The organism is Bartonella sp. A05 (genome assembly GCF_026930145.1).
GTDB lineage: Bacteria > Pseudomonadota > Alphaproteobacteria > Rhizobiales > Rhizobiaceae > Bartonella.
Window position 1 is genome coordinate 1 of the sequence record NZ_JANHOJ010000003.1, and the last position, 115,343, is coordinate 115,343.

A 115,343-nucleotide genomic window follows, 5' to 3' on the forward strand; every position below is an offset into this window, starting at 1 on the left:
TTGAGCTCTCCATTTTTTGTCCAAAACAAGGGACTAAGTTTAAAATTAATACGTAACCTATAAAATTACGCGTATTTCTTCTGAATCTCCTGCGCCACCGCTGTAGGAACAGGCTCATAATGATCAAATTGCATTGTATACTGAGCACGCCCCTGACTCATCGAACGAAGTGTATTTACATAGCCAAACATGTTTGCCAAAGGAACCATTGCATTCACAACCGTTGCAATACCACGCGTCTCAGTACCCGAAATTTGCCCCCGACGAGAATTCAAATCACCAATTACATCACCAACATAGTCCTCAGGAGTGACAACCTCTACCTTCATAATCGGCTCAAGAAGCTGCGCACCAGCTTTTTTTGCCCCTTCTCGAAATGCTGTACGCGCAGCAATTTCAAAAGCCAGAACGGAAGAATCAACATCATGATAAGCACCATCAATCAAAGTAGCTTTTATCCCAAGCATAGGAAAACCTGCAAGAGGCCCTGACTGCATAACACTCTCAATTCCCTTCTGAACACCTGGAACATACTCCTTAGGGACAGAGCCACCAACAATTTTTGATTCAAAAATAAATTCATCTCCTTCATGTGGCTCAAAAACAATCTTTACACGAGCAAACTGCCCAGCTCCACCAGATTGCTTTTTATGAGTATAATCAATTTCGGAAACTTTTGTAATCGATTCACGATAAGCAACCTGAGGCTGACCAACATTAGCCTCAACTTTAAATTCACGGCGCATACGATCAACAATAATATCCAAATGAAGTTCACCCATCCCAGCAATGATCACCTGACCAGACTCTTCATCTGACTTAACACGAAATGAAGGATCTTCCGCCGCCAAACGATTAAGTGCAATACCCATTTTTTCCTGATCCGCTTTTGTCTTCGGTTCAATTGCAATCTCAATCACAGGATCAGGGAAATCCATCCGCTCGAGAATAACAGGCTTCAAAGGATCACAAAGAGTATCACCCGTCGTCGTCTCCTTAAGACCAGCAAGTGCAACAATATCGCCTGCAAACGCCTCTTCAATATCCTCACGAGAATTCGAATGCATCTGGAGCATACGCCCTACACGCTCTTTCTTTTTCTTTACACTGTTTTCAAGAGAAACACCCTTCTGAATCCTACCAGAATAAACACGACAAAAAGTCAAAGAGCCAACAAACGGATCATTCATAATCTTAAAAGCAAGCATAGAAAGTGGAGCATCATCTGAAGACTCACGTGTTATTTCAATCTCACTCTTAGCATCAATACCACTAATAGCAGGAACATCAACCGGAGAAGGAAGATACGAAATAACAGCATCCAAAAGTGGCTGAACTCCTTTATTCTTAAAAGCTGTACCACAAAGAACCGGATGAAACTGAACCCCTATCGTCCCTTTACGAATAAGATCTACAAGCTGCTCATTTGTCGGCATAACACCCTCTAAATAAGCCTCTGTTGCAACCTCATCAACCTCAACTGCCATCTCAACCAATTTTTCGCGATATTTCTCGGCTTTTTCTCTCAACTCAACCGGAATCTCACCCTCTGTAGCCACAGCACCAATACTACCATCCCACCGAAGTGCCTTCATCTCAATAAGATCAACAACACCTTCAAAATCATTCTCAGCACCAATTGGCAACTGAACAATAAGAGCTTTAGCGCCTAATCGCGTCTCAACCATCTCCACACTGCGATAAAAATCAGCTCCAATTTTATCCATCTTATTAACAAAAACCATACGAGGAACATGATACTTTTCAGCCTGCCGCCAAACAGTTTCCGTTTGAGGTTCTACACCAGCATTTGCATCCAACAATGCTATCGCACCATCAAGTACACGCAAAGAACGCTCAACCTCAATTGTAAAATCAACGTGACCAGGCGTATCAATAATATTAAAACGCCGCTTCCGTCCATCACGACCCTGCCAAAAAGTTGTCGTCGCAGCAGATGTAATCGTGATACCACGTTCCTGCTCCTGCTCCATCCAATCCATAGTAGAAGCACCATCATGCGTTTCACCGATCTTATGATTCTTACCGGTGTAAAACAAAATACGCTCAGTCATCGTAGTCTTACCAGCATCAATATGAGCCATAATACCAAAATTACGATAGTCTTCTATTTTATATTCGCGAGCCATTCTATTTGCCTTAGATCCCTAATACCTACCAGCGATAATGAGAAAACGCACGGTTAGCCTCAGCCATACGGTGAACATCTTCTCGCTTTTTTACTGCCGAACCACGGTTATTAGCCGCATCTACCAACTCACCAGAAAGACGATCAACCATTGTCGTTTCACTACGCCCACGAGCTGCTGCAATCAACCAACGAATAGCAAGAGCCTGACGACGCTCAGGACGAACATCAACCGGAACCTGATAAGTAGCACCACCAACACGACGAGAACGAACCTCAACATGAGGAGAAACATTTTCCAATGCTTTATGAAACAAAACCACAGGATCTGTCTTCACCCTACCCTCAAGTGAATCAAGAGCACCATAAACAATACGCTCAGCAACTGACTTCTTGCCATCATACATAATGGCATTCATAAATTTTGTAATAACCAAATCACCAAATTTAGGATCCGGATTAATTTCACGCTTTTCTGCTCTATGACGACGGGACATTGACTCTGGCTTTCAATATTTACTTCGGACGCTTTGCGCCATATTTAGAACGGCGCTGTTTACGATTTTTGACACCCTGTGTATCAAGCAAACCACGAATAATGTGATAACGCACACCTGGCAAATCCTTCACACGACCACCACGAATCATCACAACAGAGTGCTCTTGAAGATTATGCCCCTCACCAGGAATATAACCAATAACTTCAAATCCATTCGTTAAACGTATCTTCGCAACTTTACGAAGAGCAGAATTAGGCTTCTTCGGTGTTGTCGTATACACACGAGTACAAACACCACGCTTTTGCGGGCTCTCTTGAAGAGCAGGAACCTTATTACGCTTAACCGGAGCCACGCGCGGCTTGCGAATTAATTGGTTTACGGTAGGCATACAACCTTCCTCTTTAAATAATCTGTATTACTCTCACCCATTCGGGTTTTTACTTCTATCCATTCCAATACAACTAGGATAAATACTCACCCTAATATTATTGAAATATACTAAGCTTACACACAAAATCGGGCATGACTGCACATACAGCTTACCCGATCAAAAGCAGAGGAGGCAACAGCCTCTTGCGCTGGTATTTGCTTCATTTCTTGACAAACCCTGCTTGAAGCGATCTCAGGATAAATATCCTAAACGACTCTTACATCGGCTATGAGAATTTCTAATAGCGAGAACACATATCTTCGTCAAGTGCTAAACGGAAGAAAGTTTATGAAAAGTAATATATAATACTTTATCCATCTTTTTTAAGTAACTATAGCAAATTTTAAATTACCAGAACAATAACTCCACACAAAGATAACTGTAATAATAGTAACTTGCTAATTACATATTTGAGACATAAAATAAGCGCTATGAAAATTGTAACATGGAATATCGCTGGAATAAAAGCACGACATGAGACACTATGTAGATGGCTACAAAAAAACCATCCTGATATAGTATGCTTACAAGAAATAAAAAGTATTGATAAAAATTTTCCTCGCGATTTAATCGAAAGCTTAGGCTATCATATAGAGACACATGGCCAAAAAAGCTTCAACGGAGTTGCAATTCTCTCTAAAAAAACACCTGATGAAGTTATTCGCCGCTTACCAAACAAAAATAATGATGAGCAAGCACGTTATATTGAAGCTGTTTATTCAACAAATAAAGGAGCTATCCGTGTCGCTTCTCTCTATCTTCCAAATGGCAATCCTATCAACAGTGAAAAATATTCCTATAAAATAGAGTGGATGGAGAAATTGTATAAACATGCAAAATCATTACTTGCATACGAAGAACCTCTTGTACTCGCTGGTGATTATAATATTATTCCAACCACACTGGATGCAAAAAAAATTCAAGACTGGAATAATGACGCGTTATTTCTTCCACAAACAAGACAACTATTCCAACGTATTATTCATTTAGGTTTTTATGATGCCATCCGCTGCGTTACAGATAAGCCATCATTTAGCTTCTGGGATTTTCAAGCTGGTGCATGGCAAAAAAATAACGGTATTCGCATTGATCACTTACTATTATCACCAGAAGCTGTTGATCAGCTTGTGTGCGCTTATAGCGAAACAGACGTAAGAGGATACCAAAAACCTTCAGACCACACTCCCGTTTGGATTGATCTCAATATTGATTAAGAAATATTAAGAAGTATAATTTCTGTTTTATTGGGATAACTGAAAAAATAGTCTATCCAAAATTGCAAATATGCTACCTTGCATATAACTATATATCCTGAATATAATGATAAACATAAAAAATGGAGGAAGCAATGAAGAAAATACTGTCAGTATTTATTGCGACAACTTTCGTGGCTCTGACAAACGTTGCACAAGCTCAAAATGATACTCTTGAGAAAATAAAAGAAACTGGAACTATTACTCTGGGAGTTCGCGAATCGTCTATAGGACTAGCTTATGCACTTGGTAATGGTAAATATACCGGCTTTCACACAGAAATGGCTAAAAATATTATTGACGATATTTCAAAAAAAATTGGGAAGCCAATTAAAATTCATTACCTTCCTATCACATCGCAAAATCGCATTCCATTGTTAAAGAACAGTACCTATGATCTTGAGTGTGGCTCTACAACAAATGATTCTTCTCGCGCTAAAGAAGTAGCTTTTGCTTATGCAACCTATATCGAAGAAGTTCGAATTGCCGTAAAGAAAAACTCTAACATTAAGTCCATTGATGATTTAAATGGTAAAACGATTGCAACCACTACTGGCACTACATCTGTGCAGCTTATTCGTAAAAATAAACGTGCAAAAAACATTGATTTTGCAGTTGTAACAGGTAAGGATCATGGAGATAGCTTCCTGTTGCTAGAATCCGGCCGAGCTGATGCATTTGTCATGGATGTATCTATTCTCGCTGGGCATATCTCTAAATCAAAGAATCCATCTGACTATACGATTCTAGATGTTGCACTTTCAGTCGAACCGATTGCCTGTATGCTCCGATTAAATGACAAAAACTTTGAAAAAGCAGTCAATGATAGTATCATTCGTCAAATCAGTGATGGTTCTCTTGAAAAACTTTACAATAAATGGTTTATGGAACCAATTCCCCCTACGAATACTGTTATTAATCTTCCTTTATCCAAATCAACAAAGCATGCTTGGGAATATCCAAGCAACAAACCCCGGGAAGATTACATAGAAAATAACCAATAACAAAGATAGCCGAATTCTTTGGAAGTTGAATGCAGTTGTGTTTTAGTGTGTTTCTCAATAAACTGAGCATATGCAAACAGGGTTATTTTATTTGTCACATCTAGAAGCTAACTAACTTTAGGACATATAATGGACTTTTCTTTTCTATGCATGGATGATCTTGATCGAAATCCAGTAGCTGGATGTCTTGGAATCCCAGGCTTCAGTCATACATATCTGGATGCGCTGCTCAATGGTTTGAAAAATACAGCTATATTATCCATATTCTCACTAATATTAGCTGTATTTTTAGGTATTGTTATAGGAACAATGCGCACTCTGCCTAATACTTCCAAAATCAATTGTGTATTTCGCGCTATTGGCGGCATTTGGGTAGAACTTATGCGTAATATTCCTCTACTTGTACAAGTATTTTTATGGTACTTTGTCGTGCCTAAGATTTATCCGCCAGCGATCAATCTTCCTCCGATTCTATTAATAACCTTTGCCTTGGGATTCTTTACATCTGCACGCATTGCAGAACAGATTCGTTCAGGTATTGAAGCCATTCCTTCAGGACAACATTATGCAGCCATGGCAATGGGATTTAATACCTATCAAAGTTATCGCTACGTTATCTTACCACGCGCTATTCGCACAATAATCCCACCACTTACTTCAGAAGCAATGGGCATTGTAAAAAATTCATCTGTAGCATTCGCAGTTTCAATCAATGAATTGATGCAATTTCAATATCAAACGATTGAAGAAGTTAGCCATGTATATGAAACCTATTTGCTTGTTACGGTTCTTTATATTGTCATATCTTTGTTTGTATTTGTTATCATGACAATGATTGAACGGGTGCTTAAAATTCCCAATTTTCAAACAGAGGGGCATTGAATATGGTAGATTTCTTAAGCTCTTATTTTCCTTTTAATTTTTCAGATTTTGATTTTTCATTTTTCACTTTTGATGTATTTCGTTCTTATATTTTATCAGGCTTGCTTTTTAGCGTTTTCTTAACTCTTTTTGCAACGATATGGGGACTGATTTTTGGTGTTCTATTAGCGATGATGCGACTTTCTTCTGTTAAAGTGTTCTCCTCGCTTGCAATAATTTACATAACAGCCATGCGTTCAATACCACTTGTTATGGTTATCTTGTGGTTTTTTGTGCTTCTTCCTTTTTTGACTGGCACATCAATTGGTGCAAACAACTCAGCATTAATTACCTTTACTGCATTTGAAGCTGCTTATTTCGCTGAAATTATCCGCGCTGGCATACGTTCAGTCCCACAAGGACAAAAATATGCAGGACAAGCTCTCGGAATGACATATTGGCAAAATATGTACCTTGTGATTCTTCCACAAGCATTTAGAGATATGATTCCAGTTTTTTTGACACAGATCATTATCCTCTTTCAGGATACAACTCTCGTTTACGCAATTAGTGGAAATAGCCTTTTGAATGGTTTTGATCTTGTTTCTAATAATTTTGGCGTAAAACAAGAAGCCTATATTTTAGCAGCTATTTTCTATTTCATTATCTGTTTCACATTATCGCAGATGGTTTCATATCTACAGAAAAAAGTATCAATTATTCGCTGACAGGAAAAAAAATGACTACTCATATGATTGAAATAAAAAATGTTTCTAACTGGTATGGCGAAGTTAATATTCTTAAAAACTGCACAACCAATATTAACAAAGGGGAAGTTGTTGTAGTTTGCGGACCGTCAGGATCTGGTAAATCAACTCTCATTAAAACCATCAACGCTTTAGTACCTTTTCAAAAAGGTGAAATTTGGATTGATGGAGTACCAGTTCATTCTAAAGAGACAGATTTGTCTAAATTGCGTAGCCACGTAGGAATGGTATTTCAGCACTTTGAGCTGTTCCCACATCTATCCGTTATGGAAAATCTAATAATTGCGCAAATCAAAGTTTTGAAACGTAGTAAAAAAGAGGCGCTTGAGCGTGGTTTGATATATCTCAAACGTGTTGGACTTATTGAACATAAAGACAAGTATCCTGGACAACTTTCTGGTGGTCAGCAGCAACGTGTTGCGATTGCACGTGCATTAACAATGGATCCACTTGTTATGCTTTTTGATGAACCAACCTCCGCTTTAGATCCCGAAATGGTAGGAGAAGTATTAGATGTCATGATTGGCTTAGCAGAAGAAGGCATGACTATGATGTGTGTAACACACGAAATGGGTTTTGCCCAAAGGGTATCAGAGCGCATAATTTTTATGGATCAAGGCAGAATTCTCGAAGATTGTTCATCTCAAGAATTCTTCTCTGATCCGCAGGCTAGAACACCACGTGCGCAGGAGTTCTTATCAAAAATCCTTAATCATTAATATCATTACTTAAGCTATCTTCTATTACAGATATAAACATAAAGGCCTTTTATTATTTTAAGGCCTTTATATTGAGTGCTAAAAAAATTGTTGTATAAGACACTTAAGAACTATGATTGTCTAAAATATCAGCAGCTAATGATATTGCCATACGGCGTTCATATTCATCACAAATAGCGAAAGCACGTTCTTGCATAGAGCGAATCCAATTTTGATCTTTCACGTTAGCTTTTTCGTAAGCTGCAATTAACATCGCCATACCGCGAACTGTTTTTCCTTTCTGAAACAGCATATTTCCAAGCATAGCCTGAGCAGAAATGTTTCCTTTCTTAGCTGAAAGATAAAACCATCGTTCAGCTTGAGAAAAGTTTTTCTCCCCTACCTCGCCATTTAAAAACATCTTTCCTAGATAATATTGAGCCTTAGGATTCCCTTTCTTGGCTGAAAGATGAAACCATCGTGCAGCCTGGATAAAATTCTTCTCTCTTCCTTCACCCTTTAAAAATATTTTTCCTAGATAGTATTGAGCTATAGGATTCCGATAATTCATCGCAGCTTGCATATAAAGACTAGCTGCATAAGAAGGATTAGATTTTACAGATGATCCAGGAATACCTTTTCTAATATAACCAGCAAGCTTAACCAGTGCATCAGAAATATAGATTTTATTTTCTGAATCAAGATCTGAACCTTTTTCAACAATATTTGCGAAAAAATTATAAGCTTTATAATCATCTTCAGGGACACCATCACCATCTGCATAGATATGGCCAAGCTTCCAAATTGCACCAATATGCCCCATATTAGCTGCACAAAGTAATTCTGAAATAGCTTGATCTATTTGTCCATTTTTGTAAGCAGACATACCACGCTTCAAAAAATAAAATGAACGGGCATCTGTATTTTGAGACAAATTGTCATCCATTGCATAAGCAGTAGAAAAAGATTGTCCCAACGTAATAATAATTGAGGCTATTTTCCATAGCTTAGACCCATTTATCACTTAGAGTCTCTCCCTCTTTTACCATTATAGCAGGCCAGAAGCGTCTGAGCCCCTCTTCAAGATATTCCTTTTATAGAAAAAACAAGCATACCAGAATTATAAATTTAACAAAATATGTAGATAAGTAAAAATTATCAAAGATATCAGCTCACAATAACTTTTAACTTTCATAAAAAGCATGAAAAAGAAGATTGTAATTAAACTAACTTAAACGCTCTAAAGCAATAAACATCTTTTTCTTTGTAGCATGCAATTCTGTTATTCTTTTACGTTCAAGTTCAACAATTTCTGGCTTTGCATGTTCCAAAAATTTTGAATTATTTAATTTAACTGATATTTTCTCAATATCCTGTTCAATTTTATTGATCTCTTTTAGCAAGCGAAAACGCTCAGTATCTAAATCAATCAACTGCCCTAACGGTAAACAAAAAGTCGTCTCACCTAGAATTATTTGCGCCGATATAGCTGGAGCCCTATCAGAAAAATGAATCGTTTCAATACGAGCCAACCTCTTAAGGACGGAATCATAACGCTGCACACGCTCTTTTATTACCTCTCCTCCCTCTACGATAACAAGAGGTGCCCATGCAGACGCAGGAATATTCATTTCAGAACGCACAGAACGAATTCCACCAATAACATCAATAAGCCAATTAATATCGGTCGCAGCTTCTTCATCTGCAAATGTTCCCTGAGGCCATTGTGTCAAGACTAACATATCCTCACGCTTCACATCTGCCTTTGTTGTGAGAGACCACAACTCTTCCGTTATATGGGGCATAAAAGGATGAAGAAGCTTATAAACTTCATCAAGAACCCAAGCAGTACAAGCTTGTGCTTCTTTTTTAGAATCTTCATCTGAACCTTGAAATACTGGCTTGAGAAGCTCAAGATACCAGTCGCATAATGTATTCCAAATGAATCGATACAATGCACCAGCAGATTCATTGAACCTATAGTTTTCAATACCTGCAGTCACTGCAGAAACAGTTTTGGATAATTCTGTTAAAATCCAACGATTGAGTGCAAGCTTGGCTTTTTCTGGCTTAAAAGCTAAATCATGCTGAACACCATTCATTTGTGCAAATCGAGTAGCGTTCCATAATTTTGTAGCAAAATTGCGATAACCTGCGATACGGGAAGGATCCAATTTTACATCACGACCTTGTGCAGCCATAATAGCTAAAGTAAAACGCAACGCATCTGCGCCATATTGATCAATGAGTTCTAATGGGTCAATAACGTTTCCTTTTGACTTTGACATCTTTGCGCCCGTCTGATCTCGCACAAGAGCATGTACATAAACAGTTGGAAAAGGTACCTCACCCATAAAGTGAAGCCCCATCATCATCATACGCGCGACCCAAAAAAAGATAATATCAAACCCTGTAACTGATAGAGATGTTGGGTAAAAAGCGGTTAACTCACTGGTTTTATCAGGCCAACCTAGCGTAGAAAAAGGCCAAAGAGCTGACGAAAACCAAGTATCTAAAACATCTTGATCACGCGTTAACTGAACCACTTCACCGTAATAAGAGAAAGCTGAAGCCAAAGCCTCTTCTTCAGTTTTTTCAACGAATACAACACCATCTGGACCGTACCAAGCCGGGATCTGATGTCCCCACCATAATTGACGGGAAATACACCAAGGCTGAATATTCTGCATCCAATTAAAATAAGTTTTTTCCCAACTTGCCGGAACGAACCGTGTTTTTCCTTCACAAACAGCCTCAATTGCTGGTTTTGCTAATTCCGCAGCATTCACATACCATTGATCTGTTAATAACGGTTCAATAGGCACTCCACTCCGATCTCCATGAGGAACAGCATGTGGATGATCGTCAATCGATACAAGATATCCTCTTTCTTCCATCAAAGAGACAATCCGATCTCGTGCAACAAAACGATCAGATTGGTTTAAATTCTCCACAAAATCTTTCAATTCATCCGATAAAAACAAACCATCAAAGAACGCATCATTATCGCGCAAACAAATTTCAGCATTGTGCGTAAACACATTGATTAAACGTAAATTGTGTCGTTTTCCCACTTCAAAATCATTGAAATCATGTGCTGGAGTAATTTTTACAGCACCGCTTCCCTCTTCAGGATTTGCATAAGAATCACCTACAATCAATAATTTGCGACCAACGATTGGTAAGATAGCATTATGACCTATAAGATTTTTATAACGCTCATCTTCAGGATTAACCGCAATTCCTGTGTCGCCAAGCATCGTTTCGGGTCGTGTCGTTGCAACTGTTATAAAAGTTGTAGAATCATCCGGATCAAAAACTTTACCTTCAAGAGGATATCTAAAATGCCACAAATGACCGTTTATTTCTTTTGCTTCAACTTCAAGATCCGAAATAGCCGTTAATAATTTTGGATCCCAATTAACCAGACGCTTATCCTTATATATCAATCCTTGCTTGTAGAGCGTAACAAAAACTTCACGAACAGCCTGAGATAAGCCTTCATCCATCGTAAACCGCTCACGTGACCAATCACATGAAACACCCAGACGCCGTAACTGATTGATAATGATTCCTCCAGTCTCATGACGCCATTCCCAAATACGATCAACAAATTTTTCCCTACCCATTTCTTGACGCGTTGGCTCTTTGCGTTTTGCAAGTTGGCGTTCAACAACCATTTGTGTTGCAATTCCCGCATGATCCATTCCAGGCTGCCATAAAACATTTTTGCCACGCATCCGCTGAAAGCGTACTATAATATCTTGGATTGTCGTATTTAACGCGTGCCCCATATGAAGAGAGCCTGTAACATTAGGTGGCGGAAGCATAACGCAAAAAGAATCTGCATGTAATTTTGCACCTACACCCGCTCTAAAAGCACCACGTTTTTCCCACTCTTTTGCAATCCTTGCTTCTATGGAAGCGGCATCATAGTTTTTTTCCAGCATTCTTACCCACTTAATTCACAACGCCACTAACAACGCAACCGCACTCCAACACTCAATCATACTACCTACAAGTGCCGTTTATTTCAAACAACTTCACAAAAATACAAACAAACCTTTTATGATAGTTAAGGTGAAACACTAGATCATCAAAGATAATAAGTAAATAAATACTTAAGGTAATTTTTTAATCGTTTTGACGATCTCTTCGCGTAAAATCTTTTCAAGCAAAACAGGCAATTGACGTTGTAACCATTCTGCTATGGCCGGACGCAATACATTTTCTGCAATTTTCTCAGCAGAAGAGACACAATACGCAGACAATCCTAAAGAATCAGAAGCGAAATTCTCTTGCTTTGACCTAAACACCTCATCATCATATTTTTTTGTTTTATGAACCGAACTCTGATCTTCAGAGGAAAGATTCATCTTTTGTTTTTGCGTATTTATACTCACTGTATTATTTTCGCTAACTGTATTATTTTCTATTTTAAGGCCATTTTGTACTTGTGGTAAAGGAAAATCTTGTTTTTCAGAAGGGAAACCAATACGATCAGCTAAAGCCTTCATAGCATCATCAACTGATGAAGAAGCTTCGTAAATGCTCGCCGATGGGACTTCCAAACGATCTGTCGAAGCACTTACTGCGACATTCTCTTCACTTGAAAAATGACCTGTTTGAACCGCATTCTCTTCGATTATTTCACGAATAGACGTCAAAATCTTATCCATACTTGGCTCACGCAATGCACTGGAACTTTGTACCATAACTCAAACCTCTCAAAGACGCAAAAAATAGAATCATCCTCTCAATATGATCAGACGAATTACAAAATTAATATATCTCTTCATACCGAAAACGATGCTACACACAACTTTCTTCCCCTTGATTAAGTAAAAGAACCCGCATATTTTTCAACATAATCAACTATTGATTTATTCGTCCTTTAGAAGCTAAAATTACTTTTGCACATAAAAAATCGCTTTTTACATTCTCAGCATACTTATTTAATAATCTTCAATCCTAAATAGTCCGCAGTCAGTTTACCAATAGAAGATTGTACATTATAGCTTGCAACAACAGCATTACATTCCGCAGTTATCAACGCAATTTGAGCATTAATCAACTGGCTTCGAGAATTTAAAACATCCAACGTAGTTGCTTGCCCTACACGATTTTCTTGAACACGACCTTTAAAAGCAATTTCAGCAGCACGAACACTCTCACGATAAGCAACAACAGACGCTTGTGCACCCTCAAACTGAAACCAAGCAGAAGTTAGTGCCTGCCTTATATTACTGTGCGCCAAATCAAGCTGGATGCGAGCCTGTCCCAGTTGCTCTTTTGATTGACGCATCTGCGCAGACGTACGCCCACCTTCAAAAATTGGAACACTCACCAAAATCCCAACCGAATGAGAAGCTCCATCTTCTCCCAAACCACTATAAATTTTATTATAGGACCTTGTCGCAGAAAAATCAACCTTAGGAAGTAATGCCCCCTCTTTTGCTTTTACATTATAAGCACTAGCATCAATCAAATATTTCGCATAAAGAATTGCTGGATGCATAATAACACCCATTTTCTCAGCTGCATCAAGACTTACAGGCAGATCTTCTGCTACCGGCGGACGTTCCAATTTTTTAGGATCATAACCAATGACTTGCCGATAAGCTGCCTCTGCTGACTTTACATTAGCACGCGCAAGCATGAGATCAGAAACAGCCACAGAACGCGCTGCCTGCGCTTGAGCAAAATCAACGCGAGCCCCTTCCCCCACATCAAGCCTTGCTTTATTTGCACGAACTTGCTCTTCAAGAGCCACCAAATTTTCTCTACGGAGATCAGCAATGCGACGCGCTTGATACACATTAGTATACGCTGTCACAACGTCCAAAAATACATTTTGCTCAACATTGCGAAAATATTCACGCTGTGCTTGCATTTTAACTTGAGCGGAAAAAAATGTATTTTGCGTGACAAAACCGTCAAATATTCTCTGATTTAATTTTATTCCTATAGTTCCAACAGCATTATCGGAACCTGTGATGCCATTATTACGAACATAGCTTCCTACCCCTTCAATTTGTGGTAGAAAACCCGAGCGTGCAACAGCGACATCCTCACCTGCGATACGCACAGCTACACGCTCACTATTCAATTTGGCATTATGTACATAAGCTTTAGAAAAAGCATCCTTTAATGTCTCAGCACAAGCCGATCCTGATACAAAACCACCCAATGTTAGCAATAAACATACATGAAATTTCTTATTTATTTTAAACACAAAAATAAATCCTAAACCAACTACTTAACCATCCGCTATTCACAGATAGTAAATTAAAATATAAAATTAGGCGCTTTTAAAAAACCCGGAAGACCTTTTACAGCGAGGTTAAAAGCACGGCGACCCGAAACAACACCTTCTTCTTTCACATAGATTCGCGCAACACCTGCATTACCATGTCCTTCAACAACAACAAGACGTCCCCCTTCTTTCATTTGTTCAAATATAACATCAGGAATAAAATCGACAGCACCTTCAATAAAAATGACATCATAAGGCCCTTCAACAGCATATCCCTGCTCTAATGATCCATGAACAACCACCACATTATCACAATGATTACGTTCTAAAATCTTAGCTGCTCTTTCTGAAAGAACCTTATTATTTTCCAATGCAATTACAAATCCAGCAAGCTTGGAAAATAACGCCGCACAATAACCACTATTGGCACCGATATCTAAAACAATATCCGATGGTTTTGCAGCAGCAAGCTGTAATAATTTTGCTAAAGATGCAGGCCCCATTAAATAGCACGCTGGCAAACTATTTTGCGCTGGAAATACAACAATATCACTATCAAGATAACTTAAATCTTTACTGCTTTCAGGTACAAAATCTTCACGTGGCATCGTTAAAAATGCTTCCAAAACCGATAAATTCGTTACATCTACTGTACGAATTTGATTGTCAACCATTTTGCGACGAAGATCTGCAAAATCCACAACCATAATCAGCCCCTTCTTCCACAGATAACGCACACCTAATAGAATGGCAACAGTCGAAAACAAAATACTCTTCTTTAGATGTTACAGAAAAGTACTCTACAGTCAACAACAAGATTTCAACTTCGCCTTTATTTTCATACAAATGTCTGTGTAGAGAGTTAAAGGAAAGATTATTAAAGCGTACTCTTGCAGGAAACTATTTTACCAAAATCGACTGGAGGCCTCGCCCGGAATCGAACCGGGATACAAGGATTTGCAGTCCTCTGCGTAACCATTCCGCCACGAGGCCTCATAAAAAATACGGAAACTATCACTAAGGGAAGGCAGCGCATCCGTCAAGATATAGAAATCTCCTTATAATCTTTTTGCTTTCTTTATGCAATTTTATTTTTTTTTAGAAAAAGCAATTTTACCCTTTGCAAATCAATATTGCTTTGCTATAGCCTCTATGCATATTGGTGTTATTCCTCGGTAGCTCAGCGGTAGAGCAACCGGCTGTTAACCGGTTGGTCGCTGGTTCGAATCCGGCCCGGGGAGCCATTATTTTTTATCAAGTTTGAATTTATTCTTTTATAGTTAAGGTTTGCTAAGGTCTAACTATTATAGCATTTGGGTTTTCCTTTACAAAATCGATAAGGCCTTCAATACGATCTCTTTAAAAGTTAGGTTTTCCAATTGCTACAATTAAAATCATAATGTCCTTAGAAGTAATTTTTTCTTCTAATACTTATATTTAAGATGCCTGTTTTATTGACTTGCGAAAACGAAACGATTTTGCACGCTTTGCTGTTTCTTTTGCCTTTTCGTGTCGTTTACTTTTAGCCAAAGATTTTCTGCTATGTGGCTGTGCCATCTTATTTGTGTGGCCAGAGATCTGCTTTAGATGTTTAAATTTGTTCAAAGAACGTTTCTTACCATTTTTTGGCTCTCCACCTTCTGGCGCTAATAGCTTTTCCGGGAAATCTGAAAACTGAGGGGGAATTTCTTCACGTGTCAATTTCATACGAATCAAACTCTCTACCGCACGCAACCGTGTCCGTTCCGTTCCTTCATCAAAGAATGTAATAGCATCACCCGATGCACCATTACGTCCCGTGCGGCCAATGCGATGTACATAACTTTCAGCTTCATCCGGTAAATCATAATTAATAACGTGACTGATTCCTGAGACATCAATACCGCGTGCAGCAATATCGGTTGCAACAAGAATTCTAACCGATCCTTCTCGGAAAGCTCTTAATGCACGTTGCCGAGCATTTTGTGACTTATTTCCATGGATCGTTGCAACAGGATATCCTGTTTTTTCCAAATGACGCGAAACAGCATCAGCACCATATTTTGTTCGTGTAAAAACAATGACCGAAGCTAAAGCTGGATTCGTTAGAAGCTGGCTCAAAACATTTTTCTTTTCACGAGTAGGAACACGATATAACTTCTGAGTAATTTCTGTAGCAGTTGTTCCCTGAGGAACAATTTCTATTTTTACTGGCTCCTTAAGCAAACTATTTGCAAGCGTAGCAATTTCTTTCGGCATTGTTGCAGAAAAGAGTGCTGCCTGACGCTTATGATGCAAAAGTTTTGCAATTTGCCGTACATCGTTAATAAAACCCATATCTAACATACGATCTGCTTCATCTAGAACTAAAAAACGAGACTGAGAAAGATCAATATATTTTTCACGGGCAAGATCCATTAAACGTCCTGGCGTTGCGATCAAAACATCCACACCCGCTTTCATACGTTTGATTTGCGCTAAACGCGATACTCCACCCAAAATCAAGCATGTTGAAAGATGCGTTCCTTTTACAGAAGCAATAATCGTTTCCTCAATCTGCACAGCAAGCTCACGCGTAGGAGTTAAAATTAAAGCGCGCGCAGTTTTAGGGTGACGTTTATTACCTAAAGCTAAAATCTGACTCAAAATGGGCAGAGTGAATGCCAATGTTTTTCCAGAACCGGTCTGCGCAATACCTAAAATATCATATCCCTTCAGCATTATAGGAATAGTCTGTTCTTGAATAGGTTTAGGTTTTCTTATACCAGAAATAAGCAGGTTTTTAATTAAAAGAGGAGACAAACCTAATTCTGTAAATACATTTTCTTTATCTAAATTCAAAATAAAATCTTTCCTTACTCAATAACTATAAACAAGTAACAAACTGAATTACCTTACTTAAAAACCTGCACAACAGAGATCATGATATTTAACAGTTGTAAAACAACGCTCTAAATAAGAACAAGCGTTTATGCAACCCATGAGAATCTTGAAAACAAAATGAAGATGCACACAACTCTCTTTATAAAGAGCAAATCAATCAACTAAAAGCACCTTCACTTGCACTATCTATTATTGGATCAAAACAAAAAAGCATACACTCTTGCAAAGTATATTTATTATACATAAAAAACAATATTCTAATTGTTTATTTTTTTACTATTGTTTCCGCTGGCAAATTTATCCCATTTAGGTCAGGATAAATCTCAAGAAAAACTGGATTTTGTACCGTTTTTTGTCCACCATAGATTAAATACCATTTGTCATTATCAACTATCGCTAATGTTTTATATTGAATGACCCGATCTTTTGTCTCAAGCCTAGTTGGAATCAAAGCGTAGAAAGTACCTTTATCTGTTTGTCGATAGTCTATTTTTGTTTCATCTAAATGATAAGAATCAATAGAAAAATTTTTAAATTGAGCGCGGAGCTGTTCAAGAAAACTCTTCCGTAAATCAACCTCTGTTGTGTTTAATCGACGTGCTATTTCTTTATAAAGTTGATCAGGCATATGAGTAGAAATAATTGCAAAATCTCCCTTTTTCACGGCATCATTAATATCAACAACTAAATTCGAAAGCTCAATTCGTTGTACTGACGCTGGTTCAGAAGCAAAACTCTGTCTGCCAGCCTCTAATAATAGAAATACCCCCAGCACAAGGTAAAATATAGACTTCATTTTTACATCTCTTCTGTCAACAAGAAATTCAGCTACTCAAACTACAAAATCAAATAATGTTTGATCATCGGTAATATCGCGATAGGACCAGCCTAATGCTTGAAAATTATCCTCTAATAAATAAAAATTATCATATTTTTTTGTTTCAATTGCAATTAATACAGAACCAAAATTTCTAGCTGATTTTTTTAAATATTCAAAGCGTACAATATCATCATCTGGAGATAACTGATCAAGAAAAATGCGCAATGCACCAGGATGCTGTGGAAAACTAAAAATAAAATATTTTTTCAACCCCTGAAAACGTAAAGAACGCTCTTTAATATCCGGCAAACGTTCAAAATCAAAATTACCTCCCGAAATAACCAGAAGAATTTTTTTTCCTTTCAACTCCTGATGAGAAATGCTTTTAAGAGCATCAATCGATAAAGCGCCAGCTGGCTCAAGCACTACGCCTTCAATATTAAGCATTTCAACCATTGTAGAACAAATCCGATTTTCAGGAATTGTAATAACAGACTCCGGCAAAAATTGCTTCAGCATTGCATAATTTAATACACCAATTTCAGCCACGGCAGCACCATCTACAAACGCATCAATACTATCAAGTTTGACATGTTTTCCTTTGTTCAAACACGCAAGCAGACTCGCAGCTCCCTGCGGCTCCACAAAGCGAAGCTCTGTTTTCCAACCGTATTCACGTAAAAAATTACTTACACCACTAGCCAAACCACCACCACCTACAGGAACGATTATTAAATCTGGCTCACTCTCTCCATTGAGCTTTTTCCATTGCAAAGCAGCCTCGCACAAAACTGTTGCCTGTCCCGTGATAATGCGCATATCGTCAAAAGGCGGTGCCATCACTCCTCCACCCTCAGCAACAAAAGACTGTGCTGCCGCATAGCATTGGTCAAATGTATTACCAATCAAACGGATTTCAATAAATTCCTTTCCAAAAATGCGCGTCTTATCAATTTTCTGTTGCGGTGTTGTTTTAGGCATAAAAATAACACCTTTACGTTTAAAATGGCGACAAACAAAAGCAATCCCTTGAGCATGATTACCTGCTGACGCACAAACAAATGCTGTATCTTGGGATATTTTCTCAAGCATTTCTGAAACAAAATTGAAAGCACCGCGGATTTTATACGATCGCACAGGTGTCAAATCCTCACGCTTTAAATAAATTTCCGCATCATATTTTTGACTAAGATAGTCATTTCGTTGCAGTGGCGTTTCAGAAAAAACATTATGTAAAGCCGTCATAGCCCTCGTTACATCTTGAACAAATTGACTCATAGCGCCAACTATTTCCCCACTTCATTGCTATTCTCAAAATCTCTTCTAAATGCAAAAACGATCATTGTCAGTAAAAATTATATCAAAAAACTAAAGGTTTTTCTTTTATGATTAATTCTTGATTCAATAAAAGATATAGCTTATGAAGAGGTCTTCATTGCGGACGTGATGAAATCGGTAAACATAGCAGACTTAAAATCTGCCGGTCTAAGGCCTTGCGGGTTCAAGTCCCGCCGTCCGCACCAGTAATATGAAATTTTCCATTATTTTTCAAACAGTTATTTAAAACTAAAAAAATAAAACCACCTTTTAAACCACCTTTCATGATGCTATTACAGTGCTATCAGGTGATACCTGTAGCTATAGAAAATACGAATCAAGAGAGGAATTCGAACCCTAATTTCACATAAAATAATGCTTTGATTTTATTGATATTTTTTAAAGGTAAGGGACGATAAAATAAGGTTAGGGAATAGGATTTTCCAATTTGTCTCTATGTGGTTTGTCAACGGTTATTTTTTTAAAGGATTTTCAAGGTTCCTTCAAAGGGACTTTTAAGAGTCCCTCGAAGACTATTTTTCTTCTGTTAGAAATCGCAATTTGTGATGATCAACTCTTTGGCAAGAGCATTATTTGAACTGCCACATGAATAAGATGTAGTGACCTCTTTTATGTGAAACTGACTAAAGGTTTTTCGAATCTCTGGCACGTCATTTAAAGAAAGAAGAAACTTCCCTTTTAACTGTGAAAGAATCGTGGACATCACCTGATAATCTTCCCGCTTAAAGAGCTCCTTTCCGTAGTAATCCTCAACACCCCAATAAGGTGGATCAAGATAAAACAAGATGTTGGGTCGATCATAGCGAAGCATAAAATCTGACCAGTTTAAATGTTCAATAGTGACCCCTGCCAAACGGCGATAAATTAGCTCTAATGACGCTTCAACCTTAAAATAATTAAACTGTGCGCTGCGGCTTGTTTCTGCACAAAACGTGCGATTCACAACTTTACCGCTAAAGCCTAATTTCTGGAGATATAAAAACCGAAGAGCGCGCTCTAGATCAGTTAAAGTGGCTGGATCTTGTCGAGAGAGACGTTGAAACTCTTGACGGCTCGTGATCTGGAACCTTAACAGATCCATAAATGGCTGATAATGGCGTTGCAACACGCGGAAAAAATTTACTACATCGCCTGAGTAATCATTGATAATTTCCGCAGATGGTCTCAATTTTCTCCTAAAGAAAATCCCACCCATTCCGATAAAAGGTTCGGCATAAAAATCGTGAGGAATGTCTTCAATGATTTTGACAATGGTTTTGGCCAACCTTCTTTTGCCACCAACATAAGCAGCAGCTGGTGTGATCGGATCAACCGATTTGAATGTTTCATAATGGATTACGTTCATACTTTTTTAAAAATCTTTCATACATACTGGTCATCTTCTCATTGATTCAAATGATAAGAAATGGCTGCGATGTTATGTGTTTTGGCATCGGACGGGGTGTTTGCAAACTGTTCCCGTTGGCTGGGTAACCAGCCCAGCCTTTATTGCTTGTGTTTCTCCTTCCCTTTTCTGGTGTTTCTAGTATAATTTCTGTGGTACAACCGCTTGACTTCTCATAGCGATGGATAACCATAGAGCTTGATGACCACGCGCGTGCAAAGAACAATAGTTTTTTGGATATTGTTAAAGAAGATTTTGAAAAGTTGTTCAGCTCTTTAAAAGCCACTTTTTCAAATGTGTGAAGATACTATCGAGTGCGTCCATAAGACGTGCAAAATCAAGAATAATCAAAAATATAATGAACATGATCCATTTCATGCAGCGAGACATCATTTTTACACCTTGGTAGGTATTGATCATCTCTTGTAGCAGCTTTTTCTCAGCTTCTGTGAGATTTATATTATTTTCATTTTGTCTTCTGGCCATGTTTCCAACCACATAAATATTCACCTTGCTTGTTATGTTTTAAGATATCGCGCGCTAAATCTGAGCTGATCGTCTTGAGATCTTGCTGATCCAAATAAATCGCTGACCAACCAACGCAAGAAACATAATCATTTGTTGCGCAGCCAGGAAGAAAGCTCAGTGCGCACATCAGCATCACTTTTCTTGTTAATGTCATTATCTACCTCCAGACGTGTTATTGCTGCCTTTAAAGCATTGTCTGTTTGCTTTTGTTGCTCAGTCTTTTTTCCAAGGTAGAAGATCTTGGTTAAAGTCATAAAAAAAGCGGCCAATGCCGCAAACACAACGATGAGATATTGTTTCCACTGGATCATAAATGCTCTTCCCTCAAGCGTTTAGTCACAAATATAATGCCCGTACATGCAGCTAAAACCATAATAGCTGCTAATGCCCATTGAACTGGACCATTGCCGGCAAGAACACCTCCAAGCCCTGAACAAGAAGCAATGATGGGTGCAAGAAGTTCTGCTTTTAAAATACCAGCTGATTCTTTTGTTTCGACCGTTTGATAATTACAGCAGACATAAGCGCCTTTAACCCATAGTCCGGCTTCTGCTGCTCGGCGATTGACAAGACCTTTAAGACGTTTCCCACCGGCTTTGATCCATTTCTGTAATTCCGCTGGAACAAATTCATAATCCCCTTTATTCAGCTTCTTTAAGAGTGTAGAGTTACAAAAAGCCTTGCTTCCCACATTATAGCAAAAAGACACAAGAGCAGAGAATTGCTCATCATTTAAAGGTTGAAGAACCGCCTTTTCAACGGTTTCTTCAAATTGTTCTAAATCGCGTCGTAAAATAACTTCCGCTTGACTGGCCGTGATCTTCATACCGTCCTGCACAATGGGTTCACCAGCTTGTTCCGTATGGCCATAGCCAATTGTCCAAACACCAATGGCATCTTGATAAGCGTGCAAGCGCAAACCTTCCCATTGTTTAATAAGCGCAAGTCCTTCTTTTGATATTTTCCGCATAGGTTTCTCCATAAAAGCTTCAAGTAATTTCTGCACGTTTCATGTTAGGTATCTTCTTCTGCCATGTGGATGACGCCCTCGCCGTCATCATAGGATGCACTGGGTGGTGCGTTTGGATCGATCCTATCGTCTTTGTCTGGTGTTGTCTGCGTGATGTTTTGTGCCGCATCTTCTTGCACCTCATCAAAAAGTTCGCACTCTATTCTTGTTGTGTAACCACCCTTTGGCGAAAAGCTATGTTTTACGCTTTTGATGCGCCATTCGTCTGGAATATAAGGCCGGAAAGGCGGCATCTGAACAAGCTTAGCTTCTGCCTGAATAAATGGATCACCATCCATATCACAGATAAAAGAAGCCTTACCGCGCAAAGACTTATTGCGATAAGCAGAAATTGCTGCAACGGCTTCTGACTGATTGTGATAAGTATATTTCAAAACATGAAAAGGTGGATTCCCGACTGTGACCTCTCTTTTTTCACCACTACGTAAATCATGATAGGTTGCAATCACACCGCCTTTTGTCTCTTCTTCTTTTCTGGGATCAGGTGCTGTTTCTATTCTTTCTAGATCAGAAGGTGCTGATATGTCATTCTTATCCATATGAATGAGCCCCTCTCCCTCATCAATTATTTCCAGTGCACGTGCATCGGTGGCGGCTTTTTGATCATCACCTGCATCCATTTCTAAGCCATTTGCTACTCCGACTTCATCCCGTGCACTGTACCTAAAATGCCAAGAGGTACACAGCTCTTCATGAACAATGACTATGGGAAGTGCTTCTCCGGTTATGGCTTTTCCCTCACCACATTTGGCAAGAACAAGTCTACCTTCCATAGGCTTTGCTACGGCGTCATATTCCCCAGCAAGACGCGCTGCAAAAGCCATATCGCTTTCAGAAACTTGGTCAATGTGACGAACAACGATTTTTGCAAGAGTAGGATCAGTTTTTAAACTATAACCATTGCGCGTTGCTATTTCTTTAAAAATACTGCCCAATGTTGTCTGATGGTAGGATTGGCTTATCGGCGTTCGATATGCCGTATTCATAAAAGCTGCACGCCCTGTAACACTTAATATTTGCGGTGAATTGCTCACAGCAATCTCATCAACCAGATATGTGCCCATAATGCGTACTTTTCCACTTTCATAGCCAAGTATGACAGTGAGCATAGTACCAATGAGAGGAATATCCAGAAAACCATTATCCCTTGCACGCACACGGTCATCAAGCTCTATGGTAATACGATCGCTTTTGTCTTCTGCTTCGTCGGTGATTTCAAGGGATACCACATAATCCATGAGTGTTCTTGTAATGTCTTCACCATTGGCTAACACCCTGCAAAAGGGCTTCACGGTTTGCTGCCCCAAAGTCTGATGACCGGTGTTGCTTGAGGATATGGCAAGGAAGGCAAAAGAATTGTGATACCAGCTTTTAAAATTGCCCCATGTTCTGCAAGTCCATAATTGGCAGTATAAACACGCTCGACAGCCAGTGCCTGTTGGCCTTTTGGATAGTGTCTCCAGCAAATTTCATCAACCATATCACCATCTTTTGTGACATAAAAATCGCCCATTAATCCTCCCCATATTCCCTTAATTTCAAGAAAAATTCTTGTTTTCGTGGAGTGCCGTTTGGATAAAAAAAACTTTGCTTTTCATCGACTGCAAGAATGACAAATTTGCCTAAAATCCTGCCCTGCCCCGTGACCAGTGTATGCGCTCCTTCATGCGCCATCTGTCGTAAATGCCCTAGCTGCCCATAACTACTTTTAAACTCTGGATAAATCACACCTCTTAAAGACAATTCCGCATTGGCAATTGCAGGCAATTGAAGAGTTGCCTTCCTTCCCAATCGTCCTTGTTCAACCCATGGAACATCATAAGACATATCGAGTGTTTGATAGGCAGCCGTTTCGATTGAAAAAACAAACTCCCCCAAAGCCAACATCATGCTGTTTAATCCGAAAAGCTTGAAGCAATGGCTGCATATTGTTGTCTGGCATGGCTCTCAAGTGCTCTATTCACAGCGGCTTTGATATCTTGTGGTGAACCACTCCCCCCGAAATATTTAAATTGGTAATTGTTATGGAGGCATCAATCTCAGAAGGCTTATTGACCACAATCGGTTCAGGAATGTTAAAGGCCTCAACTTTTATATTGGTAGCTTTCATCCGTTGTGTTTCTACGGTGGCTGTCTGAACACTACCTGTGCGCTTTTCTGAAGGCGCATTTGTGACAACCGTTGTATCAATAAGTCTCCTAGCACGTGCACTGGTTTCATCAGTTAGATGTTTAATGACTTCTGTAGAGTTTTTGCGGATATTAACATTGAAGCCAAGCTTCTCTTTGACAAAATCAGGCATCCAATCCGTTAATTGTTTCACCATACTATGCAGCCATTCTGTCATGGCAGACCACTTACTTTTGAGGCCTTCCCAAAAGCTTTTAATGAGATGAGCGCCGGCTTTCACTAAATTGATCTCAAACAACCATTGAATCACGCCATTGATTGTGTTCTTAAAAGAATCCCATAAAGCACCGAACTGAGCCATGATTTTATCCCAATTTTGGTAAAGCAAATATCCCACTGCAATAAGCGCTGCAATCGCTGCTAAAATCCAGCCTATAGGAGTTGTCATAATCGTTGTGCCAAGTGTGACAAATGCTAAACCAACCGCAGTTAACGAAGCAATGAGTGGACCAAAAATAAAAGCGCCAAGCGCCATAAGACCTATCTTAAAGAGACTTATTTCACCGATAAGGGGCTCCATCCATTGAAACCAGCCTTTGATTTTTTCTGTAATTTCTGAAATGCTTCGTCTCAAATGAGAAGTAGGATCCTGTAAATCTTTAAGAACTTGTTTTAAGTTTTTAGCCCATTCGGCTACAGTTGTTTGAATCAGTTCACGGTTTTCATCAATCAATAATGAAAATGCATCAATCAGATCATTGATGACAGGCATAAAACGCGCACCAATAAAGTTAAGCACACCTCCCATCTTTTTCTTAAAAGCGCCAAGCTTATCGCTTAAATCTGCAGCATACTGTGCAACATCTGCACCGATCAGCCATCCGCTCTTGCGCGCCTTTGCAAAGAGATCCTTTATCGGCTCCATGCCTTGCGAGAGCATCGCAGCCATTTCTTTTCCATCACCACCAAACAGCAAAGCAGCAATGTGCTGTCTTTGTGCTTGATTATCCATCTTGCTCATTTTGTCGGTAATTTCTTCCAACAAAGCTGCGTTTGATTTGAGTTTTCCAGAAGCATCTTTCACAGAAATACCAAGAGCCTCAAAACCCATGATTCCCCTTTTTTGTCCTGCAAAGGCTTGTGCAGAACGCCTATTTAAAGTCGCCAAAGAATATTGAAATTGCTCCGCTGAAGTACCGGAATTATCCGCTGCATCACCCCATAATTGAAGCTCAGCAACACTCATGCCTAAATGCCGTGATGCATGGTGAATACTGTCTCCCATACGTATAGTCTTCATGGTGATGGCTGTTACACTAGCGAGTAGCCCTCCCCCTGCGATACCCAAAACCCCTGAAAAACTTGCAACGCGGCTCGCTGTTGTAGCAAAAGCACTTTGAACGCCTTTCAGGCTATCCGTCATCTTTTGTGTTGCAGAAACAAATTGAGAAACCTTCAAACTCTGCGATAATCTTTTGAATTGCCCTTGAAGACGTTTTATCGGCGCAGTTATTTTATCTTCAAGCGATACCCTCACCTGTGCATCAGCGACTTTTTTGCTCACTTTGCCTTATACCTTTCTGCTGCTTTGCCTCGCCAAAACATTAATTCTTGCGGTTCCATTTCCATCATCTCTGAAAGAGGCCAATGAAACACGATGGCGATATCTGCTATGAGTTCAGCGGCGGTTTCCCAATTGAGGTATCCCGCCGTTTCATAAAAGATTCAAGAATATCTCCAATGCTCGACAAGTCATTAATATCAAGTTCACCGACGGCCTCATGAGGCCATCCCGAAAGACGCGCAACCATTTCTATGGTTTGGTCAATCCCTTCCTTTTTATCAATAGCTTGAATGTCCTTTGTTTTCGGGCGGCGCAAAGTGATTTCTGTGTGCTCTTTTCCTTCAAATTCAACAGACACAAGTAATCGATGCGTTACAGTCGCGTGTATGGTCATTTTTTACTTCCTCACTATTCTCTTTTAAATTCCTAAATGCGCTCTATGATAGGCCAATTGATCTACACCGTTGAATCTTCTCACCATGTTGAGGGCATCAATCTCAACAATTTCAGCATTTTTCTGAACATATTTAAAATAATGAAGCGTGTAATTGATCGTGGAGGTCGCTTTACTTCCCGATTACCATTGCCCCATCTCAAGCCCTTTGCAAACACCCCTCATGGCGATTTCAATGCCTTCTGCTGGGGTACCTTGCGCCTGAGCAGAGGCACGCAAAACGATGTTGACATCTGCTTTTCCTAAAAGCGCTATAAGCTCTGGAGAACAATCTGATACAACCATGCTTAACGTCAAAACTTCAAGCCCCATATCAATTTCAATGGGCATATCCATACCACCGCCCCTATGGCTTTCGACAACCAAATTTAAATTTGGCAAAGTGACGCTCTCACATTTTGATTGATACGGGATTCCATCAACATAGATGTTAAAATATTTTAAAATCCTTGGTAAAACAGGCACAGCCATTACACAATCTCCTCTAAATAATCATTGACAATGCGCGATCGAAAAGTGATGTGTTCTGCAGGTGTTGTCGGTGTAAATTCCACATTGAAATAGATTTGACCGCTTTCAATTGCGCTTGGTGTATTTAATTCTGGATCAGCATAGCAGCGCCCACCAAGAATGGCGCCTTGCGCTGTTAAATCACTCAAATAAGCATTGACGCTTTCCCGCACATCACTCACATAATTTTTGGTAATATTTTTATCGACCGCCCACAAATGCCCGCGCAAAATAGCGTCATTAATCATGTCCGCGGTTCTAACTACTGATAAAAATGCAAATCAAGTATCACTTGACAGCGTGCGATTACCCCACAGGCGATAACCATTTTCGCGAATGATTGTGGCTATGTTTTTCTCATTGAGAAGGTTTGCTCGACTGGAGCGGTCCCCCATTGAAAAATCAATGGGACGCGCTGTCCCAACAATGCCATTAATGACTTTATTGGAAGGTGAATGCCAAAAACCATGCATATCATCTGTTTTAGCAAGAAGACCCGCAACCGCAGCACAGGCTGGCTCTTCTGAAATCTTCATTCCACGATTTACTTTGACAAAGGGATCAACCATATAGGCGCGTTTTGAATCAAAATTCTTTGCCGCAGCAATGGCAGCTTCATCTGTAGTATTGGGTGCATCAAGTACCACAATGGCACGTAAACGCTCAGCAATAGCAATGAGTGCTGCGGCTACGGGATTAGAAGTTATGCTTATTTCGACTTTTGCTGTGGCACCTGTTCCATCTCCTTCAATTGTAATATTGGGTGCAGTTTGGTAATGACTACCCTTTTCTTTGATGACAATCGATGTGATTTTTCCACTGGAAATAACCGCTTCTGCTTTGGCATCGCCCTCAACTTTGACTTCTGCTCGTGTGTAACCATTTCCTGGACTCGTTACAGTTATCTTGTGAACACTGACAGGGTATGTATGCGTAAAACCAGGAGCGCAAAGAATGCGCGGCGTTTGTCCAAGAATAGATTGTGCACCAAGTAATGCATGAGCGCCTTCATAAGTACCATTTACCATCACACCACCACAAATATTGGTTAGCGTTGCATCCTCATTGTTGCCTTCCTTCACGCGCACAACAACGACAATTGCACCCACTTGCTTGAAAATAAGATCAAGAGCATTGGGCAATGTTCCTTGGCGCTTGCCTGTTGTATCAAGTTTAGCAGCTTGTGAAAAAGATCCCGTTATTAAAACGGGCGTATTGAGTGGAAATGCTTGCTCATCCGCATCTGGTGCAGTGCCTACAATCCCTATAACTGCCGATTGAACTGCGCGAATAGGACGAGCGCCGTCATCTGATTCGATAACCTCGACACCATGTAAAAACCCTGTTGCCATTTTTGTACTCCCTAAAATGGTTGGCTTATTTCAATTGAATTGGGAAAAGTAATTGTTAGTTAAGACACAATATTTTGATCCTAATCAGCAGAATCTTTTGTCTCTGATGAAACAGATTCAATTGTTTCAGATGGCGTAAAAACACCATCCTTATATATCCAACCGATTTGAGCTTCATTTGAAAGGATGGCTTTCCCCTTACTTGAGGGATAGACATAATTTTCCGATGCAACGATGATATTTGTCACCACACCATTTTTTACCACTGCATATTTCATAAAAACTCCTATAGAAAAAATCGCAGTAAGATTGCTCCATTGCCACCATCACCACCTCTATGAGATGGAGCATCTTCTCCCGGGAAATATCCGCCGCCACCGCCACCACCGCCGTGCTCGTATTTGTCCCAACCTCCCTTTGTTCCACCACCGCCACCAGCCCACGCCCATATTTCAATCTCTGTGTCATCGGTCACACCTTCAGGCCATGGAATGGAACCACTTTTTGTTATGAGAATTTCAAGAGGGACCATCACTTTTCTGATTTTTGCAATCTCATCTCGTATTGCTTGCAAAGCGATAGCAGCTTCACCTTTTGTGTAAATTTCCTTACCATCAACAGTCACTGGTCCTTTTAAATTGCTCTTTATTGCACTTAAGTGTGTAACAATTTCATCATTGTTTTTTATAGTGAAAGCAGCATTTTCAATAATGACATCATTTTTAAAATTATTGGCTTCTTTCCATTCATTCTTGCTATCCAAACGACCATAAGCATCAAGACCGCAAATATCTTCAACCTTATGTTCATGAGCACCTAAAAGAGATTTGGCACTCCCAAAGCTAAAACGACGATTATCGGCTTTGTATAAGACATAATTCTCAGCCGCGTCCTTGCTGCCTTCCACATCAATTAAATCAGCAAAAGAAAAAGTTTTATCCGCAGACATCTTGCTTTTCAGCTCTGTTTCAAGCCCATACACATCGTTAATAGTATGCGTATGCTGCGCATGTGCTTTATCGTCTAATTGTTCATCAAGATTAGAAATTGCTCGATCTATCGTTATCAAATTTTCCCGCAATATTGGGAATTCAGAACTGATAAAGCGTCCTTCTTTGAGCAATTCCATTGCTAACTTTTTTGTTTTGTTCATTTTTTCCCTCCAATCACATAATCCCTGCGCCAAAATCACTGGCCATTGAACGCGCCGCGGGACCACCTGTCAGAGTTAGTTTTAAGCGCGCTTGTTGCGCTGTTTTATCTCCACTTGTGAATTTGCGTTCTGTCCAAAGAGGTTCTGACAATGGTTCTGTTTCTTCTAATTTTAGTGGAATAAAGGCACCGTCATCCAATTGAAGCGCCATTTGGAATGTCGCACCGCCCGGCAAAAATGTTTTAATATAGCTGCTCAGCCTCGCCTTTTCTCCAAAGGGAAAAGCGCGGGTGATATAGGTTGCTTGTTTATGAATTTTCCCCGCAATCAATTCAACAGGTGCAAAGAGTATCGGTGAGAGCTTTTCAGTACCCTTTAAAATGGCTCGAAGCTGCACTTTTTCGCTGATATATTCCGTTAAACTCAGCAATTGAAAAGGCAACAGCTGATAAACTGTGCCATTATTGCGCTCAATTTCAAAGATGACAGAGCAATCGCTTGAAGGCAATTCTATCGCTGCCCGTATTTGCAAATCCGAACAGTCAACAAGATCAAATTCACCCAAATGAACGGTTTTTTCCGTTTGTTTATAACGCGCGGCCAAAACACGAAAGGCTAATGCTTCATCTTGGTGGGCTGTCCATGTTTGCGCATTCACAGAAGAAAACCGCGGACCTGTCACATAAGGATGGCTCGCAACATATCTTTGGTTTTCTTCATCAAAATGTCCAAGCTTTGCTAAAGAAATCGAATGCTCACCATCATCAGTTTTAATGACAAAGGCCGTTAAGCGGTCATCCGGTACTGTCAAAGGTACATCATAGCGTGCCTGTGCCCAACCGGGCTTTGCCTCTTTCATCGCGTAAAATGTTTGCGCTTGGATCTCTGCTGTGGGGTAACCATTCTCTGTTGTCACTAAATCAATCATCAGGTTATTGTCAGGATTGCCAATTTTACAAATATGAAAATCAACCCCTGTTATTTGCCGAGTTTCATCAGGCGTAAAGACTTGTGCTTGGGGATCTGATTTTGTCCATACACGCACTGTTGTTGTACGCCGCATGACTTTTACATCAATCACACCTTGCCCTGTAAAAAGACCCGTTGCAGTTGTTCCGCCCTTCCCTACAGCAACAATATTTTTTGTGCCTGCTGTAATCTTCTCAGGAATTGTTAATATGCCTTCAATGATGCCATGGGCATCTGCAGTACAAGCTGTCTTGAGTAAAACATCCACACCATCAAAGGTGAGACTTTTTAAGATTTCCCCTTGAGCAAAACCTTCAATTTTAAAACTGAGCGAAATTTGTCTTAAAAAATCAATTTGTTCTTGACCTGTACTAATCAATTCATCACTAACTTCCGTGCTCCGAGCACTGCTACCACGACGCCTTCCCAGAAATAATTCATTGGTTACACCTGAGAGCCAATCTGTGCGCTGTTCATGCCAAAAATCCGTAGCTGGGGTGAGTGTCACTGTGCCGGGCAAAGGCGCAAAATTTTGATAAGGATTGATAGCTTCACAAGCCGTCATCAATTCTTGTGCAATAATAACTTCATTATCCCAATCAAGCGTCACAGGATTCTTTAAATCAGCATGATAAAAAGTTGGTTCAATAGCCAGTTGCAAAATGCCATTACCAACAGCTCCACTTTGTGTCTGTCCCTCATCTCGGTAGCTATCACCAAGAAAAGGATCAGCAAACATCCCTTTTTTAGAAACCGGTTCTTTTGAATCTACATTGCTTTTAATCCGCTCAAGCTGCATCAATCGATCAAGAGAAAGAACACGTTTAAAATAGCGCCACATTTCATTATAGGGAGCAACTCGTGTTCCATCATTAATCACAAGTGGAATATCAAGCCAATTATTGGTAATGGTTGCAAGCGACAGTACATCATCAGGAACACTCGGCGCTATAGGCTGATCAACCGAAACGCCTTTAATATAAACCACATCGCCTTGCACATTCAGACCTATGCGATCAATTCGCGGTAATTTGTAAGTATAGCTGACAATAATATCGCCATCTTGTGCCCCACCGGAGACGGTGATTTTCTGCGCTGTCACTTTATCAGCTGTCACGGGTGTACGATAGCGATAGGTCACGCTATAGGTGCTACCTGGGGCAGGTTCATTACCTGCTGGTGCCCAATCAATGGTATCGCCTGTTTTTTTAAAGTCGGTGCCTTCTTTAAATTCTTTATCGCTTTGCGTAATTTTAATGAATGATGTGATGCTTTTATCGGGCAAACCATCGCGTCCTGAAATCGTCGCACCGCGTGTGACAGTAACAGTTTTTTCCTTTGTCAATAAAAGAGAATGAATGGTCGCAATGGGGGAATAGTATGTTTTCAATGTAAAGCTTGTTTCACCCTGCTTTGTCGAAAAAATATGCGTTTCACTGGGAACCAATCCTTCTGAGAAATCTTCCTGCTCTTCATGTCGCAAAGCAGCCAAGCGCTTGCGTTTAAAACCATTAATATTGGCTTCTCCTTCTTGGATACTAAACACTTGGCAACCGTTATTTTGCCCCAGCGCTGTCACATGGCAGCCACTGACAATATAATGCCCATGCGCACGGTCATAAGTCGCAATTGCTTGCATTGCTGGCTCAAGGAGCGAGGGTGCTTTTTGGTCAATCAAAACACCATCTTGCAGTACATAGACAGGAAAAAATGCTCCTTCTTGTTGATCATCTTTCAGAGCCCATACAATTTTTGCAATCTCGCGTGCTGCACCCGGCTCACCTTCAGCTAATGTTCCAGGAACTTGACCTAATAACGCCGGATCATCTTCATGCGTCAGCCATTGCTTTTGCAGTTTCACACCAATTTCCACACGACCAACCAGCGTAATATTTTCTAGAACAGCTTCAGAAATTGGGAAAATATCCCCAGCAATATAAATCTTACCATCTGTCAAAGTAACCGTTCTATTGCTCTGATCGACAAAGGCATCCGCACGTTCAATGCGGTCACCTTCTTTGGCAATAAGCCGTCCCAAGCGATTATGACGCCCTCGAATAATTGTTTGTAGCTCATTGAGTTCACCACTTTGCAGAAAGGGACGCTCTCCATAGAATACAACGCTTTGTTGTTCATCTTTCTCAATGGCACGATCAATCGCAAAAGGAAGCCCACTTTCGTGTTTCATGTTAAAACCTCAATAAAATTTTGAATTGTTCACGAACATCTGCACGCAAAGGAATATTGATAGGGGTTTTGAGGATCTCAACGCCTCCGACAAGTTCATCAGGCTTGAGCCATAGCCGGCCAGATGGCACATCGGGTGCGATCGTGGCATGAACCAAAACAGAAACAAAAGCAGCCTGTTGGTCATCACTGTCCTGAAAATCAGTTCTTGTAGCAAGAAAAAGCATTGAGCCTGTTTCACAAGGCTTAAATCTGTTTCCTGAATGGCTATAGGCGCCTTCAAAATCTGGTCTACCGGTTGTACACTATTACAACGTCGGTAACCAATAATGGTATCCTCTGCATCCCTCAAAACGAGATAAAGGGTACGGTTTTTAAACCATCCCGCCATGAAGATTGCCCGCTCATGCTTTTTGACAGAACACCAAGGGAAATTAGCGGCTTCCCATGCATAACGTACCTCTTCCCAGCACAATTCCTTATCAACAGGGGTGATCCAATTGCCAATGAGCGTGCCTTCTTCCTTGCTGAGTGTATGGCTTATTTCCGTGATGCGACCGAAGGAAAACAAGCTCTTGCCCGCTGTCATACGCACACCGCTCTCATGCTCAAGCAGTGCGTTATCAAGGCAAGACATATTGCCTGTAAAAGTTTCAACGTCATAGCCATAGACAGCACGGCGAAAATCCGAACGCAAACTTTTGGACAAGTTCGTGATTACTTCGATGGCTTCAAGGCTGTTTTGTTCAGGCAGCTGATCCAAATAAAGTTGAAAGGAATTCCACCATATGCGCCCTGTCCACGCGCTCATAAAGCGTCCAGACAATTTTAACCACGCAAGCCCCATATCGATGGCTGCTAGAGATCCCCGTTTGCGCTGCCATTGCAGACCTGAATCAATCAAATCATAGAGATTAGGAACATAGGGCGTTAACTCCCCAAGTCCGTACTCTTCAATCAGCCATGGCAAAAAGCTTGGTGGTCTTGTAATAAGCTTTGCGCGTGTAATCGCAGAAATAGAAGCATCAATGCCTTTATGAAAGTCACATGCATCTGCTAGACGCTGTTCAAATTCCGTAGCGTTAGTCGGGATTAAATATCCCACCATTAGCGCGCACGTCCTTTAAAATTGAGTTTGATATTACGAATGGATAAAACTTCTTCATCTAACACAGAAATATCCTCTGTTGGTGTAACAGCTATAACTTTCTGCACGCTGGAAATCATGAGTTTTGAAGTCCACCATGATAAGCTCAGTTCGCGTCCAAGGGCTTGTTCCTTTGCCCATGCTGCACGTAAATTAGCCTCCATCCGCGTTAAAATTTCCAAAGATGTTTCCGGTAAAAGCCAAACATCTGCTTCAAAATCCACGAATTTTGTCACAGCAGCATGAACAAGGATTTTATCATTGGTCATTATCACGCTTTTATCATGAAGCGCATCGGAGACTTTTTGCAATAAATCCTCAGAAGCAGTTCCTTCTGCGTTATTGCCAAACATTGCAACATGGATGGTCGGATCTTTACCCTTGCGATAAATGATAGCATCTTTGACACGGCTATCGGCGGACATGGCCACATGTTTATAATAAGGTTCTGTACCACCGCCAAGACCACCGCGCGAATGAAGTCGTATCCGTTCGCGGTATCGTTCATCACTCTCGCCCTCCAATCGTGGAACACCGTGCCAATCTCCCAAATTATCAAGATGATCCCCCGTGGCAAAATCAAGAATAGTGTTTTGTGCCGCTTCATTAATACGCTGTCTTAAAAGAAACTCTCGATAGCTAAAAGCCTCTATCACTTTTGCAGCTGGATCACTTTCTAAAAGGGCATAATCAGGCAAGAGTTGCTTTAAATGCTCAAATGCTGCTGCTCTAATTTCCTCAAAAGAAATTTCTGTGATGATTTCTGGTTTTGTAAAATTTGTCTTCATCCGACAAGCAATCCTTCCAGCTTTATCGGCTTGCCATGGGGCAGAAAAACACCTTCCAAGAATAAGGAAATTTTGCCAGTCTCAACCAACTGAACATCAATCTTTTCCAGCTTAAAACGCGGTTCCCATTTATCCAAAGCTTCAGCAACTGCTGCATAAAGGGAAACAGAAAATGTGTTATTGATGGGGACATCAATCAAATTCGGAACATTTGACCCATAATCGCGGCGCATGACACGGGTACCAATGCGGGTGGATAAAATATCAAGGATCGATTGACGCAAATGATCGACGTCCATCAATGCTTTGCCTGTTGTTTTGTTCATTCCAGTACTCAACGAGGACCTCCCGTTATACCACCACCCGTCTGGACACCACCATGAATATGGCTATTGCCAACATTCGTGCTGTTATGTCTTAATCCGCTCGAATTAATGGAAACATCACCACTTGCTTTCAGAGAAATTTTACCACCAGCGCTCAAGGTCAGATCACGCTTTGACATAATTTTGAGATCCTCAGACGCTATAAGCTCTAGCTTACCGCCATCGCCTTTGATCGAGACTCCATCAGAAATTGTTAGAATAAACTTCCCATTCGATTTTATGTTAATGCCATAACTGTTTGTTTCGTCGTTATATTCAATCGTCGTTCCATCAGGGTAAATGGTTCGATGAATACAGCCCTTATCAGCTGCTTGATTGGAATCGGTGTGAATAGAACCAACAATAATCCCTTGGGATAAATCGCCTGATGAAGAGACCACAACAACCTGTTCTCCAATATCACGTCCTTCATACACACGTGTTTGACCAGCGCGCGCTTGGCAATCCGCCAGCCAATCACTGACGATAGAACCGCTTTGAACACGATAGCGGGCGTTTTTATGATCCGCATGGCTAATTTTGCCCACAACAACCATATTGGCTACACGTCTTTTTAAATCGGTGATTTCTTTGTCGCGCCGTTCAATCATAGATCTTTCCAATGTTATGATATTTGTCTTCGTTGCCTCTGCCAGTGTCAGGATCAAACCCGAGAAAAGGCATTACACAGGCTTGTTTTTCTTGCGAAGGGATATTGGTCACATAGGTAACCTCAAAGGATAAAATAGCCCCATGCAGTGCCACGGAACCATTGTCGCCAAAGGCCATTGAAATATTCTGCAAATGGCATGTCTCAACGGTGTTGTTTAGGTTTGTATTATCCTGAAAAATCTCTTCAACAGTCCATGCCAAGTCATCAACAAAGCGTGCCCCCTCTTCTCCTGTTGCGTAACACTCAACATCTACTGTCAAAACGCGCCGTCGCATACCATGGTCATGGCGATAGCCCTCTTCAATGCTCTCGCTTTGTGTTGACACATTAATGGCGGGCATTCGCTCAAGAAAAAAATTGAAATCACGCATATTGAACACATGATCACCAGCGGGCGTTTTTGCTGCTTTTATAAGCTCAACAAACGTTGCTCTAATCGTTTCTCTTGGATGCATGAATGCTCCATAATCATCGAAATTGTTACTAGCTTTGATATGAAAAAAGGCCGGAATTCAATTCCAGCCCTGCTTTTTTATAAATTATAAAACTATTCTTCTAAATTTGGACTCTCAGCTAAACTATCTTCTAGTCCTAAATATTAAGTTCATGACGTGCTGCTGTTGACAAAAAAGCTGATCTCGTTAGCTTTCTTTCTTGTGCACGTTCATCAATTGCACGCAAAAGTCCCCTCTCAATCGAAATATTCGTGCGCACAACCTCCGCATCATTCTCAATAAATGGAACCTGTATTAAAAACCCTCCTTCTGATAAAGCCGCTTTAACAATTTCTTGTTGCATCACTTCTTGAAGTTTTAGTGGTTCAGGCACTGTATCCATTTCTTCACAATAAAGTTGCAATGCTTCCGTTGCATTAGCCATCAACTGTTCTTCCTCATCGGCCGCAGAAAAAAGGCCTTCAAAATCAGGAAATTGAACACCAAAAGCAGAATCTTCATCTTTGTGAACAAGAGCAAAAAATCTTTTCATTCCGTTCCTCCTTTCTTTAACCAGCCTGCTTGTTCTGCAATAGCGCGTGCTGTACCAATTGGAAGGTTCTTTTTAGGATGGGGAACAACCACTACTTTACCATTTTTTCTGAATTTATGGTGTGAACCTTTTATCTTAACAAGTTCAAAGCCCTCACGCTTCAATTTCGCAATTATTTTGCGGCTATTTTGTTCCATTTTAATACTTTTTATGTGTAAATATTTACACAAATTATTTGTTTTCAAGTGAAATGTCAATTATTATTTGACAAGTGAGATTTATCATTTGAATGATAAGGTCTGATGAAATATCCCCATCCTGATGGATGGGGCTTGCGTTATAATGCTTTCAACAAAGGATCCAAGTTTTTGGAAAGTTCTGAATCTCCAAAGTTGGTAAAAACAGTCATGACCTTTATAAAGCTTGGTAATTCAGTTTGAAGCCTGACAATTAAAGCCTTTTCTACTTTTTCCATAACATCTATCAAAAGGGTGCATTCTTCATCTCCAATGCTTTCATGATCAGAAAACTGAGACAGCTTCATCCATAAATCACATAGGAATTCAGAATCCATGTCCTTAGGGTCTATTCTGTTCATTGTACACCCCCATGGAACTGCTCTCTCAAGCAGGCAAGCCCCTGAGTGGTGAGTTTAGTTGTCGAAACTACTTTTTCTGTTCCATCCTGTCGTTGTACAGTGAAGGTGACGCAATCCATCAGACCTTTTCTGATCTTGTCCTGATAAGGCAATAAAGGTGCACCGGGAGAACGTCGATAAATCCAATAATTGCATCGCAAATAATGTGTTAGCTCCTTTGGCAGTATTTCCAGTATCTTTGCTGCCTCGGTTAATCCAAACAATCCATCACTGCGTTTGAAGCTTTCCAGTGCCTTTGCTTTTGGCTCTAATTCAGCAATGATGTTATTTTTACGCTCTATTAAGGAGTCCTCACAATGACAACACGTAATCCCAACCGCTGTCCTTCTCATCCGGGAAAAATCTTAGCTGAATCCCTAGAGTATTTGGGCTCAAGCAAAACTGAAATCGCTCGGATTCTTCAAATATCTCGTCAGCACCTACACGGCATCCTGAAAGGTCAACGCCCTGTGACGGCAGTAACAGCAGCGCGCATTGGCAAACTGTTAGGCAATGGACCAGCGCTCTGGCTACAATTGCAAGCCAATTATGACACGTGGCATGCATTGCGAGATATTGATGTTTCTTCTATTCCAACGCTCACAACCAACGATGGTGATATGCAAACAAGAACATAATCTCGGTATTTACGGCATATTAGACAAAGGCGCATCGCGCAAAATAAGCTTGTACATCCCCGATTCTGAAGCCTGCACATCCTTTACAGAAAAACGTTCTTGAGAAAGAAGCCCTCCATTCTTTACACTTATGTCAGGGAATTGCACCACAACAATATCTTCAGGCTTTGGGGGTAATCCTCCAATATCCTTGATACAAAGATCGAGTTCTTTTCTTGCAATTGTTGTGGCAACTCTTCCCCCTGCTTCCGACTCTGAATGCTTGATCGTGTAAATCGCCTTTATATAAAACGATTGATTAGTATCTTTCCTAGTGTAAATGACAGGCTGCCCAAAGATATCACGCACTTCTTCAGTCACTTGACTTAACAGCCCTTGCCATTTCATCGTCATTTCCCTTGCGCAACCGCTTTGAAAAGCATTTCAGGACGTGTGCAAATATAGAGCGGATAGCTATACACCTCAGGCTTAACCCACGCATTACGTTCATGATCGACTATAAGAAGGGTATAAAGAGGCTTTCCCACTGTATTAGCAAAATCTAAACTTTCCCCTGGGGCAAAGGTTTTCTGAAACACACCAGGTGCATCAACAGGAAAGAATTGACATTCGTCAGGTTTAATCCCTATGGCGCGCTTCGTGCCAGCTTTAGCATTCAGGTTGTAATTATGAATGCTTCGGTAATTAATAAAAGTCACACCTGCAAAATCAAAACTTCCAAAGCTTCCAGATCCCGGACAAATTGGCGTTGCAACACCACCTGCACTATTCAACGTTTGTGCCAAAGCTGTGTTTAAATAAGTTTCACGAATTGTTTTGTGATTTTTGAGCTTAGAAAAAAATTCATTTCCACAAAGCCCTATAATTCGTGATCGATCAGAAAAAGCACCTTTTGAAGCCTCAATCATATTGATAATAACTTGGTCAACAATGTCGGCAATATTTGTTGTTTCTGAATTAAGTTTGAAATCAATTGGCTTTGGTGGTTTGATCTCCCATTCCTTGTACCAATCAACAATCACTGACCCATCTGCATCAAGAACAACACCTTGAACCGCTCCAAGCTGCATATTTTCCCACGTCAATTCAATTTCTGAAATCAATTTCTTTTGTTTTTTGGCAATATATTTCATCGCTGTTTCGAGCTGATCTTCGGTACCAAACTCCCGACGATCTTGGATTTCTTCCGCTTTCACTGTATCACTCTTAGCAATACGCGTTGTGCGGAAAAACCGAATATTACGGCCATTTCGATCACCTTCTGCTAAAGGTGCACCACGTTCACTTGTTTGAATGAGCGAGAGTGTATTATCATATCTCTCAATACCAACAACGGTCGTGCTCGTTTCAACTTCTTCAAAAAGATTAAGAGCTAATTAAACCAGGCTTAAATTCATAGTTTTCGATCCCTTTCATCATTGTTACTGCTGAGAAAGCGTCATGCTTAAAAAAATTCATATCCATAGCTTCTTATTCCCTTTACCGTAAAATAATCTTATTTTTTTCTTCTAAGGATTGAATAGCGGCTCGCTTTTGCTCCTCAGTAATTTTTTCAGGCCATATCAGTTCAGAAGCCTTTACTGTGCTCAAACGTGCTGTAATTGTTGCGCGTTGATCTGTTTCTATCGCATCAACGTTAGCATACGAAATACCTACAGGAACTTCACTCCCATCAGATGCTGTAGGATTAAGCGGAACATATTTTTTACTTTCTGTCAGCATCCCCATAACGATTCCTGCTGCAATCTCTGCCCCTGATAAAAAGGTAACTTCTTCATTCGATATATCGAGCTCGTATCTTCCGAGATAAGCGCCATTGCGAACATCCTCATAAAAAATATTGCTCATTTTATTTCCTTCCATTCACTGCTTTCCAAGCTGTTTCCCATTTTGCATTAATCTTCGCCTTACTATTCCCATCGCTATGCGGAACATAAGGAGACACTTTCAAAGATGCACTTTTGGAAGCAGCAGCTGTCAAAATGGCATGGCGCGCTTTTTCTAAGCTCGTCCCACTGTTAATAGCTTTCGCAGCATCAAAAGAAACACCCAAGCGCTTGGCTTGTTTTTCAAGATCCGTTAAGGCACGTGCACGTTTTCTTTCTTGTTCACGCACGGTGTGAATGCTTTTATCCGTATCTTCGTCATCTTCTTCCTCGTCTTCTTCGTCAAAGACTTCGGAGTTAACATCAATGTCGTCATAGTTTTCTTCGTCTTCCTCTGTAACGTCGACAACTTCGTCTTCGTTATCTTCTTTGGTAATGTCATCTTCAGCGCGGTATTTTGTGCGTGCCATGTACTTGCTTCCTTTTTTTCTGTTAATGTTGGAGGTGATTGAATGGAATTCATCAAGGCTTCCAAAGCCTGTACAAATGTACCTTGCCCATCTGCTAATCCAAGCTCTACAGCTTGGTTGCCTATAAAGGTCTCTGCCTTCGTCTCTCGAATTTCCGCAGCACTCATGGGTCTGCTTTCCGCAACCAAATCGACAAACATATCGTAGAGTCGTGCACAATCTGCTTGCATTTTTTCGAGAGCTCTATCAACTAGTGGTTCATGAGGATTGCCATGAACTTTATGATCGCCTTCAAAAACAAAAGTCCATTTATGGCCATTCTTTTCATCAGCGCGTGACTGGTCAAGATGTGCGCAAACAACTCCGATTGACCCAATAACTGATGTGCGTGCAACCCAAATTTGAGAAGCAGAACAGGCAATCGCATAAGCCGCAGAGCAAGCGAATTCATTGGCATGCGCCCAAATAGGCTTGTTGTATGCTTGTGAAAGCGTGCGAAACTCTTCAACCAAATCAAATACACCGCCCGCTTCACCGCCGCCGCTGTCAATATCCAACAAAACAGCGTTAACATCAGGCTGCCCAATGGCTTCACGAAAAGAGGCTCTCAAACCTTCATAGGAAGTCAAACCAGACAAAGAACCAAGCCATGCACCACGGCGCACTAGCGTGCCATGAACCGGCAGTATGGCAATGTTGTTTTGTACGAGATAAGTCTCTGCTGGTCTTAAAGCTGCTGCATCATTCTCCAAGAAAGCTACAGCGGGGAGCTTGTTTCCTTCAAAAAGACGGGATGCAAGAGCATTAAGAATGATATCAAACTTTGTTGAAGCAAGCATGTGAGGGACGCCAAAAAGACGGGATAGCAAAAACGGCATATCAAGCTTGTTCGTCATGCGTATGTGCCTCACTGCCTTGATTGCTTTCATAATCATCATCAAAGTCTGTGGAATCGATCACCTGATGGCCAGCTGAAGAATTAGCCATATCCGTATCAAAGGATAAGCCACGTTTTTGAGCATCTGCGCGTTCTTCTTCAAGCTCTATATGAATGCTATCAATGTCAAAACCACGTTCAGCAAGTGCCATGCGCCGTGTTTTCAAGCCTGCTCGAATTTCTTCTTTTTCAGCGGATATATCCTTGAGTGGATCAATCATTTCAAGCGGCGGGGCAAAGCTTTCACATTGTATCCATGGCAAAAAATCATCTTCCCACCCTGGTAAATGAATACATCCACCAAGCACAGCCATTTCAACAAAACGTTCCCAAACAATGCGGTTGAACTGAAAGGCAATGATGTTTTCACGCCACTGCTTAATCTGGCGTCTAAACTGAATGATCGATGTGCGCACATTGGAAAAATTACCTCGAGTCACATCGCCCGTCACAACGGCATAGGGCATATTAAGAGCCGATTAAGAGCCGAACAAATCTTTAAAAGATTGTTGAATTGAAAAGCTTCATAAGAACCTCCAACTTCTACCGGCGCTGAAAATTTGATGTCCGTGCCCTCTTCCATTTCTTGGATCATACCTGACTCAAGCGTGATATGAGGCCTTTTTAAAGGAGGCTCTTTTAGCATTTCCTCATTGCTTTCCTTGCGGTTCTCAGGAATTTCATATTATCAGCACTCGCATCAGCTTTTGTAACAAAGCCCGTGAAAAGAGCAGCTGTTCTTTTTCTATCAAGCTCCGCATCATCATAAGCATCAAGCTGAAAAATCTTTGCTAGACAGCGTGTTACCTTTGAGGATCCACGCAACTGACCAGCAATACGCCTTTCTTTGATATGGATCACCATTTCTGCTGGGACCCGCACACGCTCTTGATTTCCAAACGCTCCATTCTGTAGACTATTGTCATAAGGATGATGTTGCCAAAAGTGATAAGCAACACGCTTTCCACTGGCACTAAACTCAATCCCCATGCGAATATAGTTACCTTCAGTCTCAGCAATCCCGCTATAGGTTAAATCAAGCATTTCTGCTGGATAAATTTGCAATTGAAGAGGCACACCAGAACGTCCATAAAGGTCAACATAATGCAGTCTTACAAAGCATTCACCCGTTAAAAAAACTTCTCGAGCAATCGTTGCTTGAAGACCATAAAAATTTGCATCCTCGTCATAATCAGCCTCATCAACCCATTGCCACCAAAGATCAAGAAGCTTCTTCTTTTCTTTTTGAAACCCTTCAATTCTAGGATAAGGTTTAATGCCATCACTGACAGCCGCAGAGACCCATTCTTCTGTTGCAGAACTATAAATGGATTCATTGTCATAGAGCCACCTTGAGCGGGAAATAATGGTATCACCGGCGGCCTCAATTGCTTGATTAATATGTTGTTTGATAGGGTTTAACCCACTCATTCGACGACTGCGGCTTGCCGCTTCAAAAGGTGGGTTATGATCGCTAGAACTACGAAAAAGACCCGTTACTTTACTCAATAATCCAGCCATTAGTAACCACGCCTCGCATCAATATAAAAAACACGAGAGCTCCTGCGCCCTTCAAGTTCAGCTATTTGCTTATCCAGCATTGCAAGAGCCTTACGTAATTCATCGACAGAACGGTTCCCTACTTGCTTGTCACCATGACGCACAAATTGCGCACCTGAATACAAAGTCTCTTCAAGTTGCTCGCGCCGCTTTTTTAATTCTGTAATTTTTTCACTTTTGCTCTTCAATTGACCGAAATTCTCACTCATAATATATCCCACTCTTTTTTCATGTAAGGGCTGACGAATCTTCTTAGTTCTCTCCTTTGAGGCTGTGCTGCTTGAAACTGTTCTACAAAAGGGATTGCCTGCTCTGAAGAACCCTTAACATTTTTAAGATCTTCCAAGCGCTTTTCTAAAATATCGACTTCTTCACTAAGGTTTAGACCCGCTGAAATAAGCCCCTGTAAAGCCGCGTAAGCATAAACCCTACAATCCAAGGCTTCGTTTCTGGCTTTCTCACTCTTCTGCCATTCAATACGTTTAAAGCCTTTGAAATATTTGATGACCTTTTTTTCCGCTGTCAGTTGCTCAAAATACTCTTTATCAAGGTTCTTATGAAAATGTGTGGCTCCCGCCCCTGATGCATCAGAACCTGACTTTTTAAACCGTGCCGTAATAATATCTTTAGCGGCATCAACTCCCACAATATAAAGATTAATCTGCCCTTTATTGTTTCTACTTGGACGACGTGGTCAGACTGCACGCCATCCCGCCTGCCCTTTAATCCCCCATATACGACGCCCTTCACGAGGACGCACGTAGTTGTAAACAGCCTGTGTATGACTGCCTCCAGTATCAATACAAGCCGCCGTGATCCTTATGCCATTTTTATAACCTTGATGTGGCCAGTGTTTTGCTAGATAATCATCTAACTGATCCCAAACCTCAAAGGAAGATGGATCACCAAGGATCACTTGATAATCAATATGCCAGCTTTCTTCACCACGTCCCCACCCCACAACTTCAAGCTCTAACCGATCATTTTGCACATCGATGCCCGCTGTCAACAACACAGCTTGCGGCGGTGCAAGAGGATAATCTTCACGCCGTGAATAAAGGCTCTCTGTATCAATAACTTCGCCGGTTCTGTCTTCCCATGGCTCTCCAAGAACCGTATTCACAAAAGGCTGTAACAGAGCAGGATCATCTTTGGCATCTAAAAATTCTTGTGCACATTCTCCCCAAGTTAACCATGGCGAATAGAGTGCCGAAATGTGATAAGAACGCAAATTAGGTCTACTTGACTCACTCGTGGGAATCCAACACGCTCCCCTTTCTTCTGACATCAAATCTGCTTTTCGATGCTCTGCATGTTCGTGCCCACAATGAGCACAAACAAAAACAGCTTTTTCTGGTGACCCTTTCGGCCATTTAATTTGTGACCAAACAATAGGTTGGAACGTGCCGCACTCATCACAAGGAACATTGTAATATCTCTGGTCACCAAGCACAAAATCCTTTGCTATTCGGCTTGTGTCACGGTGTGTTGGTGTGGACAATTTAAAAATCTTTCTTTGTACAAAAGTCGATGTGCGCTTTTCTGCAATCACCACAGGATCACCTTTGTTATCCGCGTTCAAAGGATAGCCATCAACTTCATCCAAAATCAAATAGCGAATAGGCATTGAACGAAGCCCAGCAGCACTATTCGCTCCTGTGAGCATCAAAACGCCCCCGTCAAACTCCTTCGAAAACATCGCATTGCCACTGTCGCGTGCACGAGCGGGGGCAATCCGTTCACTCAAAGCAGGGCTGGCTTTAATCATCGGATCAAGACGCTGCTTCGACAGTTTCTTTGCTGTATCAACAGTTGGCATCACGTAGAGTGCTGGGCTCGGGCTATGATGGATGGCATAACCACAAAAATTCAATGCTGCTTCCGACATACCAACCTGTGCACCTTTCATTACAATGGTCGTTTCAATCGGCTCATAAGACGAAAGATTATCCATAATTTCGCGCAAGTAAGGCGTGCGTTTGGTACGCCAAAGCCCCGGCTCTGCACTTGTCACTGTGCTCAGATATCTATTTTTATCCGTCCATTCTGAAACAGTGTAGAGCGGATCTGGTTTCCGAGCTTCATTGGCATAAAAAAAGAATTCTTTGACTGCATTCCCACGCATTCTTTACTCCTTTAATTCTGAAGAACTCGGAGAATGAAAAGGAACCGGAATATCAACCATCTCAGTTAGAACTTCTCGCATGCAATGATCGATAGCACCAATAAGGGGGGCAGCATCACAACCAACTTGAGCCGCAATGCCCGCACCAAAGCGACGCGCAAAATTCAACATCGCATCGCGGTGTGCCCTGCCAAAGCCTCGCGCTGCTTTCTTGACTTTCTTCGCGATCAACAGTCGTTTCGCGTAACCGTTCAAGAGCAATCTTTTCACTTGCAAGCGCAATCTGCATTCTCTCTAGTTTAATCTGGTATTCATTAGCTCCGTCTATGGAGTCCTGTTTAATTTTTGCTTGTTGTTTACCGTCAGATGCTAAAAATGATTGAGAGCGCTTTGTAGGGTTTTCGTTCCATATGGCTGTCGCAACAGCCTCATCAACGGAACCATCGTCAAAAAGCGCTGCATCAAATTTCCCGGTCTTGAAACGCGAAACCACCGCGTTATGAGCAACGCCCATTTTTTTAGCAAATGCGCGAACTGATATTCCCTGCCGATTTTTCTTATTCATCGCCCCCCACAATTGTTTCATTTTTTGCAGAAAAGAAAAACCAATTCCAATTTGGACAGCGCGCAAAAATTTGTACAGTGTACAGGCTCAAAGTTTGTACAGTATGTTTGTACAGTGTACAAACCATTATTCAATGTTTTCAATAACTTAATTGTACAATGTACAGGCAATTTTAAAAATTCTATCGCTAGCGAACCCTCGCGCAACTTTGCCCCGCAACAAGCCCAACCCGCCGGGAAGTACCTTGTACATTGATTTTATTGTATTTTTTATGAAAAACCCAAAGCGAAAGTGATAATTTGCTTTAAAAATTAAGACTGCGCTACATGGCGCATAGATATAGCTTAAAAACATGATTTAGCTTTCTTCTTGGCAGCATATTTCTGACGAGCAAGCTGTCGGCGTATATTGGTTGCCAATCGTTCATGCGCGTAGTGCTCAATCGCATTGGAAACCTCTGATTTAGACATCACAGAAGCAATGGACGTGCCTGTTTGTTTTGCAATGGGAAATCGATCACCATCAACTATTTGAAAAACATTCCCACCCATCTTTAAATCAACACGCTCAGGGAATTTTCCACCCTGAATAAAACCATGAGGCATAATCTCTCGTCTTCCAAAGAGAGTATACACAACACCCCGTTTTGTTTCGCGGGCTTTAAAAAACTTCAACGGCAACAGGGTTGCAGAACCGCGGATATCCGCCTCTAGATGATCTACTGTGGCCTTGGTGTTCACGTAAACACCTTTCTTCACGCGCTTAGCTTGAACCGATGCAACCTTTGACACTTTCTGCTCGGTAAAGCGCTCCACTTGTTTGGCTGTATCATTCACAGCATTGCGCAAAGCCCAATGGAGACGCGGTGCTTGAAGCATGGTCATCATTTCGGTGACTTGCTTCGAATACCACTTGGTGTGGATTGTTAACTTCACCTGTTAGGATTTCTTTTTCGTTTGCATTGAAGACTTAAGCGCTTTGGGCGGTTCAGACGAAACAACATCCGTAGACTGCTCAATAATATCAGTGGACTGCTTAATAATATTTATTTCCTGTACATCCAGCTCTGATACTTCATTAACAACACCCAATGCGCTGGTTTTTTCTTGATAAGGTTTTGCAGCATTGGCGCGTTTAAGACGCGCATAGACCGTACGAGAAATCTCAACAAATGGAATATTTGAGCTTGATGGCTCAAAACGAACGATGCTTCTCTCATCGCCAAGAACACAGATTGGCTTCGTAATGATTGCTTTCATCATCACTCCCTTTGAGGAATTATTTAATGACAGAATTAATGACATAACTGGTCAATAATTGATTTTTGTTACTTGAAAAAAGAATGAGGCAGTTTTCCTAGAAAAACCAAGCTCTTTAGCCACATTAAAGGCTCACATTTTATTGAATTTTTGGGATGTTTTTTGAATTCTAGACGCAATAAGACTCGTGCAGTGTCGTCATTAAATACGATTTCTTACACATTGTCAACAGAAATCTATATCTTGTGTTTTTTATTTCTTAAACACAAATCCCATTTTCTGTATGATTTATGCTTTGAAATTTTCTTGTAGACTTTTAAATAGCTTTATCCATCTATTTTCAAAGTCACTAGTTATTTTTCCTTTTAAAATTTTCCTTACTTCTTGGCTGATTTTTACTTTCCAGTCATCTCCATAACTGACATCATTGCTCTTAGCAAAACCTTCTAATTGAGGCAGAATTGGAACAGTATTATCGATCTCATCAACTTTTTTAGTATCCGTATTAGAAGTAAACAATAAATTAAAACTATCTATGATTAATTTAGTAGGAATCAAATCTTCAACTTCTGAGCCATTTTTTTCTGTAAATGTATCTGTTTCAAGGATTTTATTTTCTTCACTCTTGTAAAGTCCTTGTTTCAAGCTGTTTTGACATTTCCTTCCACCATCATCAGAATCAAAGAGACAAATCGGCAAGCTACCGGTATTGCTGCTAACAATTGAAGAAAAAAATTTTACATTTTTTGCCCCTCCAGCTGGCATAAAAAACAGCCCTCTTTTAAATTTAATTTTTTTTCTTTCAATCAAATAATTTTGTATCATCATAAGATAAATTTGATCAGACATGCCCTCAATGATTATGACATCGCACCCCATAAAAAGATTCAACGCAGTTCTCATGCCAATAGCTGCGTTGACAGGCTGGATAGCTATCATTTTTTTATTTTTACTGCTTATATTTTCACTCACATCGCTTATATCATTATGTATTTTAGTCCAGCCTTTTTCATCAGTATAGGCAGCTCGAACTCTATCAAGATTATTATGATCGACGAGAAACGGCAGATGCGTTGTGTAAATAAGTTGATTTTTTTCTGAAAGCTTTCCCAAAAATTTAACTAAATCTGCTTGTGTATTAGGGTGAAGGTTTAAACCTGGTTCATCAAGCAGCAATATACAATTTTGGTGGCTATCTTTACTTTCCGCCCAAAAAATAAGAAAAAAGCTGAAAAACCACTGTAATCCTCCACTTCTTAAGTCCAACTCGAGAGCTGTTTTCTGTTTGCTATCCTTAACTGACAATGACAAAATTCCCTCATTCACACGGAAACTGAAGGTATACTGCCCTTGATCCCACCATTCATTAAATTGCTTAGCTAATTCCCACTCTGCATCACCAAGCATAGATCCAAGCTCTTTTTGAGTATTAGGCATCAACATTTCATCTACATTTAAGTTTAAAAGTTGGCAGAAAACTTTAAGTGTGCGGGCTTGTATTCTCTCCTTCAGAGGATATTTATGCCAAGATTCAATATTCTTTAGAGTTTCTTTCACGCTAGAAAGGCTCAGTTCAGAGTCAAGATTTCCATATTCAGAATGGTAAATGATTTTAGGAATGCGTTCACATATTTCATTAAAAAGCTCCGTTCCAATGGATTCTTTTAGATCATTTGAAGTTTCTTTACCTTCATCATTAGAAGAATGAATATAGAAAGTGCCATTATAATCTTTTTTTATCAGTAAAAATTTTTCTAAAGCAATTTCATTAGGCTTCTTTTCTTCTGTATTTTCTTCGCTTTGCTCGGTTTTATCTGCCTTCAAAAAGTCTTCATATTTTTTCTTAAAATCCTCCAATTCCTCATCGGTTACTTTAAAGAGAACTTCAATAAACGGTTCTTTTTTATAACTACCATCTTTATACCCATCATTGTCCTTCTTCTTTTTTAAATACTCATCTCTTGGATAATCCTGAAAAATATTAATTGTTATTGAATCATCAGCTGGATTGAATTTCCAAAGCGACAAAAGAAGATTTGTTTTACCTGATTCATTAGCACCAACTAAACACGTCAAGTGACGATCTATTTCAATCCAATCTGTTTCTTTAACAGATCTAAATTTATTAACTTTATACTTCAATAAAAGCATTACAAAATCGCCAATGTTAAATTCATATCGCCTTCAGTACTGTTTGAGCTTTTCTCTATTTTATACAAAAGCAGAATGTCAACATATAATGATAACAATATTAACACATAACAATCAAAAATAAGATTTTATCATTACATGGAGTAGAAACCCATTCCCAAAACCGCTGAAAAACAGCTTATCGTCTAGCTTAAAAATAAAAATTTATAGGATTTGAAGAAATATTATAGCGTTTCCAAAAGATATAATTTGTTTTTTAAGTAGAGATAAATTCTCTACTCTTTATTCACTATCCTACAAACAAAACACATTGTAACGTTTCATAGCGCATCTTTTCCTATTTCCCGAAAAAATGCTTATGAAGCGCATTAAGGACAATACGCAATGAATTAACAAGATGCGGCAATGACTGATCTTCTATGACAATATATTGTAGTGCAGCATAAAAGTTATACTGTCTATAAAGACCCTGTGTCTCTTTTACGATTTCTTGCAGATCCAAAAACTGTTCTTTTACAAACTCAATCCACTTTTCTCTTGCATCGCTATCAGAAGTCACAGGCATTTCATCGTAAATCGCACTAGGAAAACCTTTTGCACACAAGTAATTATTTCTTATTTGCAAATATCGTTGCGCAGCATCATACTGATCTTGCGTGAGAGCACCTTGCAAATAAAGCCGCCCAACATAAGAACCAGACAGTGGATTTTTTGCTTCTTCCACAGTCAAACCAAAGTGCTTAACACGCATTTCTATAGCCAATTTATCAACCGGCTCACGAGGTGCTTTTGCACGTGAAATACGTCCATTTGGCTCTCTTGTACACCCATTAATCCGTGGTCGTCCACGTTTTGCATGTTTTTTTCTTTTTGCCATATCTTTCCCCCCCTGCCATTCATGTAGACTCATCCTCATACCCTTTTTCGAGGGCATCATTAGTCATTGATCTATGATGGATAATTAAACTGGATACATAAGTTTAAGAACAATTTTTACTTGCGTTTATAATAACACAAATTTCCTATGTTTCAAAAAAGAATTATATATAACTTATTGAGAAATCACATTATTTTCTAAAATACATCAAGCATTCGCAGGCTTTCTCATAGCAATTCTTTGCCCACGCTTTACCCATCTATATCTTTGAATAACCCACAACAGAAGAAAAATATAATGAGGTTCAATTCATTGAAATAAATCAGAATGGCTGCCCGTACGCTCAAAGCGTATTTGATTATCATTAATTTTGTAAATTAAAAGCCAATCTGGCTCAATATGTACATCTCAAAAACTGCTCCAATTCCCCTTCAGAGGGTGATCGTTATAATGTAAAGGCAAAGGCTTCCCCTCTATAAGTAACTACATTACTTTTTTGATTTTCTCTAAATCCTTGCCACGTCTTTTAATAATTTTAATGTCTCGTTTAAATTGATTGGAACGAATTATTTCAAACATTAGATCCCCAAATCACGAAATAAATCCTCCATATCTTTTGCAACGTACACATCTTCACCTTTTTAAAGGCAATCGCGTTAGTTTATTTAAATCGTTGTGGATAATATATAATAAATCAAAATATAACTAAAAATATCTTGTATAATATATAATGTATTATTGATAAGCAATATCAATGTCATAGCATTAATAGCTATATAATACATGCATACATTACTCTAGCGAGTAATAACAGCAGTATACACCAACATCAGCCATAATAGCACTATTGTTAACACAATGTAGTTATTAAGTTAATATTATATAACAAATACTTGGATAAAATATATGAATAATACTTTATTTGAAGAACTTAAATATTGGTATGAACAAGATATTAAGCATGTAAAAGAATGGCGAAAGAGAGCACATGAAGATTTTGCTTTTTACAACGGTGATCAGTGGGATGCCAAGTCGTTAGGGAAACACGTGCCTCTTGCACCACTGAATAATCGTGTTAAGCCGATTGTAGATGCTGTTGTTAATTTTGAGCGCGCAAATAAGAGGGAAGTCCAGTTATTACCATATAGAAAAGGACCTGCTAAGCCAGATGAATTGCTTACAGGAGCAGTCGAATATTTTAGAAAGAAAGCTAATGCAGAATCTGCCGAAATTGAAGCTTTTAAAGACTGTGTTATTTGTGGAATGGGGTGGATAGATACACGAGTTGATGATAACAACCAAGATAAAAAATTAGTTGTAACACGTTTAGATCCATTGAAAATGGTATGGGATCATTATGCTGGAGAGACAGATTTAAAGGATGCGCAACGTTTATGGTATGTTGACCGAAAACCACTTGAAGTTGTTAAGAATATGTTTCCTGGTGTGAATGAAGCAGAATTGGACGCAGATTGGGCATACGATGGAATATCTGATAGCTCTGTTTATAATGATGAACGTATGGTTACGCTTGTAGAATGCCGTTGGTTTAAAGAAGAAATTTATTATAGAGGCAAAGATCCGGAAACTGGTCAAGATCACGATTATACGGAAGAAGAGTTCAAAAAACTTCAAAAAAAAATACCTGGAATTTCAGGACAAAAATATGAAAAAGAAATCATACAAAGAGCTTTTTTGGGGAAAAGAATCTTGCGTGAAATAGATAGCCCACTAATTCCTGCAGGACGATTAGGCTGGGAATGCATCACAGGATACAATTTCAGAATCCCGCAAAACTCATATGATAGCATTATTGAATTCCGTGGCATTGTTCATAATATAAAAGATGTGCAGAGAGCTTTGAATGAATCATTCAGTCACATTATCGTCGGTAATAATCAACAGGTTGAAGGGAAATCACTATTCGAAGAAATGTACAACAAAATCTATGAAGTGTCTGGCTTATCACAAGCCTTTGTGGAAGGCCAATGGTGTCAGTCTTCAATCAATGGTCTCTATCAGTTTTGGGATTCACTAAAGATATATCGAAAAAGACAAAGTGAAATAATATTACATCTGATACAAAATTATCTTGCTGATGGTCGATTAGTACATATTTCTGGAAAGGACGTTTCATTAAAGCGTGAAGATGTAACGAATGTTGAGTATAAGATTTATGTTGTTGATTCACCTACGAGCTAAATGAGAAAAATCGGCAATTTAGCGTTATTAAGCCATTTCTACAGCAGATGGAAGAGTTTTTGCCTCAAGATTCCATGAAAAAATTGTATAATTACTTTACCACAGGTAATTCTGAAATGTAATACTAATCCTGTATAGTGAATTAGGCTACATGCCGTCTTAAAGGATTGATACATATTACGCGTGCTTGCGCTGGTTACTTGTTTCACCTTTTCTCTAATAGTTACAGATGAGGCATCATAATGAAACCAGCGCTCTAGCCATACTATTTATTGGTAGTCTGAAAATTGCTGATAAATTAATAAAAAGAATTGACTACTGTCATTCATGATACTTAAACTCTAAATAAGTTTCACTAAAATCAACCGCCCCAAATTTAGGGGCGTTAAGCTCTTCAGACATTTCTTGCACGCATAACGTGGTCATGCCGTTTACCACACAACTTAGCAATTTCGATGCTAAACATTGTCTGAACCATCGCCCACCATCAACCGTACTTTTTGTATCTTCTATGAGAGTATTCATCCTCATATTTTCTGTATAATTAGACGTTTTCTATTGACACTCCGGAGAGTATCGGACGTTAACAAACATGGTAGTAAATCCATCGTTATGCTTTTCTCATAAGGATGGTGTACTGTATAACCATACTCGACAAGTTTATTGCGCCGTTAGAAATTATAGGACAAATTTTACTAAATGGTAACATGGCAAGCTATAATGATCCAGATAAACAAAAAATTGCTGAAAGCAAGCAGATATTCTAGCAAGTTATCATCAATAATTTGTCGATGAACAAAAATTTGGAATGCCTAAAAGGCGCTTTATTTCTATTTTGGGAGTGTTAGGAGAACATATCAATGAAAAATCAAAAAACACCCTTGATAAATTTAAAAGGTGCGATGGATCTGATTAAAAAATCAAAATATCCTTTAACACCTCTTTACGAAGCGATGACTAATTCTTTAGAAGCTATTGCTCAAAGGCAGCGTGATGAAACTGAACCCAGCGAAATTACAGTAAAATTACATTTCACGGGTTTATTGGAGCAAGTTAAAGAAATCTCAAAAATAGAAATCATCGATAATGGTATTGGCTTTACCGATGAAAATTATGCAAGATTTATCGAGTTTTTTGATAAAAGCAAAGGATATAACAATCGTGGTTCAGGGAGATTACAATATCTACACAGATTTAAAAAAATAGATGTTTATAGCATTTATCTTAAAAATGATTCAAAATATGAACGTCGATTTTCCTTCAGCTTAGATAAATTAATTTATGATGAATCTGATACTGAAATTACTACCGATAGAGCTCTTCTAACTAAGGTTATATTGTCTGGATGCCTAGCCGAAGGTAAAGAAAAAGCTTTTTTTGATAACCTAACAATAGACGATCTTTTAAAAGATATTGTCAGGCATTTTTTGTTACGATTTTATCTAGATAGCCAAAAAGAACAATTAAATGTACCTCTTATTAATATAGAATTCATCAAAAATAACACAGAAATTGAGACAAAAACACTGAATCCTAAAAACTTACCTACGCCTTCAAACAACGGAGATATTGAAATAGCATATCTGAAACTAAAAAATGCTAAGACAGATGATATTGAATGGGAAAAAGTTAAAGATAAATATGAAATTATAAAATGGGCACACTTTAAACTTCCAGAAGCTGAACTTGAACAAAATGGTGTCTATTTATGCAGTAAAGATATCCCCGTACAATTATTAAACTTTAAAGAAATAAAAAAGAAAGAAAGCATTAACGAATTCAGGTATCTAACGGCCTTTTATGGAGACGTATTAGATCGATCTGAAAATGTAAGCGATACAGTTGATAGTTTTCAATTCCCCTATCAACAAAAAGTAGAAGATTCTGCTAAAACAGACCTATTTTTTGATGAAAAGGCGGAATATATTTTTATGAATAATATCGAGGAAAAAATAAATGAAGTTATTCCTACGATTTATAAGGATATCTTTGATCTTCAAAAAGAAAAAAACAAAAATGTCGAAAGCATTGCAAAAGCGCATGGCATATCAGTGAAGATTGCCTCCCAGATCAATACCAACCTGACTGATGATGAAAAAACAATTACTAAAAAAATATATGCTCAACAGTCTAATTTATTGGCTGAAAAAGGATATCAAGTAAAAAAACTATACGAAAGTTTAAATCAATTGAATCCAATTTCTGAAAATTACCAGAATGAATTAAAGAAAAAAGCTATTGAGCTTTCTGAGCTAATAGAAAATCAAAACAAAGAAGAATTAAGTCGTTATATTATTCGAAGAGATATGGTGGCTGATATATTGAAAAAAATTCTCGCCGGAGAACTTGAATGTCAAACACAGAAAATAGAAAAAGTCAGACAAGATAAAGAAGGATTGATACACGACTTAATTTTTAAACGTAAAAGCAAAAACTCTCATGATGGGTTAAATGATCTGTGGATTTTGAATGAAGAGTTTTTACATTTTTCGGGCTGTTCAGAGTTAAGATTGAATCAGATAAAAGATCACACTGGAGAAAATCTTTTAAAGCCTATTCCAGAGGAAACAATCAATCACTTAGGCATTAAAGTAAATAGAAGACCTGATATATTTCTTTTTGCAGAAGAAGGAAAATGTGTTCTAGTTGAGTTCAAGGCTCCAGATGTTGATTTAACAGATCACTTAAATCAAATGACAAAATACTGTAATTTAATTGCAAATTACAGCGTTCGTAAATTTGATAAGTTTTATTGTTATTTAATCGGAGAGGAAATAAAAGCTGTTCCTGATCTTCCTGGAGACTATGAGAAAACCGTGAATGGTGATTGGCTAAGAGCAAATGTACCAATAAAATCATTTGATGAAAATCGCAATACTATTGCAACACATCAAATTGAAATAATCAAATTGTCGTCGATATATTCAAGAGCACACAGAAGAAACAGAAGTTTTGCTGAAAAATTGGGACTGCCAGACTTACTTACCAAATAATAATAAGGCTAAAACTTAAGCATGGGTTAGAGATTCCGCTTTTCTGCGTTGGACAAGTCCTTTAAGCTTCCGAAAACCACCCCAAGCCTAGAGCATGAATGTTTAGAAGCACTTTAACTGTTGTTAATCTCCTTGATGAGAGGCTCAAGATTCAGCACTATGCTTGGAACTTTATCTCTACAAATCTAGGCTTCCACTTGCGTCTTGGTACTAAAATCAACCTTTTCAGGCACATTATAATACTGACAACTAAAATCAAAAAACTTTAAATTACACTGTAGGGTATGTTTATGTAAATTTAAACGCACATCTAATCACAAAATGATAAGTTATTTGCCATTTTTCTTTAGTGTAAAAAATCACTCAAGCTGTTTAGTCAGATTGATTTTCGAAAGCATTTAACCCAATCTTTGTTTTTTTTAAGCATTTGTACAAGCTCGTCCCATTTTTCAGCAGAAACAGGCTCTTCTTTCGGCTTCATCTCTGGTCTATCGAGTTCTTTGAATATCCTTTCAACTGTAGATCGAATATCGTCTTCAAGCTTTTTGCAATAAAGTAGGAGATCTGGAGAAGCAGGCATAAACGTTGTCGACAAACCTTCTGCTTCTCCTTTCATCACGTTCCTTGTTACGGTTTTAATTGCCCAACGGCTTAAACCACCAAGAGAAAAAATAGGCAACCGCTGTGGCTTTTTCATCTTCTCTAGGTTGGCTTTTAAGCCCACCAGAAAGCATGAGAAACATAGCTTTTATTTCTTCCTCAGAAGCTTTTTCATCAAGCTTTTGCAAAACTTCATTGCCCAACGAGATAATTCTCTCCGCTTCTGCAAGGGATGGTTTTTTGCCCGTTAGCCAATGGAATGGAGGTGCTTTCATCATCCTCGAATAGAAATCTGTACGGACTGTCTGAATTTTTGATATCGGACATGTATTGTGCAATTCGATAAGCACGGCCACGTTGTTGTTCTGTGTTCTCAATGATCGATTTTCCATACCGTTTCTCTTTTTCTAATCTTTCTTTTTTCTTGGCTAGGGTTCCATACTGGCTTGTAACCCAATTGTACCAAGTTCTTTGCCAATTCGTTTTGGTCGCATCCTTCCCTGATTTTGCTAGCCAAAAATTTTTGAACCGTTCACACTCGAACAGCGCTTCATCATGCGTTAATCCTTGATCGATTGCGTATTGCAAATTAGGTTCAAAATCAGCTGGCAAACGGTGGCCCCTGTCTGTTCTTGCCTTTTTCACAGGTTTTGTTTTTGAAAAAATTGACTTGCAATCAGGCTCAGAAGCAATTTTCTCATAAGCTTTGCTACCGTTTTGCAAAGCACAGTTTTGTGAAACCTGTTGCTGCTCGGTATGTGAAGGTAACACTACCTCAGGTTCATATTGCTTTGAACTCGATCGCTCTTTGTGGGCATTGTCTCCCCTTGCGTCAGTAAGGGGGGGACTAACTACGATAGTAGTTAGGGGGGATATATTATTACTGTTATTGTTAATGTGCATATTTTTGCATTGCATTTGCATTGTACTTGCATTGCAAATTTCTACATTTGCATCAGATTCAGTTGTGCAAGTATTTGATTTACTTTGCTTTTCCCATCTTGCTTTTGCAGCTTCTGATCTTTTTTGAGAAATTTCGTTTGCTTTGTCGCTTGCATTTATAATTTCTTCTGAAACTTTTTCATTCCACAAAAAATTTTCCGATAAAAGAATTTTCTTCTTTCTGATGAGAAATTCTATCGTATTTTTAAATGTCTTTAATGAGTAGCCACATATACGTGCTAATATCTCCGAGTCATTTTCAATGGGCTTGCCATTTTCATACATGAGACAAACAAGAGTGAAATACACACCCTTTTGAGTTCCAGTCATCCCGTTAGTTGCTAAAAGCCATTTGCTGGGAAAAAACCTAATCCACGGCAATGTATTAGACATCTCTTCTCCTCCCCTTTATTCGTTTACTGTGTCTTGATGAAAATTTGCATGCAATAGTTTATCTATTCTTCAACTTGTGAATTCCATTCGGTATAAAAAAACGAACCCACGGTAATTTATTTGTCATCAGTAATTTTCCTTTCCTTTATTAAATATAAAATTGCTAAAGCATCTGCTTCATTATCGTCTTGTGGCGTATGTCCTTTTGCGCATACCGCCTTTATCATTTCTTTTTTTGAGGCATTTCCCTTCCCTGTCATTGCCTTCTTAATTGTACCAACAGGAATACCTTCATAAGGGATTTGCTGATACTCACACCAAGCAGTTAAGGTTGCTAGAAAGCCCCCATAAGCATGAGCAGCATCTGTCCCCACATGGCGCCTCACCTCTTCAAAATACACTGCATCAATGGCATCAACGGATCTCTTTATTTCTGAAAGCCATTGTTTAAAGTGTAAATAACGCATGCCTCCGCCTTCAAAGCGGCGTGTGGGAAAATGTTCTATCCCACTTATTATGTGACTATCCGCACCACATATTGCCCAACCCGTCTTCGTGCCTAAATCAAGACAAAGAATGGTTGGTGCTATAGTGATCATATTCCCCCCTTATTGTGTACTTATATGTGTGTCATGATAGAGAACGTGGCGATCGTCTGCCTTGCAAAAGCGTCAATACCTGTAACCGTATTAACCGACATCATAGAGTTTAAAAAATTGAATTAACTCACTCCTCAGACATGCTGCATTCATTATCGATTAATTTGATTTCTTCTTTTCTTTTTTGGATAAGCTTGTACCTTAAATCGTCAAGCTCAGCTTTGACCAAAGCCATGAGCACAATCAGCTCACTTAAGCGATCAAAAGCTAAAAAATCGTCAGAAGAACAATTATTCAACCAAACAGTAAGAGCTTGTATGGATACAGATAAAAACCATCGATTAAACTCATCGCACGAAAATAATGGAAAACCATCTCTATCATCACGCGCAAAAACACTTTGCAGCACATAGAGAGAAAAACTTGCTGATGAGAACTCTAAGCTTATTTCACAATATGTTTGATGAGGAGAACGGAAATAACAACATATATTTTTCTGTCCAATATTATTAATAAGATTAATTAACTGATATTTGCTTATGGTAATCCGTGGTTGATTATTTGCCATCTCTGCTATCTCACTCTTTTAAGTGTGTGAATTGTTCTGTTTTGACATGCTCTGTTGTTGGCATGGCTTTGCGCAAATAGTGGAACCGTTGGCAAAAGAAGGCATTGGAGAGGATTGTTCATTCCATAACGCTTCTAAGAGATATGCAGTGGCCCCTCTTGAAGGAACACCATATTTTTCCCAACGCCATACTGTTGATTTATTGACACCTAACTGTGCTGCCATTTCTTTTAGAGTTAAATTCAGATTTTTACGTAACTGTTTTACTGCTATTTTTTTCATAAACATAAATATGCATTATGAGTACTATATTCATATCACAATTTACACACAAACGATTACCAAGAGGCGATAGGGAGGGAGAATTATGACAAAGCCACTTTTTATAAATTCAGATGAAATTTTGCTCGTTATGGGTTGTGATGAAATAGATAGCGTTGCACAATCAGGGCCATTCTACGAAGAAAAAGATATTATCAATTTTATTGATAATATTGATAACGCTGCTCAAATCTTTCGCATCGAACCGACAGCAAACCGTTGTGAAAACATTTCAGAAGAAGTTGCAGAATTCTATCTTAGAGAAAGCGAGACGTTCCATCTTTTCAAGATGAAGTGTTTCATGATTTTATTCTAAACAGCGATGTCTATCATGATTATCGAGATAAAGAAGTAGCGCGTAGTTATGAAGATATCCTATACGGTACCTATGAGGAACAGCACCGCTTGCGTCTTTGCGACGTAATCTAAAATTATTCAAGGGATTTTAGAAAGTATTCGCCTTTAGTCTTATCAAGAAAAAATCGAAATTAATGGGCACGAGCTTTATAGGATTAAAGCTGTTAGAGACTTTGGTGACGTTGAAGCTGGAGATTTAGGCGGCTTTATAGAGCATGAAGAGAACTTATCACATAACGGAGATTGTTGGGTTAGTGGTGCTGCCAAAGTTATCGATGGAGCGCGCATTTTTGACAATGCTCAAGTTCATGGTGATGCCAAAGTCTCTGGGCGAGCAAAAATTTATGGTAACGCTCAAGTGTACGACAACGCCATTATTGCTGATGAAGCAAAAATATATCATGATGCAAAAGTTAAAGATAATGCAAGAATTGTTAATAATGCAGAAATTTTTGATGCTGCCCAAGTTTTTGGACATGCACATATTTTAGACGATGCGCATGTTTTTGAGAAAGCTAAGGTTGCAGGTAAAGCAAATATTTGTGGAAATGCACGTATTTTTGGTGGCACTATCATTTGCGGCAATGCCGAAGTTGGTGGCAGCGCAAAAATTTCTGGAAATGAGACTATCTTAAGATAAAAACTTTCTAAATTATAATGAAAACAACCTCACTGATAGTGAGCACAGTTTTTAAAAAACAAACTTCTCACAACACAAATAGCCATTTTAACAAAAGCGTGACTCACGCCACGGGTGAGTTGCGCGTAAATGAAAGATTTTAAATGAACAATTCCCCATTAACAGCCATGGCGCAGAAATATGGTTTTTCCTATGACGAATTTCGAAAAACAATTATCAAAACTTGCATCAGTCATAACTTCTCTTACGAAGAATTTGCTGCCTTTATTTCTGTTGCCAATAGTTATGGTCTTAACCCCCTTACAAAAGAAATTTATGCACTGCCCAAAAGAGGTGGAGGTATCATACCTGTTGTTTCTATTGATGGGTGGATTAAGATCATTAAATCGAATCCAGATTTTGATGGTATGACCTTCCAAGATAAACTCGACAATAGCGGCAATTTGATTGCTATCAAATGTTCGATACGTTTAAAAAACATTAAAGACCCTATAGAGGTCACTGAATATTTATCAGAATGCAAACAAAAAACAGATACTTGGCAAAAATACCCTGCACGTATGTTGCGCCATAAAGCTACCATACAATGCGCACGCTATGCTTTCGGGTTTTCTGGCATTTATGAAGAAGATGAAGCCGCACGCATTAACGGCATAAACCACAACACACAAAGTCAGCTAATTTCAAATGAAATGCTTACACAAATCCAAGAGTTAATGGATCAAACACAAACACAGGAAGCACATGTGCTTTCTTTTGCAAAGATCGAAAAACTCAGCGATATGTCTTATGAAAAAGCACAAACCATCTTAGATAGTTTGAAGAAAAAACAACGCTTACAGATGACTGAAGCACAACAATCCTTACCAGCGCAAGAACAACAAAACGCTCTTATACAAGATGTCGAATATGAGCCAATCCAACAAGAACAGGCAACGGCGGTGTGAAATGGAACAAAGAACAGCACAGTGGTTTCAAGCCCGCTTAGGGAAAGTTACTGCATCAAACATTGATAGTGTGGTCGATAGGACAGCCAAAGGATTACCAACAAGCAAATATGAAGAATACAAAATCAAACTCATCACAGAGCGCTTAACAGAGCAAATAAGCCCCTATTATGAAACCGAAGACATGCGATGGGGCATTGAGCATGAAGAGGAGGCAATCGAAGAATATAGCTTCATTTATGATACCAATGTAACAAGATGCGGCTTTATCCAACATCCCACAATTAAAATGGCAGGGGCAAGTCCTGATGGTCTCATTGGGGATCATGGATTAATAGAGGTCAAGTGCCCAAAATCAAAAACACATATACGCTTTTTTCTCAATAACCAGATCAAACCTGAATATAGCTCACAAATGCAATTTCAAATGGCTTGTACAGGACGAAAATGGTGTGATTTTGTGAGTTATGATCCACGCTTTATTGGTCAATCATCACATCTGCGTATCAAGGTTCAGCGTGTTCACCGTGATGAGGAACAGATTGCACACATCAACAAAGCTGTTGAAGCGTTTTTAAACGAAATTGAACAAGATCTCAATAAGATTTCGACAAAAGCTGCTTAACACTATGGGGATGTTTTCTTCCTCCGAGCATCCCCACCCTCCACTTTTTTCGTTCTCAACACATAAAAAGGAAAACTTCAAATGAATGAAGAAAAATTAAATGTTTCAATAAAAAAAGTAAGCTTATTTGAACAAGCGTTATTATCAATGCGCTTGCAACGTCTTGTCAACATACAAGACCTTTCAATTTATCTTGGAATGTCGATAACCCAGATTAGAGAGCTTGTAAAAGCTGGAGCTTTTCCTAAACCAATACAAGAAGGACGATACTTAAAATGGGATATCGTAGAAATTGATCATTATATTGAAACCAAAAAAAGCGAAAGAGATTCTGTAGAATCTTCGGTACTATCTTAAATGATTAACACCAGTCACAAAAGATGACCATTGCTCTAAAATGGCACGGCGCTGCTCTAAAAAATCAGTTCTCATATAAGCTTTTGTGACTGTGTTCCCTACCGAATGAGCAAGAATAGCTTCTGCAATTTCAAATGGTGTAGGGGTTGTTTCTGCTATCCAATCACGAAGACTTGATCTGAAACCGTGAGGTCTATAACTAATCCCCCTATCTTTCATAAATTTAGAAAGTGTCGCATCAGATATAGGACGCCCAGAATTTCCAACAAATAAGAAACCATTTTGTTTTGTTTTTTCAATAACAGCAAGCGCTTCAGCTGAAAGCGGAATACGAAAGTCAGAAACTTTTCCCATTATCCCCTTCATATTTTCCTTCGGAATCGTCCATATGGATTCGTTAATTTCTTCTGACCTAATGTACCTGATCGGCATTGAACGAGCACCCGTTAAAATAAGAAGCTTTAAAGCTAAATTAGACACAAGCTCATCATTTAAAGATTGATAAAATTCAGGCACTTCCTTCCATGGCATTGCTGGAATATTTTGAGTATTTTGGATATATCTCCCTAATAAAGCTTTTGCTTTTGGTATCAATTGCATATCAACATCTATACCACGTGCTGCCGCATGTTTTATAGCGATATTCAAGCGAGATAAAGCTTTGCTCGCTGTTTCGTTTTTTGTTTTCCAAATAGGAGAAATACATTCTTTTATATCACCCTGATTCAAGTCATTAACTGCTATATCACCAAGTTTAGGAAAAACATGCAACTCAAGAGGTGTTAGCCACCTTGCAGCTTTTCCCTCATTTTTCAATTCACTCTTTTTCGCTTCAAAAGCACTTAAAGCAATCTCTCGTAAAGAAATCCCACCACAAATCCGCTGCAATTTTTCTTTTTTTCTTGTGCGAATGGGATCAATTCCTTGGTTCAAGAGTTCACGGCAAGCCATAGCTTTAAGCCTTGCTTCCTTTAAAGATACATCATCACAAGAGCCTAAACCCATCTCACGACGCCTTTTATTAAGATCAAATCTAAAAACCCAACGTCCTTTATTTGATGCTGTTTTGATAAGCCATAGACCAGCGCCATCAGAATATTTACCTTTTGACAAATTTTTTATTGATAAAACAGATAACCTATTACGTGTTCTCACTCTTAAAACCACCTTTTAAAAACCACCTTTCAAACCACCTTTTATATTTTGCTTTAGACACTATCACCTGATATCAAAATCGCATAAAAAAGCAAAATAAAAAATAAATTATAATAAAAACAATTAGTTATTAAACGAAAAAAAGATAAACAACGTTATCACATGATATCGTATAGAACTCTAAGAGGAGGCAAAAATTGGTGCACGCTGTCCGCACCATTTTTGGTTTTTTCTTACTTTCTTAAAAAAGATAGCAAAAAATAGGCTACTTTTTGTAAAATCATTGTCGTACTATTGGATAAAATTGAGATCATTCTAAACAGAATTGCAGTTATTATAACTTACGAAACAGAACTTCTATTCTATAATATCTCTAATCTTGTCACGAAACAAAATAGACACTCATTTTAAAGAATGAAACCTTGAAAAATATTCCTTAACTTCATAAAAACCATTGAAACTGATTGATCTACTTTTTTGAAGTGAAAAATAAATCAAGATGCCAAGCAGCGCCATCTTCTAAATTGTTTCAAAATATCAATATCTATAATAGTTTAATAAATTTTTACAAAGAGTTATAATATATTATAAAAGTTTTAAATTAAAGAGCAGGAAAATGCGCAATGTAACACGATACTTCTAATAGTATCCCCTTTACAGAACATTTTTCAGAAAAAGATTCATAATTAACAATATTATAGAATAATTATTTTAATAAATTACTTTAAGTATTAACTTACCAATAACAATAAAATTGCCTATTGTAAGATTGTATTCTTCTCTCCATCTTTCGATGAAATATTATTCACGCAGCTTATTTCCTGATATATCAAATTCTTAATCATTTTTTGTGGTAGAGTACTTCAAATAACTAGCTCTCTTCTTAAAGTTTATTTATTCTTCAAAAACTATTTTTCTGAGAAACCTTTAACTGAAGCTGATATCCTAACTTCCAAACCTTCCAACAATTTGCTTTTTTAAACTAAAACTCTAGCCATAAACTTAGACTCTTTTTTGACTATTAATTTTAGTTTTCACATCTTTTTTCTTAAGTATCTATCCTTCTCAACACTATCTTGAAGGAAACCATACATACTGCAGAAAATAAACCATATAGTTTCAAATGTTGTTTTCCTAAATCAGTTGTTATTTAATTCCCTCCCCGCATGAAGAATAAAATCTTACACTGCAAACTGCTCAAAAATAAAAAGCCCCATCAAAGATAGGGCCTCTAGAAATTTAATCACACAAAAATTAGAATTTGTAAGCTACACCAATACGAAAGTCATTGGTTTTGTAGTCAACTTCAATTGCCTTCTTTGCAAATTCCTTTTTACCAAAATCTGAATAACGATACTCTGCACGTAAGATAATATTGCTGAGCATTGCCAACTCAACACCAGCACCAAGAGTATAACCAACCATCGTATTTTTTTCATCCGATAAAGTCTCAAAAGGCATTTCTTGTTCTTCTTCCTCCATCGATCTCACTACGACATGCTGAAGCCGCGTATAAGCAATCCCTCCAGCGATATAAGGCATAATATGCCCAACAACGAACATGTGATCAGAAGCAAACCCAACACGTAAACGTGAAGAACCTGACCATTTTTGTTTTAAAGTATGCTTAAATACTTCACGTTGTTTGAAGTATTTTTGCTCTCTATGATCAATAATTTTTGTATCCTTGTGTTCAGACAAAATGACATCCGTATCAGCACCTAAAATAATACCATTGCCAAAATCAATATCAGAACCTACGTAAAGTCCTTCTATCAAACCTGAAATTTTAGGATGTAACTCTTCATCAACCGGAATCCAACTGTTTACACGCGCATCTTGGAGGCCTCTTAGAGTAGAATCACTCGACAAAGCAGCAATCTGACCACCAAGATAAAAACCGGTCCAAGAAAAAGTAGGAGCAACAACAGGCATTGCCTCCTGAACTATTGGTTCCCGAGGAACTACAATATCCGCTGCCTGTGCTACAAAAGCGGTAAAAAAAGCGAAAACAGATACAGCAATAAAATATTTCGTATTCATAAACTGCTCCCCTACTAATGTTAACGACAACCGTTCTTAATGCCACATCTCCGTCAAAAAATCTGTAGTAAAAACAACACAGTAAAGAAAAAAATAAAATATTAACTGAAAATGTGACTTAAATTTGCTACAAATCACATGCTTTTTCTGCTTTTGTATAATACCTTGGTCAAAGGGGCTGATTTGCATTCATGGTTTATGCGCATAAGAAGCATTGTTCTTCATTCTTATCTTATGCTTTTCCCAATAACAAAAAACTTAAACTCTTTTATTGAAAGAATGCTCTACCATTATTGATTTCTATAGTATCTTCTGATTTTACTGCAAAATGATCCTTATTAGGAAAAGTGATAAAACAGCCCTTTATACAAATTGTAACTGTTTGATCGGGATTTAATGAAACATTTGAACGTACGCTCCCTTCAGAAACAATAAGCAACTGTGCCTTTGAATCAGCATTTTTGATGGTTGCTGCAAAAGTTTTTATGGGGAGAATACCTAAAAACATCATCACGATAAAAGCATAAAAATATTTTATCATTCTAAGATTCCCTCCTCAATAAAACGTTTATAAAGCACAAAGTGCAAAGCATTGGTTACCTCGGAAGTAAAAACAATATTGGGCACATAAATAGCCAAAGTGAACGAAAAATGCTTACTATCAAATGCAGTAAAGCTCACTTGTGGTGAGGGGTTTTTCAAAACATTCTCTGTTACAGAAGCAATCTCCAGCAAAATCTCAACAACGCGTTCTGGATTAATATTCGTTGAAACAGTTAGTGGTATATCAACGCGTCCCATTTTGCTAGGACGTGTCCAATTACTTACATTATTATTAATGAGACTAGAATTGGGAATGATAATCCTCTGACGCTGAAAGGTTTCAAGCTCTGTTGCTCGCACGCTGATACGTTTAACAATACCACTAACTGATCCAGATTCAACATAATCACCTAGCTTAAATGGCCGCCCAATCAAAATGATAAGACCCGATACAAAATTCTGAACAATATTTTGCAAACCAAAACCGATACCAAGTGAAAGCCCCCCAGCAATCAACGCGAAACCTTTAAGATCCAAACCTGACATTGATAGTCCCATCAAAGCCGATGCAGCAATCCCACCATAGCTTATAACCGTTTTGATAGAATTACGGACACCAGAATCAAACCCTCCACGCACCATCACCGTTCTATCCAACCAACCAACAAATAGGCGAATAAGAAACCAACAAACAAAAAAAACAAGGATACCAGCAAAAATGGAAATCAAAGAAATAGAAACATTCCCAATTTGAAAACCGGTCATCAATTGCCAAAAAACATCCATCATATCGGAATGCGAAAATCCAAACTGCATAACAATCGGCATTGCACAAAGCACAATAACAACCAAATTGAGGAGCATGTTACTCACAATCCCCAATTGATCCATAGTTTTCTCTTCTAAATGAAACCATTTCATCAAAGTGCGACCAACGCTTGTTTTCATAAACGCGCCTTCAGACGCGATAGCACGAGAACTTTGTATCCCCAAATACATTAAAGCTAAAAATGCACCACTAATTACAATCTGCTGCATAATAAAACGTGCCAAACCGATATAGCCTAAAAAATCCGTCACAATAAGCAATGCTCCCAAGATAATGAGAGGAAAACGTATATAAAACGGCCAAGGCAGCAATTTTTCTTCGTCACTTTGAAAGCACTTACGTTTAAACCGAAAAGGCAAAAATGAAATGATAAACAGCAGCGCTCCCACAAGAAAAACAGCAATAAAACTTTTCGCAATTGCCAAAGAAAAAGATGCCGAAACGACTTGATAAATACTATCAGAAACAGCATCAAATGCCAAAACAACAGCTAAAAGAGTAAGACAAATTATCAACTGATACGCAGATAATGGCGCAATATTAAAAAGGCGCAAGCGATCCATACGCGAAGACAAAAGAACAACCGCTATACGGTTTACCAAAAAAATAAAAATAATTTGGTGCCCAATCGTATGAAATACCCCTGTTAGCTTTCCTAAATCTAAACCAAAACTGATAAACAAAAAAAACGTCAAATAAACGCAAAGAACACACACACACGAAGGCAATAAAATTGAAATAAAAGCAACCAACAAGCGCTGTAGATAAGGTATTTCACCACCGCCTTTCACAATGCGGAAGCGTACATGCGCAATCCCTTTACCAACAAAATACGAAAGACTTAAAGCAATAACAAACGGAATAAAAAAAGCAAAAAATAATTGTAACAGCTTGAAATAGGATACAAATTGCCACCAATAATTAAACAACACAAAAAAATCGAACGCAGCCTCTTTCGTTGTTTCAATGATATCCTTGATCATAGCTATTGAAAATTCAAACCTGTGCGTGAGCGTACGTGTAAAAAGATCTCGTGAGTAAGAACTGGCACTTTCAGCCATCTTATTTGCAGCTAAAAATATCTCTTCAAGCTGACGTACTGTACTATTAAGTTTAGCTTTCTGCTCTGTTAGAGTAGAACTCTCTTGACCTTGATCTTTTAAATTCTTTTGCCCATCATCTGAGTCTATTGATTGCCCCAAAAGCACATTAATATCATTAAGAGGAGCACGCAAAACAAATGCAACATTTATAGCACGTTTACTGATCTCCTGCGCTTGTAACCGCAAATCAGCTAAAATGTACTTATCTTCTATTTTGCCTTCAAATTTCTTTTGTAAATCTTCGAGGTTTTGTTTTAGTATCTCAACAACTGATTGTTGTTGCTGAATAATGTCATCAACCGATTGCGAAGCTATTGATTGTCCAACTATTGCTGTTGATGCTGTCAAATTTCCCCATGCAAAAATACTAAATAAAATGTTACTCCCAAAGAAAAAGAAGAAAACGAATAATTTTTTTTTAAAAAATGAATACATATCTGCCACAAGTAATATAAAGGATATTTTCCTTTTAAAATGTGGTATAAAGTCAATATTTCAAACTTTTATAGAATAACGCTGATAAAATCTTTCACTCAGCTAATAATACTGATAAGAAAGAGTGAACGGTTAACTGAAACCAATAAGATCAAGAAAGCATTCCCATATGTTTTGTTTGCACTTACATCGCAAAAAAGAAGTTTTCCTCTTTTTTACAACCTGGTTTCTTCTATCCAACTTTAGCATGTGGGTGACCAATAGCCTAGCAGCACATACTCACTTACTTGAACAAAAATATGCCAGTCATACAATTAACACTACAAGGCTTCATCCAAACAAAAAGAACAACCAATTTAATCTTATAACAGTTGTAAACAAACAATTTTTAACATTTTATACGTATCATGTTTTACCTGTCATAAATTCTCAAGATATAATGACAGTGAATATTTTCTCAAACTTTGTCATCATGATTCGTACACAACTTCATAAACTTCGAACACAATGTGTTTTAAATCAACGCGCTCCACCTATTGTTTGATTTGCAAAAACATCATCCTAATTTATCTTCAACTTAAGATAATTGTTAAATTGCCTACTATTGGAATATATCATGCGTACACCCAGATGGCTGACCACACTTTATTGTTTTATCCTTTTAAGTAGCATTTACGTTGCATTACCCAACTTATTTTCACAAGAACAACGCCAAAACTTAAAATTTTTGCCCAATACCCATGTAACGCTTGGACTTGACCTTCAAGGAGGATCCTCTCTTTTACTCGAAGTCGATACAAAAACATTAAAACACGATCAGTTGCACACAGTTTTAGGCAATGTGCGCGCCAAACTGCGTGAAAAACAAATTCGCACATCAAGTGTTCGTCTCATCGAAGATAGCGTAGTTGCCATTATTCCTGATCCTATAGAAAACAAAAAAGCTATTACCACCCTAGAAACATTGATTACACCTGTATACAGTAACTTTGGATCCACAACCAATGACATTGCTATCAGTCCTCAAAATGAGGCTATCCATATCACATTAACCGAAGCTGGTATTAAAGATCGTATTAACAATGCTATCGAACAAAGCTTAGAAATTATTCGTCGCCGTATCGACCAAATTGGTGTTACCGAACCAGCCATTCAAAAAGTGGGTATTGATCGTATTATGGTCCAATTGCCCGGTCTACAAGATCCAAAGCAGTTGCGCGATCTTTTAGGCACAACCGCTAAGATGACTTTCCACCTTGTGCCCCCTAATGTAGATATAAATAACCCACCTCCAGGTGTTTCAATTCTTCCTGGATATACTGATGAGCAGCAACTTTATCCAATTTATGACCAAGTTTCTTTAGATGGCAACGTACTTAAAGATGCACGTGCAGGTTTCGACCCACAAATGCCGGGACGTTCTATTATCTCATTCAGTATGAATTCTACTGGTGCAAAAATATTTGCTGAAATAACACGACAAAATATTAATCGTCCCTTTGCAATCGTCCTTGATAACAAAGTATTGACTGCTCCCGTAATCAATGGCGTCATCCCCAGCGGACAAGGTCAAATTACAGGAAATTTTGATTCAAAAGAAGCATCAACCCTTGCTGCTTTACTCCGTGCTGGTTCTCTACCTGCCCCCTTAACCGTTATTGAAGAGAGAACTGTAGGTCCAAATCTCGGTGCTGACGCCATTAAGATGGGACTTTACACAGGCATTATAGGTTTTATTCTGGTTACAATCTTCATTTTCCTTTTGTACGGAATTTGGGGTATTATCGCTGATATAGCGTTGGCATTGCATACTATTTTAACCCTTGCTGCATTAAGCCTTCTCGGTGCAACACTCACATTACCGGGTATTGCTGGTATCATTTTAGGTATTGGTATCGCAGTTGACGCCAATATTCTGATTAATGAGCGTATCCGCGAAGAAAGCCGAAAAGGTATCAGCGCTTTTGCAGCCTTAGATCGTGGATTTAAACAGGCCTTTGCTACTATCATTGATGCTAATGTTACTGCTATCATTGCAACTGTTTTACTTTTTTGGTTTGGTACCGGTCCAGTTCGTGGTTTTGCTGTCACAATGTCGCTTGGTATCATTATCTCTATGTTTACCAATATCACCATGGTACGCATCATTATGATTGGGGTAGTGCGTAAATGGAAACTCAAAACATTGCATCTGCAACCTTTTTTCAATTTTATGCCACAAAATACAAATTTCCACTTCATGAAAGCGCGCTTCATTGGCATTGGTATTTCAATTATTTTATCAATAATTTCAATTTTTCTGTTCTTTAAGCCCGGTTTAAATTTCGGAATTGATTTTGTTGGTGGAAGCCAAATAAGTATTACAACAAAAGGACCAACAAATTTAGCAACTTTGCGTTCAGAGCTTTCTGCCCTTAACATCGGTGAAGTTACATTGCAAAATATTGATAATGAAAATACCGTTTTGATTCGTATCCAAAAACAAAGTGAAAGCGAAAAACAACAAACCATTGCTATAGATAAGGTTAAAACAGCTGTACAAAGCATTTATCAGGATGTTACCTTTGACCAAATAGAAGTTGTAGGCCCCAAAATTTCTGGTGAACTTGCTACAGCTGGTTTTACTGCTGTCATTTTGGCAACAATTGCTATGCTATTCTATATTTGGTGGCGCTTTGAATGGTTCTTTGCTGTTGGAGCAATTGTGACGCTGATCCTTGATACAACAAAAATGATTGGCTTTTTTGTTTTATTTCAATTAGATTTTAATTTAACCGCTATCGCTGCCCTTTTAACAATTGTTGGCTATTCCATAAACGATAAAGTTGTCGTTTATGATCGAATGCGTGAAAATATGCGCCTTTATAAAAAGATGCCCCTACGTGAACTGATTGATCTTTCGATTAATCAAGTGCTTATACGTTGTATTTTTACATCAGCGACAACAATATTAGCTATGTTGCCCATGGCACTATGGGGAGGAAATGCTGTTCATAATTTTGCAGTCCCTATGGTCGTAGGAATTATTATTGCAACATCGTCCTCTATCTTTATTGCAGCTCCCATTCTATTATTACTAGGAAATTGGTGGAATAAGCGAAATAAAGAAAATAACAAAAACCATCAAAGCACAAAAAAGCTAAACTAAAATCAAAATGGCATATCAATTTACGTGCTTTGCCATTTTTTTCTCTTGTAAAACTACAATCGTTTCCAATACTTACTTTCTTAAAAAAAGAGCTACAAACAATTATGCTGCACGATACACCACTTATTACAACGATTGTTTCTGGTTTATGTTTGGCATTTCTTTTTGGAATGATTGCTAATCGTCTACGTATTTCACCTCTGATAGGATATCTTCTAGCTGGCGTTATTGTAGGACCAAACACAGGCGGCTTTAGAGTAGATTCCATTATCATCAAACAACTCGCTGAAATTGGTGTTATTTTGCTGATGTTTGGTACAGGATTGCATTTTTCATTAAAAGATCTTTTATCTGTCAAAGCTATTGCTATCCCTGCTGCCATTGTACAAATGCTGTTCGCTACTTTTTTAGGATTGTGCCTAGGATGGATTATGGGCTGGAATTTTAGCAGTAGTCTTATATTCGGCTTAGCTTTATCAACAGCCAGTACTGTAATTCTTTTGCGCACTCTACAAGAACGGCGACTCATTGAAACGGAAAAAGGACGTATTGCTATTGGGTGGTTAATCATTGAAGATTTAGCTATGATCCTAATACTCGTTCTCATACCTTCAATGGCAAATATCCTTGGCAACACAACAAAAAAATCAATTGATCCTCTTGTTCAATGGCTGAATTTAAATATCTGGGGAATTATTGGCTTAACTATCTTAAAAATCATTATATTTATCGCTCTTATGCTCATTATTGGGCGACGCGTTATCCCGTGGTTACTAAAAATGAGTGCTCAATCTGGATCACGTGAATTGTTTCGCCTTGGTGTCTTTGCTACTGCACTGGGAGTAGCTTTCGGATCTGCCTATTTATTTGGTGTTTCGCTTTCTCTCGGTGCCTTTTTCGCAGGTATGATTATGAGCGAATCAGAACTAAGTCATCGTGCAGCAGAGGAATCTTTACCACTACGAGATGCATTTTCTGTTCTCTTTTTCGTCTCTGTGGGCATGTTATTCGATCCAATAAAACTAATAACCGACTTTTTTCCTCTTTTAGCAACGTTATCCATTATTATATTAGGAAAATCTGCTGTTGCCTTTTTTATCATTAAAGCTTTCCGTTATTCTGATAAAACAGCTCTCACTATTTCAGCGAGCCTTTCCCAAATTGGAGAATTTTCTTTTATCCTTGCAGAATTAGGCTCAAACTTAGATCTCTTGAACAGCGATGCGCGTGACTTAATTCTTGGAGGAGCAATTCTTTCTATCTTACTTAATCCTCTTATCTTCATTGCCATTGACAAAATTAAAAAATATCTAGAGAATCGCTCTGTGAACTTACATAATACAGAAGCAATCATTGATATTAACTCTGAGGATTCTGATCAAGAATCGCTGACTATCACTTCAAAAACTAATCATATTGTGATTATTGGTTACAGTCATATTGGTAAATCTATTGCACTATCTTTAATAAACAGAGGTATATCTGTAGTCGTAGTGGAAGAATCAAGACGCATTGCAGATAAAGCAATCGGAGATGGAATCGAAATTATTTGTGGTAATATTATTAAACAAGAAATTATTGAAGCCGCTAATATCAAAGATGCATGCAAAGTTGTTATTACAATGTGCAATGCCATTGAAGTCGGGCAATGTGTAGCAAATATACATAATCTTCAGCAGAATATTCAAATAATTACGCATGCACTATCTGATGCAGAGACAGCTTACCTCATTGATTTAGGAGCTGATATCGTAGTAATGGATAATGAAGAGATAGCTAATGGTATTCTTACGCACATCACTGGACAGAGCTCTATAATTGATACACATAGTCATGAATTAAACTTACAGAAAACATAAATGAAAACAAAAACGGGTCAAAAAGCGTGAAACTAAAGAATTTTATTTGGCCATTTATCGGTATCCTAGCAATGCTGATATCGATCCGTATTCTTTATATAAAGCTGTCTGCTATTTCTTTCAGCGATGTGCTTTATCGTCTTAGTGATTTAAGTATATATAATTGGCTTCTAGCCTGTCTTTGCTCACTTATCGCTTATGCTGCTCTTGCTGGATATGATCGAATTGCTTTGCAACATCTTGGTTATAAAATTTCTTGGGTGTTTATCGCCATATGTTCATTTACCACCTATGCGCTTTCACACAACATCGGTGCGTCAGTTTTTTCTGGTGCTGTTGTGCGCTATCGCGCTTATAAAACAAAAGGATTAAATGGAGCAGAAGTTGCGATATTAGTTGGATTTTGCTCTTTTACTTTTGTGATTGGTACAGTCTTACTTTCTGGCATCGTTCTAATTTTGCAACCCGAAATTATCACTCTCATTCATAGTGATCTACCCAAATGGCTTGCTACAGTGATTGGTGTTGTTTTACTTACTTGCATAACACTTTATACTTTCGGCAGCTGGCTTCAGTTAAAACCTTTACGTATAAGCAAAAATATTCAACTTTCTTACCCAAAGCTTAAGATTGTTGTTCAACAGCTTTTAATTAGTCCATTAGAAATTCTGGGAGCAGCGGGGATTATATACGCTGTATTACCACATAACACCGATATTCATTTTATTTCTGTACTCGGTGTTTTCCTTGCATCTTTTACTATAGCTATCCTCTCCAACGCCCCCGCAGGAGGTGTAGGAGTTCTCGAAGCTTTATTTATAACAGGTATGCCTAATATAGATCCCACCGATGTTCTTGCTGCACTTATCGTCTTTAGAATGCTTTATTTAATCATACCATTTATTCTATCATTATTCTTTGTTGCAATTTTTGAGGTGCAACAATATTGGAAGCGAATACCGTGAACAAAAGCGCATAAAGAAAGGTAAGTTTACTTTATCGTTTCTTGTGCGCATATAAACAACAAAACTGTTATCGATGTTACGATAAAATCTGCATGATCAATTTTTGTGATTTTATTTTTTTATCGCGCATTAGATGAGTGGAATCATCTTTTTTAACATCAACTGAGCTAGTTCGAGATTTACTTTATCAATATCAATAATAACTTTTTCTAAAAAGCGAGAGTACCATACATCTTTTCAATGCTTCAATATGATCTCAAAGCCATTCGTCTACAAAATGGATTGTAATCACCTTTCTTTCATGATCGATTAAATGCCATCGTTCTTTGATAGAAATAATTCTCTTACATACACGCCAACTTATACTTAAAAATCTGTAAAATAACACTATCAGTATTAATCGATTAAGACTTTCTCTATTCTTTTAACTCTCTATAATCTTGATAATAATGAGTTTAATCTATCGTACTTTTTCATTCCAAAATAATTAGCTTTTTTCCTGTAAAATAAGGGGAGAGATCAATATTTTAGAGATATTTCGGCGATCCATTTGAATCACTTTAAAACACAAACCTTCAGCCTCAAAGCTTTCACCTTCATTCGGCAGATGACCAAAACGCCAAAGCATAAACCCTGCAAGGGTCGTATAACGGTCAGCCTCATCAACAAGATTACGCTCAAGATAACCGCTTAAACGACGAATATCAGCGTATCCCTCAACAAGAAGACTCCCATCTTCTAACTGTTCTGCTACAACTGGTTCTTCATCACCATCAGGAAAATCACCTGCAATAGCTTCCAAAATATCAGTTGGTGTTGCAATTCCTTCAAAAGATCCATGTTCATCAACAATAATCGCAAGCTGAATCGAAGAATGTCGTAATTGCTCCATTAATCGTAAAACGCTTGTATTTTCATGAACGACAAGTGGCTCACGCATAGCTTTTTGCCAATTAATCTTTTTGCCCTCAGCCAAATTTAAAAGAAGATCTTTCGTTAAAGCAACACCAACAAATTCATCTACTTTTTCGCATGCAAGAATTAAACGACTATGCTTAACTTTCTGCAATTCTTTGCGCATTTCATTCTCATCACCCTTTACATCCAACCATTCAATTTCATTGCGTGGTGACATAATAGAGCGGACAGGACGATCAGCAAGATCAAGAACACCACGGATCATTTCTTTTTCTTCCGGCCGAAAAATCTCTGAAGCAGCAGCTTGCTTGGCAATAACATCCACAGTTTCACCAAGACTGCCGTCCTTTTTTCCACCTCCTAAAAGCCTCAATACAGCATTAGCTGTGCGTCCACGTAAATTGTGTGTTGTAATCATCTTTTCACGATTACGACGTCCAATTTGATTAAAAGCTTCAATGAGAACCGAAAAACCTATAGCCGCATACAAATAACCTTTTGGAATGTGAAAACCAAACCCTTCAACAATGAGAGAAAAACCAATCATCATCAAAAAGCCCAAACAAAGTATCACAATAGTAGGATGACGATTAATAAAGTGCATCAGGATACCAGATCCCCACATCATCACACCCATAGCAACAATAACAGCTATATACATAACAGCCGCTTGATCTTTGGTGATCATACCTGTTGCAGTGATAATACTATCTAGAGAAAACACCGCATCAAGCACGACGATTTGAATAATCACCTGCCAAAAAACGGCATAAACACCCCCTATTTCCTTTTCATGCGCAGCACCTTCTAACCTTTCATGCAATTCTAGTGTTCCCTTTGCTAACAAAAAGGCGCCACCACTAATCAAGATGAGGTTATTCCAACTTAACCCAAAAGATGCGATAGAAAAAATAATCTTATCAAGACTTATCACCCAACCAATAACCGTAAGGAGAAAAAGACGCATAACGAGCGCTAAAGTAAGACCTATCAGGCGTGCACGATCACGCAAATGCGACGGCAATTTCTCTGCTAAAATCGCAATAAAAACGAGATTATCTATTCCCAAAACAATTTCGAGAAAAATCAATGTAATCAAACCAAACCATGCATAGGGATCAATGATCCATTCCATTATAGTTCATCCTTAAAGAATATCTCAAAAAGCTTAGATTCCTGTTGCTGACAAAACAAATTCATAAGCTTTCATTCATGCAATTGATTAATATCATTGAACACAAATAGATTGTGTTCCAAAGCAAACATCCGCAATGTATTGCTTAAACGCGTATGATTGTTGATACAGTTTACAAAATGAAATAGCGGCCTACACCGCTTGATACTATAAGAAGGTTCTTCTGAATTGTGCTCGGGCATTACGCTCGATGATCCTCCGATTACCGTTCTGCATAATAATCAGAACATTTATTTATAGAGCCTATTATAATGGGGCTATTTTTGCATAAGATCAAGAGGGTACTCTATTTAACAACACCTCATTATCAATATAGCGATAAACTCTATTCATTTTGCACAAAAAACAACAAAATTATCTAGACATCCTTTTGTAGGAACGTTATAGAGCCGCTTGTTCTCGTCTTTTAATGAACCGTGGGTGATTAGCTCAGTCGGTAGAGCAGCTGACTCTTAATCAGCGGGTCGTGGGTTCGATCCCCTCATCACCCACCAATTCATTAATTGTTAGCACAAAATTTCAAAATCTAAAATTCTGGAATTCTTATTGAGATAACTACAGCAAGAAATTCTATGCATTATTAAAAAGTGTTTGTATTTAACTTCAAATGTTTTGTTAATTTACAGATATTTCTCACTTAATTATGCACCATAAACACTATTCTTGAGAGTAGACAATGACAGCATACCAACGCAACATACCTACATATTATTGTGTTATTATTGCCTGCGTGCTTTACTTCAATATTGCAATTGCAGTGCGAACCTTGTTTTCCTTTCCATAATAAAGAACAGTAATTTACAATACAAATTTTATAGAATACAAAACCTATAAGTTATAAAAACAGACTCCATATTACTTTTGTTATTCAACCGATACTAATCAAAATATTTAAAAACTGCGTATCAGCAATAAGAGTATCATCCGATTAGCAGCAAAACAAATACATATTCCTACAATACCTGCTTATGCCTATCTTAAAGCATCACTAAGAATTTTAAAAATTCTTCTATTTTTTGAGATGGCTGTGATAAAATTTCAACTCTCATTATAATAACACACAGTGCTTCTACAAAATTTTTATGATTTTTTAGCGCTGAATGATGATTAACACTTTAATAATACTAGCAATCTATAATATATTGAGCAATTGTAGTTTATATTCCTGTATTCAATTTTTCCATATTCTATAGAAACAAAATAGTACACATTTTACCAACTGAGATCATTCATTTTTTTCCTTTACGACTCACTCATATAATGCTTCCTATAAAGCATTACCTTTCTTAGCGTTATTTTAGTCTTACTAATCAAAGGGAACCCCAACAAAATGGACTCTAAACAAACTTTAGTAGATGAAGAGCATCAAAAAAATTTGCAACGCGGACTCGATAATCGTCATGTGCAGCTTATTGCCATTGGTGGTGCTATCGGAACAGGTCTCTTTATGGGATCAGGAAAAACAATTAGCATTGCTGGCCCTTCAATTATACTTGTTTACGCTATTATTGGTTGTATTCTCTATTTTGTCATGCGTGCTATGGGCGAATTACTGCTTTCCAACACGCAGTATCGATCCTTTATGGATTTTTCAGCAGATCTATTGGGACCAAGCACTGGCTTTTTCATCGGCTGGACTTATTGGCTATGCTGGATTGTAACCGGGGCCGCAGACATTATTGCTATCATCAATTATGCACAATTTTGGTGGTCCTCATTTAATCCATGGATTCTCGTTTTCATTTGTATTACTTTCTTTTTAATGTTCAATCTCGTAGCAGTAAAACTATTTGGTGAACTTGAATTTTGGTTTGGTCTTATCAAAATCGTAGCAATTTTGGCATTAATTGTTATTGGATTTTATATGATCTTTATTGGCACCACTTCTCCAAATGGCACTGTTTCTTCTCTTAGTCATGTATGGAATGATGGAAATATTTTTCCTCGCGGCATTACAGGATTTTTCGCCGGCTTTCAAATAGCCATTTTTGCTTTTGTTGGTATTGAGCTTGCTGGAACAACAGCAGCTGAAGTCAAAGAACCTGAAAAAGTTTTGCCAAAAGCAATCAATTCAATACCTATCCGTATTGTATTCTTTTATATCTTCTCTCTCCTTGTAATCATGTCAGTTACACCTTGGAATCAAATTGTTCCAGATAAAAGTCCATTTGTAGAAATGTTTTTGCTTGCTGGCATTCCAATTGCTTCTGGTTTGGTTAATTTTGTTGTTCTCACGTCGGCAGCATCGTCTGCTAATAGTGGTATTTTTTCTACCAGCCGCATGATATATGGTCTTGCAACAAAACGGGGCGCTCCTAGCTTTTTAGGAAAACTATCCAACAACTCTATCCCAGCCAATGCACTTGTCTTCTCTTGCTTATGCATTTTATTAAGTTATACAATTGCATCATTATCTCCAACCGTTATAGAAGCTTTTACAATCGTTACCACTATTGCAACAATTTTATTTATATTTGTATGGTCTGTGATTTTGATCAGCTACATTAAATACCGTCGCACTCGCCCTGAACAACATGCGCAATCGAACTACAAGATGCCAGGAGGCGTTTTTATGTGTTGGATCACTTTGGCATTCTTTGCCTTTATTATTTTTCTATTAACATTGGAACCCGATACTTTAGTAGCTTTAAAATACACTCCTCTATGGTTTATTTTCTTGAGTATCATGTATCTCTCTTTTGGAAAAAAGAATTTTATCAGACGTGGACAATAAAATACGCACAAAAAAAGAGGGGAAAACTAAGTCATCCCCTTCTATTCAGAATGCACTATTTTTTATGTATACTCAAAAAAATTTAATTACGTTCTTTATCAACCAAAGCATTAGACTTAATCCAAGGCATCATTGTACGAAGTTTTTTACCCACTTCTTCAATGGGGTGTCTATCATTCACACGTCGAATTCCTTTAAAATGAGCCGCTCCAGCTTTATATTCTTGCATCCAATCTGACGTAAACTTACCTGTCTGAATATCCTTTAAAATACGTTTCATTGCCGCTTTGGTTTCATCAGTAATCACGCGTGGACCTGACATATATTCGCCCCATTCAGCCGTATTGGAAATCGAATAATTCATGTTCGCAATACCACCTTCATACATGAGATCAACAATCAGTTTCATTTCATGTAAACATTCAAAATAAGCCATTTCTGGCGCATAACCTGCTTCCGTCAATGTTTCAAAACCTGCACGAATAAGCTCAACAAGCCCACCACACAAAACAGCTTGTTCCCCAAAAAGATCCGTTTCACATTCTTCTCTAAAAGTTGTTTCAATAACCCCAGCACGTCCACCACCAATATTACAAGCATAAGACAATGCTACATCATGAGCATTACCTGAAGCATCCTGTTCAATTGCAATTAAACAAGGAACCCCACCGCCGCGTTGATATTCACTGCGGACTGTATGGCCAGGACCTTTGGGAGCAATCATCACAACATCAACCGTTTTCTTAGCTTCAATTAAACCAAAATGAATATTCAAACCATGAGCAAAAGCTATAGCCGCACCATCACGTAAATAATCATGGATATGCTCTTTATAAATATCCGCTTGCAATTCATCAGGTGTAGCCATCATAATAACATCTGCCCATTTTGCTGCCTCAGAAACACTAAAAACTTCAAAACCATCTGCGTTAGCTTTTTTGGCTGTTACCGATCCTGAACGTAAAGCAATCTTGATATCTTTAACACCAGAGTCTCTTAAATTTAATGCATGTGCATGCCCCTGCGAACCATAACCAACAATAGCGACTTTTTTCTCTTTCATTAAATCAACATTCGAATCACCATCATAATAAACACGCATAAAAATACTCCTTATCTAATATTTCAATTGAAGTTGAGATGCTTTTCACTCGCTAAAGAGAAAAAAATTGCCCCTAAATACTTGATCAGCACGAATGACAAAACCATCACTCATGCAACATAACAATTAAACAGTTTTACAATTTGCATCCTGCAAACAACGAGACCGCAAATATGAAAAACAGCCTGAAAGTATATTTGAATTTTAAAATAAACTCTAACCGCTATTCTATAGAAAATAACATATTATGCAAAACAATATTGCTGAAGAGTAATCCATATTCTAAAATTTTACTCTTTCTATGCATTGAAAATGCTTATATTTCTAAAATTCCTATATATCATACAGGTCTTGAGCCTGAATATTATTACAAAAAATATAAATGAACGGAACGTTATGGTCTCTCGTAGTTTGGTATCAGATATGAATTGAATATATCCATGACAAAACACATCAAATGATTAATAATCATTCATATGCTTCCTTAAACTTTTTTACCCAATAATATTAAGGATCTTATTTCAAAATTATACGGAAGCATAAAATCGTATTTTTTGAACGAAACTTCCAATGAAGATAAAAAACACCTCATCTAAAAAATTGAACATATAAAAAAGATTTACACCAATATCTTCCTGAAACGCTGAACAGTTTCATGCATTCCATATTCTAATGCATCAGCAATAAGACCGTGACCAATAGAAACCTCATCAAGCCAAAAGATCCGATCAATAAGAGCCGGAAGATTATCCATAGTCAAATCGTGCCCTGCATTAATACCTAAGTGCAACTTCTTGGCTTTTTTTGCCGCTAAAACCAGTCTATCCAACTCCTGACTCTGCTTTTTTTTATCTTCAAACGCACTGCCATAAGATCCAGTATAAAACTCTACACGATCAGCACCAATCGCTTTAGCAATATCCAGCCCATCTAAAACAGGATCAGCAAACAGCGATACACGAATTTTTCTTTCTTTTAATCGCTGAACTATAGGTGCTAAAAATTCCGCATCATTAACAAAATTCCAACCATGATCAGAGGTTAACTGATCTGGATCATCAGGCACAAGAGTAATCTGATCAGCATATTTTTCTGCTAAATCTAAAAATGTATGACTTGGATAACCTTCAATATTAAATTCAGCTGTAGGAAAAGCATTGTTCATCAAAACACGTATATCCGACAAATCAGAAAAACGAATATGTCTCTCGTCTGGTCGTGGGTGAACTGTCAAACCTGCCGCACCAGCAGCAAGAGCTATATGCCCAATATGATTGATATTCGGCCATGGCAGATTACGCCGATTGCGCAAAACAGCAACAGCATTGAGATTAACCGAAAGTTTTACTGCCATGCATACTCCCAATTTCATAAATTTTCCAAAGACAGAGAAGAAATGCAATACCCTAGCATAACACCAGATAACCGAAATATCCCTGTTCTATCGAACAATTGTTAAACGTTCTGCCGCACGTGTAATACCTGTATAAAGCCAACGCGCATACATATCACGAAATGCAAAACTTTCATCAAACAAAACCACATTATCCCATTGAGATCCTTGAGCTTTATGAACAGTTAATGCATACCCATAGTCAAAATCATCATATCGTTTTTTTAATTGCCATGAAACTTCAGGACCAGAATCCTCAAAACTTGCTTTTAGAAGCTTAATTTTTGTCACTCCATGCTCGCTTTCTTCCGGCTTAACGATGAGATTTATACCTGGCTTAACAGTTTCCTTCTGTGAAGTCATGACTTTCCACAAAGAACCATTTAACAAGCCTTTCGTGGGATCATTACGCAAACATACAAGCTTATCTCCAGCTTGTGGATATTCTGCGGTAAATCCCTTTAACTCACGCAAACGTTTGTTATAAAGACGACGCGTTCTGTTAACACCCACCAAAATTTGATCAGCATCTAGTACCAATTGTTGATCAACCTCTTTACGCATAATAACACACGCCAACCCATAATCACCATAGGCAATATCGCGTCCTTTACGCACATCCATAGCCAAACGAATGATTGGATTATCAAATGCTTGTCGATGAATCTCTGACAAAAGGAAATCTGGCTCACTTTCAGAAAAAAAACCACCTCCTGATATGGGAGGCAACTGACCGGGATCTCCAAGAACAAGGATTGGTGTTCCAAAACTCATCAAATCACGACCCAATTGTTCATCGACCATTGAACATTCATCGACAATAACGAGCTTAGCTTGCGCAACCGGACTTTGCCGGTTTAATGCAAATGTTGGGGCAAAAGACATTTTACCCGTTAATTCATCAGAGACTTCTTCTTCTCCACGAGGACAATAAATTAGTGAATGAATTGTGCGTGCATTACTTGCACCTTTAGAACGCAAAACTTGAGCTGCTTTTCCTGTAAATGCAGTAAACTGAACAGTGCCATCCACTGTTTCTGCAAAATAACGAGCAAGCGTCGTTTTCCCTGTTCCTGCATAGCCAAAAAGACGAAAAATAGGAGAACGACCATCTTTTAACCACGCAGCCACAGACTTCAGTGCATTATCCTGTTCCGACGAAAACTGCATGGTTTATCAAGATAAGATTCGCACAAAAAGAGCAAGTATTTTGAAAACAAAAACCCACTGTAAGAAAGTTTCTTTATCCTTACGCTATTTCTGAGTTATAATTCTTTCAACACCACATCGATTCAATATATTTTATGCGTGCTCAATAATATAAAATATGTACAGACTGACAAATTTTTGATGTTCTTTTAATAATTTTAAAAACGAAATAATTCATTATTACATCAAAAACTGCTATACAGAATTTTTGGTCATTTATAAATACCTGCTTTTACTCAAAACATCTATTAACCTCTTGAATCAAACTCATTTCACGTAATAAGTGCTATTTTTCTGTAACGAACAAACACATGCAATTTCTCAACACACGCAGCCAATCTAAAACAAGTGCTTCTACGCACTAAAAATAGCTGAAGCAAAATCTTAAATGGGCATAATCGAGATCTCAAACTCCTTACACCAATACCTTACACCAATAATTGTCCTTCAACAGGAATAGCATTAGCGACTGTTTCATCACTGGCCTCATCAGATAACAGCATCTCATTATGTGCGCAGCCAGAGGGGATCATTGGAAAACAATTGATCAAATTATCAACATGACAATCAAATAAAACAGGCTTATCACAATTAATCATTTGCTGAATTTTATCATCAAGTTCATCTGGTTTTGAACAACGAATACCTATTGCTCCATACGCTTCCGCCAATTTAATAAAGTCAGGTATTGATTCCGTATAAGAATGAGAAAGACGATTACCATGCAGGAGTTGCTGCCATTGGCGTACCATGCCCATATACTGATTATTTAAAATAAAAACTTTTACAGGCGTCTTATGCTGCATTATCGTTGCGAGTTCTTGAATATTCATCTGTATTGAAGCATCGCCAGAAATACATAGCACAAGTGCATCAGGATGTGCAATTTGAACACCAATAGCGGAAGGCAAACCATAACCCATTGTGCCAAGACCACCTGATGTCATCCAACGTTTTGGTTCATTAAAATGGCAATACTGAGCAGTCCACATCTGATGTTGCCCTACATCTGATGTAATATAAGTATTTATGTCTTTGGTTAAGACATGAAGCCGCTCAAGCGCATACTGTGGCATAATGATATCTTTTTTCTTAACATATGCTAATGAATTACGAGCGCGCCAGCGATTAATTTGTGTCCACCATTGTTCGCGGCTTGCACTATTGGATATTGGTCGGAATGCAGCTAAACATTGGATTATATTCTCTAAAACATCCGCAACATCTCCAATAATAGGAACATCTGCTTTCACCGTTTTATTGATAGAAGAAGGATCAATATCAATGTGGATAATGCGTGCATGAGGTGCAAATGCATCGAGACGTCCAGTAATACGATCATCAAATCGCGCACCAACAGCCAACATAACATCACAATCATGCATCGTCATATTAGCTTCATAAGTTCCATGCATCCCAAGCATTCCAAGCCAATTTTTACCAGAAGCAGGATAAGAACCAAGACCCATTAATGTTGAAGTAATCGGGAAATCCCCTAATTCGACTAACTCACGTAAAAGCTGCACAGCCTTAGAGCCTGATGAAATGACACCACCACCAGAATAAATAACAGGCTGTTTTGCCTCTGCTAAAAGAGAAGCAGCATATTGAATATCCTCTAGATCCCAAGCCTTTTGGGGATTATCATATGATGCTATAGGTTGAGGCGTTTTATAAACACCTGAAGCAAACTGAATATCTTTAGGAATATCAATCAAAACCGGCCCCGGACGTCCTGATTGAGCAACATAAAACGCCTCATGAATAATCTGTGCAAGATCATTGACATCTTTAACCAACCAATTCCGTTTAGTACAGGGTTTTGTAATACCAACTGTATCTGCCTCTTGGAAACCATTTGTTCCAATTACAGTTGTAGGCACCTGACCAGAAAAACAAACTATAGGCATGGAATCCATTAATGCATCCTGTAGAGGAGTTACAGCATTGGTTGCACCTGGGCCAGACGTTACAAGCATAACACCAACTTTTCCTGTACTCCGCGCATAGCCTTCAGCTGCATGACCTGCTGCTTGTTCGTGCCGCACTAAAATATGCTGAAAGGAATCTTGCTGATAAAGTGCGTCAAAAATAGGTAGAACGGCTCCACCAGGATAACCAAAAATATGTTCAACCCCTTGATCAATGAGAGCTTGAACCACCATCTCAGCTCCCGACATTACTTTCCCGTCTGCGCTCTCTTTCGCCTTTGAATAATATATCATTTTTCCCACTCGCCTACTTTATCGCAAAATGAAAAAGGCCTCTTAGAGGCCTACTGCACATGGGAAAAAACATATGATTATACTCCCCACCCTATGCACAACATGAAGGGAGCAACTCTAATATTATAAAATACCATTCGTCAATCAAAAATTACCTTTTAAAAAACTAGCTATTCAAAACATTTCTTCTCTTGCAAAGAACCTCAAAACATTTTACGACTTCTTTATGAAGAAATATGCTCCCATTCGCCACCAAATTGATTACGAAACCAGGTCATTTGCCTTTTTGCATATCTTCTAGTTTGCATTTTTGCAGCTTCAATAGCATCCTCAAAACTTGTATTTCCATCTAAATAAGCCATAAATTGCGGCACACCAATAGCTTTCATTGCTGGCAACAAAGGAGAAAGCGCGTACCGCTTCATAGCAACTACCTCTTCTAAAACTCCTTTTTCAACCATATGATCAAAACGCTTATTAATGCGCTCATAAAGCAATGAACGCGCGGGAGTTAAAAGAATTTTTTCTAAATCATCCTGCACAATCAAGGGTGTTGTTTTTTGCTTTTGCCACCAACTTAATCTCTTTCCAGTAGCTTCATAAACTTCTAAAGCGCGTACAATACGTTGACCATCTTGTGAGGAAATTTTCTTAGAGATAGCAGCATCAACCTGCAATAATTGATGATAAAGACTCTCAACCCCCTCTTCATAAAGTTGTGTTCGCCATTTCTGTCTAATCACATCGGGGATATAAGGAATTTCAGAAACCCCGCCCAAAAGTGCACGAAAATAAAGCCCCGTGCCACCAACAAAAATAAGTGATCTCAATCTCAATGTATTTAAAAGCTTATGGACATCACGCAACCATTGCCCCACCGAATAGCTAAGAGCAGGATTCACATACCCATAGAGGTAGTGTGGAACAATCATAGTATCAGCTTTTGTTGGTCGCGCTGTTAAAATATTCAATACATCATAAACCTGCATTGCATCCGTATTAATGATAACAGCATTTTTTTTTTGAGCCATTTTTAATGCAAGTTCTGATTTACCACTTGCCGTTGGACCCGCTATCAATGTAACCATTCTTTGTGTCATGCATAAAAACCCCTTATGCCCATCAGCAAAAGGCTCATTACAACATTCATTACTGATCCCAAAATCTAATACTCATCTATAACGCCCGTAAGCAAATTCTCAAAATATGAATGGAAGCTGCATTATGCACTTAATAAAAAAGTTCTTACAATACTCCTTTACCCTTTGGAAAGATAAAAAATAATCAATACAACGATCCAAAAAGAGTATTAAAATATAAACTCTTGATATCGTCATCTAAAAACACTCACCACGAGGACCTCTTGCTTACGGGCAAAAATTCTACCATAATGACACAAAGACCTAATGATGAAATAATAATAAATATGCAAACTATCTCCATCACAACAAGGAATACTCTAAACTGTTACAGGCTCCATATTGCAAAAGAAAAAATTATGGAGGCTCTATCAACAACTCTAGATTTCTCTCGCAAATATTCTTGCTATCAGCGATGGCCCAATAGTTAAGCAAAACCATAATATCTTGTTCTGGGTTATTTTCATATAACCCAAATTGTGGCAAAAGCCACCCCATACTTTACCGCTTAAAGAGATCTCATAGCTCTTCTCTGAATTCCAGATCATCAAAATAAAACTTTTTGGATTCTAAGCTATAGAACCATCGGCGATCCAGAACATCAATGATTAAACAGTAGCCTCAAAACATCAATCCATTTGGATTGTTACAAATCGCAACTCCCCATCTGGACGAGCGACAACAACCAAAGCGTTTTTGCGCCCAGATTCCCGTAATTTCTGAAAACGTTTTCTAACATCATCGATTGTTTTGACTGCACTTTGATTGATATCAACAATCACTTCACCAACGCGAATACGCCTTTTATCAGCAACACTATTTTGTGCAACAGATGCCACAACCAACCCATTAAGTTTATCAGAAATTGAATAACGCTGACGCACATCAGGTGTAAGCTCTAACAAAGTCATTCCCATAAATTGTATTTTTATATTGTCCGAACCATCATTGCTTTCTTGATCATCAGACTTTTTTTCCATATTTTCATCTGAATCTGTTTCAAGCAAACGACCAAGCTTTACTTTTACTGTTTTTTCCTGCCCATCACGCAAAACTGTAACATTCACCACCTGCCCTACCGAGCTTTCTGCAACCAAACGCGATAAATCACGTATGTTCTTGACTTTGTTATTCCCGAAGGAAAGAATAACATCACCCACACGTAACTGACTATTATCAACCTCTGCATGCTCTATTTTACCAGCAACCAATACCCCAACAGGATGCTCTAATTGCAAACTTTTCGCAATATCATCCGTGACCGGTTGAATATGGATAGCCAACCAACCACGTCTTATTTCTCCAAAATCACGTAACTGATTAATAATAGAAACAGCCATATCAGATGGTATAGCAAAACCGATACCAATCGATCCACCAGAAGGTGAAATTATCGCCGTATTAATCCCAATCACTTCACCATTTCTATCAAATAGTGGACCTCCAGAATTGCCCCGGTTAATCGCTGCATCTGTTTGAATAAAATTATCATAAGGACCAGCATTAAGATCACGATTGCGTGCAGAAATAATCCCAACCGTTACACTGCCACCAAAACCAAAGGGATTGCCAATTGCCATAACCCAATCACCAATACGCACTTTTTCTGAATCACCAAAACGCACAGCGGTTAACTTTTTTCTTCCTGGTGCCACTTGAAGCAAAGCCAAATCAGTCTTGCTATCTTTCCCAAGCAATTTTGCTTTTAACTTTGTACCATCGTTAAAATTAACTTCAATATCATCAGCATCAACGATAACGTGATAATTGGTTACAATAAGACCTTTTTGCGCATCAATCACAAAACCAGACCCTAGTGAACGCACTTTCTGCAATTGGCTATCTTTCTGGCCATCTTTTGGCGTAAAGAAATCATCAAAATATTCTTGAAGCAACGAATCTTTTGGAAGAACAGGCACAGGAGTATGTTGATCCTGTTCTGTTCCAGAAACTATTTGTGCTGTAGAAATATTTACAACTGTATCTAAAAGCTCCGCAGCTAAATCGGGAACCGATAGCTGTGTTGGCTGCGAAGTATCTTTCGACCAACTGACCGATCCTGACAAAAACAGAATCATACAAACCGTAACTACTGTGACAAAACGCTTCAGCAATATATTTTTACCTAACATGCATTCATCCAATGCTGCTAAAAGCATCATTCAACTCATTTATGTAAAACCCAGTATGCCTCCTCCAAGACCATACCACTTTTATCATAAAAGAAAGTGACCATAGATCAAGGCTCTAATAAAAAAGAAAAACCTACGGACACAATCCATTTCTCACTGAGAGATAACCAGTATTATTTACCAATATCAACTGTCGGCTTACCAACATTCACCGTTGGTGCAAATGCTCCAGCTTGTAGTGAATTGCGAAAATAGAAAAAGAAATCTTCTTTTGGTGAAATCACCATCGGAGTACGCTCTAAATTCTTATAGTGTTCCATCGCCAACCAAAAATCATAAAACGATGGATTAGCCTTCCGCGCATTCAATAAAAGGCGGATACTCTCAGCCTGACCTTCCCCGCGTGTAATTTCAGCATCACGCTTTGCAGCTGCAACAATTTCTTCATATTCACGATTAGCTTCCGCAACAATACGATCCCGCTCCTGCTGACCACGAGCACGAATATTTTCTGCAGCTGCCTCACGTTCTGCTGCCATTTGTCGATACACATCTTCTGAAACAGCATCCGTCAGATCGGTTTTGCGAATACGCACATCAACAATGGTAATACCCAAAGAACCAGCATCTACAGAAAATTGCCGTTGTACTTCAGCCATCATTGCTCCACGTTCATCCGATAAAGCTGCTTTGAATTCTCGCTTGCCATAAACAGCACGCAAAGCATCAATAAAACGCGGTGCAAGATTTTCGCGTGCAGCGATTTGTGGCCGACCCGATGCAATACGCTGTAAGAACAATTTAGGATCTGTAATGCGGTAAATAAAAAACGCATCAACTTCATAATAAGCACCACCACGAACCTGCACAGATTGAGTAGGCACATCATAACGCAATAACCGATTATCAATAATGACCGTCTGATCCAAAAAAGGAACCTTAAAATAGAGACCAGGATCAGGTTCAACTTTAACGATTTGCCCAAAACGCTTAATTGCTATTTGCTGACGGGGATAAACAATAAAAATAGACATCCATAAAGCCGAAAGAACAAGCGCTATAGTACCAAAAATAAAAAAGAAACGAGATTGCTGCATATTAATATCCTCTAGAAACATTAGAACCCAATCGTGATGAAGAGCGTTCTGATGTTGTCATTATTTTTTCTGATGAACTACGCAACAATTCATTCAGCGGCAAATAAGGCACTGCTGGAGAATTTGTCTGATCAAAAACCAATTTATTGGGAGATGAAAGAATCCGCCCCATAGTTTCCATATAGAGACGATAACGAGAAGCCTCTGGAGAAATTGCAGCCTCACGAGCTATAGCCTGAAAACGCTCAGCACGCCCTCTTGCCTCTTCAATCATCCGCGCCTTTTCACCTTTTGCCACTTCCCGTGTGCGTGAAGCTTCACCATTCGCTAAACCAATCTTATTAAAACGCACACGATTACCCTCTTCAATCATGCGCCCACGCTCTTGCTCTGCCTGTTGAACAGAATTAAATGCAGCAGCAACCTTAGTAGGAGGAGCTGCCTCACTAATCGACACACGATTTATTTCAACACCAAGTTGATACTTATCTGCAGTTAACTGGATAATCTTTTTGACATCATTGGCCACATCTTCTTTCTTGTCACGCAAAACATCATCAACCGGCCGCGACCCAATCACTTCGCGCATTGCACTCTCAGCAACTTGACGAACAGTTCCTTCTTGATCATTAACATTAAACAAGAATTGACTAGGATTGGAGATCCGATAATACACAGAAAAATTAACGTTAACAATATTTTGATCACTCGAAAGCATCAAGCCTTCACTTTGCTGAGATTGACTAGACTGACCACCAATCGCGATTGTTTTTTCCGTTAAAGGAACTTTCATATAACTTTCAATCGGCCAAAAATGAAAATGCAAACCATCACTGACAATCCCTGCTTTAGGAACACCAAAGCGCAACTCTACCGCCTGTTCATTTTGCTGAACAATATAAATAGATTGAAAAAACCACAAAAGCATCGCAAAGAAAAACAGTATAATAAAAATACCGCCCCCTCCAAATTGCTTAAGCTGATCCTGCCCTTTACGCAATACATCATCAATATTAGGACTATTACCACCACCATTATTGCCACCAGAACTGAAGGGATTCTTAGGTGGTATTTTTTTATCACCATTGTATTTATTTCTATCTCCACCCCAAGGGCCATTGCCATTTTGATTTTTCCAGGGCATCATTACCTCTTAAAACTTAGTATCATTAGTCAAATATCAATTATAAAACTTGATCTTACAAAGTGCCTATTATTTGATTATAATGCAATCAATAAACTTTGTTAAACGGTTATCTCCGTTCATAGATTACAAAACGTGTTGAATGACTATCTCTTTCTCCTTCTGGAATATATTGTGTTTCAATAATAGTCCACTTTTCTTTATCAAAAACGGGGAAAAAACTATCACCCTCAATAACAGTCAAAATTTCTGTAAGGAATATTTTATCAGCAATAGCCAACCCTTGTTGAAAAATCTCACCTCCACCAATAATAAAAATTGCATCTGCATCATTTTGAGAAGCGATATTTTCCGCAAGAGAACAAGCTTGAGATAAGGAATGAGTAACAACAGCACCTTTAGCTGTAAATGCACGATCACGCGTAATCACAATATTTGTGCGCCCTGGTAAAGCACATCCAATAGAATCCCACGTTTTGCGCCCCATAATAACTGGTTTCCCTAAAGTCAGAGCTTTAAAACGTTGCAAATCTGTTGATAAGCGCCAAGGCATCGCACCATCACGACCAATAACGTTATTTTTTGAAACGGCTGCTATTAAATAAACTGGAAGTTTCATACTGCAACTGAAGCCTTGATATGAGGCTGAGCTTCATAATTAAGCAATTTAAAATCCTCAAATTTAAAAGAAAAAAGATCCTTTATTGCTGGATTCATAAGCATTGACGGCAAAGAACCAGGTGTACGAGACAATTGCTGTTTTGCCTGTTCAAAATGATTATAATAAAGGTGAGCATCGCCAAGAATATGAATAAAATCTCCCACCTTTAAACCAGTTACTTGAGCAACCATCATAGTCAACAATGCATAAGAAGCAATATTAAATGGAAGTCCTAAAAAAATATCCGCTGAACGTTGATAAAGTTGACAAGATAATTTGCCATCAGCAACATAAAATTGAAATAAACAATGACAAGGTGGCAAAACCATTTCCTCTATCAGTGCAGGATTCCACGCCGATACAATTAAGCGGCGAGAATCGGGATTTTTGTTAATCATAGCCAAAAGATTGCTGATTTGATCAATATGGCGCCCATCAGGTGCGGGCCAGGAACGCCATTGATAGCCATAAATAGGACCAAGATTCCCTTCGCTGTCAGCCCACTTATTCCAAATGGATACGCCATTTTCATTTAACCATGAAATATTTGTATCGCCTTTAAGAAACCACAAAAGCTCATAAATGATAGAACGTAAATGCAATTTTTTGGTTGTCAGAAGCGGAAATCCTGCCTGTAAATCAAACCGCATCTGATAACCAAAAATCGATCGTGTCCCAACACCCGTCCGATCTGAACGATCGATGCCATTATCTAAAACGTTATTTAAAAGATCAAGATATATTTTCATACGGGATATATTTCACATGAACGTTAACATGAGTTTTGATAATCACAAAAGTTATACAAAAGATTAAAGTTAGCATACAAAAAATAGACAAAGGATATGAAATGTAACAGGTATGATGATTATCGCATTCATTTCGATTATTTTTATGCCAGATATCCGAGATGGTAGATATCTTGAAAAAGACAATATCCGTTAAACTTTTCTACATTAAACAAAGTTTAAAAAAAACAATAAAATTGGGTTTTTCTATAGTTATCATACGGATAACTTCATCTTAAAATTATTGAAATATTACCAAGTGCACGAGTTATTTGGCAACTAAATAATAAAAAGTCACACGATTTTTTCTGCACTCTCTCGGCATTATTTCAGCAACTTTTGAAACAGCCTTTTAGCACTTCATTCATCAGCATCCAGTACATCTTGAACCCATTTTCTCAACGCGCTCTAACTTTTTTGAATCCTAAAATCTATAATAAATCTTTGATCCTCATCAGCAAGCTAACACAGCCTTCTCAGAATCGAAATCACACGATCTATTATCTGTATAAATCAGTCTTCCCAAAATATCTTTTACAAAAAATTAACATTATATAATTGAATTTTAGTGACTCAAACTGTAAAGGGGTAAAAGAAACGAAATGAATACAAAAGGGATAAATTCATGGAGAACGAAACAACTTCAGAACAACATGACACAAGGAAACGTGTTCTATCTATCGTAGCCAGCGCATCAGGTAATCTCGTAGAGTGGTATGACTTTTATGTATATTCTTTTACATCGATTTATTTTGCATCGCAATTTTTTCCCTCAGATGGCGATGTTGTTGCCCAACTTTTAAAAGCCGCAGGTGTCTTTTTTATTGGCTTTCTCATGCGACCAATTGGTGGATGGCTCTTCGGACGCATTGCCGATCGTTATGGTCGTAAACTCTCAATGCTTATTTCTGTCTTTATGATGTGCAGTGGTTCATTCCTAATTGCTATACTCCCCACTTATGAAACAATTGGAATAACAGCAGCAATTCTTCTGCTTTTACTCAGAATGCTTCAAGGTCTCTCTGTCGGTGGAGAATATGGTACAACAGCAACTTATATGAGTGAAGTTGCTCTCAAAAACCATCGTGGTTTCTTTGGTTCTTTCCAATATACAACACTTATCGGTGGTCAACTTCTAGCTAGTCTTGTTATATTCGTTTTGGCACTTTATCTCACAGAAGATCAATTAAAAGCATGGGGCTGGCGTATTCCTTTTGTTATTGGCGGTCTTGCAGCAATTGTTGCAATTTTCTTACGTGGCTCTCTTCATGAAACAACTACAGAGGAAAGCCGTTCTGGAAAAGAGGCTGGTAGTTTCAAGGAGCTTTTACGCAACCATCGAAAAGCTTTCTTTCTGGTTATTGGCTTTACCGCTGGAGGATCGCTTACATTCTACACTTGCACAACTTATATGCAAAAATACCTGATTACAACCACCGGTTTTGATAAACATACAGCTACAACTGTTATGACTGCCGCACTCTTTGTTTTCATGTTACTCCAACCTGCATTTGGTGCTCTAGCTGATAAAATTGGACCGAAAATTTCTCTTCTCTTTTGGAGTGCCTTATCCATTATCTGTACAATTCCGGGACTTACAATCATTGCTGGCACTGACAATAAGTGGATTGCTCTATCGGTCATTGTTGGAATGTTGAGCATTATGAGCTTTTATACATCTATCTCTGGTATTATAAAAGCAGCGTTGTTTCCCTCTTCAATACGCGCAATGGGCGTTGGGCTATCTTACGCTATCGCTAATGCACTATTCGGTGGTTCCGCTGAAGCGGTAGCACTTGGATTGAAGGATATTGGATATGAATCTGTTTTCTATTATTATGTAACAGGTATGATGATTATTGCATTCATTTCGGTTCTTTTTATGCCAGATATCCGAGATGGTGGATATCTTGAAAAAGACAATATCCGTTAGACTTTCCTACATTAAATAAAGTTAAACAAAAAAACCCAATAAAATTGGGTTTTTCTATAGTTATCATACGGATAACTTCATCTTAAAATTATTTAAATATTACCAAGTGCACCGAGTTGTTTGGCAACTAAATAATAAAAAGTCACACGATTTTTTCTGCGCTCTCCCGACATCATTTCAGCAACTTTTGAAACAGCCTTTTTAGCACTTTGTTCATCAGCATCCAGTACATTTTGAACCCATTCCTCAACGCGCTCTAACTCTTTTGGATCCGATGTAGCAACCAATGATGCATCTTTTTTCCTCATCACTAAAGCTAAACGATTTCTAAGCCGTTCTATTGCGGCTTTGTTAGGATCTGGATCATATAATTTAATATCTGCTACTAAATCATTTTTCATTTTGCAACACCTCCAAAAATTAGCGGCAATATTTTAAAATCACATCGTATAAATCTATAAATGATTAGAAGATTTAAAATGTTCCCTCTTTCCCAAAGACTTTTCTTCATCTATATTAGAAAAGCTGGTTTTCCAGATATAGTAATAAATGGACAATGGAATAAACCTATTGGACCCGGGGGCGGTACCCGGCGCCTCCACCCAAATATAAGAAATAAAGATTATATTTGGGTGGGGGCGAAACAGGATCGACAAAGGTGTAAAGATTGCTCTTTTACTCGGCATTGTACCACCGTCATCGGACTAAATGAGTAGTTGCAAATGACAACTATGCGGAAGCACGTCTCGCCGCTTAATCGTGGTGTGAACGCTTCAAACTAAGTCTTAAGCCGTCGCAGGTTTAAGCGGGGTTCGGAGGCACCTGGCAACAGAAGCCTTCACTCTTATAAGCATTTGTTATTGATCTATTAGGTATTATTTGTCATAAATCTGTATTTTCTTGATTAATGAGACGCATAATAGACACAATACTGCTAGTTTAAAGAAATACTTCATTACACTATATTATTCACGATTAGTTGCTGTATAAAATAAGAGGAATAAACTTCGATGGTTCAAGATCAAATCCGTTACGACATTCTCGTTCAGGAGGCGCTTCGTGGAGTTATCCGTAAAGTTTTATCAGAAGTTGCTAAAGCAGGCCTTCCAGGTAATCATCATTTTTTTATTACTTTTTTCACAAATGCAGCAGGAGTAAAAATTTCTACCCAGCTTAAAAGCCGCTATCCTGATCAAATGACGATTGTCTTGCAACATCAATTTAGGGATTTAAGCGTATCAGAAACTGCTTTTGAAGTGACTCTTTCCTTTAAAGAAATTACCGAAAAACTGGTAATCCCTTTTACTTCTATTCAAGTTTTTTATGACCCCATAGCAGCATTTGAAGCAGCATTTGATCTCCCCTCTAACCTCGCTGCTAAAGAAAACAAAAATACAGAAAATTCCCAACACACACCGATTATTTTATCGGATAAACAAAAAAAAGGGAGTATATCCTCAAAAGAAAAGAGACTGGCAATGCACAAAGAGCCATCAAACAATGATGCTAAACAGAGTGCTGATGTTGTTTCACTGGATTCTTTCCGAAAGAAATAAATGAATTGTATCATATGACTGAACCGATTAACCTTCGCCAATTTCGAAAACAAAAAAAACGCTTAGAGAAAACCGCTCAGGCAGAGGAAAATCGTTATCGTTTTGGACGAACAAAAGCTGAAAAGCTTTTTGATCAAAAGAAAACTTTAAAAACTAAAAGTTTTCTTGATCAGAACCGTATATATAACAACCTGAGTGAGAACAAAAAAGGATGCAAATAAACGATCCTATTGATTGGTCAGAAGCGATTCCACAAAAAATATCTATCCGAATTGATGGGCATCTTACAAGTGTCTCGTTAGAACAACCGTTTCTAGACATCCTCAAGAGCATAGCGCACAAAAAAGGGCAGTCTTTAGCTTCCATTATCACTGATATTGACAATAAAAGACCGCAAAAAGTGAAACTCTCAGCCTCATTACGCATTTTTGCACTTTATAGCGTTCTCAACCATAAACTTTGAAATCTACTTTTTCCTCTCTTGTAAACTTTGTGTTCTCATTGAACTGATTGTGATTTTTCTAAGAAAATAATTTTTAGACCTAGCGTTTGTATCCAAAAAAGACTAAAAAAGGTACAATGAATAACTTTCTCGACACACCATTTTTCGAGGATGAAAACCTCCCCGATAATCCTGCAAAAAATTCTGAATTAGCTGTGCATACCGTGGCAGCACCACAGGGAAATACGCAATATACACCTAACTATTTGGAAACACTTAATCCAGAACAACAACAAGCTGTCATGAGCACAGAAGGATCTGTTTTAGTGCTTGCAGGTGCTGGTACTGGAAAAACTCGCGTTCTTACGACACGTATTTCTCATATTTTACGCCTCGGTCTTGCCTCCCCTAAGCAAATATTAGCTGTTACCTTTACCAATAAAGCAGCTCGCGAAATGAAGATGCGTATTGGTGAACTTATTGGTGTAACTGTTGAAGGTATGCCTTGGCTTGGAACATTTCATTCTATCTGTGTAAAGATTGTACGCCGCCATGCAGAACTTTTAGATTTAAAACACAATTTTACAATTCTTGATAATGACGATGTTATTCGTCTTTTGAAACAGCTTATTCAAGCTGAAGGTTTAGATGATAAGCGTTGGCCAGCACGTAACCTTGCAATGATGATTGATTCTTGGAAAAATCAAGGTCTTTCGCCAGATCATATTCCGGAATGCGATTCTTACTCTTTTGGTAACGGCATGGGACGTCTGCTCTATCGCAACTATCAAGATCGATTAAAAAGCCTTAATGCCTGCGACTTTGGCGATCTTTTGCTTCACTCTATTAACATTTTCCAACATAATCCAGATATTCTTCGTAAATATCATGCCAAATTCCGTTACATCCTTGTAGATGAATATCAAGACACAAATACAGCACAATATCTTTGGCTTCGCCTTTTAGCGCAACATCCTAAAGGGCAGCAAGTTAACCTTTGTTGCGTCGGTGATGATGATCAATCTATTTACGGATGGCGTGGCGCAAAAGTCGATAATATATTACGCTTTGAAAAAGACTTTTCTCCCGCAACGATCATACGTCTAGAACGCAACTATCGTTCTACATCACATATTCTCAAAACTGCTGCTCATCTCATCTCTCATAATCAGGCAAGGCTGGGAAAAACGCTTTTTTCTAATCAAACAAATGACAAAGAAGCAAAAGTTAAAATTCATGCTGCTTGGGATTCAGCGGAAGAAGCACGCGCTATTGGAGAAGAAATCGAACAAGCACAACAAGCTGGGCATTTGTTAAATCATATGGCTATATTGGTGCGTGCCTCATTCCAGATGCGGGAATTTGAAGATCGTTTTATAACACTGGGTCTCAATTATCGCGTCATTGGTGGTCCACGTTTTTATGAACGAATGGAAATACGAGATGCCATGGCTTATCTGCGCGTTGTTGCCCAACCATCTGATGATTTAGCGTTTGAACGCATTCTGAATACACCAAAACGCGGCTTAGGGGATGTAACACTACGCTACCTTTATAATAGTGCTCGTGCACACGGTATTTCCCTCTTTTCTGCCGCTTCCGAAATAATTGAAACAGATGAACTAAAACCTAAAGTGCGCAATGCCTTACGCAATGTTATGGAAAATTTCCAACGTTGGCGAGATATGTTACAAAATACCCCACATACAGAACTTGCTGAAATGATTTTTGATGATTCAGGTTATACAGCGATGTGGAAAGCAGATCGCTCACCAGAAGCACCAACACGGTTAGAGAATCTCAAAGAAATGATCCGCTCCATGGAACAATTTGAAAGTCTTCACAGCTTCCTAGAACATGTTGCTTTGGTTATGGATACTGACAACAATGACGATATGGATGCGATCAATATTATGACCCTCCATTCAGCTAAGGGACTTGAATTCGAAACGGTATTTCTTCCCGGTTGGGAAGAAGGACTGTTTCCCCATCAACGTTCATTAGACGAAGGTGGCCGTTCAGGGCTGGAAGAAGAACGACGACTTGCTTATGTAGGCCTGACAAGAGCAAAGAAACATCTTCATATATGGTTTGTCTCCAATCGACGCGTTCACGGACTTTGGCAATCCACAATCCCGTCCCGTTTTCTTGAAGAATTACCAGAAAAACATGTGGAGATAGCAGAAGCTGAAACATCGTATGGTCGTTATGGCCAATCACACTTTCAACGTCAGGATCCCTTTGATAATCATTATTTCACGCCAGGATGGCAACGGGCGCAAAAAAATCGAAAGGAAACATCGCGTAGCAATTTGGCTGCACAATCATCTGTGTATAATAAGAAAATTGGTTATGGTGATATTGACTCAAACTTTAGCAGTACTCAACCTTATCAGCAAAAAAATATTGCAAATAAAGCCAATACTAAATCAATGGTTGATACACCACTCACTTTTGCAATCAATGATCGTGTTTTCCATATGAAATTCGGTTATGGTCATGTTTTAGAAATAGATGGAAATAAACTCACCATCTCATTTGACAAAGCTGGAGAGAAACGCATTCTTGACACTTTTTTAACCAAAGCCTAACGCAATAATTCATTTCATTATCTTTTCAAATAAAAACACTGTTCTTACTTTATCTTAACGTGTGTGCCATTTTTCAATAAAGGTTTCAATTGTCAGATTTTGCATATCAGACAATGCTTCATAAATTTTATTAAGCGGCCAGTTCCACCATGCCATTTCCAAAAGCGCTTGAATCACATTATCAGAAAAACGCATACGAAGCCGCCTTGCGGGAACACCAGCAACAATCTCATAAGGCATAACATTTTTTGTCACAACAGCATTAGCGCCAATCACGGCACCATTCCCAACACTCACCCCGGGCATAATGACTGCACCACGTCCAATCCATACATCATGCCCAATTGTGACACGTTTTGCACAACGTCTTTCGCGAAAAGCACTATCTAATACTACATAACGGAAATACTCATTGGGACGATAAGTTATCTTATGCGTTGAAACCCGCTCCATTGGATGCTCTAATGCATTCACACACACATGAGATGCTATAGAACAAAAACGACCAATATCACTATAAATAGCTTCACTATTGCGCTCAAAATAAGAAAAATCGCCAACAATTACATCGCGTAAAACCACCCGCTCATTAATTTCCACATAGCGTCCCAATTTACATTTATGCAATCGTGCCGTTGTATTAATGCGGGGTTCGCTATCATAAAATCTAAGATCGTTCTGAGTATTCATTTATGTTTTACCAATTATTATGTTTTACCAATTATTTTTGCATACCATAATATGAAAAAACATACTGATTAAGCGAGCTAAGTTCACCGTAAAACAGAAAATAACAACATCCAATTATTCAATATTATTCTATGGCATATATCCTTATAACCTCATAACATACACGCTTTTAACACTGAAATAGAGATTGCAAAATGAACCCAACAGAGCTATAATTATAATACTTTAAAGAAAGCTAGATTATGAAAAATGTAATACGCATCTTGGGATTGACAATTATATTTCTTGCGGGCGTTTTTGTTTATGATGCATTCATAAATAAACCTTTAGGTGATAATTTTACACTCATTTCGTCCAATGGTGAGATCGTTACTGAAGCTGATATTCGAAGCAAGCCTGCCGTGCTTTTCTTTGGTTTTACCATGTGTCCTGTGAGCTGTCCTACAACACTTATCGATCTTAGTCGGTGGCTTGAAGAACTTGGATCAGACGCTGATAAGTTAGGGGTTTGGTTCGTCACTGTTGACCCTGAACGTGATACCCCAGAAGTGCTTCGTGAATATCTTAGTAACTTCACCGATAAAATCGTTGGAATAAGTGGAGACCCTGAAAAAATTCGTAACATGGTATCCTCTTTCAATGTCGCTGCTGAAAAAGTACCGGGCACAAATGGTAATTATACCTATAACCATACAGCAGCGGTCTTTTTGCTTAAAAAAGGCGGAAAATTAGCTGGTATTATTCCCTATAATCTCGAGGAAAACGAAAATGAATTAAGGGATGATATTGCTATTAAGCGTCTTAAAAAGCTTGCTGCTTCTAACTAGATTTTCACGTGCTTAATAGAAAGAACAACGTGTCTCAGCAAATTCGTCTGTATTGTACTGCTTGCAAAAATGAAGCAGAAAAGTTTTACACCCTTATGGAAACAACCTTTGAGGAGGAAGGATATCCTCTTGCTCTTACAGAAATAGATGAAAAAAATGCTATTTATGAGCTTTCGCTTTATGTTGACCAAGAAAACCAAGAAACTGCTCATAAACGCTTCGCACACACCCTTGCTCTGAATCCGAATAAAATTAATATAGAAATTTTACCCAATATTGACTGGGTACAACAAAGTCTTGAAGGATTAAAACCTGTGCAGGCAGGCTCTTTTTTTCTTCATGGAAGCCACGACCGAAAAAATATTCCATCCAATGTTTTGTCTATCGAAATTGATGCCAATCAAGCCTTTGGCACAGGTCATCATGGAACTACATCCGGTTGTCTAGAAATGATTACTAAGGTCATGCAACTTGAAAATCCGCAAAATGCTCTTGATCTTGGCACCGGTAGCGGCGTGTTAGCGATTGGAATCGCGATGCTCAAGCCCATTACTGTACTTGCATCCGATATTGACCCGATAGCCATTCAAGTTGCACAACATAATATTGCACTCAATGGTGTTGAACAATACGTCACTGCAATTACTGCAACAGGTTTTAGCCATGATACAATTATATCATACGCGCCCTTTGACCTTATCGTTGCCAATATTCTTGCCAATCCTCTTATTGAACTAGCACCAGAAATGGTACAAGCTCTGAAAAAAAATGGGTCTATCATCTTATCTGGAATTCTTGAAGAACAACATGACTATGTTTTAAAAGCTTATCTCAAACAAGGCCTAAAACATATTGAAACATACCACCGCCAGGGATGGGTCACTATACATCTAAAATAAAAAAGAGGGTGTTATGTATCAATCTTTTGAGGCAATAACAAATCCAGCACACGCAGCAGAACGTATTACGAATCTTCGCAAAGAGCTTAATCGCCTTGGATTAGATGGATTTTTGGTACCGCGCGCAGATGAACATCAAGGAGAATATGTCCCTCCACACGCTCAGCGCCTTAGCTGGCTAACTGGTTTTACTGGATCAGCTGGTCTAGCATTGATTTTAAAAGATAAAGCCATCATATTCACAGATGGGCGTTATAAACTCCAAGTTCGCCAACAAACAGATGCCCATATTTTTGATTATGAGGATCTGGTAACTTGCTCACCGTTACAATGGTTTGAAAAAAATGGACAAACACTTTCTATTGGCTTTGACCCATGGCTCCACACCATTGCAGCTACAGCTGCATTAAGAGAAACATTAGAGTTTAAAGCAGGTGGAAAACTTGTAGCAATCCAACCCAATCCCATTGATCTTATCTGGCAGAATCAACCACCTTTACCGCAAACTGCTTTATCGATTCATCCCCTAAAATATGCAGGATGCAGTACTGATAAAAAACTAGCACGAATTTGCAAAGATATACAGCAAGCCGGTGCTAATGCTTTTATTTTCACAGATCTATCCTCTATTGCGTGGACATTCAATATACGCGGAAACGACGTTTCCAATACACCTCTTTCTCTTTGTTTTGCTCTCATTCCAACCAAAGGAACGCCTTCTTTGTTTATTGATAGCAAAAAACTTGGCGGAGAGCAGAGAGAATATCTAGAACAATATACAAAATTATATGAACCCAAAGAACTCATTCCAAAAATCAAAGCCTACGTTCAAAAAGGAGTAGTCTTTGCTCTAGATCCATTGCTGACATGCGAAAAATTGCGTACCGTTATTGAAGAAGAAGGGGGCTCTTTCATTGCGCTTGCCGATCCTGCTGCTTTGCCGCGTGCCATTAAAAATAGCACAGAACTAAACGGTGCACGTAATGCACATTTATGTGATGGTGTAGCACTAACCCGATTTTTTTCCTGGTTGGACAAACAAACACCAGGAACAATAAATGAAATTTCTGCTGCTCAAAAATTAGAAGAATTTCGCACAATCACAGCAAAAGAAATGAAGACGAAGCTCGAAGATCTTTCCTTTGATACGATCTCAGGATCAGGAGCAAATGGTGCAATTATTCATTATCGTGTAACCACCGAAACAAATAAACCACTGAATTCAGGTGAACTTTATCTCATTGATTCAGGGGGACAATATCGTGATGGCACAACAGATGTCACACGCACAGTAGCTATTGGTCATGTTAGTGCAGAAGAAAAACGCTGTTTTACCCTTGTTCTTAAAGGCATGATCACTCTTTCAACCGCAAAATTTCCAAAGGGAACACGTGGACAAGACATTGATGTTCTGGCACGCACCGCATTATGGAATGCTGGTTTTGATTATGCACATGGTACAGGTCATGGGGTTGGTTCTTATCTTTCTGTTCATGAAGGACCACAAAATATTTCACGCTATGGAAACCAAGAACTTATCCCTGGAATGATTATTTCTAATGAGCCTGGATATTACCGTGAGGGAGCTTTTGGTATTCGTATTGAAAATTTGATGATTGTAAAGCCAGAACAAAAAATTACTGCCGGCGATATAGACATGCTGTCATTTGAAACCCTCACAAATTGCCCTATTGATCGACGGTTAATTCTACCAGAGCTTTTAACAAGAGAAGAGCTGCAATGGCTCAATAACTACCATGCCCACATTTATCACGTTAATGCTCCTTACCTAGATGAAGAAGATAAAAAGTGGATGAAAGAAGCTACTATGCCTCTTTGATTGGATAAAAACACACATTTTTCTTGAAGACGACTCTTTCTGTGATACGCAGTCAAAAATTATAAATAACCAGATGCCTTAACACCTAACCGTTCTGCTAATGCTTTTGCTTCTCTAGCAATGCATGATCTACACCCAAATAGATAAATTAATATTCTTTCACTAACTGAAGCCAGCTTTCTTCATCCATAATCTCAATACCCAACTCTTGTGCTTTGGCTAATTTTGATCCCGCTCCAAGTCCTGCCACAAGAAGATCCGTCTTTTTAGAAATAGAACCAGATGTCTTAGCACCTAACCGTTCTGCTAATGCTTTTGCCTCATCACGTGACATATGTGCTAAAGTTCCCGTAAAAACGATTATTTTTCCTGCGACTGGTGAATAATCTGTTTTCACTACTTCCTCCTGAAGAGGTGTCACTTCTTTAAGCAAAGCTGATAAAACATCACGGTTATGTGCTTCTTGATAAAAATCAATAATCGCTGCACCCACACGAGATCCAATCCCTTCGATATTTGTTAGTTCTATCCAAGCCTCATTGCCTTTATCTGCCTTATCTTGCGGCATAATAGCTTCCGTAGCGGCAAACTCAAAAGCAGCATAATTTTGATAGGAACGAGCAAGACGTCGTGCATTCACCTCACCCACATGGCGAATTCCCAATGCAAACAAAAAACGGCTTAAAGGAATTTCGCGGCGAGCATTAATGGCATCGTAAAGTTTGCGAACTGAAACAGTGCCAAAACCCTCCATATTTTCCAAACGGGTTAGAGATTTTTCTTGGCGCCATTGTAAAGTGAAAATATCGGCCGGAGAACGGATACAAAGCGTCTTATCTTGAGCATGAAAGAAAAACTCCACCTGTTTTTCACCAAGACCTTCAATATCAAAAGCATTACGCGAAACAAAATGACGAATCCGTTCAATCGCTTGTGCTGGACAAATGAGCCCGCCTGTACATCGACGCACTGCTTCACCCATTTCACGCACCGCGTGGCTCCCACAAGCAGGACAACAATGAGGAAAAACAAAAGCAGGTGCGCCTTTTAAACGCTTTTCAGAAACAATATCAACAATCTGAGGGATCACATCCCCCGCACGCTGCACAATTACTGTATCACCTACACGAATATCACGCCCCTCACGGATTAGTTCGCCCTTATTTCCAATACCTTTAATATAATCCTCATTGTGCAAACTTGCACTGGTAATCACAACACCACCCACAGTAATAGGTTTAAGGCGTGCAACAGGGGTTAGTGCTCCAGTTCGACCCACTTGAATATCAATACCTTCTAAAAACGCTATAGCTTTCTCTGCTGGAAATTTATGCGCAATTGCCCAACGTGGCGAACGAGATACAAATCCCAAACGCATTTGCATCCCCAAATCATTAACCTTATAGACAACCCCATCAATGTCATAGTTTAAAGACTGACGGCGTTCCTCAATAAAATGATAATATGAAATGAGCTCTTCTATTTTCTGAAAAACCTTTGTTAATGGATTAATAACAAATCCATACTCTTTTAGCTTTTCCACCATACCCATTTGGCTTTTAGCGGGCATCTCATTAACTTCACCCCAAGCATAAGCAAAAAATTTAAGCTTTCGACTAGCAGTTATCCGTGAATCAAGCTGACGTAAAGAACCAGCTGCCGCATTTCTAGGATTTGCAAAAGCTAACTTCCCCTCTTCTTGTTGGCTTCTATTGAGCGCTTGGAAATCTTCCTGTCCCATATAAACTTCACCACGAACCTCAAGAATTTCGGGAAATTTACCTTGTAAAACATGTGGAATATCAGAAATCGTTCGCGCATTCGCTGTTACATTTTCGCCTACATACCCATCACCACGCGTTACAGCGCGCACAAGCTTTCCTTGCTCATAGCGCAAAGACAAAGATAAGCCATCAATCTTCGGCTCAGCAGTCATTTCCAATATTTGCGTTTCTGGAAGCCGTAAAAAACGACGCATACGTTCAACAAATTCACTGACATCTTCAGAACTAAACGCATTATCGAGGGACAGCATCGCTTGTGCATGAACAGATTTTTCGAATTTTTCAGAAACCGGTGCACCAATTTTATATGAAGGAGAATCCGTACGAATCAATTCAGGAAACAGAGCTTCAATTTCCTCATTGCGACGACGAAGAGCATCATATTGTGCATCGGAAATTTCAGGCTGATCATCACTGTTATAAAGAACATCATGACGTGCTATTTCTTTTGCTAACCACTCCAATTCACGTTCTGCTTCAAAAGAAGTCAAGTTTTTAATCGCATCCTTATCCATAAACTCCATTCCAAATATTGGGAGATAGCTATAAAATCTTAATTCTTTGGCATTAATAAAATCAAAATGCATTATGCTAGCTACTTTTACACCTGTGCTAAAAGCTTTCGAGCTGCTGCCCGCGCTTCTTCAGTAATTTTTTCCCCTGCCAACATGCGCGCAATTTCTTCTGCCCTCTCTTGCTCTTCCATTTTATGGACAGCTGTAACAAAATGTCCTTCATGACCACTTTCAAACTTTGAAATAAGAAAGTGAACATGAGCCTTGGAGGCTACTTGCGGTGCATGCGTAACAGCAAAAACCTGAACACTTTTTGATAAACGTAGTAACCTCTGCCCAATCGCAGCGGCAACAGCCCCGCCAACACCTGTATCAATTTCATCAAAGATCAGCGTAGGAGCTGAACCACGATCAGCCAATACAACTTTTAATGCCAATAAAAAGCGAGACAATTCACCACCAGAAGCGACACTTAACATTGGTCCCGCTCGTGTTCCAGGATTGGTTCGTACCCAAAATTCAACACGATCTATACCATCTGCACTGCGCTTTTCAGCATCACTTTGCATTTCAACGATAAATTTTGCTTTTTCTAATTTCAAAGCTGGTAACTCATTCATAACACTTGCAGACAAATGACGTGCTACTTCTTGGCGTTTAATAGAAAGTGCTTGAGCCAATGCATCATAATTTTCTTTGGCTTCTCGTGCCTTAACTTCTAAATGCGCCAATGTTGTCTGAGCAGCATCAAAATCAGCAAGACCAGAATCCATTTTATCACGCAATTGAGTTAATTCCGCCGCAGAAACCTGATATTTACGAGCCAAACCCCGTAGTAAAAAAAGGCGCTCTTCTATCCGTTCTAATTCGCCAGTGTCAAAATCCATTGCCTGTATTGCAATATCAATGCCCTCCTGCGCTGTTGCAAGTGCATCCAATGCACTATCAATGGATTTTACGATAGGTGCAATCAGCTCCTGCGCCTCAGGAATTTTTCGCTCTAAACGCCTCACCAAATTTGAAAGAACAGGGATCGGCGATTTCGAACCACTTAAGAGATCATCAACCTCCTTAATATCCATTGCTATTTTTTCTAATTTAAGCATATCTGCACGACGAAGAGATAAAACTTCTTCTTCTTCTTCTTTCAAATCAAGCCTATCAATTTCTTCTACACTCGCACGAAGATAATCAGCATCACGTGCAGCATTTTCTACCTTGATACGTTGTTCTTGCACATTCTCTTCTAACTCATGCCATATCCGATAGCATTTGCGTAAATCTTCTGCTTCACTCTCAAGACTGCCAAAAGCATCCAATAACTGACGATGCATGCTAATATCAACAAGAGCACGATCATCATGCTGCCCATGAATTTCAACCAACATGCGACCGACATGACGCATCAATGTAATACTGGCTACCTGATCATTAATAAAACCCCGGCTACGACCGTCTTTCGATTGTATACGCCTTAAAATAATATCGCCTTCATCGTCGAAACCACTCTCACGTATAAGCTGACGTGCAGGATGTAAAACTGGCACATCAAAAACAGCTGTTACCTGCCCTTGTGTTGCACCATGACGAACGAGTGAAGCATCACCACGACCACCAAGAGCCAACGATAGAGAATCAAGCAAAATCGATTTTCCGGCACCTGTTTCTCCAGTTAAAACCGATAAACCCGCTGTAAAGCGAATATCGAACCTTTCGATCAAAACAATATCATGAATCGAAAGCTGTATTAGCATATGAAATCAATTTGCCTTGTTCTAATTATTACTAAAAGCATTCGAGATCCAAGAAGACTTATGCTCTTGTGGCAATATACTACTCTTCTGCAGCAAATTATAAGCAAGTTTATACCATTGGCTTGCTGGATAATTGCGTTTCAAGATAGATACTGCTGTCTGTGCTTCTCTAATTAAGCCTAAAGCAAGATTAACCTCCGTCAAGCGGAAAAGAGCTTCTTCAACTTGATTTGTATCCGAATATTCTTCAATCACCTTACGGAATCTCTTGCTTGCAGCTAGATACTGCCGGCCTCTTTCGTAGTAACGGCCAATCTGCATTTCCTTACCCGCTAACTGCTCACGAGCAAAATGTATTTTAGCCTTAGCGTCCTTGACATACTTAGACCCTGGATAGCGTTCTACCAAAAGCTGCATAGCAGCAATAGCACGCTTAGTGTCTTTTTGGTCGCGCGTGACATCAGGAATTTGTTTGAAAGAGGAAAGCCCAATAATGTAATAAGCGTAATCAGAATCATCCGAAGTTGGATAAAGAGTGATATAGCGCTGCGCCATATTAATCGCATCATCATATTTGGCTAACTGATGATTTACAGAAGCACCTTTTATCAAAGCCTTCCGCCCCCACTCAGTATAAGCATATGTCTTTTCAATAGCAGAAAACTTCTTCACTGCCTCTTCAAAGCGCCCTGCATTCAGGTTAGCAAGTGCTTGCTTGTACAAAATATCAGCTGACTCTATTGCTAAAACATGATCCCCTGGATTAAGAGTATTTTCATTTTTATTTAAACAACCTGCCAACAAGAAGATTGTCCCCCAAGAAAGTCCAATCAATAATTTGCATACAATTTTACATTGTTTAAGCACCATATTTCCAATACACACGTTAGACTGCCTCATAGTTTCGCTGACCTCCAGAGAATGTAAACTTGTAGCAAAAATTATTTATTAAAAAACTTTATATCATATCACTCTAACACTCACTAACCAATTTATAGGTTTTAAGTTAATCATCCCCTTAAAAATCAGATAGAATAAAGCAATCTTTTTTCAAATTTCTTTACTCTATCTAAAAATATCTCTTTTTATAACATGATCCGCCTACCAAAACTGCTTTGTGAATTAAGTCTATACTAGATTATATTCGCTGTAATACGAACAAAATAATCCAATAAAACCTGCCACATAAAGCAGATGTCACAGGCTGCATCAAGGATGTCGTGTTAGACAAATCATTTTCAAAAAGGAACCATCTGGATTTATAATTTGATTATCAAAATCAACAACGAGAAAATTTTCTAAAAAAACTCCTAACTCCTTTTAAAATTCCGTAAATTGTCCGCATCTCACATAGAATCAAACATGCACATCATCTCAAAAGCCTTGTGGGATAAAATTAAAACTCTGTTGCCGTTTATCAAATAGTAGGCGAAGAAAAATTAACCTTAACCCAAACGAATGTTCATCAAACGGCAAAATGCTGCAACACTACGCATCGTTTCAACATGTACCAGCTTTTTTATAATAAAATAAATACACAACACAGCCTGTTGCACGATATCAGCTTGCTCAAAGCCTTTACAATATTGCCATGAAGAAAACCATCTAAAATAGGTAATCCCTATTTGATATTTCAATGAGACAACTATCTAAATCATAAGCGGCAATTGGCAAGCATCAACTGCTCAATTGCCCCAATCTCTATATTCCTCACACCTAAACACTGTTGATAACTCAAATCTTTTCCGTTTGCGATGCACGCACTCACAAATTGTTCTTTGCCATCCATTCCACAACATTTAAGAACAATATTATATCCAATATTGGCCGGACAAACTTTTACTAAAGATGGAACGCCACTATGAACTCAATGTCCTTTAAAAATATCACCGCATTTTCAAAAGTCGACTGATATTTTTGCACCGCTCGCTCTCATAATATCACTTCATTGATTTTTTTAATGATTTTTTAGAGTATCAACAAAGCTACAAATTATACTATACGATAAACAATAAACCCGCCTATAGAGCGGGTTTATTGATATAGAACTTTGATAAAAACCAATATATCTACTCGTAAAGGAACTTTTACTTTAGTACATAAAAGGTAAAAATCTTTCTTCATATAATTTAATGTGCTTGACGTCGCAAAAACGCTGGTATTTCCAACTGATCTTCTTCACTTGTAAAAGTATGCTGATCTTGTGGAACATGCGGCTGCAACTCAGCAGGATGGCGCGTAGCATAAACAGAAGGATCTTGAGAAAGCCCCTGATCGTTTTGATGAGCAATATAAGCTTCCCTATGTTCAGACGGCTTCACAGCAGGCTCTAACCGAGCTTCTGGTTCAGCTTCCTCACGATAGATCAAACTCTGCTTCAAACGCTGCCAAAGATTACGAGGCCCCTGATCAACAACAGAAGGAACTGTACCTCGACCATGAGCAACAGAAGGAAAATCCTTCAATTCAGGCATACGCATCGGCGTTGAACGAAGCGGTATCTGTACTCTTTTTTCCTTATTTTCTACCACATCAGGCAGTTCATCGAGAACATGTGCTGTAGCCTCCATACTCACTGCTGCGGCTACAGGCTTCTGGGTAACGCGACCAACCTGCATACGCTGTGTATTTGATACCTGCCCATGAGCAATATTTTGTCCATAAGAGGGAGTATTTACTTCTCGCGTAGCAACTGCATCTGCAGACTGCGCAAAAATTTTACTCTTCGGACGAAATTGCTCTTCCACCGATTGATTTATGTCTACTTCAAGCGCTTCCATTGTCTCTACCATTGTTTCAGGACGCAATGGAGATGACTGAATATGAGGAACCGTTTGTGCTATTCCCGGATCGTTTTTACGAATTGAAGATACAGGTTTTTGAAGTTTAGGATTAGCAGGCTGCATGACATCTCTAGCCTCACGATCAATCCCTGTTGCAACCACCGATACACGAATAACACCCTCAAGTGACTCATCATCAATGGCACCAAAAATAACATTGGCATCAGCATCAACTTCTTCGCGAATACGATTAGCAGCTGCATCCACCTCAAACAAAGTCATATCACGACCCCCAGTAATGGAAATCAAAAGACCACGAGCACCACGCATAGAAGCATCATCTAACAACGGATTTGCAATAGCTGCTTCAGCAGCAGCTAAAGCACGCCCTTCACCAGATGCCTCACCGGTTCCCATCATAGCACGACCCATTTCATGCATAACAGAGCGAACATCAGCAAAATCAAGATTAATCAAGCCTTCTTTAATCATCAAATCCGTAATAGAAGCAACACCAGAGTAAAGCACCTGATCAGCCATAGCAAAAGCATCAGCAAATGTTGTTTTTTCATTCGCAATACGGAAAAGATTCTGATTGGGAATAACAATCAATGTATCAACAGATTTTTGTAATTCTTCTATACCAGCCTCGGCCGTCTTCATACGACGCGCACCTTCAAATTGAAATGGCTTTGTCACAACACCAACGGTCAAAATACCCTTGTCACGCGCCGCACGTGCAACAACAGGCGCGGCTCCTGTTCCAGTGCCTCCCCCCATACCTGCTGTAATAAAAACCATATGAGAATCCCCAAGATGATCAATAATCTCATGGATACATTCTTCGGCGGCTGCTTTTCCAACTTCCGGCAAAGCACCAGCACCCAAACCTTCTGTCACTGCGGCACCAAGCTGGATCACACGTTGAGCTTTTGACATAGACAAAGCCTGTGCATCCGTATTAGCAACAACGAAGTCGACTCCCTGAAGAGCAGCATTAATCATATTATTTACGGCATTCCCGCCACCCCCACCAACACCAAAAACGGTAATGCGTGGCTTCAATTCCGCGATATCTGGCCGGTGCAGATTAATCGTCATTTTCTTTTCCTTCTCATAAGACATCGCAAGCCAAAGCGATGAAAATTAATACCCAAAGACTTATTAATAAAAACTCTCACGCAACCACCGACCAACACGCTGTAAATATCCACCCGTGCCTGTCGATAAATAATTTACTGCAGTTTGCATTGTTTTTTCTTCAAAACCCACAAATTGCGGATAAACTAACAAGCCAACAGCAGAAGAAAACGCCGCCCCTTTTGCAAAAGAAGGAAGCCTAGAAACACCTAAAGGCCGCCCTATACGAACATTTCTTCCCAATATAGTACGTGCCATCTCCGGCAAACCAGTTAACTGGCTCGCCCCCCCGGTCAAGATAACACGCTTACCAATAATATGACCTAAACCTGAACGGTTTAAACAATCACGCAGCATCTCTAATATCTCTTCAACACGCGCACGAACGATACGACAAAGAACAGAACGTGGGTATTGGGTTTCGCGATGCTCATTCCCAATTTCTGCTACATTAATCATACGCCGATCATCAGCACTCGCCAAAAGCGTCGAACCATACATAACCTTCAAACGTTCCGCTTCTTCAATAGACATAGAGAATCCGCGCGCAACATCAAGGGTTACGTGGTGCCCACCAACCGCAAGCGCATCCGCATAAACGAATTTTCCTTCAGAAAATACGGACATTGTTGTAGTTCCAGCGCCAAAATCAATACATGCAGCCCCTAAATGCGCCTCATCATTAACCAGAACAGCAAGACCGCTCGCAAAAGGCGTTGCAACCATTGCCTCAACGCTCAAATGAGCACGATTAATGCACGCTTCTAAATTACGCAAAGACGCTGTTTCTGCCGTTACAACATGCACATCCACCCCCAATAATTCTCCCATCATTCCAACAGGATCAGAAATTCCTTTATCTCCATCCAATGCATAAGACACTGGAACTGAATGCATAATATGACGCTCAACATCAAAAGCTTTGCGCGAAACATCCGCCAATGCCATACGTACATCACGCATTGTCACTTCATGCCCCCCTAAACGCACCATGCCATTGATAAGAGCACTTTTTAACCGGCATGAAGAAAAATTCACAATCACTGAATCCACTACCAAACCAGCCATTTTTTCTGCAGCATCAACAGCCAAACGTATTGATTGTTCTACTGCAAGCATATCCATCACAACGCCAGACTTTATACCACGTGAGCGCTGTACACCAAAGCCTAAAATTTCCACAGAGTGCGTACGACCATGTAAATGATGCGTATAATCCAAAGGACGCAAACAAGCAATAAGGCACACAATCTTACTTGATCCAACATCAAGAACTGTCAATAAACGAGTTTTATACCTCCCACCATAATGATGTGACCCTAGTAACATCATAAACTCCCTACCTTTAACTCCTTTAACATGCGCTCTTCCTCCAATACAACAGCGCGATGTAGCGCTAATGCCTCATCCGAAAGAGCAACTGTTATTCGATCAGAAAGCCGCAAATCAACACTTAAAATATCGCGTAAAAAAAGATCATTCACCGTACCCTCCTTGATAAGAACGGCAAGTCTTTCAATAGCACCCTTTTCAGGCAACATAATACGCATTCCATTATCCAGAAGAATATCCCAACGCCGACCACCTACACGCACATAAGCACGAACATGATCATACAATTGCGGATATAGAGAAAGCGATTCAATAAATAATTTAGCTTCGGTTTGCGCACCCTGACCAACCACAAGCGGCAACTTCTGAACCAAATCTGCCTGGAATGGCACAATCACATACCCCGTACTATCAATAATATCCACTTCACCATCATGCCGCCAAACCGCATACGGTTCGCGCTCTATCATTGAAATACGCACTCGATTAGGATAAACTTTTTGAACAATAGCTGACTGAACCCAAGCTTGCTGCTCTAAAATAGAGCGCGCTTTGTCAACATCAAAACTGAGAATTGACTGCTGAGCGTCAAGACCCAAAATCCTCAAAACTTCCTGTTCAGCCACACGCTTATTACCACTTATATCAACATCAGTAACCACGAAACCAACATTTGATGTAACAGCTTTTACAATGTCATTCATACGACCACTAAATGAAACGCCATAAACCACCGAAAGAAAGAAAAAAAACAAAACCGAAAAAGAACCAAAATGGCGAGGCACATAGCGACCGACCAGCACAAACTGAAATATAAATCGAACAAAGCGACGATAAAAACGTGGAAAAACGGGCACTGACCGCACCATCAAAGCACTTGTTTTTTCAATGTTTAACGCATACATGACGCGTCCTCCACTATCCATTTAACAACATCGCCATAAGTACGACCGCCTACTTTTGCAATATCAGGAACAAGAGAAGTTGGTGTCATACCAGGCTGCGTATTAATTTCGAGCCAAACCAGCTCTCCCGTTTCCTCATCAAAACGAAAATCAGAGCGACTAACACCTCGACAACCTATAGACTGATGCGCCGCCAAGGACATCTTTCGCACTTTTTGGTAAATATTTGATGAAAGCTGTGCCGGACAAACATGAAAAGAGCCACCAGACTTATATTTTGATTCATAGTCGTAGAACTTGAAATGTTTATCAGGCAAAATTTCACAAACATCTAAAGCCTTATTCCCTAACACAGCACAAGTCAGCTCGCGCCCAGCAATATATTTTTCAACAATCACCTCATCTTCATAACTCCACTCGTCACTCACTATACTGCACGGTGGTAAATCTTCATCACACCCGACAATCACAACACCAAAACTTGACCCTTCGCGTACAGGCTTAATCACATAAGGTGGTTTCATCGGATGTTCTTGCGCTACAGTGAAGCGGCTCATCACACGAGAAGGTGCAACAGCAACACCAGCACTAGCAGCAATAATTTTTGCCCGCCCTTTATCCATCGCCAACGCTGAGGCCATCACTCCAGAATGCGTATAAGGGATTTTCAAATATTCAAGAATGCCTTGAATACAACCATCCTCACCAAAAAGACCATGCAATGCATTAAAAGCGACATCCGGCTGCAATTTTTCAAGGACAGAAGCAATATGACTATCAACATCGATACGACTTACACGATAACCTTGTTCTTCGAGAGCATCAGCGCACTCTGAGCCTGAAGATAAGCTCACAAACCGTTCAGATGAAAATCCTCCCATCAATACAGCGATATGCCTATCCTTCATAACGCCTTATCCTCCTCGACACACTAGATATAGAATTTAAAGAAATCATCAATACTATAAATAGGAAAGAGCAAATTTATCATTGCGAATCAAACCACTAGCATTTCTTCTAATGAATCAGAATCAAAAGCACGAAGCAAGAGAAACTCTGTTAATTTGTTGATTTTTAATATATTTTTTTATTATCTCTTTGAAATGACTCATCTTTTTATCAACATAAAAAAAATCAATGAAATGGATCAAAAGAAGGAATTATACGACCTTGTTCAAATTGACCAATGCGTTGGATTTCCCACTGTAAAAGATGAGCCGAATGCGCAAAAACACGAGCACGCACTGTTTCCCCCAGTTTTTCAAGATCATAGCCTGTCGCATGCCCCATATTAATCATAAAATTACAATGCATCTCACTCATCTGAGCACCACCAATCCGTAAACCACGGCACCCCGCTTCATCAATAACACGCCATGCAGATATACCTTTAGGATTGCGAAAAGTTGATCCGCCTGTTTTTTCGCGAACGGGCTGCACTGTTGTCCGATGAAGAGTGACTTCATCCATAGCAACACGGATAGCATCCTTATTTCCTAACTGGCCCTCCAATAAAGCGGCAGTAAAAACGAGATTCTCGGGAACACCACAATGACGATAAGAATAATGCATATCTTTCAAGCTCAAAACATGGCGTTGTCCTTTACGATCAAGCGCATAAACCTCAACAACACAAGCCGCCGTCTCAAGACCATTGGCACCAGCATTCATTTTCAATGCTCCCCCAAGGCCACCGGGAATACCATGATAAAAATGAAAACCTGCAACTTCAGCCTCTAAAGCCGCGGCCGCTAAATGCTTATCTGCCGTAGCAGCACCAACAAAAAAGCGCGTTGGAGAAATTTGTTGCAACTGCCCAAAACCCTTTGTCGAAAGACGAATAACAACTCCGGGAACTCCCCCATCACGCACCAAAAGATTAGAACCAATCCCGACGACTGTCACAGGAACAGATTCAGGAAGAGATTGAAAGAACAAAGCTAAATCCGCTTCATCAGTAGGCTGATACACAAGTTCGGCCAACCCACCGGTGCGAAACCATGTTACCTTACGCATATCAACATTAGGCGTCAGCTTGCCTTTTACATCTCTTAATACAGGCTGTAATCGCGCCAATAACGATTCACCATCAATCAACTGAAAATTCATCATTGGCTATCCAATACCGCTAACTGATTGGGCAACGCATGAGCCCATTGTGTGATGTTGCCAGCACCAAGAAAAACCACATAATCACCAAACTTAGCAAATGTGGCTACAATTGAAACAATATCTTCTGGAGAAGTAACCAGACGCGCATCACGATGACCCGCCATTTGAATATGCTCTACTAATTCTTTGGAATTAAAACCAGCAATTGGCTTCTCACCAGCAGCATAAACCGGTGCAATTATTACTGTATCAGCATCATTAAAACAAGCAGAAAAATCATCAAATAAATCATGCAAACGCGAATAACGATGCGGTTGAACAATAGCAATAACGCGCCCTTTTGCACTTTCACGAGCTGCTCGCAACACAGCTTTTATTTCCACTGGATGATGCCCATAATCATCAAATATCTCAACACCACGCCAACTTCCTGTATGCGTAAAACGCCGTTTTACACCACCAAATTCTACCAACCCTTTTTGAATAGACTCTTTTGAAATTCCAAGTTCATGAGCAATAGCAATCGCTGCCGTAGCATTCGAAACATTGTGTTGACCTGACATAGGCAAAACCAAATTTCTAAGTTCAGTCTCTCTACCTGTTTTCCGTGAGCGAATAAAAACGTCAAAATGCGCATTTTGACCTTCCATCGAAAGATTAAAAAAACGGATATCCGCTTGTGGATTTGCACCATAAGTAATAACGCGACGGTCATCAATACGACTAGCCAATGTTTGAACCTCTGGGTGATCAAGACACAGAACAGCAAAACCATAAAAAGGGATATTCTCTACAAATTGCCGAAAGGAATCACGTACAGCATCAAAACTACCATAATGGTCTAAATGCTCAGCATCGATATTTGTCACAACGACAATATCAGCAGGCAATTTTAAAAATGTACCATCACTTTCATCGGCCTCAACCACCATCCAATCCCCATTCCCCATACGGGCATTGGTTCCATATGCATTGATAATGCCACCATTAATCACCATAGGATCAAAATGGCCAGCATCAAGAAGAGCTGCGACCATGGATGTCGTGGTTGTTTTTCCATGCGTACCACCAATAGCAATTGTTTGACGAAAGCGCATCAACTCAGCAAGCATTTCTGCTCGTCTAACAATCGGCAAATGCTTTTCCTTGGCAGCAACATATTCAAGATTTGTTTTCTTAATTGCAGTTGAAATAACAACAACTTCTGCTGCTCCTAAATTTTCCGGCTTATGACCTATATGAATGTTAATTCCTTTACTCCGTAAGCGCTCTACATTTGCATTATCCACTTGATCGGATCCTTGGACTTTATAACCAAGATTATGTAAAACCTCAGCAATTCCACTCATGCCAATACCACCGATTCCTATAAAGTGGATGAAACCAATATTAAGCGGCATTTTCATCAAAAAACTCCCTTTTAATATCTGATAATGACCGCCCTACAATCAGTCCTTCTGCTACATCTGCAAGAAGACTAGCCGCATGAGGTTTTCCAACCTTTTTTGTAGCAAGCGCTTGCTTTTCCAATAAGTGCGGCTCATAACAGGCTTTTGTTAAAAAAGAAGAAAGGACTTGCGCATTTAAATCTTTTTCTGCTATAATTTGCGCACCTCCTACCGAAGCCAACAGTGCTGCATTTGCTGCCTGATCATGATCTAGAGCATGGGGATAT

At 38.9% G+C, this 115,343-nt stretch carries 100 protein-coding genes, 4 tRNA genes, 1 other RNA gene and 9 pseudogenes (1 of these 114 running past the window's edge); 29 read left to right on the top strand and 85 right to left on the bottom strand.

The genetic code is table 11. The features are described 5' to 3' along the window. Positions 1–65: 65 nt before the first annotated feature. From fusA to rpsL, 3 genes are read right to left on the bottom strand one after another with little or no spacing between them, the layout of a single operon-like run. Complete coding sequence (gene fusA / locus NPX98_RS03585) at positions 66–2,150, bottom strand: elongation factor G (RefSeq protein WP_269022730.1); 2,085 nt, start codon at positions 2,148–2,150, stop codon at positions 66–68. Between the two features lie 25 nt (positions 2,151–2,175). Then, on the bottom strand, positions 2,176–2,646 hold the full coding sequence (rpsG, locus tag NPX98_RS03590) for a 30S ribosomal protein S7 (protein WP_269022731.1): 471 nt from the start codon (positions 2,644–2,646) through the stop codon (positions 2,176–2,178). Positions 2,647–2,665: 19 nt separating this feature from the next. Then, a complete protein-coding gene (rpsL, locus tag NPX98_RS03595; RefSeq protein WP_269022732.1) occupies positions 2,666–3,037 on the bottom strand; it encodes a 30S ribosomal protein S12 in 372 nt (123 codons plus the stop codon). Positions 3,038–3,510: 473 nt separating this feature from the next. Between rpsL and xth the strand changes: the two genes are divergently transcribed. The 5 genes from xth to NPX98_RS03620 all read left to right on the top strand — a co-directional run bounded on the left by xth (position 3,511) and on the right by NPX98_RS03620 (position 7,683). Next, positions 3,511–4,293: an exodeoxyribonuclease III gene (xth, locus tag NPX98_RS03600; RefSeq protein ID WP_269022733.1), complete on the top strand. Its 783-nt coding sequence runs from the start codon at positions 3,511–3,513 to the stop codon at positions 4,291–4,293. A gap of 134 nt (positions 4,294–4,427) precedes the next feature. Next, a complete protein-coding gene (locus NPX98_RS03605; RefSeq protein ID WP_269022734.1) occupies positions 4,428–5,336 on the top strand; it encodes a transporter substrate-binding domain-containing protein in 909 nt (302 codons plus the stop codon). Positions 5,337–5,465: 129 nt separating this feature from the next. Continuing rightward, entirely contained in the window at positions 5,466–6,218 is a 753-nt protein-coding gene (locus tag NPX98_RS03610; protein WP_269022735.1) for an amino acid ABC transporter permease, read from the top strand. Between the two features lie 2 nt (positions 6,219–6,220). Further along, positions 6,221–6,925, top strand: a complete 705-nt coding sequence (locus tag NPX98_RS03615) for an amino acid ABC transporter permease (RefSeq protein WP_269022736.1) — start codon at positions 6,221–6,223, stop codon at positions 6,923–6,925. 11 nt (positions 6,926–6,936) lie between these two features. Beyond that, a complete protein-coding gene (locus tag NPX98_RS03620) occupies positions 6,937–7,683 on the top strand; it encodes an amino acid ABC transporter ATP-binding protein (RefSeq protein ID WP_269022737.1) in 747 nt (248 codons plus the stop codon). A gap of 103 nt (positions 7,684–7,786) precedes the next feature. On the opposite strand, the gene NPX98_RS03625 is transcribed toward NPX98_RS03620, so the two are convergent. The 6 genes from NPX98_RS03625 to NPX98_RS03650 all read right to left on the bottom strand — a co-directional run bounded on the left by NPX98_RS03625 (position 7,787) and on the right by NPX98_RS03650 (position 14,911). After that, positions 7,787–8,686: a tetratricopeptide repeat protein gene (locus NPX98_RS03625; protein ID WP_269022738.1), complete on the bottom strand. Its 900-nt coding sequence runs from the start codon at positions 8,684–8,686 to the stop codon at positions 7,787–7,789. Between the two features lie 202 nt (positions 8,687–8,888). Next, positions 8,889–11,612, bottom strand: a complete 2,724-nt coding sequence (locus tag NPX98_RS03630) for a valine--tRNA ligase (RefSeq protein WP_269022739.1) — start codon at positions 11,610–11,612, stop codon at positions 8,889–8,891. Between the two features lie 171 nt (positions 11,613–11,783). After that, positions 11,784–12,377: a DUF2497 domain-containing protein gene (locus tag NPX98_RS03635; RefSeq protein ID WP_269022740.1), complete on the bottom strand. Its 594-nt coding sequence runs from the start codon at positions 12,375–12,377 to the stop codon at positions 11,784–11,786. A 236-nt stretch (positions 12,378–12,613) separates the two neighbouring features. Beyond that, positions 12,614–13,903, bottom strand: coding sequence for a TolC family outer membrane protein (locus NPX98_RS03640; protein WP_442864462.1), 1,290 nt, complete (start codon positions 13,901–13,903; stop codon positions 12,614–12,616). Positions 13,904–13,950: 47 nt separating this feature from the next. Beyond that, a complete protein-coding gene (locus NPX98_RS03645) occupies positions 13,951–14,625 on the bottom strand; it encodes a protein-L-isoaspartate O-methyltransferase family protein (RefSeq protein WP_269022742.1) in 675 nt (224 codons plus the stop codon). Positions 14,626–14,837: 212 nt separating this feature from the next. Continuing rightward, positions 14,838–14,911: transfer RNA gene (locus NPX98_RS03650), tRNA-Cys, on the bottom strand. A gap of 176 nt (positions 14,912–15,087) precedes the next feature. On the opposite strand from NPX98_RS03650, the gene NPX98_RS03655 reads away from it, so the two are divergent. Then, a tRNA-Asn gene (locus NPX98_RS03655) sits at positions 15,088–15,162 on the top strand. 193 nt (positions 15,163–15,355) lie between these two features. Here NPX98_RS03655 and NPX98_RS03660 read toward each other — a convergent pair. The 3 genes from NPX98_RS03660 to ilvA form a co-directional block, all read right to left on the bottom strand. Beyond that, positions 15,356–16,738: a DEAD/DEAH box helicase gene (locus tag NPX98_RS03660; RefSeq protein WP_269022743.1), complete on the bottom strand. Its 1,383-nt coding sequence runs from the start codon at positions 16,736–16,738 to the stop codon at positions 15,356–15,358. A gap of 307 nt (positions 16,739–17,045) precedes the next feature. Further along, on the bottom strand, positions 17,046–17,576 hold the full coding sequence (locus NPX98_RS03665) for a hypothetical protein (protein ID WP_269022744.1): 531 nt from the start codon (positions 17,574–17,576) through the stop codon (positions 17,046–17,048). 36 nt (positions 17,577–17,612) lie between these two features. Further along, positions 17,613–18,878, bottom strand: a complete 1,266-nt coding sequence (gene ilvA / locus NPX98_RS03670) for a threonine ammonia-lyase IlvA (protein WP_269022745.1) — start codon at positions 18,876–18,878, stop codon at positions 17,613–17,615. Between the two features lie 159 nt (positions 18,879–19,037). Between ilvA and NPX98_RS03675 the strand changes: the two genes are divergently transcribed. Next, positions 19,038–19,123 (top strand) — tRNA-Leu (locus NPX98_RS03675). Between the two features lie 341 nt (positions 19,124–19,464). On the opposite strand, the gene NPX98_RS03680 is transcribed toward NPX98_RS03675, so the two are convergent. From NPX98_RS03680 to NPX98_RS03800, 24 genes and pseudogenes are all read right to left on the bottom strand, one after another. Next, the gene (locus tag NPX98_RS03680) at positions 19,465–20,283 is read right to left on the bottom strand and encodes a DNA adenine methylase (protein ID WP_269022746.1); all 819 of its coding nucleotides are present in this window, start codon (positions 20,281–20,283) and stop codon (positions 19,465–19,467) included. A gap of 306 nt (positions 20,284–20,589) precedes the next feature. Then, the gene (locus NPX98_RS03685; protein WP_269022747.1) at positions 20,590–20,820 is read right to left on the bottom strand and encodes a hypothetical protein; all 231 of its coding nucleotides are present in this window, start codon (positions 20,818–20,820) and stop codon (positions 20,590–20,592) included. A gap of 116 nt (positions 20,821–20,936) precedes the next feature. Beyond that, positions 20,937–21,161 (bottom strand): hypothetical protein, encoded by a 225-nt coding sequence (locus NPX98_RS03695; protein WP_269022749.1) that lies wholly within the window; start codon positions 21,159–21,161, stop codon positions 20,937–20,939. Then, entirely contained in the window at positions 21,158–21,820 is a 663-nt protein-coding gene (locus tag NPX98_RS03700) for a lysozyme (RefSeq protein WP_269022750.1), read from the bottom strand. Before NPX98_RS03700 ends, NPX98_RS03695 begins: the two co-directional genes overlap by 4 nt. A 44-nt stretch (positions 21,821–21,864) precedes the next feature. Further along, positions 21,865–23,172, bottom strand: a complete 1,308-nt coding sequence (locus NPX98_RS03705) for a phage late control D family protein (RefSeq protein ID WP_269022752.1) — start codon at positions 23,170–23,172, stop codon at positions 21,865–21,867. Next, entirely contained in the window at positions 23,169–23,393 is a 225-nt protein-coding gene (locus NPX98_RS03710; RefSeq protein WP_269022753.1) for a tail protein X, read from the bottom strand. Before NPX98_RS03710 ends, NPX98_RS03705 begins: the two co-directional genes overlap by 4 nt. Beyond that, entirely contained in the window at positions 23,393–23,770 is a 378-nt protein-coding gene (locus tag NPX98_RS03715) for a phage tail protein (RefSeq protein ID WP_269022754.1), read from the bottom strand. The genes NPX98_RS03710 and NPX98_RS03715 overlap by 1 nt, the downstream gene beginning before the upstream one ends. A 70-nt stretch (positions 23,771–23,840) precedes the next feature. Then, positions 23,841–25,574, bottom strand: a complete 1,734-nt coding sequence (locus NPX98_RS03720) for a phage tail protein (RefSeq protein WP_442864458.1) — start codon at positions 25,572–25,574, stop codon at positions 23,841–23,843. Then, positions 25,571–25,642 (bottom strand): GpE family phage tail protein, encoded by a 72-nt coding sequence (locus tag NPX98_RS03725; RefSeq protein ID WP_329957908.1) that lies wholly within the window; start codon positions 25,640–25,642, stop codon positions 25,571–25,573. Before NPX98_RS03725 ends, NPX98_RS03720 begins: the two co-directional genes overlap by 4 nt. A 38-nt stretch (positions 25,643–25,680) precedes the next feature. Then, complete coding sequence (locus NPX98_RS03730; protein ID WP_269022756.1) at positions 25,681–25,968, bottom strand: phage tail assembly protein; 288 nt, start codon at positions 25,966–25,968, stop codon at positions 25,681–25,683. A 24-nt stretch (positions 25,969–25,992) separates the two neighbouring features. Continuing rightward, positions 25,993–26,499, bottom strand: a pseudogene (locus NPX98_RS03735) (phage major tail tube protein). Beyond that, a pseudogene (locus NPX98_RS03740) lies at positions 26,499–27,890 on the bottom strand (phage tail sheath subtilisin-like domain-containing protein). The pseudogenes NPX98_RS03735 and NPX98_RS03740 overlap by 1 nt, the downstream one beginning before the upstream one ends. Before the next feature lie 80 nt (positions 27,891–27,970). Continuing rightward, the gene (locus NPX98_RS03745) at positions 27,971–28,168 is read right to left on the bottom strand and encodes a hypothetical protein (RefSeq protein ID WP_269022757.1); all 198 of its coding nucleotides are present in this window, start codon (positions 28,166–28,168) and stop codon (positions 27,971–27,973) included. An 8-nt stretch (positions 28,169–28,176) separates the two neighbouring features. After that, complete coding sequence (locus NPX98_RS03750; RefSeq protein WP_329957901.1) at positions 28,177–29,043, bottom strand: Bgr_08870 family protein; 867 nt, start codon at positions 29,041–29,043, stop codon at positions 28,177–28,179. A gap of 13 nt (positions 29,044–29,056) precedes the next feature. Next, entirely contained in the window at positions 29,057–32,200 is a 3,144-nt protein-coding gene (locus NPX98_RS03755) for a DUF4815 domain-containing protein (protein ID WP_269022758.1), read from the bottom strand. A 1-nt stretch (position 32,201) separates the two neighbouring features. Further along, positions 32,202–33,307 (bottom strand): annotated as a pseudogene (locus NPX98_RS03760) (phage tail protein). After that, complete coding sequence (locus NPX98_RS03765) at positions 33,307–34,134, bottom strand: baseplate J/gp47 family protein (RefSeq protein WP_269022759.1); 828 nt, start codon at positions 34,132–34,134, stop codon at positions 33,307–33,309. The pseudogene NPX98_RS03760 and the gene NPX98_RS03765 overlap by 1 nt, the downstream one beginning before the upstream one ends. Continuing rightward, positions 34,131–34,460: a GPW/gp25 family protein gene (locus tag NPX98_RS03770; protein WP_269022761.1), complete on the bottom strand. Its 330-nt coding sequence runs from the start codon at positions 34,458–34,460 to the stop codon at positions 34,131–34,133. Before NPX98_RS03770 ends, NPX98_RS03765 begins: the two co-directional genes overlap by 4 nt. A gap of 8 nt (positions 34,461–34,468) precedes the next feature. After that, positions 34,469–35,110 carry a phage baseplate assembly protein V gene (locus NPX98_RS03775; protein WP_269022762.1) on the bottom strand — a complete coding sequence of 214 codons (642 nt, stop codon included), beginning with the start codon at positions 35,108–35,110 and terminating at the stop codon, positions 34,469–34,471. Continuing rightward, positions 35,103–35,627 (bottom strand): hypothetical protein, encoded by a 525-nt coding sequence (locus NPX98_RS03780; protein WP_269022763.1) that lies wholly within the window; start codon positions 35,625–35,627, stop codon positions 35,103–35,105. Before NPX98_RS03780 ends, NPX98_RS03775 begins: the two co-directional genes overlap by 8 nt. Positions 35,628–35,763: 136 nt before the next feature. After that, positions 35,764–36,159: a type II toxin-antitoxin system HicB family antitoxin gene (locus NPX98_RS03785; protein ID WP_269022764.1), complete on the bottom strand. Its 396-nt coding sequence runs from the start codon at positions 36,157–36,159 to the stop codon at positions 35,764–35,766. After that, positions 36,156–36,356, bottom strand: a complete 201-nt coding sequence (locus NPX98_RS03790; RefSeq protein ID WP_269022765.1) for a type II toxin-antitoxin system HicA family toxin — start codon at positions 36,354–36,356, stop codon at positions 36,156–36,158. The genes NPX98_RS03785 and NPX98_RS03790 overlap by 4 nt, the downstream gene beginning before the upstream one ends. 140 nt (positions 36,357–36,496) lie before the next feature. Next, complete coding sequence (locus NPX98_RS03795; RefSeq protein WP_269022766.1) at positions 36,497–36,757, bottom strand: hypothetical protein; 261 nt, start codon at positions 36,755–36,757, stop codon at positions 36,497–36,499. Further along, a pseudogene (locus NPX98_RS03800) lies at positions 36,754–37,098 on the bottom strand (phage antirepressor KilAC domain-containing protein); the annotation flags it as partial. The pseudogene NPX98_RS03800 and the gene NPX98_RS03795, both read right to left, overlap by 4 nt. A gap of 15 nt (positions 37,099–37,113) precedes the next feature. On the opposite strand from NPX98_RS03800, the gene NPX98_RS03805 reads away from it, so the two are divergent. Continuing rightward, positions 37,114–37,434: a HigA family addiction module antitoxin gene (locus tag NPX98_RS03805; protein ID WP_269022767.1), complete on the top strand. Its 321-nt coding sequence runs from the start codon at positions 37,114–37,116 to the stop codon at positions 37,432–37,434. Between the two features lie 9 nt (positions 37,435–37,443). Here the strand turns inward: NPX98_RS03805 and NPX98_RS03810 are convergent, their stop codons facing one another. The 15 genes and pseudogenes from NPX98_RS03810 to NPX98_RS06630 form a co-directional block, all read right to left on the bottom strand. Further along, the gene (locus NPX98_RS03810) at positions 37,444–37,821 is read right to left on the bottom strand and encodes a head-tail joining protein (protein ID WP_269022963.1); all 378 of its coding nucleotides are present in this window, start codon (positions 37,819–37,821) and stop codon (positions 37,444–37,446) included. A 2-nt stretch (positions 37,822–37,823) separates the two neighbouring features. Then, positions 37,824–38,898: pseudogene (locus NPX98_RS03815) on the bottom strand (major capsid protein). A gap of 15 nt (positions 38,899–38,913) precedes the next feature. Then, positions 38,914–39,282: a head decoration protein gene (locus tag NPX98_RS03820; RefSeq protein ID WP_269022768.1), complete on the bottom strand. Its 369-nt coding sequence runs from the start codon at positions 39,280–39,282 to the stop codon at positions 38,914–38,916. Between the two features lies 1 nt (position 39,283). Continuing rightward, the gene (locus tag NPX98_RS03825; protein WP_269022769.1) at positions 39,284–39,550 is read right to left on the bottom strand and encodes a hypothetical protein; all 267 of its coding nucleotides are present in this window, start codon (positions 39,548–39,550) and stop codon (positions 39,284–39,286) included. Further along, a complete protein-coding gene (locus NPX98_RS03830) occupies positions 39,514–40,626 on the bottom strand; it encodes a S49 family peptidase (protein ID WP_269022770.1) in 1,113 nt (370 codons plus the stop codon). Before NPX98_RS03830 ends, NPX98_RS03825 begins: the two co-directional genes overlap by 37 nt. Continuing rightward, a pseudogene (locus tag NPX98_RS06620) lies at positions 40,610–41,232 on the bottom strand (phage portal protein); the annotation flags it as partial. The pseudogene NPX98_RS06620 and the gene NPX98_RS03830, both read right to left, overlap by 17 nt. A gap of 148 nt (positions 41,233–41,380) precedes the next feature. Beyond that, positions 41,381–42,188, bottom strand: a pseudogene (locus NPX98_RS06625) (phage portal protein); the annotation flags it as partial. After that, entirely contained in the window at positions 42,188–42,436 is a 249-nt protein-coding gene (locus tag NPX98_RS03840) for a phage head-tail joining protein (protein ID WP_269022771.1), read from the bottom strand. The gene NPX98_RS03840 and the pseudogene NPX98_RS06625, both read right to left, overlap by 1 nt. Further along, positions 42,433–44,352: pseudogene (locus NPX98_RS03845) on the bottom strand (phage terminase large subunit family protein). Before NPX98_RS03845 ends, NPX98_RS03840 begins: the two are co-directional and overlap by 4 nt. Positions 44,353–44,355: 3 nt before the next feature. Then, a pseudogene (locus tag NPX98_RS03850) lies at positions 44,356–44,917 on the bottom strand (hypothetical protein). 344 nt (positions 44,918–45,261) lie between these two features. Then, on the bottom strand, positions 45,262–45,852 hold the full coding sequence (locus NPX98_RS03855; protein ID WP_269022772.1) for a hypothetical protein: 591 nt from the start codon (positions 45,850–45,852) through the stop codon (positions 45,262–45,264). Positions 45,853–45,855: 3 nt separating this feature from the next. Continuing rightward, positions 45,856–46,176, bottom strand: a complete 321-nt coding sequence (locus NPX98_RS03860) for a hypothetical protein (RefSeq protein WP_269022965.1) — start codon at positions 46,174–46,176, stop codon at positions 45,856–45,858. A 288-nt stretch (positions 46,177–46,464) separates the two neighbouring features. Beyond that, on the bottom strand, positions 46,465–48,327 hold the full coding sequence (locus NPX98_RS03865; protein WP_269022773.1) for an ATP-dependent nuclease: 1,863 nt from the start codon (positions 48,325–48,327) through the stop codon (positions 46,465–46,467). Positions 48,328–48,664: 337 nt separating this feature from the next. Further along, positions 48,665–49,204 (bottom strand): hypothetical protein, encoded by a 540-nt coding sequence (locus tag NPX98_RS03870; protein ID WP_269022966.1) that lies wholly within the window; start codon positions 49,202–49,204, stop codon positions 48,665–48,667. A 309-nt stretch (positions 49,205–49,513) separates the two neighbouring features. After that, a complete protein-coding gene (locus NPX98_RS06630; RefSeq protein ID WP_442864464.1) occupies positions 49,514–49,603 on the bottom strand; it encodes a type II toxin-antitoxin system mRNA interferase toxin, RelE/StbE family in 90 nt (29 codons plus the stop codon). Between the two features lie 507 nt (positions 49,604–50,110). On the opposite strand from NPX98_RS06630, the gene NPX98_RS03880 reads away from it, so the two are divergent. Continuing rightward, positions 50,111–51,406 carry a portal protein gene (locus tag NPX98_RS03880; RefSeq protein WP_269022774.1) on the top strand — a complete coding sequence of 432 codons (1,296 nt, stop codon included), beginning with the start codon at positions 50,111–50,113 and terminating at the stop codon, positions 51,404–51,406. A gap of 321 nt (positions 51,407–51,727) precedes the next feature. Here the strand turns inward: NPX98_RS03880 and NPX98_RS03885 are convergent, their stop codons facing one another. Then, on the bottom strand, positions 51,728–51,931 hold the full coding sequence (locus NPX98_RS03885; RefSeq protein WP_329957902.1) for a hypothetical protein: 204 nt from the start codon (positions 51,929–51,931) through the stop codon (positions 51,728–51,730). A gap of 335 nt (positions 51,932–52,266) precedes the next feature. Between NPX98_RS03885 and NPX98_RS03890 the strand changes: the two genes are divergently transcribed. Then, on the top strand, positions 52,267–54,399 hold the full coding sequence (locus tag NPX98_RS03890; RefSeq protein WP_269022775.1) for an ATP-binding protein: 2,133 nt from the start codon (positions 52,267–52,269) through the stop codon (positions 54,397–54,399). A 376-nt stretch (positions 54,400–54,775) separates the two neighbouring features. Here NPX98_RS03890 and NPX98_RS03895 read toward each other — a convergent pair whose 3' ends face one another. The 6 genes from NPX98_RS03895 to NPX98_RS03920 all read right to left on the bottom strand — a co-directional run bounded on the left by NPX98_RS03895 (position 54,776) and on the right by NPX98_RS03920 (position 57,783). Next, entirely contained in the window at positions 54,776–55,096 is a 321-nt protein-coding gene (locus tag NPX98_RS03895; RefSeq protein WP_269022776.1) for a hypothetical protein, read from the bottom strand. Continuing rightward, positions 55,035–55,202, bottom strand: a complete 168-nt coding sequence (locus NPX98_RS03900) for a hypothetical protein (RefSeq protein ID WP_269022777.1) — start codon at positions 55,200–55,202, stop codon at positions 55,035–55,037. The genes NPX98_RS03895 and NPX98_RS03900 overlap by 62 nt, the downstream gene beginning before the upstream one ends. Beyond that, positions 55,192–56,334 (bottom strand): DUF1376 domain-containing protein, encoded by a 1,143-nt coding sequence (locus NPX98_RS03905; protein WP_269022778.1) that lies wholly within the window; start codon positions 56,332–56,334, stop codon positions 55,192–55,194. The genes NPX98_RS03900 and NPX98_RS03905 overlap by 11 nt, the downstream gene beginning before the upstream one ends. A gap of 116 nt (positions 56,335–56,450) precedes the next feature. Then, entirely contained in the window at positions 56,451–56,933 is a 483-nt protein-coding gene (locus NPX98_RS03910; protein ID WP_269022779.1) for a crossover junction endodeoxyribonuclease RuvC, read from the bottom strand. Between the two features lie 127 nt (positions 56,934–57,060). Next, positions 57,061–57,501, bottom strand: a complete 441-nt coding sequence (locus tag NPX98_RS03915) for a hypothetical protein (protein WP_269022780.1) — start codon at positions 57,499–57,501, stop codon at positions 57,061–57,063. Positions 57,502–57,519: 18 nt separating this feature from the next. Next, positions 57,520–57,783: a helix-turn-helix domain-containing protein gene (locus tag NPX98_RS03920; RefSeq protein WP_269022781.1), complete on the bottom strand. Its 264-nt coding sequence runs from the start codon at positions 57,781–57,783 to the stop codon at positions 57,520–57,522. An 85-nt stretch (positions 57,784–57,868) separates the two neighbouring features. Between NPX98_RS03920 and NPX98_RS03925 the strand changes: the two genes are divergently transcribed. From NPX98_RS03925 to NPX98_RS03945, 5 genes are all read left to right on the top strand, one after another. Beyond that, entirely contained in the window at positions 57,869–58,138 is a 270-nt protein-coding gene (locus NPX98_RS03925) for a hypothetical protein (protein ID WP_329957904.1), read from the top strand. Positions 58,139–58,537: 399 nt separating this feature from the next. Further along, the gene (locus NPX98_RS03930) at positions 58,538–58,819 is read left to right on the top strand and encodes a hypothetical protein (protein WP_269022782.1); all 282 of its coding nucleotides are present in this window, start codon (positions 58,538–58,540) and stop codon (positions 58,817–58,819) included. Positions 58,820–58,962: 143 nt separating this feature from the next. After that, positions 58,963–59,766, top strand: coding sequence for a recombinase RecT (locus NPX98_RS03935; protein ID WP_269022783.1), 804 nt, complete (start codon positions 58,963–58,965; stop codon positions 59,764–59,766). Between the two features lies 1 nt (position 59,767). Continuing rightward, positions 59,768–60,391, top strand: a complete 624-nt coding sequence (locus NPX98_RS03940; RefSeq protein ID WP_269022784.1) for a lambda exonuclease family protein — start codon at positions 59,768–59,770, stop codon at positions 60,389–60,391. Positions 60,392–60,472: 81 nt separating this feature from the next. Next, a complete protein-coding gene (locus tag NPX98_RS03945; RefSeq protein ID WP_269022785.1) occupies positions 60,473–60,748 on the top strand; it encodes a helix-turn-helix transcriptional regulator in 276 nt (91 codons plus the stop codon). Here NPX98_RS03945 and NPX98_RS03950 read toward each other — a convergent pair. The 4 genes from NPX98_RS03950 to NPX98_RS03965 all read right to left on the bottom strand — a co-directional run bounded on the left by NPX98_RS03950 (position 60,740) and on the right by NPX98_RS03965 (position 66,856). Beyond that, positions 60,740–61,903 (bottom strand): tyrosine-type recombinase/integrase, encoded by a 1,164-nt coding sequence (locus NPX98_RS03950; protein ID WP_269022786.1) that lies wholly within the window; start codon positions 61,901–61,903, stop codon positions 60,740–60,742. The two genes, NPX98_RS03945 and NPX98_RS03950, sit on opposite strands and share 9 nt — an antisense overlap. Before the next feature lie 1,254 nt (positions 61,904–63,157). Then, positions 63,158–63,946, bottom strand: a complete 789-nt coding sequence (locus NPX98_RS03955; RefSeq protein WP_269022787.1) for an outer membrane protein — start codon at positions 63,944–63,946, stop codon at positions 63,158–63,160. A 268-nt stretch (positions 63,947–64,214) separates the two neighbouring features. Next, complete coding sequence (locus NPX98_RS03960) at positions 64,215–64,487, bottom strand: hypothetical protein (RefSeq protein ID WP_269022789.1); 273 nt, start codon at positions 64,485–64,487, stop codon at positions 64,215–64,217. Then, complete coding sequence (locus NPX98_RS03965; protein WP_269022790.1) at positions 64,484–66,856, bottom strand: mechanosensitive ion channel family protein; 2,373 nt, start codon at positions 66,854–66,856, stop codon at positions 64,484–64,486. Before NPX98_RS03965 ends, NPX98_RS03960 begins: the two co-directional genes overlap by 4 nt. A 616-nt stretch (positions 66,857–67,472) precedes the next feature. Here NPX98_RS03965 and secD point away from each other — a divergent pair. The 3 genes from secD (at position 67,473) to NPX98_RS03980 (ending at position 72,828) form a co-directional block, all read left to right on the top strand. Then, a complete protein-coding gene (gene secD, locus NPX98_RS03970; protein WP_269022792.1) occupies positions 67,473–70,004 on the top strand; it encodes a protein translocase subunit SecD in 2,532 nt (843 codons plus the stop codon). A 104-nt stretch (positions 70,005–70,108) separates the two neighbouring features. Further along, positions 70,109–71,863, top strand: a complete 1,755-nt coding sequence (gene ybaL, locus NPX98_RS03975; RefSeq protein ID WP_269022793.1) for a YbaL family putative K(+) efflux transporter — start codon at positions 70,109–70,111, stop codon at positions 71,861–71,863. A gap of 26 nt (positions 71,864–71,889) precedes the next feature. After that, positions 71,890–72,828: a lysylphosphatidylglycerol synthase transmembrane domain-containing protein gene (locus NPX98_RS03980; protein WP_269022794.1), complete on the top strand. Its 939-nt coding sequence runs from the start codon at positions 71,890–71,892 to the stop codon at positions 72,826–72,828. A 487-nt stretch (positions 72,829–73,315) separates the two neighbouring features. Here NPX98_RS03980 and NPX98_RS03985 read toward each other — a convergent pair whose 3' ends face one another. After that, on the bottom strand, positions 73,316–74,881 hold the full coding sequence (locus NPX98_RS03985) for a TerC family protein (protein ID WP_269022795.1): 1,566 nt from the start codon (positions 74,879–74,881) through the stop codon (positions 73,316–73,318). 478 nt (positions 74,882–75,359) lie between these two features. On the opposite strand from NPX98_RS03985, the gene NPX98_RS03990 reads away from it, so the two are divergent. Beyond that, positions 75,360–75,435 (top strand) — tRNA-Lys (locus tag NPX98_RS03990). Between the two features lie 836 nt (positions 75,436–76,271). Then, on the top strand, positions 76,272–77,675 hold the full coding sequence (gene cycA / locus NPX98_RS03995; protein ID WP_269022796.1) for a D-serine/D-alanine/glycine transporter: 1,404 nt from the start codon (positions 76,272–76,274) through the stop codon (positions 77,673–77,675). A gap of 82 nt (positions 77,676–77,757) precedes the next feature. Here the strand turns inward: cycA and ilvC are convergent, their stop codons facing one another. The 10 genes from ilvC to NPX98_RS04045 form a co-directional block, all read right to left on the bottom strand. Beyond that, a complete protein-coding gene (gene ilvC / locus NPX98_RS04000) occupies positions 77,758–78,777 on the bottom strand; it encodes a ketol-acid reductoisomerase (protein ID WP_269022798.1) in 1,020 nt (339 codons plus the stop codon). A 619-nt stretch (positions 78,778–79,396) separates the two neighbouring features. After that, the gene (locus NPX98_RS04005; protein WP_269022799.1) at positions 79,397–80,131 is read right to left on the bottom strand and encodes a pyridoxine 5'-phosphate synthase; all 735 of its coding nucleotides are present in this window, start codon (positions 80,129–80,131) and stop codon (positions 79,397–79,399) included. An 87-nt stretch (positions 80,132–80,218) separates the two neighbouring features. Further along, positions 80,219–81,340, bottom strand: a complete 1,122-nt coding sequence (locus tag NPX98_RS04010) for an ATP-dependent DNA helicase (protein ID WP_269022800.1) — start codon at positions 81,338–81,340, stop codon at positions 80,219–80,221. A 467-nt stretch (positions 81,341–81,807) separates the two neighbouring features. Then, positions 81,808–83,604, bottom strand: coding sequence for an acetolactate synthase 3 large subunit (locus NPX98_RS04015; RefSeq protein WP_269022802.1), 1,797 nt, complete (start codon positions 83,602–83,604; stop codon positions 81,808–81,810). A 224-nt stretch (positions 83,605–83,828) separates the two neighbouring features. Continuing rightward, positions 83,829–84,704 carry a tRNA (adenosine(37)-N6)-dimethylallyltransferase MiaA gene (miaA, locus tag NPX98_RS04020; protein WP_269022804.1) on the bottom strand — a complete coding sequence of 292 codons (876 nt, stop codon included), beginning with the start codon at positions 84,702–84,704 and terminating at the stop codon, positions 83,829–83,831. 668 nt (positions 84,705–85,372) lie between these two features. Continuing rightward, a complete protein-coding gene (locus tag NPX98_RS04025; protein ID WP_269022805.1) occupies positions 85,373–86,875 on the bottom strand; it encodes a Do family serine endopeptidase in 1,503 nt (500 codons plus the stop codon). A gap of 173 nt (positions 86,876–87,048) precedes the next feature. Further along, positions 87,049–87,972, bottom strand: coding sequence for a protease modulator HflC (hflC, locus tag NPX98_RS04030; protein ID WP_269022806.1), 924 nt, complete (start codon positions 87,970–87,972; stop codon positions 87,049–87,051). Position 87,973: 1 nt separating this feature from the next. Then, positions 87,974–89,116: an FtsH protease activity modulator HflK gene (gene hflK / locus NPX98_RS04035; RefSeq protein WP_269022968.1), complete on the bottom strand. Its 1,143-nt coding sequence runs from the start codon at positions 89,114–89,116 to the stop codon at positions 87,974–87,976. 109 nt (positions 89,117–89,225) lie between these two features. After that, on the bottom strand, positions 89,226–89,735 hold the full coding sequence (locus NPX98_RS04040) for a dihydrofolate reductase (protein WP_269022808.1): 510 nt from the start codon (positions 89,733–89,735) through the stop codon (positions 89,226–89,228). Further along, entirely contained in the window at positions 89,732–90,526 is a 795-nt protein-coding gene (locus NPX98_RS04045; RefSeq protein WP_269022809.1) for a thymidylate synthase, read from the bottom strand. Before NPX98_RS04045 ends, NPX98_RS04040 begins: the two co-directional genes overlap by 4 nt. A gap of 664 nt (positions 90,527–91,190) precedes the next feature. Here NPX98_RS04045 and NPX98_RS04055 point away from each other — a divergent pair. Then, a complete protein-coding gene (locus NPX98_RS04055) occupies positions 91,191–92,498 on the top strand; it encodes an MFS family transporter (RefSeq protein WP_269022810.1) in 1,308 nt (435 codons plus the stop codon). A 92-nt stretch (positions 92,499–92,590) separates the two neighbouring features. Here the strand turns inward: NPX98_RS04055 and NPX98_RS04060 are convergent, their stop codons facing one another. After that, positions 92,591–92,899 (bottom strand): DUF2853 family protein, encoded by a 309-nt coding sequence (locus NPX98_RS04060; RefSeq protein WP_269022811.1) that lies wholly within the window; start codon positions 92,897–92,899, stop codon positions 92,591–92,593. Between the two features lie 84 nt (positions 92,900–92,983). Between NPX98_RS04060 and ssrA the strand changes: the two genes are divergently transcribed. The 5 genes from ssrA (at position 92,984) to NPX98_RS04085 (ending at position 97,087) form a co-directional block, all read left to right on the top strand. Continuing rightward, positions 92,984–93,341, top strand: a transfer-messenger RNA (tmRNA) gene (ssrA, locus tag NPX98_RS04065). 167 nt (positions 93,342–93,508) lie between these two features. Then, positions 93,509–94,054, top strand: a complete 546-nt coding sequence (locus tag NPX98_RS04070; protein ID WP_269022812.1) for an SspB family protein — start codon at positions 93,509–93,511, stop codon at positions 94,052–94,054. Positions 94,055–94,068: 14 nt separating this feature from the next. Beyond that, a complete protein-coding gene (locus NPX98_RS04075; RefSeq protein WP_269022813.1) occupies positions 94,069–94,275 on the top strand; it encodes a DUF4169 family protein in 207 nt (68 codons plus the stop codon). Next, positions 94,266–94,517, top strand: a complete 252-nt coding sequence (locus NPX98_RS04080) for a ribbon-helix-helix domain-containing protein (RefSeq protein WP_269022814.1) — start codon at positions 94,266–94,268, stop codon at positions 94,515–94,517. The genes NPX98_RS04075 and NPX98_RS04080 overlap by 10 nt, the downstream gene beginning before the upstream one ends. Before the next feature lie 116 nt (positions 94,518–94,633). Further along, complete coding sequence (locus tag NPX98_RS04085; RefSeq protein ID WP_269022815.1) at positions 94,634–97,087, top strand: ATP-dependent helicase; 2,454 nt, start codon at positions 94,634–94,636, stop codon at positions 97,085–97,087. 54 nt (positions 97,088–97,141) lie between these two features. Here NPX98_RS04085 and NPX98_RS04090 read toward each other — a convergent pair whose 3' ends face one another. After that, positions 97,142–97,777 carry a DapH/DapD/GlmU-related protein gene (locus tag NPX98_RS04090; RefSeq protein WP_269022816.1) on the bottom strand — a complete coding sequence of 212 codons (636 nt, stop codon included), beginning with the start codon at positions 97,775–97,777 and terminating at the stop codon, positions 97,142–97,144. 242 nt (positions 97,778–98,019) lie between these two features. On the opposite strand from NPX98_RS04090, the gene NPX98_RS04095 reads away from it, so the two are divergent. From NPX98_RS04095 to NPX98_RS04105, 3 genes are read left to right on the top strand one after another with little or no spacing between them, the layout of a single operon-like run. Further along, on the top strand, positions 98,020–98,604 hold the full coding sequence (locus tag NPX98_RS04095) for an SCO family protein (protein WP_269022817.1): 585 nt from the start codon (positions 98,020–98,022) through the stop codon (positions 98,602–98,604). A gap of 29 nt (positions 98,605–98,633) precedes the next feature. Then, positions 98,634–99,503, top strand: a complete 870-nt coding sequence (locus NPX98_RS04100; RefSeq protein ID WP_269022818.1) for a 50S ribosomal protein L11 methyltransferase — start codon at positions 98,634–98,636, stop codon at positions 99,501–99,503. Between the two features lie 13 nt (positions 99,504–99,516). Then, on the top strand, positions 99,517–101,343 hold the full coding sequence (locus NPX98_RS04105) for an aminopeptidase P family protein (protein WP_269022819.1): 1,827 nt from the start codon (positions 99,517–99,519) through the stop codon (positions 101,341–101,343). Positions 101,344–101,491: 148 nt separating this feature from the next. Here NPX98_RS04105 and ligA read toward each other — a convergent pair whose 3' ends face one another. The 10 genes from ligA to murG form a co-directional block, all read right to left on the bottom strand. After that, the gene (gene ligA / locus NPX98_RS04110) at positions 101,492–103,642 is read right to left on the bottom strand and encodes an NAD-dependent DNA ligase LigA (protein ID WP_269022821.1); all 2,151 of its coding nucleotides are present in this window, start codon (positions 103,640–103,642) and stop codon (positions 101,492–101,494) included. 86 nt (positions 103,643–103,728) lie between these two features. Continuing rightward, positions 103,729–105,396, bottom strand: a complete 1,668-nt coding sequence (recN, locus tag NPX98_RS04115; protein WP_269022822.1) for a DNA repair protein RecN — start codon at positions 105,394–105,396, stop codon at positions 103,729–103,731. Positions 105,397–105,417: 21 nt separating this feature from the next. Next, positions 105,418–106,296, bottom strand: coding sequence for an outer membrane protein assembly factor BamD (locus NPX98_RS04120; RefSeq protein ID WP_269022823.1), 879 nt, complete (start codon positions 106,294–106,296; stop codon positions 105,418–105,420). A 1,229-nt stretch (positions 106,297–107,525) separates the two neighbouring features. After that, positions 107,526–109,280: a cell division protein FtsZ gene (ftsZ, locus tag NPX98_RS04125; protein ID WP_269022824.1), complete on the bottom strand. Its 1,755-nt coding sequence runs from the start codon at positions 109,278–109,280 to the stop codon at positions 107,526–107,528. Positions 109,281–109,343: 63 nt separating this feature from the next. Next, the gene (gene ftsA / locus NPX98_RS04130; RefSeq protein WP_269022826.1) at positions 109,344–110,651 is read right to left on the bottom strand and encodes a cell division protein FtsA; all 1,308 of its coding nucleotides are present in this window, start codon (positions 110,649–110,651) and stop codon (positions 109,344–109,346) included. Beyond that, positions 110,648–111,556: a cell division protein FtsQ/DivIB gene (locus NPX98_RS04135; RefSeq protein WP_269022827.1), complete on the bottom strand. Its 909-nt coding sequence runs from the start codon at positions 111,554–111,556 to the stop codon at positions 110,648–110,650. Before NPX98_RS04135 ends, ftsA begins: the two co-directional genes overlap by 4 nt. Next, positions 111,544–112,464 carry a D-alanine--D-alanine ligase gene (locus NPX98_RS04140; protein WP_269022828.1) on the bottom strand — a complete coding sequence of 307 codons (921 nt, stop codon included), beginning with the start codon at positions 112,462–112,464 and terminating at the stop codon, positions 111,544–111,546. The genes NPX98_RS04135 and NPX98_RS04140 overlap by 13 nt, the downstream gene beginning before the upstream one ends. A 226-nt stretch (positions 112,465–112,690) precedes the next feature. Continuing rightward, positions 112,691–113,668 (bottom strand): UDP-N-acetylmuramate dehydrogenase, encoded by a 978-nt coding sequence (gene murB, locus NPX98_RS04145; protein WP_269022829.1) that lies wholly within the window; start codon positions 113,666–113,668, stop codon positions 112,691–112,693. Then, positions 113,665–115,074 carry a UDP-N-acetylmuramate--L-alanine ligase gene (gene murC / locus NPX98_RS04150; RefSeq protein ID WP_329957905.1) on the bottom strand — a complete coding sequence of 470 codons (1,410 nt, stop codon included), beginning with the start codon at positions 115,072–115,074 and terminating at the stop codon, positions 113,665–113,667. Before murC ends, murB begins: the two co-directional genes overlap by 4 nt. Next, on the bottom strand, positions 115,058–115,343 hold the 3' end of the coding sequence (gene murG, locus NPX98_RS04155; protein WP_269022831.1) for an undecaprenyldiphospho-muramoylpentapeptide beta-N-acetylglucosaminyltransferase. The gene runs 851 nt beyond the window's last position; 286 of the gene's 1,137 nt are visible here — the last part of the coding sequence; its start codon lies off the right edge, out of view — the gene reads right to left on this strand; it ends in the stop codon at positions 115,058–115,060. The genes murC and murG overlap by 17 nt, the downstream gene beginning before the upstream one ends.

Coding starts and splice junctions, on each gene's coding strand:
- NPX98_RS03910 (WP_269022779.1), bottom strand. CDS start 56,933: ATGATCACTATAGCACCAACCATTCTTTGTCTTGATTTAGGCACGAAG.
- NPX98_RS03925 (WP_329957904.1), top strand. CDS start 57,869: ATGACAAAGCCACTTTTTATAAATTCAGATGAAATTTTGCTCGTTATG.
- NPX98_RS03645 (WP_269022742.1), bottom strand. CDS start 14,625: ATGGTTGTGGATTTTGCAGATCTTCGTCGCAAAATGGTTGACAATCAA.
- xth (WP_269022733.1), top strand. CDS start 3,511: ATGAAAATTGTAACATGGAATATCGCTGGAATAAAAGCACGACATGAG.
- NPX98_RS03665 (WP_269022744.1), bottom strand. CDS start 17,576: ATGAAGTCTATATTTTACCTTGTGCTGGGGGTATTTCTATTATTAGAG.
- NPX98_RS04085 (WP_269022815.1), top strand. CDS start 94,634: ATGAATAACTTTCTCGACACACCATTTTTCGAGGATGAAAACCTCCCC.
- NPX98_RS04060 (WP_269022811.1), bottom strand. CDS start 92,899: ATGAAAAATGATTTAGTAGCAGATATTAAATTATATGATCCAGATCCT.
- NPX98_RS03745 (WP_269022757.1), bottom strand. CDS start 28,168: ATGAAATATGCAGTGGTAAAAAATGGTGTGGTGACAAATATCATCGTT.
- NPX98_RS04095 (WP_269022817.1), top strand. CDS start 98,020: ATGAAAAATGTAATACGCATCTTGGGATTGACAATTATATTTCTTGCG.
- NPX98_RS03635 (WP_269022740.1), bottom strand. CDS start 12,377: ATGGTACAAAGTTCCAGTGCATTGCGTGAGCCAAGTATGGATAAGATT.
- NPX98_RS04040 (WP_269022808.1), bottom strand. CDS start 89,735: ATGAAACTTCCAGTTTATTTAATAGCAGCCGTTTCAAAAAATAACGTT.
- NPX98_RS03755 (WP_269022758.1), bottom strand. CDS start 32,200: ATGAAACACGAAAGTGGGCTTCCTTTTGCGATTGATCGTGCCATTGAG.
- NPX98_RS03945 (WP_269022785.1), top strand. CDS start 60,473: ATGAATGAAGAAAAATTAAATGTTTCAATAAAAAAAGTAAGCTTATTT.
- NPX98_RS03865 (WP_269022773.1), bottom strand. CDS start 48,327: ATGCTTTTATTGAAGTATAAAGTTAATAAATTTAGATCTGTTAAAGAA.
- NPX98_RS03805 (WP_269022767.1), top strand. CDS start 37,114: ATGACAACACGTAATCCCAACCGCTGTCCTTCTCATCCGGGAAAAATC.
- NPX98_RS03730 (WP_269022756.1), bottom strand. CDS start 25,968: ATGACCATACACGCGACTGTAACGCATCGATTACTTGTGTCTGTTGAA.
- ftsZ (WP_269022824.1), bottom strand. CDS start 109,280: ATGACGATTAATCTGCACCGGCCAGATATCGCGGAATTGAAGCCACGC.
- ilvC (WP_269022798.1), bottom strand. CDS start 78,777: ATGCGTGTTTATTATGATGGTGATTCGAATGTTGATTTAATGAAAGAG.
- NPX98_RS03890 (WP_269022775.1), top strand. CDS start 52,267: ATGAAAAATCAAAAAACACCCTTGATAAATTTAAAAGGTGCGATGGAT.
- NPX98_RS03840 (WP_269022771.1), bottom strand. CDS start 42,436: ATGAGTGAGAATTTCGGTCAATTGAAGAGCAAAAGTGAAAAAATTACA.
- NPX98_RS03895 (WP_269022776.1), bottom strand. CDS start 55,096: ATGAAAAAGCCACAGCGGTTGCCTATTTTTTCTCTTGGTGGTTTAAGC.
- NPX98_RS03610 (WP_269022735.1), top strand. CDS start 5,466: ATGGACTTTTCTTTTCTATGCATGGATGATCTTGATCGAAATCCAGTA.
- secD (WP_269022792.1), top strand. CDS start 67,473: ATGCGTACACCCAGATGGCTGACCACACTTTATTGTTTTATCCTTTTA.
- ligA (WP_269022821.1), bottom strand. CDS start 103,642: ATGGATAAGGATGCGATTAAAAACTTGACTTCTTTTGAAGCAGAACGT.
- rpsL (WP_269022732.1), bottom strand. CDS start 3,037: ATGCCTACCGTAAACCAATTAATTCGCAAGCCGCGCGTGGCTCCGGTT.
- murC (WP_329957905.1), bottom strand. CDS start 115,074: ATGAAAATGCCGCTTAATATTGGTTTCATCCACTTTATAGGAATCGGT.
- NPX98_RS03810 (WP_269022963.1), bottom strand. CDS start 37,821: ATGAAATGGCAAGGGCTGTTAAGTCAAGTGACTGAAGAAGTGCGTGAT.
- NPX98_RS04025 (WP_269022805.1), bottom strand. CDS start 86,875: ATGTTAGGTAAAAATATATTGCTGAAGCGTTTTGTCACAGTAGTTACG.
- cycA (WP_269022796.1), top strand. CDS start 76,272: ATGGACTCTAAACAAACTTTAGTAGATGAAGAGCATCAAAAAAATTTG.
- NPX98_RS03940 (WP_269022784.1), top strand. CDS start 59,768: ATGGAACAAAGAACAGCACAGTGGTTTCAAGCCCGCTTAGGGAAAGTT.
- NPX98_RS03630 (WP_269022739.1), bottom strand. CDS start 11,612: ATGCTGGAAAAAAACTATGATGCCGCTTCCATAGAAGCAAGGATTGCA.
- NPX98_RS03860 (WP_269022965.1), bottom strand. CDS start 46,176: ATGAAAGCAATCATTACGAAGCCAATCTGTGTTCTTGGCGATGAGAGA.
- NPX98_RS03680 (WP_269022746.1), bottom strand. CDS start 20,283: ATGAACGTAATCCATTATGAAACATTCAAATCGGTTGATCCGATCACA.
- hflK (WP_269022968.1), bottom strand. CDS start 89,116: ATGCCCTGGAAAAATCAAAATGGCAATGGCCCTTGGGGTGGAGATAGA.
- ftsA (WP_269022826.1), bottom strand. CDS start 110,651: ATGATGTTACTAGGGTCACATCATTATGGTGGGAGGTATAAAACTCGT.
- NPX98_RS03985 (WP_269022795.1), bottom strand. CDS start 74,881: ATGGAATGGATCATTGATCCCTATGCATGGTTTGGTTTGATTACATTG.
- NPX98_RS03775 (WP_269022762.1), bottom strand. CDS start 35,110: ATGATTGAACGGCGCGACAAAGAAATCACCGATTTAAAAAGACGTGTA.
- NPX98_RS04070 (WP_269022812.1), top strand. CDS start 93,509: ATGGTTCAAGATCAAATCCGTTACGACATTCTCGTTCAGGAGGCGCTT.
- NPX98_RS03905 (WP_269022778.1), bottom strand. CDS start 56,334: ATGTCTAATACATTGCCGTGGATTAGGTTTTTTCCCAGCAAATGGCTT.
- NPX98_RS04135 (WP_269022827.1), bottom strand. CDS start 111,556: ATGTATGCGTTAAACATTGAAAAAACAAGTGCTTTGATGGTGCGGTCA.
- NPX98_RS04010 (WP_269022800.1), bottom strand. CDS start 81,340: ATGCAGTTTTCGTCGGAACAGGATAATGCACTGAAGTCTGTGGCTGCG.
- NPX98_RS03960 (WP_269022789.1), bottom strand. CDS start 64,487: ATGATAAAATATTTTTATGCTTTTATCGTGATGATGTTTTTAGGTATT.
- NPX98_RS03700 (WP_269022750.1), bottom strand. CDS start 21,820: ATGCGGAAAATATCAAAAGAAGGACTTGCGCTTATTAAACAATGGGAA.
- NPX98_RS03715 (WP_269022754.1), bottom strand. CDS start 23,770: ATGATGTTGGCTTTGGGGGAGTTTGTTTTTTCAATCGAAACGGCTGCC.
- miaA (WP_269022804.1), bottom strand. CDS start 84,704: ATGACACAAAGAATGGTTACATTGATAGCGGGTCCAACGGCAAGTGGT.
- recN (WP_269022822.1), bottom strand. CDS start 105,396: ATGCTAATACAGCTTTCGATTCATGATATTGTTTTGATCGAAAGGTTC.
- NPX98_RS04005 (WP_269022799.1), bottom strand. CDS start 80,131: ATGGCAGTAAAACTTTCGGTTAATCTCAATGCTGTTGCTGTTTTGCGC.
- NPX98_RS04080 (WP_269022814.1), top strand. CDS start 94,266: ATGCAAATAAACGATCCTATTGATTGGTCAGAAGCGATTCCACAAAAA.
- hflC (WP_269022806.1), bottom strand. CDS start 87,972: ATGCAGCAATCTCGTTTCTTTTTTATTTTTGGTACTATAGCGCTTGTT.
- NPX98_RS03710 (WP_269022753.1), bottom strand. CDS start 23,393: ATGGGCGATTTTTATGTCACAAAAGATGGTGATATGGTTGATGAAATT.
- NPX98_RS04090 (WP_269022816.1), bottom strand. CDS start 97,777: ATGAATACTCAGAACGATCTTAGATTTTATGATAGCGAACCCCGCATT.
- NPX98_RS03870 (WP_269022966.1), bottom strand. CDS start 49,204: ATGGCAAAAAGAAAAAAACATGCAAAACGTGGACGACCACGGATTAAT.
- NPX98_RS03750 (WP_329957901.1), bottom strand. CDS start 29,043: ATGAACAAAACAAAAAAGTTAGCAATGGAATTGCTCAAAGAAGGACGC.
- NPX98_RS03785 (WP_269022764.1), bottom strand. CDS start 36,159: ATGAAAAGATTTTTTGCTCTTGTTCACAAAGATGAAGATTCTGCTTTT.
- NPX98_RS03790 (WP_269022765.1), bottom strand. CDS start 36,356: ATGGAACAAAATAGCCGCAAAATAATTGCGAAATTGAAGCGTGAGGGC.
- NPX98_RS03820 (WP_269022768.1), bottom strand. CDS start 39,282: ATGAGCAATATTTTTTATGAGGATGTTCGCAATGGCGCTTATCTCGGA.
- NPX98_RS03765 (WP_269022759.1), bottom strand. CDS start 34,134: ATGAAGACAAATTTTACAAAACCAGAAATCATCACAGAAATTTCTTTT.
- NPX98_RS04015 (WP_269022802.1), bottom strand. CDS start 83,604: ATGATATATTATTCAAAGGCGAAAGAGAGCGCAGACGGGAAAGTAATG.
- NPX98_RS04120 (WP_269022823.1), bottom strand. CDS start 106,296: ATGAGGCAGTCTAACGTGTGTATTGGAAATATGGTGCTTAAACAATGT.
- NPX98_RS03770 (WP_269022761.1), bottom strand. CDS start 34,460: ATGAACAAAACAACAGGCAAAGCATTGATGGACGTCGATCATTTGCGT.
- NPX98_RS04055 (WP_269022810.1), top strand. CDS start 91,191: ATGGAGAACGAAACAACTTCAGAACAACATGACACAAGGAAACGTGTT.
- NPX98_RS04140 (WP_269022828.1), bottom strand. CDS start 112,464: ATGAAGGATAGGCATATCGCTGTATTGATGGGAGGATTTTCATCTGAA.
- NPX98_RS03830 (WP_269022770.1), bottom strand. CDS start 40,626: ATGACGAACAAGCTTGATATGCCGTTTTTGCTATCCCGTCTTTTTGGC.
- NPX98_RS03935 (WP_269022783.1), top strand. CDS start 58,963: ATGAACAATTCCCCATTAACAGCCATGGCGCAGAAATATGGTTTTTCC.
- NPX98_RS03605 (WP_269022734.1), top strand. CDS start 4,428: ATGAAGAAAATACTGTCAGTATTTATTGCGACAACTTTCGTGGCTCTG.
- NPX98_RS03955 (WP_269022787.1), bottom strand. CDS start 63,946: ATGAATACGAAATATTTTATTGCTGTATCTGTTTTCGCTTTTTTTACC.
- NPX98_RS03920 (WP_269022781.1), bottom strand. CDS start 57,783: ATGAAAAAAATAGCAGTAAAACAGTTACGTAAAAATCTGAATTTAACT.
- ilvA (WP_269022745.1), bottom strand. CDS start 18,878: ATGAGTCAATTTGTTCAAGATGTAACGAGGGCTATGACGGCTTTACAT.
- NPX98_RS03885 (WP_329957902.1), bottom strand. CDS start 51,931: ATGAATACTCTCATAGAAGATACAAAAAGTACGGTTGATGGTGGGCGA.
- NPX98_RS03965 (WP_269022790.1), bottom strand. CDS start 66,856: ATGTATTCATTTTTTAAAAAAAAATTATTCGTTTTCTTCTTTTTCTTT.
- NPX98_RS04045 (WP_269022809.1), bottom strand. CDS start 90,526: ATGAAAATATATCTTGATCTTTTAAATAACGTTTTAGATAATGGCATC.
- NPX98_RS03880 (WP_269022774.1), top strand. CDS start 50,111: ATGAATAATACTTTATTTGAAGAACTTAAATATTGGTATGAACAAGAT.
- murB (WP_269022829.1), bottom strand. CDS start 113,668: ATGATGAATTTTCAGTTGATTGATGGTGAATCGTTATTGGCGCGATTA.
- rpsG (WP_269022731.1), bottom strand. CDS start 2,646: ATGTCCCGTCGTCATAGAGCAGAAAAGCGTGAAATTAATCCGGATCCT.
- NPX98_RS03620 (WP_269022737.1), top strand. CDS start 6,937: ATGACTACTCATATGATTGAAATAAAAAATGTTTCTAACTGGTATGGC.
- NPX98_RS04075 (WP_269022813.1), top strand. CDS start 94,069: ATGACTGAACCGATTAACCTTCGCCAATTTCGAAAACAAAAAAAACGC.
- fusA (WP_269022730.1), bottom strand. CDS start 2,150: ATGGCTCGCGAATATAAAATAGAAGACTATCGTAATTTTGGTATTATG.
- NPX98_RS03780 (WP_269022763.1), bottom strand. CDS start 35,627: ATGCATCCAAGAGAAACGATTAGAGCAACGTTTGTTGAGCTTATAAAA.
- NPX98_RS03615 (WP_269022736.1), top strand. CDS start 6,221: ATGGTAGATTTCTTAAGCTCTTATTTTCCTTTTAATTTTTCAGATTTT.
- NPX98_RS03915 (WP_269022780.1), bottom strand. CDS start 57,501: ATGGCAAATAATCAACCACGGATTACCATAAGCAAATATCAGTTAATT.
- ybaL (WP_269022793.1), top strand. CDS start 70,109: ATGCTGCACGATACACCACTTATTACAACGATTGTTTCTGGTTTATGT.
- NPX98_RS04105 (WP_269022819.1), top strand. CDS start 99,517: ATGTATCAATCTTTTGAGGCAATAACAAATCCAGCACACGCAGCAGAA.
- NPX98_RS03795 (WP_269022766.1), bottom strand. CDS start 36,757: ATGAACAGAATAGACCCTAAGGACATGGATTCTGAATTCCTATGTGAT.
- NPX98_RS03695 (WP_269022749.1), bottom strand. CDS start 21,161: ATGATCCAGTGGAAACAATATCTCATCGTTGTGTTTGCGGCATTGGCC.